Annotated in this window: 113 protein-coding genes (2 of these 113 only partly in view); 61 read left to right on the forward strand and 52 right to left on the reverse strand. The window is 70.1% G+C overall.

Features of this window, described 5'->3' with window-relative positions:
• A protein-coding gene (locus tag CCK91_RS17845; protein WP_086475181.1) for a glutamyl-tRNA reductase crosses the window boundary here: on the reverse strand, positions 1-1,084 show its 5' portion. The gene continues 377 nt to the left of window position 1, outside the view; only the first 1,084 of its 1,461 coding nucleotides appear in the window; its start codon is at positions 1,082-1,084; its stop codon lies beyond the left edge, outside the window.
• A gap of 154 nt (positions 1,085-1,238) precedes the next feature.
• Here CCK91_RS17845 and CCK91_RS17850 point away from each other — a divergent pair, with 154 nt between their 5' ends.
• The 6 genes from CCK91_RS17850 to CCK91_RS17875 all read left to right on the forward strand — a co-directional run bounded on the left by CCK91_RS17850 (position 1,239) and on the right by CCK91_RS17875 (position 5,693).
• The gene (locus tag CCK91_RS17850; protein ID WP_086475182.1) at positions 1,239-1,712 is read left to right on the forward strand and encodes a hypothetical protein; all 474 of its coding nucleotides are present in this window, start codon (positions 1,239-1,241) and stop codon (positions 1,710-1,712) included.
• Between the two features lie 112 nt (positions 1,713-1,824).
• Complete coding sequence (gene hemE, locus CCK91_RS17855; protein ID WP_086475183.1) at positions 1,825-2,916, forward strand: uroporphyrinogen decarboxylase; 1,092 nt, start codon at positions 1,825-1,827, stop codon at positions 2,914-2,916.
• Positions 2,913-4,457 carry a protoporphyrinogen/coproporphyrinogen oxidase gene (locus tag CCK91_RS17860; RefSeq protein WP_086475184.1) on the forward strand — a complete coding sequence of 515 codons (1,545 nt, stop codon included), beginning with the start codon at positions 2,913-2,915 and terminating at the stop codon, positions 4,455-4,457. Before hemE ends, CCK91_RS17860 begins: the two co-directional genes overlap by 4 nt.
• 93 nt (positions 4,458-4,550) lie before the next feature.
• Entirely contained in the window at positions 4,551-5,012 is a 462-nt protein-coding gene (locus CCK91_RS17865; protein ID WP_242664608.1) for a hypothetical protein, read from the forward strand.
• A 17-nt stretch (positions 5,013-5,029) separates the two neighbouring features.
• Positions 5,030-5,452, forward strand: a complete 423-nt coding sequence (locus CCK91_RS17870; protein ID WP_064294953.1) for a phage holin family protein — start codon at positions 5,030-5,032, stop codon at positions 5,450-5,452.
• Entirely contained in the window at positions 5,442-5,693 is a 252-nt protein-coding gene (locus CCK91_RS17875) for a DUF3618 domain-containing protein (RefSeq protein ID WP_079003603.1), read from the forward strand. Before CCK91_RS17870 ends, CCK91_RS17875 begins: the two co-directional genes overlap by 11 nt.
• Positions 5,694-5,820: 127 nt before the next feature.
• On the opposite strand, the gene CCK91_RS17880 is transcribed toward CCK91_RS17875, so the two are convergent.
• Positions 5,821-6,285 (reverse strand): GNAT family N-acetyltransferase, encoded by a 465-nt coding sequence (locus CCK91_RS17880; RefSeq protein ID WP_086475186.1) that lies wholly within the window; start codon positions 6,283-6,285, stop codon positions 5,821-5,823.
• Between the two features lie 91 nt (positions 6,286-6,376).
• Between CCK91_RS17880 and hemQ the strand changes: the two genes are divergently transcribed.
• The 9 genes from hemQ (at position 6,377) to CCK91_RS17925 (ending at position 14,055) form a co-directional block, all read left to right on the forward strand.
• Positions 6,377-7,099 (forward strand): hydrogen peroxide-dependent heme synthase, encoded by a 723-nt coding sequence (gene hemQ, locus CCK91_RS17885; RefSeq protein WP_086475187.1) that lies wholly within the window; start codon positions 6,377-6,379, stop codon positions 7,097-7,099.
• Entirely contained in the window at positions 7,099-8,349 is a 1,251-nt protein-coding gene (locus tag CCK91_RS17890) for a ferrochelatase (RefSeq protein WP_086475188.1), read from the forward strand. Before hemQ ends, CCK91_RS17890 begins: the two co-directional genes overlap by 1 nt.
• The gene (gene hemC, locus CCK91_RS17895) at positions 8,346-9,293 is read left to right on the forward strand and encodes a hydroxymethylbilane synthase (protein WP_064294911.1); all 948 of its coding nucleotides are present in this window, start codon (positions 8,346-8,348) and stop codon (positions 9,291-9,293) included. The genes CCK91_RS17890 and hemC overlap by 4 nt, the downstream gene beginning before the upstream one ends.
• Positions 9,290-10,114 carry a uroporphyrinogen-III synthase gene (locus tag CCK91_RS17900; RefSeq protein WP_086475189.1) on the forward strand — a complete coding sequence of 275 codons (825 nt, stop codon included), beginning with the start codon at positions 9,290-9,292 and terminating at the stop codon, positions 10,112-10,114. Before hemC ends, CCK91_RS17900 begins: the two co-directional genes overlap by 4 nt.
• Positions 10,115-10,175: 61 nt before the next feature.
• On the forward strand, positions 10,176-11,183 hold the full coding sequence (gene hemB, locus CCK91_RS17905; protein ID WP_086475190.1) for a porphobilinogen synthase: 1,008 nt from the start codon (positions 10,176-10,178) through the stop codon (positions 11,181-11,183).
• Positions 11,180-12,595, forward strand: coding sequence for a glutamate-1-semialdehyde 2,1-aminomutase (gene hemL, locus CCK91_RS17910; protein WP_086475191.1), 1,416 nt, complete (start codon positions 11,180-11,182; stop codon positions 12,593-12,595). Before hemB ends, hemL begins: the two co-directional genes overlap by 4 nt.
• 108 nt (positions 12,596-12,703) lie before the next feature.
• Positions 12,704-13,051: a hypothetical protein gene (locus CCK91_RS17915; RefSeq protein WP_064294907.1), complete on the forward strand. Its 348-nt coding sequence runs from the start codon at positions 12,704-12,706 to the stop codon at positions 13,049-13,051.
• A gap of 191 nt (positions 13,052-13,242) precedes the next feature.
• Positions 13,243-13,653, forward strand: coding sequence for a DUF4190 domain-containing protein (locus tag CCK91_RS17920; RefSeq protein WP_086475192.1), 411 nt, complete (start codon positions 13,243-13,245; stop codon positions 13,651-13,653).
• 111 nt (positions 13,654-13,764) lie between these two features.
• The gene (locus CCK91_RS17925; protein WP_086475193.1) at positions 13,765-14,055 is read left to right on the forward strand and encodes a hypothetical protein; all 291 of its coding nucleotides are present in this window, start codon (positions 13,765-13,767) and stop codon (positions 14,053-14,055) included.
• A 269-nt stretch (positions 14,056-14,324) separates the two neighbouring features.
• On the opposite strand, the gene CCK91_RS17930 is transcribed toward CCK91_RS17925, so the two are convergent.
• The 6 genes from CCK91_RS17930 to trhO all read right to left on the reverse strand — a co-directional run bounded on the left by CCK91_RS17930 (position 14,325) and on the right by trhO (position 20,016).
• On the reverse strand, positions 14,325-15,341 hold the full coding sequence (locus CCK91_RS17930) for an MDR family oxidoreductase (RefSeq protein ID WP_086475194.1): 1,017 nt from the start codon (positions 15,339-15,341) through the stop codon (positions 14,325-14,327).
• 102 nt (positions 15,342-15,443) lie between these two features.
• Positions 15,444-16,268, reverse strand: a complete 825-nt coding sequence (locus CCK91_RS17935) for an ABC transporter permease subunit (protein WP_086475195.1) — start codon at positions 16,266-16,268, stop codon at positions 15,444-15,446.
• Positions 16,265-17,170 carry an ATP-binding cassette domain-containing protein gene (locus CCK91_RS17940; protein WP_086475196.1) on the reverse strand — a complete coding sequence of 302 codons (906 nt, stop codon included), beginning with the start codon at positions 17,168-17,170 and terminating at the stop codon, positions 16,265-16,267. Before CCK91_RS17940 ends, CCK91_RS17935 begins: the two co-directional genes overlap by 4 nt.
• 241 nt (positions 17,171-17,411) lie before the next feature.
• The gene (locus CCK91_RS17945) at positions 17,412-18,365 is read right to left on the reverse strand and encodes an L-lactate dehydrogenase (protein WP_085514293.1); all 954 of its coding nucleotides are present in this window, start codon (positions 18,363-18,365) and stop codon (positions 17,412-17,414) included.
• 181 nt (positions 18,366-18,546) lie between these two features.
• On the reverse strand, positions 18,547-19,020 hold the full coding sequence (locus tag CCK91_RS17950; protein ID WP_086475197.1) for an SRPBCC family protein: 474 nt from the start codon (positions 19,018-19,020) through the stop codon (positions 18,547-18,549).
• Positions 19,021-19,032: 12 nt separating this feature from the next.
• Entirely contained in the window at positions 19,033-20,016 is a 984-nt protein-coding gene (gene trhO, locus CCK91_RS17955) for an oxygen-dependent tRNA uridine(34) hydroxylase TrhO (RefSeq protein ID WP_086475198.1), read from the reverse strand.
• Between the two features lie 151 nt (positions 20,017-20,167).
• On the opposite strand from trhO, the gene CCK91_RS17960 reads away from it, so the two are divergent.
• From CCK91_RS17960 to CCK91_RS17980, 5 genes are all read left to right on the forward strand, one after another.
• Positions 20,168-21,349: a thiolase family protein gene (locus tag CCK91_RS17960; protein ID WP_086475199.1), complete on the forward strand. Its 1,182-nt coding sequence runs from the start codon at positions 20,168-20,170 to the stop codon at positions 21,347-21,349.
• 31 nt (positions 21,350-21,380) lie between these two features.
• Positions 21,381-22,160 (forward strand): 3-hydroxyacyl-CoA dehydrogenase, encoded by a 780-nt coding sequence (locus CCK91_RS17965; protein WP_086475200.1) that lies wholly within the window; start codon positions 21,381-21,383, stop codon positions 22,158-22,160.
• 103 nt (positions 22,161-22,263) lie between these two features.
• Entirely contained in the window at positions 22,264-23,094 is an 831-nt protein-coding gene (locus CCK91_RS17970) for an enoyl-CoA hydratase/isomerase family protein (RefSeq protein ID WP_086475201.1), read from the forward strand.
• The gene (locus CCK91_RS17975; RefSeq protein WP_086475202.1) at positions 23,091-23,915 is read left to right on the forward strand and encodes an SDR family oxidoreductase; all 825 of its coding nucleotides are present in this window, start codon (positions 23,091-23,093) and stop codon (positions 23,913-23,915) included. Before CCK91_RS17970 ends, CCK91_RS17975 begins: the two co-directional genes overlap by 4 nt.
• A gap of 118 nt (positions 23,916-24,033) precedes the next feature.
• Positions 24,034-24,366, forward strand: coding sequence for a helix-turn-helix domain-containing protein (locus CCK91_RS17980; RefSeq protein ID WP_086475203.1), 333 nt, complete (start codon positions 24,034-24,036; stop codon positions 24,364-24,366).
• An 88-nt stretch (positions 24,367-24,454) separates the two neighbouring features.
• Here CCK91_RS17980 and CCK91_RS17985 read toward each other — a convergent pair whose 3' ends face one another.
• On the reverse strand, positions 24,455-24,916 hold the full coding sequence (locus CCK91_RS17985; RefSeq protein ID WP_086475204.1) for a hypothetical protein: 462 nt from the start codon (positions 24,914-24,916) through the stop codon (positions 24,455-24,457).
• A 212-nt stretch (positions 24,917-25,128) separates the two neighbouring features.
• On the opposite strand from CCK91_RS17985, the gene CCK91_RS17990 reads away from it, so the two are divergent.
• The 9 genes from CCK91_RS17990 (at position 25,129) to CCK91_RS18035 (ending at position 37,032) form a co-directional block, all read left to right on the forward strand.
• Positions 25,129-26,739: an MmgE/PrpD family protein gene (locus CCK91_RS17990; RefSeq protein ID WP_086475205.1), complete on the forward strand. Its 1,611-nt coding sequence runs from the start codon at positions 25,129-25,131 to the stop codon at positions 26,737-26,739.
• 31 nt (positions 26,740-26,770) lie between these two features.
• Positions 26,771-27,670, forward strand: coding sequence for a methylisocitrate lyase (prpB, locus tag CCK91_RS17995; protein WP_086475206.1), 900 nt, complete (start codon positions 26,771-26,773; stop codon positions 27,668-27,670).
• A gap of 123 nt (positions 27,671-27,793) precedes the next feature.
• Positions 27,794-28,918, forward strand: a complete 1,125-nt coding sequence (locus CCK91_RS18000) for a bifunctional 2-methylcitrate synthase/citrate synthase (RefSeq protein ID WP_086475207.1) — start codon at positions 27,794-27,796, stop codon at positions 28,916-28,918.
• A 69-nt stretch (positions 28,919-28,987) separates the two neighbouring features.
• A complete protein-coding gene (locus CCK91_RS18005; RefSeq protein ID WP_086475208.1) occupies positions 28,988-30,814 on the forward strand; it encodes a hypothetical protein in 1,827 nt (608 codons plus the stop codon).
• Between the two features lie 309 nt (positions 30,815-31,123).
• The gene (locus CCK91_RS18015; RefSeq protein WP_133060043.1) at positions 31,124-32,674 is read left to right on the forward strand and encodes a hypothetical protein; all 1,551 of its coding nucleotides are present in this window, start codon (positions 31,124-31,126) and stop codon (positions 32,672-32,674) included.
• Positions 32,675-32,757: 83 nt separating this feature from the next.
• Entirely contained in the window at positions 32,758-33,192 is a 435-nt protein-coding gene (locus CCK91_RS18020) for a hypothetical protein (RefSeq protein WP_086475211.1), read from the forward strand.
• Positions 33,193-33,300: 108 nt separating this feature from the next.
• The gene (locus tag CCK91_RS18025) at positions 33,301-33,852 is read left to right on the forward strand and encodes an acyl-CoA thioesterase (RefSeq protein WP_242664609.1); all 552 of its coding nucleotides are present in this window, start codon (positions 33,301-33,303) and stop codon (positions 33,850-33,852) included.
• A gap of 146 nt (positions 33,853-33,998) precedes the next feature.
• Positions 33,999-35,948: a hypothetical protein gene (locus CCK91_RS18030; RefSeq protein ID WP_086475212.1), complete on the forward strand. Its 1,950-nt coding sequence runs from the start codon at positions 33,999-34,001 to the stop codon at positions 35,946-35,948.
• An 88-nt stretch (positions 35,949-36,036) separates the two neighbouring features.
• Positions 36,037-37,032, forward strand: a complete 996-nt coding sequence (locus tag CCK91_RS18035; protein WP_242664610.1) for a DNA-3-methyladenine glycosylase family protein — start codon at positions 36,037-36,039, stop codon at positions 37,030-37,032.
• A 29-nt stretch (positions 37,033-37,061) separates the two neighbouring features.
• Here the strand turns inward: CCK91_RS18035 and CCK91_RS18040 are convergent, their stop codons facing one another.
• Positions 37,062-38,849, reverse strand: a complete 1,788-nt coding sequence (locus tag CCK91_RS18040) for a phytoene desaturase family protein (RefSeq protein WP_086475348.1) — start codon at positions 38,847-38,849, stop codon at positions 37,062-37,064.
• A 163-nt stretch (positions 38,850-39,012) separates the two neighbouring features.
• On the opposite strand from CCK91_RS18040, the gene CCK91_RS18045 reads away from it, so the two are divergent.
• Entirely contained in the window at positions 39,013-42,774 is a 3,762-nt protein-coding gene (locus CCK91_RS18045; protein ID WP_086475213.1) for a proline dehydrogenase family protein, read from the forward strand.
• 60 nt (positions 42,775-42,834) lie between these two features.
• On the opposite strand, the gene CCK91_RS18050 is transcribed toward CCK91_RS18045, so the two are convergent.
• Together CCK91_RS18050 and CCK91_RS18055 are read right to left on the reverse strand one after the other, a co-directional pair.
• Complete coding sequence (locus tag CCK91_RS18050) at positions 42,835-43,185, reverse strand: GntR family transcriptional regulator (RefSeq protein WP_086475214.1); 351 nt, start codon at positions 43,183-43,185, stop codon at positions 42,835-42,837.
• A gap of 89 nt (positions 43,186-43,274) precedes the next feature.
• Complete coding sequence (locus CCK91_RS18055) at positions 43,275-43,712, reverse strand: Lrp/AsnC family transcriptional regulator (RefSeq protein ID WP_079706386.1); 438 nt, start codon at positions 43,710-43,712, stop codon at positions 43,275-43,277.
• A gap of 162 nt (positions 43,713-43,874) precedes the next feature.
• On the opposite strand from CCK91_RS18055, the gene ddaH reads away from it, so the two are divergent.
• The 3 genes from ddaH to CCK91_RS18070 all read left to right on the forward strand — a co-directional run bounded on the left by ddaH (position 43,875) and on the right by CCK91_RS18070 (position 46,008).
• On the forward strand, positions 43,875-44,756 hold the full coding sequence (ddaH, locus tag CCK91_RS18060) for a dimethylargininase (protein WP_369821916.1): 882 nt from the start codon (positions 43,875-43,877) through the stop codon (positions 44,754-44,756).
• A 145-nt stretch (positions 44,757-44,901) separates the two neighbouring features.
• A complete protein-coding gene (locus tag CCK91_RS18065; RefSeq protein ID WP_086475215.1) occupies positions 44,902-45,135 on the forward strand; it encodes a hypothetical protein in 234 nt (77 codons plus the stop codon).
• 114 nt (positions 45,136-45,249) lie between these two features.
• A complete protein-coding gene (locus tag CCK91_RS18070; RefSeq protein WP_086475216.1) occupies positions 45,250-46,008 on the forward strand; it encodes a polyprenol monophosphomannose synthase in 759 nt (252 codons plus the stop codon).
• Between the two features lie 31 nt (positions 46,009-46,039).
• Here CCK91_RS18070 and CCK91_RS18075 read toward each other — a convergent pair whose 3' ends face one another.
• The 7 genes from CCK91_RS18075 to CCK91_RS18105 all read right to left on the reverse strand — a co-directional run bounded on the left by CCK91_RS18075 (position 46,040) and on the right by CCK91_RS18105 (position 54,556).
• Positions 46,040-46,708, reverse strand: coding sequence for an NAD(P)-dependent oxidoreductase (locus CCK91_RS18075; RefSeq protein WP_159453469.1), 669 nt, complete (start codon positions 46,706-46,708; stop codon positions 46,040-46,042).
• A gap of 141 nt (positions 46,709-46,849) precedes the next feature.
• Complete coding sequence (locus tag CCK91_RS18080) at positions 46,850-48,190, reverse strand: alpha-hydroxy acid oxidase (protein ID WP_086475218.1); 1,341 nt, start codon at positions 48,188-48,190, stop codon at positions 46,850-46,852.
• Positions 48,183-49,010 (reverse strand): FadR/GntR family transcriptional regulator, encoded by an 828-nt coding sequence (locus CCK91_RS18085; RefSeq protein ID WP_086475219.1) that lies wholly within the window; start codon positions 49,008-49,010, stop codon positions 48,183-48,185. Before CCK91_RS18085 ends, CCK91_RS18080 begins: the two co-directional genes overlap by 8 nt.
• A 167-nt stretch (positions 49,011-49,177) precedes the next feature.
• Positions 49,178-50,110 (reverse strand): 2-hydroxyacid dehydrogenase, encoded by a 933-nt coding sequence (locus CCK91_RS18090; RefSeq protein WP_086475220.1) that lies wholly within the window; start codon positions 50,108-50,110, stop codon positions 49,178-49,180.
• Positions 50,111-50,119: 9 nt separating this feature from the next.
• Positions 50,120-51,583, reverse strand: coding sequence for a rhamnulokinase (locus CCK91_RS18095; RefSeq protein ID WP_086475221.1), 1,464 nt, complete (start codon positions 51,581-51,583; stop codon positions 50,120-50,122).
• A complete protein-coding gene (locus CCK91_RS18100; protein WP_086475222.1) occupies positions 51,580-53,619 on the reverse strand; it encodes a bifunctional aldolase/short-chain dehydrogenase in 2,040 nt (679 codons plus the stop codon). The genes CCK91_RS18095 and CCK91_RS18100 overlap by 4 nt, the downstream gene beginning before the upstream one ends.
• A gap of 178 nt (positions 53,620-53,797) precedes the next feature.
• The gene (locus CCK91_RS18105) at positions 53,798-54,556 is read right to left on the reverse strand and encodes a DeoR/GlpR family DNA-binding transcription regulator (RefSeq protein WP_086475223.1); all 759 of its coding nucleotides are present in this window, start codon (positions 54,554-54,556) and stop codon (positions 53,798-53,800) included.
• A gap of 210 nt (positions 54,557-54,766) precedes the next feature.
• Between CCK91_RS18105 and CCK91_RS18110 the strand changes: the two genes are divergently transcribed.
• Positions 54,767-55,558, forward strand: a complete 792-nt coding sequence (locus CCK91_RS18110) for an SDR family NAD(P)-dependent oxidoreductase (RefSeq protein WP_086475224.1) — start codon at positions 54,767-54,769, stop codon at positions 55,556-55,558.
• A gap of 75 nt (positions 55,559-55,633) precedes the next feature.
• Here the strand turns inward: CCK91_RS18110 and CCK91_RS18115 are convergent, their stop codons facing one another.
• Positions 55,634-56,959 carry an MFS transporter gene (locus tag CCK91_RS18115; RefSeq protein WP_086475225.1) on the reverse strand — a complete coding sequence of 442 codons (1,326 nt, stop codon included), beginning with the start codon at positions 56,957-56,959 and terminating at the stop codon, positions 55,634-55,636.
• Between the two features lie 153 nt (positions 56,960-57,112).
• Entirely contained in the window at positions 57,113-57,703 is a 591-nt protein-coding gene (locus CCK91_RS18120; protein ID WP_086475350.1) for a TetR/AcrR family transcriptional regulator, read from the reverse strand.
• Between the two features lie 148 nt (positions 57,704-57,851).
• Between CCK91_RS18120 and CCK91_RS18125 the strand changes: the two genes are divergently transcribed.
• A complete protein-coding gene (locus CCK91_RS18125; RefSeq protein ID WP_086475226.1) occupies positions 57,852-58,685 on the forward strand; it encodes an alpha/beta fold hydrolase in 834 nt (277 codons plus the stop codon).
• Between the two features lie 298 nt (positions 58,686-58,983).
• Here the strand turns inward: CCK91_RS18125 and rhaI are convergent, their stop codons facing one another.
• Both rhaI and CCK91_RS18135 read right to left on the reverse strand, forming a co-directional pair.
• Positions 58,984-60,150, reverse strand: a complete 1,167-nt coding sequence (gene rhaI / locus CCK91_RS18130; protein ID WP_207568258.1) for an L-rhamnose isomerase — start codon at positions 60,148-60,150, stop codon at positions 58,984-58,986.
• Between the two features lie 82 nt (positions 60,151-60,232).
• Positions 60,233-60,592 carry an L-rhamnose mutarotase gene (locus CCK91_RS18135; protein WP_165767090.1) on the reverse strand — a complete coding sequence of 120 codons (360 nt, stop codon included), beginning with the start codon at positions 60,590-60,592 and terminating at the stop codon, positions 60,233-60,235.
• Between the two features lie 217 nt (positions 60,593-60,809).
• Between CCK91_RS18135 and CCK91_RS18140 the strand changes: the two genes are divergently transcribed.
• Positions 60,810-62,102 (forward strand): MFS transporter, encoded by a 1,293-nt coding sequence (locus CCK91_RS18140; RefSeq protein WP_086475228.1) that lies wholly within the window; start codon positions 60,810-60,812, stop codon positions 62,100-62,102.
• 18 nt (positions 62,103-62,120) lie between these two features.
• Here the strand turns inward: CCK91_RS18140 and CCK91_RS18145 are convergent, their stop codons facing one another.
• Positions 62,121-62,990: an NAD-dependent epimerase/dehydratase family protein gene (locus CCK91_RS18145; protein ID WP_086475229.1), complete on the reverse strand. Its 870-nt coding sequence runs from the start codon at positions 62,988-62,990 to the stop codon at positions 62,121-62,123.
• Between the two features lie 107 nt (positions 62,991-63,097).
• Between CCK91_RS18145 and CCK91_RS18150 the strand changes: the two genes are divergently transcribed.
• Positions 63,098-63,706, forward strand: a complete 609-nt coding sequence (locus tag CCK91_RS18150) for a DNA alkylation repair protein (RefSeq protein ID WP_086475230.1) — start codon at positions 63,098-63,100, stop codon at positions 63,704-63,706.
• Positions 63,707-63,904: 198 nt separating this feature from the next.
• Here the strand turns inward: CCK91_RS18150 and CCK91_RS18155 are convergent, their stop codons facing one another.
• From CCK91_RS18155 to CCK91_RS18165, 3 genes are all read right to left on the reverse strand, one after another.
• Positions 63,905-65,350, reverse strand: coding sequence for an L-fucose/L-arabinose isomerase family protein (locus CCK91_RS18155; protein ID WP_086475231.1), 1,446 nt, complete (start codon positions 65,348-65,350; stop codon positions 63,905-63,907).
• Between the two features lie 102 nt (positions 65,351-65,452).
• A complete protein-coding gene (locus CCK91_RS18160; RefSeq protein ID WP_086475232.1) occupies positions 65,453-66,559 on the reverse strand; it encodes a LacI family DNA-binding transcriptional regulator in 1,107 nt (368 codons plus the stop codon).
• Between the two features lie 140 nt (positions 66,560-66,699).
• A complete protein-coding gene (locus CCK91_RS18165) occupies positions 66,700-67,629 on the reverse strand; it encodes an aldo/keto reductase (protein ID WP_086475233.1) in 930 nt (309 codons plus the stop codon).
• A gap of 48 nt (positions 67,630-67,677) precedes the next feature.
• Between CCK91_RS18165 and CCK91_RS18170 the strand changes: the two genes are divergently transcribed.
• A complete protein-coding gene (locus CCK91_RS18170; protein ID WP_086475234.1) occupies positions 67,678-68,106 on the forward strand; it encodes a PLD nuclease N-terminal domain-containing protein in 429 nt (142 codons plus the stop codon).
• A 138-nt stretch (positions 68,107-68,244) separates the two neighbouring features.
• Here the strand turns inward: CCK91_RS18170 and rhaS are convergent, their stop codons facing one another.
• The 4 genes from rhaS to CCK91_RS18190 all read right to left on the reverse strand — a co-directional run bounded on the left by rhaS (position 68,245) and on the right by CCK91_RS18190 (position 73,072).
• Entirely contained in the window at positions 68,245-69,306 is a 1,062-nt protein-coding gene (rhaS, locus tag CCK91_RS18175) for a rhamnose ABC transporter substrate-binding protein (RefSeq protein WP_085514253.1), read from the reverse strand.
• A 70-nt stretch (positions 69,307-69,376) separates the two neighbouring features.
• Positions 69,377-70,477: an ABC transporter permease gene (locus tag CCK91_RS18180; protein ID WP_079706408.1), complete on the reverse strand. Its 1,101-nt coding sequence runs from the start codon at positions 70,475-70,477 to the stop codon at positions 69,377-69,379.
• Complete coding sequence (locus tag CCK91_RS18185) at positions 70,470-71,522, reverse strand: ABC transporter permease (RefSeq protein WP_079706409.1); 1,053 nt, start codon at positions 71,520-71,522, stop codon at positions 70,470-70,472. The genes CCK91_RS18180 and CCK91_RS18185 overlap by 8 nt, the downstream gene beginning before the upstream one ends.
• The gene (locus CCK91_RS18190) at positions 71,519-73,072 is read right to left on the reverse strand and encodes a sugar ABC transporter ATP-binding protein (protein ID WP_086475235.1); all 1,554 of its coding nucleotides are present in this window, start codon (positions 73,070-73,072) and stop codon (positions 71,519-71,521) included. The genes CCK91_RS18185 and CCK91_RS18190 overlap by 4 nt, the downstream gene beginning before the upstream one ends.
• Positions 73,073-73,269: 197 nt before the next feature.
• Between CCK91_RS18190 and CCK91_RS18195 the strand changes: the two genes are divergently transcribed.
• The 3 genes from CCK91_RS18195 (at position 73,270) to CCK91_RS18205 (ending at position 76,724) form a co-directional block, all read left to right on the forward strand.
• Complete coding sequence (locus CCK91_RS18195; RefSeq protein ID WP_086475236.1) at positions 73,270-73,974, forward strand: response regulator transcription factor; 705 nt, start codon at positions 73,270-73,272, stop codon at positions 73,972-73,974.
• 4 nt (positions 73,975-73,978) lie between these two features.
• Complete coding sequence (locus tag CCK91_RS18200; RefSeq protein ID WP_086475237.1) at positions 73,979-75,412, forward strand: sensor histidine kinase; 1,434 nt, start codon at positions 73,979-73,981, stop codon at positions 75,410-75,412.
• 280 nt (positions 75,413-75,692) lie between these two features.
• Entirely contained in the window at positions 75,693-76,724 is a 1,032-nt protein-coding gene (locus CCK91_RS18205) for a LacI family DNA-binding transcriptional regulator (protein WP_207568259.1), read from the forward strand.
• A gap of 18 nt (positions 76,725-76,742) precedes the next feature.
• Here CCK91_RS18205 and CCK91_RS18210 read toward each other — a convergent pair whose 3' ends face one another.
• Together CCK91_RS18210 and CCK91_RS18215 are read right to left on the reverse strand one after the other, a co-directional pair.
• The gene (locus CCK91_RS18210) at positions 76,743-77,174 is read right to left on the reverse strand and encodes a type II toxin-antitoxin system VapC family toxin (RefSeq protein WP_086475238.1); all 432 of its coding nucleotides are present in this window, start codon (positions 77,172-77,174) and stop codon (positions 76,743-76,745) included.
• Positions 77,171-77,497, reverse strand: a complete 327-nt coding sequence (locus CCK91_RS18215; protein ID WP_207568260.1) for a FitA-like ribbon-helix-helix domain-containing protein — start codon at positions 77,495-77,497, stop codon at positions 77,171-77,173. Before CCK91_RS18215 ends, CCK91_RS18210 begins: the two co-directional genes overlap by 4 nt.
• Before the next feature lie 262 nt (positions 77,498-77,759).
• Between CCK91_RS18215 and CCK91_RS18220 the strand changes: the two genes are divergently transcribed.
• Together CCK91_RS18220 and CCK91_RS18225 are read left to right on the forward strand one after the other, a co-directional pair.
• Positions 77,760-78,689, forward strand: a complete 930-nt coding sequence (locus CCK91_RS18220; RefSeq protein WP_086475239.1) for a C40 family peptidase — start codon at positions 77,760-77,762, stop codon at positions 78,687-78,689.
• A 93-nt stretch (positions 78,690-78,782) separates the two neighbouring features.
• Complete coding sequence (locus CCK91_RS18225; protein WP_086475240.1) at positions 78,783-80,129, forward strand: carboxylesterase family protein; 1,347 nt, start codon at positions 78,783-78,785, stop codon at positions 80,127-80,129.
• On the opposite strand, the gene CCK91_RS18230 is transcribed toward CCK91_RS18225, so the two are convergent.
• On the reverse strand, positions 80,113-80,709 hold the full coding sequence (locus CCK91_RS18230; protein WP_086475241.1) for a TetR/AcrR family transcriptional regulator: 597 nt from the start codon (positions 80,707-80,709) through the stop codon (positions 80,113-80,115). The two genes, CCK91_RS18225 and CCK91_RS18230, sit on opposite strands and share 17 nt — an antisense overlap.
• Positions 80,710-80,753: 44 nt before the next feature.
• Here CCK91_RS18230 and CCK91_RS18235 point away from each other — a divergent pair, with 44 nt between their 5' ends.
• Positions 80,754-81,107 (forward strand): DUF952 domain-containing protein, encoded by a 354-nt coding sequence (locus CCK91_RS18235; RefSeq protein ID WP_086475242.1) that lies wholly within the window; start codon positions 80,754-80,756, stop codon positions 81,105-81,107.
• Positions 81,108-81,127: 20 nt separating this feature from the next.
• On the opposite strand, the gene CCK91_RS18240 is transcribed toward CCK91_RS18235, so the two are convergent.
• Positions 81,128-81,688 carry a TetR family transcriptional regulator gene (locus CCK91_RS18240; protein WP_086475243.1) on the reverse strand — a complete coding sequence of 187 codons (561 nt, stop codon included), beginning with the start codon at positions 81,686-81,688 and terminating at the stop codon, positions 81,128-81,130.
• 77 nt (positions 81,689-81,765) lie between these two features.
• On the opposite strand from CCK91_RS18240, the gene CCK91_RS18245 reads away from it, so the two are divergent.
• Together CCK91_RS18245 and CCK91_RS18250 are read left to right on the forward strand one after the other, a co-directional pair.
• Positions 81,766-82,659, forward strand: coding sequence for an SDR family oxidoreductase (locus CCK91_RS18245; RefSeq protein ID WP_086475244.1), 894 nt, complete (start codon positions 81,766-81,768; stop codon positions 82,657-82,659).
• Positions 82,656-82,892 carry a hypothetical protein gene (locus CCK91_RS18250; RefSeq protein ID WP_133060044.1) on the forward strand — a complete coding sequence of 79 codons (237 nt, stop codon included), beginning with the start codon at positions 82,656-82,658 and terminating at the stop codon, positions 82,890-82,892. Before CCK91_RS18245 ends, CCK91_RS18250 begins: the two co-directional genes overlap by 4 nt.
• On the opposite strand, the gene CCK91_RS18255 is transcribed toward CCK91_RS18250, so the two are convergent.
• The 4 genes from CCK91_RS18255 to CCK91_RS18270 all read right to left on the reverse strand — a co-directional run bounded on the left by CCK91_RS18255 (position 82,886) and on the right by CCK91_RS18270 (position 85,222).
• Positions 82,886-83,146, reverse strand: coding sequence for a Txe/YoeB family addiction module toxin (locus CCK91_RS18255; RefSeq protein WP_086475246.1), 261 nt, complete (start codon positions 83,144-83,146; stop codon positions 82,886-82,888). The genes CCK91_RS18250 and CCK91_RS18255 overlap by 7 nt on opposite strands.
• The gene (locus CCK91_RS18260; protein WP_086475247.1) at positions 83,143-83,394 is read right to left on the reverse strand and encodes a type II toxin-antitoxin system Phd/YefM family antitoxin; all 252 of its coding nucleotides are present in this window, start codon (positions 83,392-83,394) and stop codon (positions 83,143-83,145) included. Before CCK91_RS18260 ends, CCK91_RS18255 begins: the two co-directional genes overlap by 4 nt.
• A 63-nt stretch (positions 83,395-83,457) precedes the next feature.
• A complete protein-coding gene (locus tag CCK91_RS18265) occupies positions 83,458-84,471 on the reverse strand; it encodes an LLM class flavin-dependent oxidoreductase (RefSeq protein ID WP_086475248.1) in 1,014 nt (337 codons plus the stop codon).
• A gap of 52 nt (positions 84,472-84,523) precedes the next feature.
• Entirely contained in the window at positions 84,524-85,222 is a 699-nt protein-coding gene (locus tag CCK91_RS18270) for a helix-turn-helix transcriptional regulator (protein WP_086475249.1), read from the reverse strand.
• A gap of 73 nt (positions 85,223-85,295) precedes the next feature.
• Here CCK91_RS18270 and CCK91_RS18275 point away from each other — a divergent pair, with 73 nt between their 5' ends.
• On the forward strand, positions 85,296-86,081 hold the full coding sequence (locus CCK91_RS18275) for an alpha/beta fold hydrolase (protein ID WP_086475250.1): 786 nt from the start codon (positions 85,296-85,298) through the stop codon (positions 86,079-86,081).
• Here CCK91_RS18275 and CCK91_RS18280 read toward each other — a convergent pair.
• A complete protein-coding gene (locus tag CCK91_RS18280; protein WP_086475251.1) occupies positions 86,078-86,785 on the reverse strand; it encodes an NADPH-dependent F420 reductase in 708 nt (235 codons plus the stop codon). The two genes, CCK91_RS18275 and CCK91_RS18280, sit on opposite strands and share 4 nt — an antisense overlap.
• A 136-nt stretch (positions 86,786-86,921) precedes the next feature.
• Here CCK91_RS18280 and CCK91_RS18285 point away from each other — a divergent pair, with 136 nt between their 5' ends.
• Entirely contained in the window at positions 86,922-87,227 is a 306-nt protein-coding gene (locus tag CCK91_RS18285) for a DUF3072 domain-containing protein (RefSeq protein WP_086475252.1), read from the forward strand.
• A gap of 14 nt (positions 87,228-87,241) precedes the next feature.
• Entirely contained in the window at positions 87,242-88,498 is a 1,257-nt protein-coding gene (locus tag CCK91_RS18290; protein WP_086475253.1) for an NAD(P)/FAD-dependent oxidoreductase, read from the forward strand.
• A 44-nt stretch (positions 88,499-88,542) separates the two neighbouring features.
• On the opposite strand, the gene CCK91_RS18295 is transcribed toward CCK91_RS18290, so the two are convergent.
• The 3 genes from CCK91_RS18295 to CCK91_RS18305 form a co-directional block, all read right to left on the reverse strand.
• Positions 88,543-89,466: an SMP-30/gluconolactonase/LRE family protein gene (locus tag CCK91_RS18295; protein WP_242664612.1), complete on the reverse strand. Its 924-nt coding sequence runs from the start codon at positions 89,464-89,466 to the stop codon at positions 88,543-88,545.
• A 29-nt stretch (positions 89,467-89,495) separates the two neighbouring features.
• On the reverse strand, positions 89,496-89,927 hold the full coding sequence (locus tag CCK91_RS18300; RefSeq protein ID WP_086475254.1) for a hypothetical protein: 432 nt from the start codon (positions 89,925-89,927) through the stop codon (positions 89,496-89,498).
• 91 nt (positions 89,928-90,018) lie between these two features.
• Positions 90,019-90,459, reverse strand: coding sequence for a GNAT family N-acetyltransferase (locus CCK91_RS18305; protein WP_086475255.1), 441 nt, complete (start codon positions 90,457-90,459; stop codon positions 90,019-90,021).
• Positions 90,460-90,616: 157 nt separating this feature from the next.
• On the opposite strand from CCK91_RS18305, the gene CCK91_RS18310 reads away from it, so the two are divergent.
• From CCK91_RS18310 to CCK91_RS18330, 5 genes are all read left to right on the forward strand, one after another.
• Positions 90,617-91,558 (forward strand): aldo/keto reductase, encoded by a 942-nt coding sequence (locus CCK91_RS18310; RefSeq protein WP_086475354.1) that lies wholly within the window; start codon positions 90,617-90,619, stop codon positions 91,556-91,558.
• Between the two features lie 209 nt (positions 91,559-91,767).
• Positions 91,768-93,516 carry a circularly permuted type 2 ATP-grasp protein gene (locus CCK91_RS18315; protein ID WP_086475256.1) on the forward strand — a complete coding sequence of 583 codons (1,749 nt, stop codon included), beginning with the start codon at positions 91,768-91,770 and terminating at the stop codon, positions 93,514-93,516.
• On the forward strand, positions 93,510-94,439 hold the full coding sequence (locus tag CCK91_RS18320) for an alpha-E domain-containing protein (RefSeq protein WP_064295753.1): 930 nt from the start codon (positions 93,510-93,512) through the stop codon (positions 94,437-94,439). The genes CCK91_RS18315 and CCK91_RS18320 overlap by 7 nt, the downstream gene beginning before the upstream one ends.
• On the forward strand, positions 94,436-95,281 hold the full coding sequence (locus CCK91_RS18325; protein WP_079706431.1) for a transglutaminase family protein: 846 nt from the start codon (positions 94,436-94,438) through the stop codon (positions 95,279-95,281). The genes CCK91_RS18320 and CCK91_RS18325 overlap by 4 nt, the downstream gene beginning before the upstream one ends.
• Positions 95,282-95,460: 179 nt before the next feature.
• On the forward strand, positions 95,461-96,273 hold the full coding sequence (locus tag CCK91_RS18330) for a CPBP family intramembrane glutamic endopeptidase (RefSeq protein WP_165767091.1): 813 nt from the start codon (positions 95,461-95,463) through the stop codon (positions 96,271-96,273).
• A 199-nt stretch (positions 96,274-96,472) separates the two neighbouring features.
• On the opposite strand, the gene CCK91_RS18335 is transcribed toward CCK91_RS18330, so the two are convergent.
• Positions 96,473-96,766, reverse strand: coding sequence for a DUF4287 domain-containing protein (locus CCK91_RS18335; RefSeq protein WP_086475257.1), 294 nt, complete (start codon positions 96,764-96,766; stop codon positions 96,473-96,475).
• Between the two features lie 127 nt (positions 96,767-96,893).
• Here CCK91_RS18335 and CCK91_RS18340 point away from each other — a divergent pair, with 127 nt between their 5' ends.
• Together CCK91_RS18340 and CCK91_RS18345 are read left to right on the forward strand one after the other, a co-directional pair.
• Complete coding sequence (locus CCK91_RS18340) at positions 96,894-97,274, forward strand: DUF3054 domain-containing protein (protein WP_086475258.1); 381 nt, start codon at positions 96,894-96,896, stop codon at positions 97,272-97,274.
• 22 nt (positions 97,275-97,296) lie between these two features.
• A complete protein-coding gene (locus CCK91_RS18345; RefSeq protein WP_086475259.1) occupies positions 97,297-98,226 on the forward strand; it encodes a methyltransferase family protein in 930 nt (309 codons plus the stop codon).
• A 115-nt stretch (positions 98,227-98,341) separates the two neighbouring features.
• Here the strand turns inward: CCK91_RS18345 and CCK91_RS18350 are convergent, their stop codons facing one another.
• From CCK91_RS18350 to CCK91_RS18360, 3 genes are all read right to left on the reverse strand, one after another.
• Positions 98,342-99,757 (reverse strand): MFS transporter, encoded by a 1,416-nt coding sequence (locus CCK91_RS18350; RefSeq protein ID WP_086475260.1) that lies wholly within the window; start codon positions 99,755-99,757, stop codon positions 98,342-98,344.
• A 5-nt stretch (positions 99,758-99,762) separates the two neighbouring features.
• The gene (locus CCK91_RS18355; RefSeq protein WP_369821917.1) at positions 99,763-100,215 is read right to left on the reverse strand and encodes a MarR family winged helix-turn-helix transcriptional regulator; all 453 of its coding nucleotides are present in this window, start codon (positions 100,213-100,215) and stop codon (positions 99,763-99,765) included.
• A 113-nt stretch (positions 100,216-100,328) separates the two neighbouring features.
• Positions 100,329-101,387, reverse strand: a complete 1,059-nt coding sequence (locus CCK91_RS18360) for a magnesium and cobalt transport protein CorA (RefSeq protein WP_064295772.1) — start codon at positions 101,385-101,387, stop codon at positions 100,329-100,331.
• 309 nt (positions 101,388-101,696) lie between these two features.
• Between CCK91_RS18360 and CCK91_RS18365 the strand changes: the two genes are divergently transcribed.
• The 4 genes from CCK91_RS18365 (at position 101,697) to CCK91_RS18380 (ending at position 105,854) form a co-directional block, all read left to right on the forward strand.
• A complete protein-coding gene (locus CCK91_RS18365) occupies positions 101,697-102,581 on the forward strand; it encodes an alpha/beta hydrolase (protein ID WP_165767092.1) in 885 nt (294 codons plus the stop codon).
• Positions 102,582-102,691: 110 nt separating this feature from the next.
• Positions 102,692-104,110, forward strand: a complete 1,419-nt coding sequence (locus CCK91_RS18370) for an NAD(P)/FAD-dependent oxidoreductase (protein WP_242664613.1) — start codon at positions 102,692-102,694, stop codon at positions 104,108-104,110.
• Between the two features lie 57 nt (positions 104,111-104,167).
• Positions 104,168-105,217, forward strand: coding sequence for a lipoate--protein ligase family protein (locus CCK91_RS18375; RefSeq protein WP_079706437.1), 1,050 nt, complete (start codon positions 104,168-104,170; stop codon positions 105,215-105,217).
• Between the two features lie 91 nt (positions 105,218-105,308).
• Positions 105,309-105,854: a HEAT repeat domain-containing protein gene (locus tag CCK91_RS18380; protein ID WP_086475262.1), complete on the forward strand. Its 546-nt coding sequence runs from the start codon at positions 105,309-105,311 to the stop codon at positions 105,852-105,854.
• Between the two features lie 72 nt (positions 105,855-105,926).
• On the opposite strand, the gene CCK91_RS18385 is transcribed toward CCK91_RS18380, so the two are convergent.
• From CCK91_RS18385 to CCK91_RS18395, 3 genes are read right to left on the reverse strand one after another with little or no spacing between them, the layout of a single operon-like run.
• A complete protein-coding gene (locus CCK91_RS18385) occupies positions 105,927-106,427 on the reverse strand; it encodes a hypothetical protein (protein ID WP_079706439.1) in 501 nt (166 codons plus the stop codon).
• A gap of 39 nt (positions 106,428-106,466) precedes the next feature.
• On the reverse strand, positions 106,467-107,387 hold the full coding sequence (ppk2, locus tag CCK91_RS18390) for a polyphosphate kinase 2 (RefSeq protein ID WP_086475263.1): 921 nt from the start codon (positions 107,385-107,387) through the stop codon (positions 106,467-106,469).
• Between the two features lie 60 nt (positions 107,388-107,447).
• Positions 107,448-107,741 carry a GNAT family N-acetyltransferase gene (locus CCK91_RS18395; RefSeq protein ID WP_086475264.1) on the reverse strand — a complete coding sequence of 98 codons (294 nt, stop codon included), beginning with the start codon at positions 107,739-107,741 and terminating at the stop codon, positions 107,448-107,450.
• Between the two features lie 125 nt (positions 107,742-107,866).
• Here CCK91_RS18395 and CCK91_RS18400 point away from each other — a divergent pair, with 125 nt between their 5' ends.
• Positions 107,867-108,736, forward strand: coding sequence for a DNA-methyltransferase (locus tag CCK91_RS18400; RefSeq protein ID WP_086475265.1), 870 nt, complete (start codon positions 107,867-107,869; stop codon positions 108,734-108,736).
• Between the two features lie 81 nt (positions 108,737-108,817).
• On the opposite strand, the gene CCK91_RS18405 is transcribed toward CCK91_RS18400, so the two are convergent.
• Together CCK91_RS18405 and CCK91_RS18410 are read right to left on the reverse strand one after the other, a co-directional pair.
• Entirely contained in the window at positions 108,818-109,831 is a 1,014-nt protein-coding gene (locus tag CCK91_RS18405) for a LacI family DNA-binding transcriptional regulator (protein ID WP_086475266.1), read from the reverse strand.
• Between the two features lie 134 nt (positions 109,832-109,965).
• On the reverse strand, positions 109,966-111,103 hold the 3' portion of the coding sequence (locus tag CCK91_RS18410; RefSeq protein ID WP_086475267.1) for a GH1 family beta-glucosidase. Its footprint extends 311 nt past the window's final position; 1,138 of the gene's 1,449 nt are visible here — the last part of the coding sequence; the start codon falls outside the window, past its right edge; its stop codon occupies positions 109,966-109,968.

The raw sequence follows: 111,103 nt of genomic DNA on the forward strand, positions 1-111,103 counted from the left end.
GCGGCGCGTGGATGCGGATGGTCTCGAGGTCGAGCAGCACCACACCGGCGACGGTGGAGACGTCGGGGTCGACGTTGCGCGGCAGGCCGAGGTCGATGACGAGCTGGGCCGAGGCGTGCGGCACCGGGCACTCGGCGGCGGCTTCGGTGATGACGTCGTGGGCGAGTGCGGAGACCCCGGTGGGTTCGGGTGCGGCCGGTGCGTCGGCCGCGGTGACCAACGAGAGCGTCGGTGCGTCCGTGGCAGCCGCGGCTCGCGCACGGTGGTCGGCGGCGACGGCCGTGCGACCCGCGCGGAGCAGTTCGGCGTCGACCACGTGGCCCTCGGCGGTGGTGCAGGTCACGATGATGTCGACCTCGCCGGTGGTGCGGGCGAGGTCGTCGTGTCCGATCCAGCCGATCTCGTGCGAGCGCGCGAACTTCTCGGCGCGGCCGGAGGGCGAGTACACGAGGACGTCGGTGACGCCGCGGTCGCGGAGGGCGGCGAGGCTCGCGCCGGCGTACGCGCCGGTGCCGACGAGCAACACGCGTTGCGTGGCCCAGTCGTCGATACGGCTCTCCGCGAGGTCGAGAGCGAGGCGCACGATGGAGCGACCGGCGCGCCCGAGCGGCGTGCGGTTCTTGATGCCACGGGAGGTCTGGGACGCGCGCTGGAACAGGCGCTCCAGTTCGGAACTGGTGGTGCCACCGGCGCGAGCGGCCTCGAGGGAGCGCCGCACCTGGCCGGCGATCTCGCCCTCACCGACGACGACGGATTCGAGTCCGGCCGACACGGCGAAGAGGTGCTCGGCTGCTGCGGTGCCGACGCTGAGGTCGAACACCTCCCGCAGCTGCTCGGCGGGGATGCCGGTGGTCTCGCTGACGGCCTCCGCGGCGGCCTCGAAGGCGACGGACGCGGCGGCGGTGACGGGCTCGTCGAGGTCGATGTACGCCTCGAACCGGTTGCAGGTGGCCACGACGACGGCACCCGAGACGCACTCGTGGTGCTCGACCAGGCGCGCGGCAACGCCCTCGGCACCGACTGAGAGTCGTTCGAGGAGGTCGAAGGTGGCGTTCTTATGGCTCGCCGTCACACACATGAGCACCCGATGAGTCTACCCGAGCGGGGCTGTCGGGCTCCCGGGATGTCGCCCAGGGCACCCTCACCACCAGTCGGGTACTGACATATGAAATGTCAGATGCAATACTACGAATCAAGCCGTTCGACCGAACGGAACACAACGATCGAAGGAGAACGTTATGCAGCACGTCAGGAGAGTCGTCACGCTCGCCGCCGCGGCAGCGATGGTCACCCCCGGGCTCATGGGTGCGGCCCCGGCCCCGGCCTCGTACCCACGGGGAGGAGATGTCGTGGTCACCTGCACATACACGGGTGGTCTGTTCCATGCGACCGGCGAGGTCCACCTGGTCTGGAACGGGAGCGACGCCTCGGGCAGGACGACCGTCTCGCTGGAGGAGTACCGGATCACCGCCGGCGGTGCGCCCTACGGCGACAAGGCGAACATCGACCTCGGCCTGTCGCAGAACGGCGGGGCGACGCGGTGGATCCACTCGCCCGACTCGATGAAGCAGGACGGCCAGTGGCACTCGCTCGGGATCTGGCAGGACCTCTCCGCGTCGCCGTCCATCGACGATCTGATGGCGACGGTGGAGTTCACCTTCGACGAGTCGGTCGGCTACGACCACTCGTGCAGCGTGTCGCACCGGCTCTGAACCACGGTCGGACCCCGGTGCGGGCCGTCGCCGGACGGTCCGCACCGGCCTGGCCGCGCATCGCAGGGCTTCGCCCACGCCGCGCTCAGCGCGGGAATGGGAGGATGGAGGGGTGAGTCTCCCACCCGAACACCCCCTCGTCACCGGCGTGACCCAGTCGTCGCCGCTCATCACCGCGTACCGCGGCACCCGTCCCGAGCGGACGCCCGTCTGGTTCATGCGTCAGGCCGGCCGGTCGCTGCCCGAGTACCGCGAGTTGCGGATCGGGACGGCCATGCTCGACGCCTGCCTCGACCCGGCGATGGCGAGCGAGATCACCCTCCAGCCCATCCGACGACACCGGACGGACGCGGCCATCTTCTTCAGCGACATCGTGGTGCCGCTGAAGCAGGCCGGGGTCGTCGTCGAGATCGTGCCGGGCCGTGGTCCCGTCATGGGTTCCGCGGTTCGGACGGCCGCCGAGGTCGACGCGCTCGTCGCGCTCGACCCGGCCGTCCTCGACGACACGCTGGCGCCCATCCGCGAGGGCGTCGCGCTCACCGTCGCCGGGCTCGCGGGAATCGGCGACGGCAGCACGCCGCTCATCGGCTTCGCGGGCGCGCCGTTCACGCTCGCCGCCTATCTCGTCGAGGGCGGACCATCGAAGGACCACCTCGCCGCCCGCACCCTCATGCACGCCGACCCGGAGTCGTGGGCGAAGCTCATGGCCTGGTGCGCGGACGTCACCGGTCGCTTCCTCCGCGCCCAGGTGCTGGCCGGTGCGTCGGCCGCGCAGCTCTTCGACTCGTGGGCGGGGGCGCTCTCCCTCGAGGACTACGAGCGTCACGTCGCCCCGGCCTCCCGGGCCGCGCTCGCGCACGTCGCCGACCTCCCGGTCCCGAAGGTGCACTTCGGCGTCGGGACGGGCGAGCTGCTCGGTGCGATGCACAGGGTCGGCGCCGACGTGGTCGGGATCGACTACCGGCTGGCGCTCGACGAGGGCATCCGACGACTCGGTGGCGGCGTCCCCGTGCAGGGCAACATCGACCCGGCACTGCTCGCCGCCCCATGGTCGGTCCTCGAGGCGCACGTCCTCGACATCCTCCAGCGGGGGACGGCGGCGCCGGCGCACGTCCTCAACCTCGGCCACGGGGTCCCGCCCGAGACCGACCCGGACGTCCTGACCCGCATCGTCGCCCTCGCCCACGATTGGCAGCCCGCATGAGTCTCGAGCCGAAGCGTCTCGTCGTCATCGGCGGTGGTGTGGCCGGACTCGTCGGCGCGGTCGACTGCGCCAAGGTCGGCATCTCGGTGACGGTCGTCGACGCGCAGGAGTCGTTCGGTGGCGCGCTCGCGGCCGCGGAGGTCGCGGGTCTCCGCGTCGACGTCGGCGCCGAGAGCTTCGCGACGCGCGGTGGCTCGGTCGCCGAGCTCATCGAGCAGCTGGGCCTGACCGACCGCGTCGTGCGTCCCAACCGGGCCGGGGCCTGGTTGCACATCGCCAAGCCCGGACAGCCGCAGCGGAGTGTCCCGCTCCCCAAGGCAGGACTGCTGGGCATCCCGACGAACCCCCTCGCCGACGACGTCCGTCGGGTCATCGGCTGGAAGGGTGCCCTGCGCGCCTACCTCGACCGCATCCGTCCGCCGCTCACGATCGGCACCGAGCACAACCTCGGTGCGCTCGTCCGGAAGCGCATGGGCGCGGCCGTCCACGACCTCCTCGTCGCTCCGGTCACCTCGGGCGTCTACTCGGCCGCTCCGGACGACCTCGACGTCGATCGCGCTGCTCCCGGGCTGAACGCCGCGCTGACGCGCACCGGGGCGCTGTCCCTCGCCGTCGCGGCCCTCCGGGAGAACGCGCCGGCGGGAGCCGCGGTCGGTGGCCTCGACGGCGGCATGACCGTCCTCGTCGAAGGCTTGACCGCGGAGCTCGAGCGGTGGGGGTCGACGCTCATCACCGGCGTCGCCGTCACGGCGATCTCCCGGAACCCCTTCGACATCGACGTGGACGGACCGGGTGTCGGCCTCGGCGACGCCGGCCTCCCGCGGATGAGCGAGCGGCCCGCGGCTGCAGGCGCGTCGAAGGCCCCCTGGTACGTCGCCCTGACCGACGGCCGGGTGCTCGAGGCCGATCTCGTCCTCATCGCGACGCCCGAGCAGCCGGCCCGCAATCTGCTGGCCGACGTCGGGCCGGCGCTCCGCGACCTCCCCGCCGCCGGCGACGACGCGGGCGACCCGGTCCTGCCCGCGCCGATCGAGCTCGTGACGATCGTGCTCGACGAACCGGCACTCGACGCCGCACCGCGTGGCTCCGGGCTGCTCGTCGCACCCGGCTCGACGCTCCACGCCAAGGCCCTCACCCACGCGACGGCGAAGTGGGCCTGGCTCGCCGACCGCGCGAAGGAGCAGGGCGAGCACCGACACGTCGTCCGCCTGTCGTTCGGTCGTCAGGGCGAAGTCGACGCGACGAGCGCGTTGACCGACGATGAGCTGCTCTCGACGGCGTTGCACGACGCGTCCGCGATGCTCGGCGTCCAGCTCGACCCGGGCAGCGTCCGCGGCTTCCACCGCATCTCCTGGACGGGCACGCAGCCGACCGCCGCCCGCGGCCAGCGTGAACGCTCGACGGCCATCCGGGAAGCGGTGGCCGAGGTGCCCGACCTCGCGGTCACGGGTGCCTGGTTGTCGGGCACGGGGCTCGCCTCGGTGGTCCCCGACGCCCACGAGGCGGCGGCACGACTCCGCCATCAGGCGCTACAGCGGTAGACGCGCCCATATGCCCGACCCGGCATCTTTTCCTGTCAACCCCCGACCTGATGGTGGCGTCGGAGTGACACCCGACTACGCTGGTCCCGTTGGATGCAGCATCACAGCACCACTCGAACAGACGGAGGCGCCATGAAGGGCAAGGTCATGTTCGTCGTCGGTGGGCTCACGGGCTATGTGCTCGGTACCCGCGCCGGACGCGAACGCTACGAGCAGATCAAGACGCAGTGGGTCAAGCTGTGGAACGCGAAGCCGGTGCGCGCGCAGCGCGGCAAGGTCGAGGACTTCGCCAAGGCACGCATCAGCGAGGTCCCCGCGGCTCTGTGGAGCGGCGTCAGCGCCGTCGCGAAGGTCGTCAGCCAGCAGGGCTCGACGCCCGGCCAGAAGCTCGATAAGGCCATCTCGAAGACCGAAGACACCGTCCAGGACGTGTCCGAGACGGTCAAGGACGCACGCACGGCCTCCGGCACTTCGACGTCGTCGACCTCGAAGCCCGCAGTGCGCAAGCCTGCCGCGCCCAAGACGACGGCTCCGAAGCCCAAGAGCGGCGAGTAGCACCGACGATGCCGTTCATGAGTGACCGCAACCGGTCGGAGCCGCGCTACGACAAGCGCGACGAATCCCTCCTGACCCTCGTCGGCCAGCTGCCGGGGGTCGTCTCGAACCTGGTCAAGGCCGAGATCGCCAACCTCAAGACGCAGCTCGCCCACAAGGGCAAGTACGCGGGCATCGGAGCGGCGTTCGTCGCCGGTGCCGCGGTGTTCCTCTTCTTCGCGGTCGGCGTACTCGTCGCCGTGCTGATCCTCGCGCTCGCGCTCGTCATGCCCTCGTGGCTGGCGGCGCTCTGCGTCTTCGTGCTCTTCGTCCTCGTCGCGGCGGTCCTCGTGCTCATCGCGCTGCGGTACTTCAAGAAGATCAACGAGGACCCGAGCCCGATGGACAACGTGAAGGAAGACATCAAGGCAGTGAAGGGACTCGGCGAGTATGACCGTTGACCAGTTCCCGGGGGCGACGCCCTCGCCCGAGCAGGCTCGCGCCGAGCTCGTCGCCACGCTGAACGCGATCGAGGACAAGCTCAACGTCCCCAAGCAGGTGCACCGCGCCAAGCGTCGTGCCATCGTGCAGATCGCGACCGTCAAGGTCGAACGCCCGGCGGTCTTCTACGCCGGTGTCGCGGGCCTCGCCGGTGCGGCCGGGCTGGCCGTGTGGGGCATCGTCCGCGCCATCGCTCGCTGACGCGTCCCGCCGCCGGTCACGGAGACCGCTCCCGCTCGCTGAGACCATTCCCGCTCGCTGAGACCACTCCCGGTCACTGAGCTTGTCGAAGTGCGCCCTTCGACAGGCTCAGGGACCGGTGCACGGCTCAGGAACCACTCGCGGTGGCGACGCGCGTCATCGGGACGTGCACGATGTCGTCCTCCACGTAGTCGGGGCCGCTGATCTCGAATCCGAACCGGCCGTACCAGTCGGCGAGGCGTTTCTGGGCGCCCATGCGGAGTTCTCGATGCCCGTGGTCGGCGACGGCGCGGCGGATCAGTTCCGCGGCGAGACCTCGCCCGCGGGCGGTGAACGCGGTGGCCACGCGTCCGATCTCCGAGTGCTCGGCCTCGGTCAGGATCCGGATCGTCGCGAGCACCTCGTCGCCCTCCTGCGCCCAGGCGATGAGGGTCCCGTCCTCGATGTCGCGTCCGTCGAGATCGGCGAAGAGCGCCGTCTGCTCGACGACGAAGACGTCGACACGGATCTTCAGCACGCGGTAGAGCGTCACCGGATCCATCTCGGCCGCTCTGGCGACGTGGTACTCGACGGGAGGTTGCTCGCTGGTCATCACCCGACTGTATCGGCGGTGAGGCTGGGCTCGGTGTCAATCGTGACCTGCCCCTTTTGCCCAATCGACCGAACTGGGTGAGGATAGGACTATGACTCACCCGGCCTCTGCCGAGGCATCGCACCACCCGACCGACTCAGCCACCCCGACTGGCCCCTCAGGATTCACCCTCTGGGCTGTCCTGCGCCGCGAGCCGGCAAGTGCGCTGCCGCTCGGCGAAGAGCATGTCTCCGAACTCGAAGCATCCATCGCGCTCGTCGAAGCCCAGGGCGTGACCCTGCGCGGCATCTACGACGTGTCCGGCCTCCGCGCCGACGCCGACCTCATGCTGTGGCTCCACGGCGACACCGCCGAGGGCCTGCAGGCCGGTCTCCGCGAGCTGCGCCGCACCGCCATCCTCGGTTCCCTGTCGCCCACCTGGAACGCCATGGGCGTCCACCGCGACGCCGAGTTCAACCGGCAGCACGTCCCCGGGTTCCTCCGCGGCATCGAGCCGAAGGGGTGGCTCTGCCTGTACCCCTTCGTGCGCAGCTACGAGTGGTACCTCCTGCCGGAGGAGGAGCGTCGCAAGATGCTCGCCGAGCACGGCCGTCAGGGCGCGGCGTTCACGGGTGTGCTCGCCAACACGGTCGCCTCCTTCGCCCTCGGCGACTACGAGTGGCTCCTGCCGCTCGAGGCCGATGACGTCGTCGAACTCGTCGACCTCATGCGCGACCTGCGCAACACCGAAGCTCGCCGCCACGTGCGCGAAGAGGTGCCGTTCTTCACGGGCCGCCGTATCACGCCCGCCGAGGCATTGGAGGTGGTGCGCTGATGGCAGCCATGAACCTGGGGAGCACCGGAGCCGAGGCCCCCGAGCGCATCGTCCGCGGCGCGACCGACGCAGCAGCGGCCGGCCCTGAGCACGTCTCCGAGCCGACGGACTACGACGCCATCCTCCTCGCCGGCTTCGGCGGGCCAGAGGGCCAGGACGACGTCATCCCGTTCCTCCGCAACGTCACGCGCGGGCGAGGGATCCCGGAGGAGCGTCTCGAAGAGGTGGCGCACCACTACCGCCACTTCGGCGGCGTCAGCCCCATCAACGACCAGAACCGTGCGCTCAAGGCGGCCCTGGAGCTCGAGCTCGCCTCCCGTGGCATCGACCTCCCGGTCCTCTGGGGCAACCGCAACTGGGACCCCTACCTGCGCGACGCGCTGACCGAGGCGCACGAGCGCGGCTTCACGAAGCTCATCGCGATCGCCACGAGCGCCTACTCCTCGTACTCGAGCTGCCGGCAGTACCGCGAGGACTTCGCGATCGCCGTCGACGAGACGAACCTCCAGGGCGAGATCCAGATCGACAAGGTGCGTCAGTTCTTCGACCACCCCGGCTTCGTGACCCCGTTCATCGACGGCGTCCGTGAGGCGATCGCCGAGTACCTGCGCGAGCAGCCCGAGCTCTCCGCCGAGACGGAGATCGAGGTGCTCTTCGCGACGCACTCGATCCCCACCGGCGACGCCGCGCGCTCCGGCCCCGACTTCCGCGGCTTCGGCGACCACGGCGCGTACGAGGCCCAGCACCTCGCGGTGGCCGAGGTCGTCATGGCGAACGCCATCGACCAGCTCCGTGAGGCCGGTGTCCTCGGTGGCGCGGTCGGTAGCGGTGTCTCGGTGCCGTGGCAGCTCGTCTACCAGTCCCGTTCGGGCCCGCCCAGCATGCCGTGGCTCGAGCCCGACATCAACGACGCGATCGCCGAGCTGCCCGCCGCCGGCCGCAAAGCGATCGTCATCGTGCCGCTCGGCTTCGTGAGCGACCACATGGAGGTCATGTGGGACCTCGACAACGAGGCCATCGAGACGGCCGGTGAGCACGGCCTGGCCGCTGTCCGCGTCCCGACGCCGGGCACTGCCGCCGCCTACGTCAAGGGACTCGTCGACCTCGTCCTCGAGCGCCGCGACGGCACGCCCGTCGAGGACCGACCGCACATGACCGACCTCGGGCCCTGGTACGACGTCTGCCGCCCCGGGTGCTGCGAGAACGCCCGGCTGGGCTTCAAACCGGCGTTCTCGGGGATCGCCCCATGACCCTTCGCATCGGAACCCGCGGCAGCGCCCTGGCGCTGGCGCAGACCGGTCATGTGGCCGACGCCCTCACGGCGGCCACCGGTGAGGACGTCGAGATCGTCACCGTCACGACGCAGGGCGACACGAGTCGCGAGTCGCTCTCGACCATCGGCGGGACGGGTGTGTTCGTCAACGCGCTCCGCGACGCCCTGCTCGACGGCGCGTGCGATCTCGTCGTGCACTCCTTGAAGGACCTGCCGACGGCTCCGGCCGAGGGCTTCACGATCGCCGCCATGCCGATGCGCGAGGATCCGCGCGACGCCCTGTGCGCCTCGGACGACCGCTCGCTCGACGACCTGCCGCAGGGTGCCCGGATCGGCACCGGCTCACCGCGACGGATCGCGCAGCTGAAGCGCATCCGGCCCGACCTCGAGGTCGTCGACATCCGCGGCAACATCGACACCCGCCTGCGCCGCATCGACGACGACCTCGACGCCGTCGTCCTCGCGGCCGCCGGTCTCACGCGCCTCGGACGGCTCGACGCCGTGACCGGGCTCTTCGACCTCGACACCTGGCCGACCGCGCCTGGGCAGGGGGCGCTCGCGATCGAGTGCCTCGACGACGACGAGTCGTCCATTGCCGGTTCCATCGCTCTGCTCGACCACGCGCCGAGCCGCTGGCAGGCCACGGCGGAACGGGCGGTGCTCCGTCGACTCGAGGCCGGTTGCTCGGCCCCCGTCGGCGCCGCAGCCTGGCTCGACGACGAGGACCTCGTGCTGCAGGCCGCCGTCTACTCGCTCGACGGCACCGAGATGATCCACCGGGAGAGCCGCGCGGAGGGCTTCTCCGGCGACGGACACGGACGCGAGCTGCTCCAGGCGGCCGACGCGCTCGGTGTCTCGCTCGCAGACGAGCTCATCGAGGCCGGCGCAGCCGACCTCGCCCCGCTGGGAGGCGCTGCGTGAAGGACTGGACGAAGTCGAACACCGTTCCCACCGCCACCAAGCCGCTCGGCGGGTGGCGCGTCCTCGTGCCGCGCGGCGGTCCGTGGGGCGACTCGGTCGCCGGGACGGTCCGTGGCAAGGGCGGGTCACCCGTCGTCGCCCCGATGATCAACTTCGCCAGCACCGACGACCCGGAGACCCTCGGGGCCGCGCTCGCGGCGCTCGAGGCGGGGGAGTTCGACTGGCTGACCGTGACGAGCGCGACCACGGTCGACGTGCTGTCCTCGCAGCGGATCCGGATCCCCGAGACGACGAGGGTCGCCGCCGTCGGCGAGACGACCGCTGCCGCGCTCACCGCCGTCGGCTACAGCGTCGACCTCGTGCCGGCGAAGGACAACTCCGCGAAGGGCATGGTGCAGGAGCTCACTGCCCTCGAACCGCACCCGAAGCGCATCCTCACGCTCCGCTCGGCCATCGCCAAGCCGCTCCTCACGGAGGGCCTGATCGCCGCCGGACACGACGTCCAGTCCGTCGTGGCCTACCGCACGGTCGGTGTGCCGGTGGCTGAGAAGATCGTCGCCGACGTCGCCAGCGGCCGGGTGCGTGCCATCCTCGTCACCTCGGGCAGCGTGGCGGAGCAGGTCCGTTCGCAGTTCCCCGAGATCCCCGAGAGCACCGTCATCGCCGCGATCGGACCCCGCACGGCTCGTGACGCCCGAGGCTACGGGCTCCGGGTCGACGTCGTGGCGGAGCAGCAGACGGTCGACTCGCTGATCGAGGCGATCGTGTCCGTGGCGCTCAGCCGGAACCACGACGAGGACGCTGGCGACGGGATCCGCTGACCGGCTTCACGCCCTGCGCGAACCGGGAGGGTGCGTCGGCAGCGGCGCGTAGGCTGGACGGGTGAGCATTCCCGAGACCCGTCCCCGTCGTCTCCGGCAGCAGCCGGCCATCCGTCGCCTCGTCAGCGAGACGCGACTCGACCCGGCGGAGCTGGTGCTTCCCATGTTCGTGCGGGAGGGCGTCTCCGAGCCGGTCGAGATCTCCTCGATGCCGGGTGTCCGGCAGCACACCGTCGACAGCGCCAAGCGCGCTGCGGCTGAGGCCGCAGCGGCCGGCATCGGTGGGGTCATGCTCTTCGGTGTCCCGGCCGAGCGCGACGCCGTGGGTTCCGGCGCGACCGACCCCGACGGCATCCTCAACGTCGCGACCCGCGCGCTCGTCGCCGAGGTGGGCGACGCCCTGGTCGTGCAGACCGATCTCTGCCTCGACGAGTTCACCGATCACGGACACTGCGGTGTCCTCGACGACCGCGGGCGCGTCGACAACGACCGCACACTCGACCGCTACCGCGACATGGCGCTGGCCCAGGCGGAGTCGGGCTCGGCCCTCCTCGGTCTCTCGGGCATGATGGACGGCCAGGTCGCCGCCGTGCGCGAGACGCTCGACGCCGCCGGGTTCGACGACACGATCATCCTCGCCTACTCGGCGAAGTTCGCGTCCGCGCTCTACGGCCCCTTCCGCGAGGCCGTCGACTCGCAGCTGCAGGGAGACCGCCGCACCTACCAGCTCGACCCCGCCAACCGTCGTGAGGGTCTGCGCGAGGCGCTCATCGACGAGGCCGAGGGCGCCGACATCGTCATGGTGAAGCCCGCAGGGAGCTTCCTCGACGTCCTGGCCGACGTGGCCGACACGGTGTCGATCCCGGTCTGGGCGTACCAGGTGTCCGGCGAGTACGCGATGATCGAGGCCGCCGCCCGGCAGGGCTGGATCGACCGCCGACGCGCGATCGAGGAGTCGGTGCTGTCCATCAAGCGCGCCGGAGCCGAGGTCGTCCTGAGCTACTGGGCCGTCGAACTCGCCGGTTGGTTGGATGAGGCGCGCGGTCTGCGTGCAGGAGGAACCCGATGAACGACGCAGCATTCGCCAGAGCCCAGCGGTCGATCCCCGGCGGGGTGAACTCGCCCGTCCGCGCCTTCCGCTCCGTCGGTGGCACGCCGCGGTTCATGGTGTCGGCGACCGGCCCCTACATCACCGACTCCGAGGGCGTGCAGTACGTCGACCTCGTGAGCGCGTGGGGCCCCGCGCTCCTCGGACACGCGCACCCGCAGGTCGTCGAGGCCGTGCAGGCCGCTGCGGCCCGCGGCCTCTCCTTCGGCGCGTCCACCCCGGCCGAGACCGAGCTCGCGGAGCTCGTCAAGGAGCGTGTCCAGGCATCCGGTGTCGCGCCGATCGAGAAGCTGCGCATGGTCTCCACCGGCACCGAGGCGACCATGACGGCCATCCGCCTCGCGCGCGGTGCCACCGGTCGCAGCCTCGTCGTGAAGTTCGCCGGGCACTACCACGGCCACTCCGACGGTCTGCTCGCCGAAGCGGGGTCGGGCGTCGCGACCCTCGCCCTGCCGGGGTCCGCCGGGGTCACCGCAGAGACGGCCGCCCAGACGATCGTCGTCCCGTACAACGACCGGTCGGCGCTCCGCGAAGTCTTCGCCGAGCGTGGCCAGGACATCGCCGCGATCATCATGGAGGCGGCCTCCGCCAACATGGGCGTCGTGCCGCCCGCTCCCGGGTTCAACGCGAGCGTCGTCAAGCTCGCGCACGAGTACGGCGCGCTGGTCATCCTCGACGAGGTGCTCACCGGGTTCCGCGTCTCCTCCGCCGGTTGGTGGGGGCTCGACAACCGCGGACTCGCCGCCGTCGCACCCGGCACGGAGCCCGTCCCGGGTGCCGAGGCCTGGGAGGCCGGCAACCACGCCGTCGCGAACTCGACCGGCGCCATCAGCATCCCCGTCGGCGTGTACCAGCCCGACCTCTTCACCTTCGGCAAGGTCATCGGCGGTGGCATGCCCCTCGCCGCGCTGGGTGGGCGCGCCGAGCTCATGGACCTGCTCGCACCGACCGGCCCGGTCTACCAGGCCGGGACGCTCTCGGGGAACCCGGTGGCCCTCGCCGCCGGCATCGAGACGCTGCGCCTCGCCGACCAGGACGTCTACCGTCGGGTCGACGCGGCGGCCGCGATCGTGTCCGAGGCGACCTCGAACGCGCTCACGGAGGCCGGGGTCGCGCACACCGTGCAACGCGCAGGGAACCTGTTCTCCTTCGCCTTCAGCGAGACGGCACCGACCGATTACGCCGCGGTCCTGCGCCAGGACGCCTTCCGTTACCCCGCCTTCTTCCACCGCATGCTCGACGCCGGGGTGTCGCTCCCGCCGAGCGTGTACGAGGCATGGTTCGTCTCCGCGGCGCACGACGACGAGGCGATCGGGCGTATCGTCGACGCCCTGCCCGCGGCGGCCCGTGCGGCTGCGGCGGCCATCCGCTGAGTCGGACGGTCGCCCCGCCGCCGACGTCGGACGCTGCACAGACCATGCGTTACCGCTTTGTGAACTTCCGGCAACGCGAACGTCGGTGGGGGTTGGCAGACTAGAGGCATGGCCTCCTTGCGTCTGCACCCCGACCGACTGGAGATCGAGCTGTCCGCGTACGACAAAGCGCTCTCGCTGCGTCGGAGCAACGTCGTCGTGCCACGGTCGAGCATCCGTTCCGCCACTATCACCGACGACCCGTGGATCTGGGTCCGGGGCATCCGTGCGCCGGGCACCGCGATCCCGTTGACGCTCGCCATCGGCCAGTGGAAGTTCCACGGTGGCATGGATTTCCTGGTCATCAAGGGCACCAAACCGTCGGTCGTCATCGATCTCGAAGACGCGGAGTACTCGCGGCTCATCATCACGACCCGTCGCAGCGCCGAGCTCATCGCGGCCCTCGACCTGCACTAGGACGAGCTGCCGGACGCACGGCGGTTTCGACCGGATCCGGACCGTGGCGGGGACGCGGTGCTTGCGCATCATGGCGCTGATCGGGGCCGTTCGCAATCATTTGCCTCGAACAGGGCACAAAACGACGTCTGACCGGTATTCTGGGCCCGCTCGAACCTCCGTAGATCCGCCTGTTCGAAAGGACCACAGCCATGTCGACTCCTCCTCCCGGTGAATACCCCGGCCAGCCGCCGCAGGCTCCTCAGACGCCGCAGCCCCCGAAGGACCAGTACGGCGCGGCTCCCGCGTACTCCGGCGGCGCAGCTCCCACCGGCGACGCGACCGCCGGCAAGACGCTCGGCATCGTCGGCCTGATCCTCGCCTTCCTCGCCCCGCCGATCGGTCTCATCCTGAGCATCGTCGCCCTGGTGCAGTCGAAGAACGCGGGTGTCAAGAACACGCTGGCGAAGGTCGGTCTCATCCTGTCGATCGTCTTCATCGTGCTGGCGATCATCGCGACCATCGCGGGTATCGCGATCGGTGCCTCGGCCATCTCCGAGGTGTGCGGCGAGCTCGGCTCAGGGACACACACGAGCGGCGGCACCACCATCACCTGCCCGTAAGACCGTGACATCCGGGCGATTGGGGAGTTGTCCCCATCGCCTGTCGGGTACCTAACCCACTACTGTTGGCTCGCGCCCGTGGCGCATCTACCATCCTCGAGAGGAACCATCATGACCAACGCACCCCAGTACAACGCCCCGAAGCAGCCCGGCGCGGCCCTGCCCGCCGACTACCCGGGCAAGACGCTCGGCCTCGTCGGCCTCATCCTCGCGATCGTCGTGCCGCTCGTCGGCCTGATCATCAGCCTCGTCGCGCAGAAGCAGTCGAAGGACGCCGGCTACCCGAACCAGCTCGCGAAGATCGGTGTCATCATCGGCATCATCCTCGTCGTGCTCGGCATCATCGGCGGCATCTTCTACGCCGTCGCGCTCGGCTCGGTCATGTCGACCGCCGGCTACTGAGTCCCAGCAGTCCCGTCGGCAGCGGCCGGTCGCCTTCGGGCACCGGCCGCTGTCGCGTTCCTGGGGCGCTGGGCGGTGTCCCTGTCTCAGGAGTCGGCCGGTGTGTCGCCCGGGTGGGCGCGCGCCGCGCCGCAGTTCTCCTGAGTTGGGTAGTGCCGGTTCGGTAATGTCCCTGTCTCAGGAGTCGGCCGGTGTGTCGCCCGGGTGGGTGCCCGCCGCGCCGCAACTCTCCTGAGTTGGGGACGGCCGGGACTGCTCCTTGGGTCCGATCAGGCGCGGACGTCGACGACGATCCGGCCGTGGACCGAGCCCGCGAGGACCCGCTCCGCCGCACCCGTCGCCTCGGCGAGGTGGACCGTCTCGGTCAGGGTGTCGAGCACGTCGAGGTCGAGCGCAGTGGTCACGCGCTCCCAGGCGGCCTGCCGCAGGGGGAGCGGTGCCTCGACGGAGTTCACGCCTGCGAGCGTGACCCCGCGGAGGATGAACGGCATGACCGACGTCGGGAGATCGGACCCGCCGGCGAGCCCACAGGCGGCGACCGTCCCGCCGTACTCGACCTGAGACAGGACCGTCGCGAGCGTCTGACCGCCGACGGAGTCGACGACTCCCGCCCAGCGCTGGCTGCCGAGTGGGCGGCCGGCCTCGGCGAACTCGGCACGGTCGACGATCGACATCGCGCCGAGCCGCCGCAGGGCGTCACCCAGTTCGTCGACCCGACCGGTCGAGGCGGCGACCTCGAATCCGGCGGCGGACAGCAGTGCGATCGCGATGCTTCCGACCCCACCACCCGCTCCCGTGACGAGCACGGAGAGGCCACCGACGCGGACGGCCCCGGAGGTCGCGCTGCCGTGCTCGAGCGCGAGCACGGCGAGGGCCGCGGTGTACCCGGCCGTGCCGATCGCGGCGGCCTGTGCGCCCGAGACATGGTCGGGGATGCGGACGAGTGCGTCAGGCCGCACCTTCGCGCGCTCGGAGAGCCCGCCGTACCGGGTCTCGCTCAGGCCGTCGCCGAACAGGGCCACACGGTCGCCGGCCGTCCAGGCAGGATCGCTCGACTCGGCGACAACGCCGACGAGGTCGATGCCCGCGACCATCGGGAACGACCGCACGACGCCCGGCTTCCCGGAGAGGACCAGGGCGTCCTTGTAGTTGATGCTCGAGTACTCGACGTCGACGGTGACGGCGGCGTCGGGGAGCGAGGTGTCGGGGAGGTCGCGGAGGTCGACCGTCCGGGTGGGCTTGCCACCCTCGTGCTCGACCTGCTCGACGAGGTATGCGCGGCCCATGGTGCTCCTGTCTCCGGTGCGTCGACCGGTCGGCGGCTGTCCGTCGAGCCTACGCCTCCCCAGCGAGGGACTGCCTGGCTCGAGCCAGCGCAGGCACCGTGCCTAGGTGACGTCGCGGCGCCAGGTCGTGGCGTAGCCGATGAGCGCGACGACGACCCCGATGCCGAGGAGGACGAGTCCGCCCTGCCACCACGTCAGCGCGTCCTGCTGAGCCGACATCATCGAGTAGAAGCTCGGTCCGACGAGGGCGTCCGTCGCAGCACCCGGCAGGAACCGGCCGATGGACGCGGTGACCTCCGAGAACGAGGAGGCGAGGCGCAGCAGCGGCTCGACGAACTGCGTGAAGGCCAGCACGACGATGATCGCGCCCACCTGGCTCGGCAGCACCGCCCCGAGGCCGACGCCGATCGCGCCCCACAGGGCCATCGCGAGCACCGCCCGGCCGATGAGCGCCCAGGTGTCGGGGTCGGTCAGCATCGGATCGATGCCGCTGATCGCCAGGGCGCCGCCGCCGAGACCGACGGACGCCGCCAGCGCGATCACGCCGTACAGTGCGCCGACCCCGGTCAGTGCCAGGACCTTGCCGACGAGGACGTGCCCGCGGTTCGGGTTGGCGAGGAACGTCGGCGTCAGGCTCTGGTGCCGGAACTCGCCGGTCGTGGCGAGGGCACCGAGCAGGACGGGGAAGACGTACCCGATGCTCGTCGCGAAGCCGTAGATGAGACCGGGTTGGGTGAGCATCTCGCTCGTGGCCTGCGCCCCGGCACCGCTGGACTCGGCGGCGCCCGGGATGTTGGCGAAGAGGAGTGCCGCCCCGGCCGCGGCGAAACCGACGTACACGAACAGGATGAGCGCGAGTCCCCACCACACGCGGGTGGTGAACACCTTGAGGAACTCGGAGCGGATGGCTGCCAGAAGTGAGGTCATGCGTGGTCCTCCCCACCGCTGACGAGCGCGAGGAACGAATCCTCGAGCCCTGATCGATGCCGCGACAACGCACTGAGCGGAATGCCGGCGGCGAGCGCGACCCGGCCGATGTCGATCGCCTCCACATCGTGCACGACGAGCCCTGCACGGGCCTGGTCGAAGGTGTACCCCGCGGCGGTCAGCGCCGTGGCGAGCCGCTCGTGCTCAGGGGAGTTCACGACGACGCGCAGGGTGTCGGCGGCGTCGAGGCTCGCGAGCGTGCCCACGTGCGCGAGCCGCCCCTTCGCGATGATCACGACCTCGTCGACGGACTGCTGCACCTCGCTGAGCAGGTGCGAGCTGATGAGGACGGTCCGGCCCTCGGCCGCGAGCGCGGTGAGGAAGCCGCGGATCCACTTGATCCCCTCGGGGTCGAGCCCGTTGATCGGTTCGTCGAGGACGAGCACGCCGGGGTCGCCGAGGAGGGCGGTCGCGAGGCCGAGCCGTTGTCGCATGCCGAGTGAGTATCCGGCGACGCGTCGGTCCGCGACCTCGAGCAGCCCGACCTGCGCGAGCACGACGTCGACCCGGCTCGCCGGCAGACGCGCTGCGGAGGCGTGCACGCGCAGGTGGTTCCGGGCGGTGCGGCCGGGGACGAAGCTCGCCGCCTCCAGTGCAGCCCCGACGGTCGCGGCAGGAACCGGCAGCTTGGCGTAGGGGACACCGCCGAAGGTCGCCCTCCCCGACGTCGGTTGCACGAGGCCGAGCAGCATGCGCAGGGTCGTCGTCTTCCCGGCGCCGTTCGGGCCGAGGAAACCGGTGACCTTGCCCGGTTCCACGTGGAACGTCAGGTCGTCGACCGCCTGCACCGCCCCGAAGGATTTCGAGAGTCCATCGAACTCGATCGTCACGCCAGCGGTCATCCGGTGCCTCCCCAGGGGCGCGGCCGGATCCGCGCCTCGTCCTGCAACGCTATCGGGGCCGACGCCGGTTGCGCATCGGCCGCTCGGGGGAGATCCCGGCAACTCCGGACATCGCTGCCGAACCGCCCCAACTCAGGAGTGCGCCTGGCGTGTCGCGGTGACACGCCGGGCGATGACCCCGACGCACCGGGGCGATCCTGAGTTGGGGAACGGGGGAGGGGAAGGGTCAGGGAGGCCTGCGCTACAGCCCGAGGGAGTCGAGCGACGCGCGGACCGCAGCGGCCGAGTCGGCGAACTGCTGTTCCTCGCGGGGCGACATCGCGACCTCGACCACCGAGCGGACGCCCGAGCGGTCGACGATGCTCGGCACCGACAGGGCGACCCCGCTGACGCCGTGATATCCGTCGAGCACGGTGCTCACCGGCAGGATCGCGTGCTCGTCGCCGAGGATGGCCTCGACGATCCGTGCACCGGAGAGCCCGATCGCGTAGTTCGTCGCGCCCTTGCCCTCGATGACGCGATAGGCGGCCGTTCGGACGTCGGTCGCGATCTCGTCGAGCTGCTGCTCCGTGAAGCGCGAGCCGTCGGGCAGCTCCCAGTCGAGGATCGGGACGGGGCCGATGGTCGCCTGCGACCACAGCGGCAGTTCGCTGTCGCCGTGCTCGCCGACGATGAGCGCGTGCACCGCCGAGGTCGCGACACCCGCACGCTCGGCCAGCAACCAGCGCAGCCGGGAGGTGTCGAGGACGGTGCCGGAGGAGAAGACGCGTTCGCGCGGCAGCCCCGTGATCTGCTGGGCCGCGACGGTGAGGACGTCGCACGGGTTCGTGACGAGCATGTAGACGGCGTCCGGCGCCTGCTCGACGAGTTTCGGGAGCAGCTGCTCGAGGATGCGGATGTTCGTTCCAGCGAGGTCGAGTCGGGTCTGGCCGGGCTCCTGCTTCGCGCCGGCCGTGATCACGACGACGTCCGCATCGGCCACGACCGAGATGTCGTCACCGCCCGTGATGCTGCTCGAACCGGTGAACTGCGTCCCGTGGGCGAGGTCGAGGACCTCGGCCGAGGCGCGCTTGCCGTCGATGTCGTAGAGCGCCACCCGCCGGGCGCTGCCGCGGATGAGCGAGGCGTAGGCGAGGGATGAACCGACGCTCCCCGCCCCGATGATGGCCAGTTTCGACTTCGTGCGAGCACCCATGGCTCCATCTTGGCAGGGGCGCATGTGCGCGGTCAGGGCGTGGCACGACGAGTGTCGGGTTGTCTCGATGTCGAGGTATCCGCCCTTCGACAGGCTCAGGGACCGAATCGTCCGTTCGGCACTGGGCCGCACCCTCCGGTCACTGGGCCGCACCCTCCGGTCACTGAGCCCCACCCTCCGGTCACTGAGCTTGTCGAAGTGCAGCAGCCAGCCACCGGTTCCGCGACTCGATGAGCCGTCGCAGGTGCCGGGTGAGCGCGACGTGTTCGGCCACGACGCCGAGCGGACCGAACGGCGCTGCGAACGTGACGTCGTCGAGCATGATGGTCCGCGCCGTCCCCATCGGGCGCTCGAGTGGTTCGAAGAGGTGGACGTGGCGGAATGTCCGGAACGGACCGGACACCTGCTCGTCGGTGAACCGGTGGGGTTCCTCGAACGCGGTGATCCGACTCGTCATCGTCCACGGCACACCGAAGTGCTTCGCCCGCCAGGTGACGGTCTCACCGAGACCGATGAGGCCGGAGGTCACGCCGCCGACTGCCTGTTCACCGGTGTCGGCCATCGATCCGAGGTGGGCGTCGATCGACCGCGAGAGGTCGAAGGCCTGCTGCATCGTCCCGGAGAGCTCGGTGCGGAGGCGGAAGTGGGCGGTCATGACGGTGGCGGCTCAGGCGGGCTGGCCGGCGCGAGCATCGGTGGAGACGTCGGCCCCGGTGTGCACGGCGCATCGCGGGCCGCCGTCGGGCCCGTCCGCGTGCGCCTCGCACACGACCAACTGCGTCTTGCAGGAGGGGTCGGCGCAGTTCTGCAGGTGCTTCGTCGACGCGTCGCAGACGACACAGTGCCCGATGACGGCCGCGTGATCACTGAACTCGAGCGAGCCCCGCTTGTCGAACACGTACAGGGATCCCTCCCACAGGCCGTCGTCGCCGAATTGCTCGCCGTACCGGACGATGCCGCCGTCGAGCTGGTACACCTCGCCGAAGCCGCGAGAACGCATGAGTCCTGAGAGCACCTCGCAGCGGATGCCGCCCGTGCAGTAGGTGACGACCGGCTTGTCCTTGAGGTGGTCGTACTTGCCGCTGTCGAGCTCGGCGACGAAGTCACGGGTGGTCGCGACATCGGGGACGACCGCGCCGGCGAACCGCCCGATCTCGGCCTCGAACGCGTTCCGACCGTCGAAGAACACGACGTCGTCGCCACGCTCCGCGACGAGCTCGTGCAGTTCCGTCGGCTGCAGGTGCACCCCGCCGCCGGTGACACCGTGCTCGTCCACCACGAGCTCACCGGGGGCGCCGAAGGAGACGATCTCCTCGCGCACCTTCACGCTGAGCTTCGGGAAGTCACTGCTCCGACGCCAGGGCGCGGGTCGGTGCCTGGCCGTGCGCACGGGGTCGTCGTCGTCGAAGCCCGAGCCGTCGCTCCACTTCACGTCGAGGTCGCGGAACGCGGGGTGCTCCTTCGTCTTCCGGACGTAGAGCTTGCAGGCGTCGAGCTCGCCGCCGACGGTGCCGTTGATGCCGTCCTTCGAGATCAGGATGCGGCCACGGAGACCGAGTGACTCGCAGAGGTCGCGCTGCCACAGCCGGATCGCCTCCGGGTCCGCGAGGGGAGCGAACGCGTAGTACAGGAGGATCTTCGGGTCGGCCACCGCTCAATCGTACGTGGCGCCGACCGCGGATCGTCGGGCCGGTCCAGCGGACACGGACGTTCCCGTCCCTGCACTTGTCGAAGGGCCACAACCGCCGCCGTCCGCGAGCACGCCAGGCCTAGGGTGGACGCAGACCTCGAAGGAGATGGCTATGCGCACTGCGGTGATCGTCGACGCTATCCGGACTCCGTCCGGCCGGGGTAAACCGGGCGGTGCGCTGAACGCCGTGCACCCGACGGACCTCCTCGCCGGCACGATCCGTGCGCTCGTGGAGCGGACCGGCATCGATCCCGCTGTCGTCGAGGACGTGTACGCCGGCTGCGTCACCCAGTCCGGCGAGCAGGGGCAGAACATCGCGCGGAACGCGGCGCTCGCCGCAGGCCTCCCGCAGGAGACGCCCGGTACCACCATCGACCGGCAGTGCGGCTCCAGCCAGCAGGCCACCACCTTCGCCGCGCAGAGCGTCATGTCGGCCGGCAACGACGTCGTCATCGCCTGCGGTGTCGAGTCGATGAGTCGAGCGCCGATGGGGTCCAACGTGCAGGGGGCAGACCCCTTCGGCTCCGCCCTCCGAGCCCGCTTCCCCGAGGGCCTCGTCGGCCAGGGTGTCTCCGCCGAACTCATCGCCGCCCGTTGGAACCTCAGCCGCGACGAGCTCGACGCCTTCGCCGCCCGCTCCCACGAGCGCGCCGCCGCGACCTGGGCGTCCGGCGGGTTCGACGGCGAGGTCGTCGCCGTCACCCTCCCCGACGGCTCCGTCGTCACGACCGACGAGACGGTCCGCGCCGGGACGACCCCCGAGGCGCTCGCCGGACTCCCCGCCGTCTTCCGCGACGAGCGGCTCGCGGCGCGCTTCCCCGAGATCGCCTGGCGGATCACCCCGGGGAACGCCTCACCGCTCACCGACGGCGCTTCGGCCGCGCTCATCATGAGCGAGGTCCGGGCGCTCGAGCTGGGGCTCACGCCGCGCGCGCGCTTCGTCTCCTTCGCCGCGGTCGGGAGCGACCCGATCGAGATGCTCACCGGCATCCTCCCCGCCACCCGCCGCATCCTGGAGCGCAGCGGGCTCGACGTCGACGACATCGACGCGTTCGAGGTCAACGAGGCGTTCGCGTCCGTCCCGCTCGCGTGGCAACGCGAGTTCGGGGTGGACGACGACCGGCTCAACCCGCGTGGCGGGGCGATCGCCCTCGGGCACCCGCTCGGCGCCTCCGGGACGAAGCTCCTCGCCACCCTCCTCGGCCAGCTCGAGGCGACCGGCGGCCGCTACGGTCTGCAGACGATGTGCGAGGGCGGCGGCATGGCCAACGCGACGATCATCGAGCGCCTCTGATGGGCGCCCACCACGTGAAGGGAACCACGACATGGATGTGACCGGCAGCTCGGCGATCGTCACCGGCGGCGCCTCGGGGCTCGGATTCGCGACCGCGACGCGGCTGGCCGGCGCCGGCGCGCGCGTCGTGCTCGTCGACCTCCCCGGTTCACCAGGGGCGGAGCGGGCCGAGGAGCTCGGCGGGTTCGCGACCTTCGTGCCAGCCGACGTCACCGACGGCGAGCAGGTGCAGGCGGCGGTCGAAGCGGCGGTGTCGCGTGGACCGCTGCGGGTCGTCGTGAACTGCGCCGGCATCGCACCACCGGCGAAGGTGCTCGGCCGCGACGGCCCGGCGGACCTCGACGCCTTCGAACGCGTCCTGCGCGTCAACGTCCTCGGCACCTTCAACGTCATCCGGCTGACTGCCGACGCGATGCAGCACAACGATCCGGACGGCGACCCCGCCGACGGCGCCGGGGACCGCGGCGTCATCATCAACACCGCGTCCGTCGCCGCCTTCGACGGACAGATCGGCCAGCCCGCCTACGCCGCGTCCAAGGGCGCGGTGCACTCGATGACGCTGCCGATCGCCCGCGAGCTGGCGCGTTTCGGGATCCGGGTCGTGACGATCGCGCCCGGCATCATGGAGACGCCCATGCTCGCCGGGCTGCCCGAAGCCGCCCAGGAGTCGCTCGGCCACCAGGTGCCGTACCCGGCCCGCCTGGGCCGGCCCGACGAGTACGCTGCGCTCGCGCTGCACATCGTCGAGAACGGTTACCTCAACGGTGAGACGATCCGCCTCGACGGCGCGATCCGGATGGCGCCGAAGTGAGCGGGATCGCTCTGCCGCGGCACGTGCCGGCGCACCGGGCACGCAGTGCCACGAGTGCGGGCACGTGCCCGCACGGAACCACCACCGACCATGGGAGCACCACGTGACCAGCCACGACACCATCCTCTTCGAGGTGAGCGACGGCCTCGCGCACCTCACGCTCAACCGGCCCGCGAGCCTCAACGCGATCGACGACCGAGCGGCCAGACGGTGGCGCGACCTCGCCCTCGAGATCGCGGAGCGCGACGACGTCCGGGCGGTCCTGTTCGACGCCAACGGACCGGCGTTCTGCGCAGGCGGCGACGTCCTCGCGATGTCGCGGATGGGTGACGGCAGCGCAGGATCGACGGGCGCCTTCGTCACCGAGCTCGCCGACATCATCCACGAGGGCCACCGGACGCTGCAGTCGGTCGCGAAGCCGATCGTCGCCGCCGTCCAAGGGGCTGTCGCGGGCGGCGGCCTGGGCTTCATGCTCGTCGCCGACGTGATCATCGCGTCCGATCGGGCGAAGTTCGTGAGCAAGTACGCCGACATCGGTCTCACGCCCGACTGCGGCGTGAGCACCCTGCTGCCCGAGGCGGTCGGCATGCGTCGGGCGCTCGAGCTCACCCTCGGGCCGCGGATGCTGAGCGCCGAGGAGGCACTCGACTGGGGGCTCGTGACCGAGGTGGTCCCCGCCGAGCAGCTCGACGCCCGCGCCCGCGAGGTGGCCACGTTCTGGTTGGCCGGAGCCACGGCCGCGTTCGGTCAGGCGAGGCGGCTCCTGCGCGAGAGCGTCGGTCGCGGCTACCAGGACGCCCTCGACGACGAAGCCCGCACGATCGGCGCGGCGATCGAGACGCCCGAGTCGGTCACACGCGTCGCGGCGTTCGCCTCCGCGTCGGCGAAGCGCGCCGCCGCGTCGACCACCACTCCGAAGGAGCCCACCGCATGACCACCCTCGCCGGTAAGATCATCCTCATGTCGGGCGGCAGCCGCGGCATCGGCCTCGCGATAGCCCTGCGTGCGGCCCGCGACGGCGCGAACGTCGCGATCCTCGCCAAGACCGACACCCCCGATCCCCGCCTCGAGGGGACGATCCACACCGCAGCGGACGCGATCCGCGAGGCCGGTGGGCAGGCGCTCCCGATCCTCGGCGACGTCCGGAACGACGACGACATCACCCGGGCTGTGTTCGAGACGGCCGGTGAGTTCGGCGGCATCGACATCGTCGTCAACAACGCGAGCGTCATCAGCCTCGCGCGCACCCTCGACCTCGATGCGAAGCGGTACGACCTCATGCAGGACGTGAACGTGCGGGGCACGTTCATGCTGTCGCGGGCGGCCATCCCCATGCTGAAGGACGCGGAGAACCCGCACATCCTGTCGCTGTCACCGCCGCTCAACCTCGACCCGAAGTGGCTCGGCGCGCACACCGGCTACACGCTCGCGAAGTACGGCATGTCGATGGTGACGCTCGGTCTCGCGGCCGAGTTCGGACGCGACGGCATCGCCGCGAACACGCTCTGGCCGAAGACGACGATCAAGACGGCGGCGGTCGGCAACATCCTCGGCGGCGAGGCCCTCCTGGCGAAGAGTCGCACCCCGGAGATCTACGCCGACGCGGCCTACGAGGTCCTGACGGCGTCGGCGCGTGAGCTCACGGGCCGGTCGCTCATCGTGGAGGACGTCCTCGCCGAGGCCGGGGTCACCGACCTCGCGAAGTACTCACCGGGCGTCGACGAGTCGGAGCTCTACCCCGACATCTTCCTGTAGCGGACGGCCCGCCCTGTCCGCTGACGGCAGAACGTGGGCTCCCCGAGCCTGGCCGACCCGCGCCTACAGTGAGAGCACGCGGTCACGGAGCCCGCGCCCGCAGCCGGAAGGAGTCGCCATGTTGTACCGCGAAGCCCTCGGCGCGGCCCTGCGCACGCGTCGACTCGAACAGGGGCGCACCCTGCAGGACGTCGCGACCGCCGCAGCCGTCTCGACGCCCTACCTGTCGGAGATCGAACGCGGCCGGAAGGACGCCTCCTCCGAGGTGGTGGTGACCATCGCCGACGCGCTCCGCACCCGCCTCGACGCGCTCATGTTCGACATCGCCGACCGCTTCGAGACCGCGGCGGCTCCGATCGTCGTCGAGCTGCCCGTCGCCGAAGACGCGCTCGCCGACGCGACGATCACCCCGCTGCGCCCCGCGGCCGACCCGCAGCTGCTCGCCGCCTGACCCGACCGTCGGCGACCGTCCGCACACGGTGCTTCGTCCCGTCCGGTGACGGCCAACCGCTCGCTCGTTCGGCCATCCGTTCGCTCCGTCAGCCGCGGGCGAGTGCCTCGAAGGTCTCGTGGAGGAGCGGCTCGGCCGTCTCCCACGTCGTGTCCGTGTCCCAGTCACCGAGGTCGGTGACCTCGGTGTGGCGGCCGGCCTGGTGCTTCGGCTCGGGATCGCCCGGGAGTCGCAGCCGCTGGGTGAACCCTCCGGTCGTCCGGTCGAAGTCGAGCACGTGGAAGGCGACGTTCCGGTTCCAGTCCTCGGACGGCCACGAGATGAAGTTCACGCGCACCCGCTCCGCGGACAGTGGCCCCTCGGCGACGTAACTGCCGGGGTGGTCCTCGCCCGGCGACAGGATGCGGTACGCACCGTTCGAGCAATAGAGCAGCAGGGCCGGCACGAACGGCTTCTCCGCGAACAGCTCGGTGTAGTGGAGCGCCTCGGCTCGGACGACGTCGCCGAACAGGAGCGGGGTCCGTGGTGCCCCAGGGGTGTGGTTCGGCATGGTCGTCTCCTTCGGATCATCGGTACGGGTGTCACTCTGGCCGTGGCCGCCGTATGCGCGGTGTACGCGGGCTGGGTGGATGCGGAGAACGAGACTGGTATTCCACGGCGCCGGGAGAACGGCGCGACAGCAGGACCGTTCAGCGCGAAATGTCCTGTTCCCGGGCGGTTCTCGTGCTGCGGCGCGACGGACCCGCGGGCGTAGGCTGGAGGATGCGACGCCCCGCAGCACACTCGGACGGGCCGCACCCGAAAGGAACACCCGTGATCCAGCACCACCTGCGCGTCCACCGCAGTGACGAGAACCTCGCCCGCGAAGGACAGCTCGCCTGGCAGCTCGCCCGCGTCGCGACCGATCCGGTGGAGGTGACGCCCGAGGTCGTCGACATGATCATCAACCGGGTGATCGACAACGCCGCCGTCGCAGCCGCCTCGCTCACGCGCCGACCCGTCTCCTCGGCTCGCGCCCAGGCGCTCAGCCACCCCGTCAGCACCGGCGGCGACGGTGCCACGGTGTTCGGGCCCGACCTCGCCCGCCGCGTCTCCCCGGAATGGGCCGCCTGGGCCAACGGCGTCGCCGTGCGTGAGCTCGACTTCCACGACACCTTCCTCGCCGCCGAGTACTCGCACCCGGGCGACAACATCCCGCCCATCGTCGCGGTGGCCCAGCACGTCGGCTGCACGGGCGCCGACCTCGTCCGCGGGATCGCGACCGGCTACGAGATCCAGATCGACCTCGCGAAGGCGATCAGCCTGCACCGACACAAGATCGACCATGTCGCACACCTCGGCCCGAGCGCCGCGGCCGGGATCGGCACGATGCTCGGACTCGATCAGGCCACCATCCACCAGGCGATCGGCCAGGCACTCCACACCACGACGGCCACCCGCCAGTCGCGCAAGGGCGAGATCTCCACCTGGAAGGCGCACGCTCCCGCGTTCGCCGGCAAGATGGCGGTCGAGGCCGTCGACCGGGCGATGCGCGGCGAGACCAGCCCGTCACCCATCTACGAGGGCGAGGACGGCGTGGTCGCCTGGCTGCTCGACGGCCCCGACGCCTCCTACGACGTCCCGTTGCCCGGCGCCGGTGAGCCGAAGCTCGCGATCCTCGACTCCTTCACGAAGGAGCACTCGGCCGAGTACCAGGCGCAGGCGTGGATCGACCTCGCCCGCAAGCTGCACCACGAGCACCCGGACCTCTTCGCCCCTCGACACGCGGATCCTGAGCTTGTCGAAGGGCAGGGACCGCAGGTGGACCGGATCGTCCTCCACACCTCGCACCACACGCACTACGTCATCGGCTCCGGCGCGAACGACCCGCAGAAGTACGATCCGACGGCGTCGCGCGAGACGCTCGACCACTCCATCCCCTACATCGTCGCGGTGGCGTTGCAGGACGGCGCGTGGCACCACGTCGACTCCTACCGTCCCGAACGCGCCACCCGCGCCGACACCGTCGAGCTGTGGCACCGGATCTCGACGGCGGAGGACGCTGAGTGGACGCGCCGCTACCACTCGCTCGACCCGGCCGAACAGGCGTTCGGTGGCCGCATCGAGATCACGCTCACGGACGGGTCGACCATCGTCGACGAGATCGCCGTCGCCGACGCCCACCCGCTCGGCGCCCGTCCGTTCGCGCGCGCCGACTACGTCCACAAGTTCCGCACGCTCGCCGCCGACGTCCTCGACCCGGAGGAGATCGAGCGTTTCCTCGCGCTCGCCGAACGCCTCCCGGAGCTCGACGCCGACGAGGTCAGGCAGCTGAGCATCCAGGCCGCCTCCGGGGTCCTCGCCTCGGCACCCCACCCGACCGGCCTGTTCTGATGCCGGCCGACCTCCAGAAGGGACTGTGCTGATGCTGTACAGCGAGACCACGCCGGCCGAGAAGCGCCGGCTGTTCCGCGAGCGACTCGCCACCGGTGAGCTGCTGCGCTTCCCGGGCGCGTTCAACCCGCTCTCGGCGAGGCTCATCGAGCAGAAGGGCTTCGACGGCGTCTACATCTCCGGCGCGGTGCTCTCCGCCGACCTCGGGCTGCCCGACATCGGACTGACGACCCTCACCGAGGTCGCCGGTCGCGCCAAACAGATCGCCCGGATGACCGAGCTGCCCGCGATCGTCGACGCCGACACCGGCTTCGGGGAGCCGATGAACGTCGCGCGCACCGTCCAGGAGATCGAGGACGCCGGGCTCGCCGGGCTCCACATCGAGGACCAGGTCAACCCGAAGCGCTGCGGCCACCTCGACGGCAAGCAGGTCGTCGACACCTCCACCGCGCTCGGCCGGATCCGTGCCGCCGTGGACGCCCGGCGAGACCCGAACCTGCTCATCATGGCGCGCACCGACATCGCCGCCGTCGACGGGCTCGACGCCGCGATCGACCGGGCCAAGCAACTCGTCGACGCCGGAGCCGACGCGATCTTCCCCGAGGCGATGCGGTCGCTCGAGGAGTTCGCCGCCGTCCGCGACGCGGTGGACGTGCCGATCCTCGCCAACATGACGGAGTTCGGCAAGAGCGAGCTGTTCACGAGTCAGCAACTCGCCGATGTGGGCGTGAACATCGTCATCTGGCCGGTGTCGCTCCTCCGCATCGCGATGGGCGCCGCAGGTCGCGCGCTCGACACGCTGAACGACGAGGGCTCGCTCACGAGCAAGCTCGGTGAGATGCAGCACCGTGCCGACCTCTACGAACTGATCGACTACGAGGGCTACAACCGCTTCGACATCTCGGTCTTCAACTTCACCATCGACCGGTAGGCGTCCCTCACCGGTGAACACCACCTGGGTCTCCGCTCCCCGAGCTTGTCGAGGGGCCAGCCGGGTGCCAAGCTCGACCGACGCGCGCAGGACGCGCGCAGGCAGTACGCAAAGGAGCAACGCATGACCGAAGCGACCAGCGACATCAAGAAGGGTCTCGCCGGCGTCGTCGTCGACGTGACGAGCGTCTCGAAGGTGAACCCGGAGACGAACTCCCTGCTCTACCGCGGGTATCCGGTCCAGGAGCTCGCCGAGCACTGCAGCTTCGAGCAGGTCGCGTACCTGCTCTGGAACGGCGAACTGCCCACGGACGCCGAACTCGCTGCGTTCACGGCGTCGGAGCGAGGCCAGCGCGCGCTCGACGACAACGTCAAGGCGGCCATCGACCTCCTCCCGACCGAGAGTCACCCGATGGACGCCCTCCGCACGGCCGTCAGCGTGATCGGCGCGAACGACCCGACCGCCGAGACCAACACCCCCGAGGCCAACGCGGTCAAGGCCGCGAGCCTGTACGCGAAGCTGCCGGCGATCGTCGCCTACGACCAGCGCCGCCGCCACGGCCTCGAGCTCGTCCCGCCGCGCGACGACCTCGGCTACAGCGCCAACTTCCTCTTCATGACCTTCGGTGAAGAAGCCGATCCGGTCGTCGTCGACGCGTTCGACGTCTCGATGATCCTTTACGCGGAGCACTCCTTCAATGCGTCGACCTTCACCGCCCGGGTCATCACCTCGACCCTCAGCGACCTGTACTCGGCGGTCACCGGCGCGATCGGCGCGCTCAAGGGCGCCCTGCACGGTGGGGCGAACGAAGCCGTCATGCACGTCTTCGACGAGATCGGGACGGCTGACCAGGCCAGCGCGTGGCTCGACGCGGCGCTCGCCGAGAAGCGCAAGATCATGGGCTTCGGACACCGGGTCTACAAGAACGGCGACTCGCGCGTGCCGACGATGCTGAAGGCGTTGGAGCGGCTCGCCGAGCACTACGGCAAGCCCGAGATCCTCGAGCTGTACACGACGCTCGAAGCGGACATGGTCGCACGGAAGAACATCAAGCCGAACCTCGACTACCCCTCGGGCCCGGCGTACAACCTGATCGGGTTCGACACGGTCACGTTCACGCCGCTGTTCGTCGCCGCTCGGATCGTCGGATGGACGGCGCACATCGCCGAGCAGCTCGCGTCGAACGCGCTCATCCGTCCGCTGTCCGAGTACGTCGGGCCGGACGAGCGGCACGTGCCGACCGACTGAGGGGCGAGTTCTCCACAGATTCGGCGGCAGTCCCCACGGCGATATTCCAGATGAGTAGCCTCGGTCCTCGTGACTGCTCTGATCCGTGCTCCGCGCTCCCTGCTCCTACGATCCACGCTCTCGGCCCTGGCCGCTGCGACCATCCTGCTCACCGCGGTGGGACTCCCGGTTCCGGCGTCCGCCGCTCCGCCTGTCGGGTCCATCGCGGATCCGCAGGAGCACGACGACGGACCCGGTGACGCGTTCGGCACCGGGGACGTCCCCGTCGCGCCGGACGCCGTGGCCCCTTCGGCAGGCACGTCGAGGGTGATCGGCAAGCTCGTCCTGCAGAACCGTTCCAGCGGATCGTCGGCGTACGTCGGGCTCTCCGCGCCGGAGTCGGGTCGCAACGTCCAGCGGCTGTACTCGTCCTCGGTGGGCGGAGCAGCGTCGCTCGCGGGAACGTATTCCCTCCCTGCCGTCGGTGCGGCCGGGCCGATCACCGGCACGGGAACCTCCTCGACGCTCTGCCTGACGCCCGCGGGCGACGGCTCCCGCGCGCTCGTCGCAGCCCGGACGTGCACGGGGTCCCCATCGCAGGACTTCGAGTGGCGGTACGTCTCGAACAAGTGGGTGGCGGGCTACGCCCTGTACCCGGTGTCGAATCCGTACTCCTTGGGCGGGACCGACACCGATGCCTTCGTCGAGCTCACGATGGACGCGCTCACCGATGTCGTCGTTGAGTCGCAGCTGGCCCCGATCGAGCCGTTCGAACTGCGGACCCCGGCGATCGGCGCCACGGTGGACACACCGACCCCCACGTTCAGCGGTATCGGGCAGCCCGGATCGTCCGTCTCGATCCGCACCGACGCGCAGGCCCTGCTCGCGAGCACCAGCATCCCCCTGGACTCGACGTCCTGGTCGGTTCCGTCGATCCAGCTCGAGCCCGGCCGCTACACGGGAACCGCGACCCAGAGCGGAACCGGGTCGGATGTCCAGGTGCGTTTCGACTTCACGGTCCCGGCGCCGCTCGCGCCCGGCGCCTCGATCCCCACGCCGACGCTCGCCCCTGGTCAGTCCGTGGAGGTGGAGGCGACGTTCAACGCCGATGCCGGTGGTCAGCGGATCGACGTCTACCACCCGGCGAACACGCGGATCACCGCGGTCGACCACCCGGCCTTCACGCTCGACTCGCTGGGCATCGGAGGAACCCTGCCGGTCGGCACGACCACCGTGAGGTTCACGCTGCGGGCCAACGACGACGCTCCCATCGGCGCGGCCATCGGCGGCAAGGTCACCTACGGTCCCTCCCGTATCACGATCGCCGACTTCACGGCGAACATCGTCCGGGCACCGGATGAGCCGATCGCCCCCCTGGTGGTCGAGTCGCCGAGGCGTGGCGAGACGATCACTGAGACGACCCCCGTGTTCCGAGGGACCGGCGAGCCGGGTTCGCGCATCGAGATCCGTGGTGCGTGGGGCGATGTCCTCGGGGCCGTCGACCGGGTCGACGCGAGCGGTGCGTGGTCGATCACCTGGAACAAGACGCTGCTCCCCAGCCAGTATGACGGCGGTACGGTCCGGCAGTCCGTGAACGGCGCCGTGACACACACCTTCGTCTACGACTTCACGATCGTGCAGCCGCGCCTCGTCGTCAGCTCCCCGAGGATCGGTGACACACTCGTTGGCACCCGTCCGGTGTTCTCGGGAACGGCGAACCCCGGCGCGACGGTGCGGATCACCGGCGCGTGGGGGACCGACCTCGGCTCGGCGGTCGCTCACCCGCGTACCGGCGAATGGACGATCACCTGGCCTCGGGACTACCAGCCGGCGCGGTACGCCGGCGGGGTGGTCACCGAGACCGTCGGCGGAACGCTCATCAGCTCGACCGGATACGACTTCACCCTCGCTCGCTGAGCTGCCCCAGGAGACTCGCGCGGATGTGGACGCCCAGTTCCTCCTGTTCAATTCTTATGCCCATCTCAAATGTGGTCGACTGGAATATCTGTTAGCTTGGTCGAGCTCGGGCTCCGGTCGCGCGGCCCATCGGCCTCGTCGCCACGCCAGGCGATCGTTCGCAACACGAAAGGCTGCTTCCTCCCTATGAAGCTCACGAAACCCCTCACCACCCTCGGCTTACTGGCGATCGCGGCAGCGAGTATCATCTCTGGCCCCGCTGCCGCCAACGCTGCCGCCCCTCCGGAGCCCTCGCTCACCAGTGACCGTATGAGCGGACCAATGGTCCTGTCCTCGCACGGGAATCCGTCCTCTCTCCAGGTGCCCGATGCCACGCCGACCGCGTCGATCGAGACACCCTCGCTGTCTCCGGGCCAGTTCGTCCAGGTCGAGGTGACCTTCAGTGCCGATGCGGCGGGACAGCGGGTCGACATCGAACACCCGCCGTTCACGACGGTGGCCGGGGTCGGGCACCTGGCGTTCGAGGTGACTCCCGCGGGTGCGACGGGCATCCTCCCCGCGGGGATCCGGTCGCTGCAGCTCATCTTGGCCGCGGCCGACGATGCCCCGATCGGGACGACGACGGGTGGCGGGGTGTACTGGTCCGCGAGTCGGATCAAGCTCACCGACTTCTCGGCGAACATCGTCGCTCCGCCGGTCGCGCCGTCGGTGACGGTGCCGTCGCTCACGGTGAAGCAGGGTGCATCGGTAGCGGTTCCGGTGTCGTTCAACGAGACCGCCACCGGCGCGACGGAGATCGTGGTGCCCGCGGGCTTCGCATCGGGGACGGCGACCGGTGGGTTCACCTGGGACGCCGCTCTGCCGGGATTCCGTGGCACGGTGACGAGTTCGAACCGAGACGTCACCCTGACGCTGGTCGCGAAGGCCGATGCGCCGGTCGGTCCGGCCGAGGGTCTGGTGACCCAGGCTGGTTCGGGCTTGAGTCAGCCGTGGACGGTGACGATCGAGTCCGGCGCGCCGGCACCGATCGCATCGCTGGTGGTGGAGTCGCCGAAGGTGGGCGACACGATCCGTGAGACGACCCCGGTGTTCCGAGGCACGGCGCAGCCGGGTTCGAGGATCGTGATCCGCGGGCTCTGGGGTGGCGTCCTCGGATCGGTCGACGAGGTCGACACGACCGGCGCCTGGTCGATCACCTGGAACAAGAGCCTGCTGCCCGGGCGATATGTCGGCGGCACCGTCGAGCAGTTCGTGGCCGGAGCTCCGACGCAGTCGTTCGTCTACGACTTCACCATCGGGACGCCGAACACCGCTCCGTTGGTCGTCACGTCTCCGACGATCGGTGGGACTGTCGCCGAGGCGTCCCCGGTGTTCACCGGGACGGCTCAGCCTGGATCGCGAATCGTGATCCGTGGCGCATCCGGTGCCGTGCTCGGCGAGATCGACGAGGTCGACGCGAGCGGCGCCTGGTCGATCACCTGGAACAAGAGCCTGCTGCCGAACCGGTACGTGGGTGGGACCGTCAAGCAGTTCGTGGACGGTGTGGCGACGCACACCTACGTCTACGACTTCACGATCATCCGGCCCCGTCTCGTCGTCACCTCGCCGAAGGTCGGAGACACCATCTCGGGCACGCGCCCGGTGTTCACCGGCACGGCGAATCCCGGTGCACGAGTGCAGATCACCGGGGCGTGGGGCACCGACCTCGGCTCCGTGTACGCGGACGAGCGCACCGGAGCTTGGACGATCACCTGGCCGCGGGACTACCTGCCGGCGCGGTACTCCGGCGGCACGGTGACCGAGGCGATCGACGGCAAGATCATCAGCTCGTCCGGGTACGACTTCACCCTCGTCCCCTGAGCTGACCAACAGGTCGCCGGTCCGGCATCACCGTGCGGGCCGGCGACCCTCTCGTCCCCTCTCGAATCGCTCAAGGAGTGTCCATGTCCAAGCAACTCACCCTCGTCGCCCTCGCAGGTCTGGCCGTCGTCGCCCTCGCCGGGTGCACCGCCGCCGACCAGTCGCCGACCATGAGCGCCTCGTCGACGGGCGCAGCTGAAGCCACCGCCGGATCCGACTACACGATCCCCGACGTCTCGGGTGAGTGCGTCGACGGCACGGCGACCATCGTCGACCACAGCTCGAGCGTGACCATCGAAGGTGATTGCGAGAACGTCGTGGTGGAAGCCTCGAACAGCATCGTGACGGTGACGGGCGCGGTCGTGAACCTCTCGCTCAACAGCTCCATCACGCGCGTGAACGTCCCGAGCGTCGACAACGTCACCTTCGTGGAAGGGGCCAATGGCAACAAGGTCGCCACGCCGTCGGCCCCAGCGGTCACCGACGGCGGCGTCGACAACATCGTCGCCGCCGACTAGCGGCAGTTGTGCCCGGCGCGAGGCGCCGGGCACGACTGCCGCTCCGGGTTTGTCGGGGACCGACAACGGATCCGACTTCGACCGTGTGCTCAGGATACGGTCGCATCCGTGCACCTCATCTTCCGCACCATCGCGATGTTCCTGCAGTCCCGCCGTCGAGCCCGTCGCGGCGAGCGCCTCGACACCTGGGACGTCGGTCGGATCCGGCTGCGCGTGCTGCCCACCGATCTCGACGTCCTCGGCCACATGAACAACGGTGTGTACCTGTCGATCTTCGACCTCGGCCGGTTCGACCTCCTCATCCGGAACGGACTGTGGGATCGCTTCAAGCACCTGGGCTGGTACCCCGTGGTGTCGAGCGAGAGCATCACGTTCCGGAAGTCGCTGCAGCCCTGGCAGCGCTTCACTGTCGAGACCCGGGTCACGGGCTACGACGACAAGGGTGTGTTCATCGAACACCGGGTGGTCGTGGGTGGTGAGGTCTACACGCAGGCCCTCGTCCGGGGTCGGTTCCTCAAACGCTCGGGCGGCGTGGTCGCACTGTCGGAGCTCGTCGAGCTCACCGGCCCGGCTCCGGCGGATCTCCCGGCGTGGCAGGCGCAGTGGGCGCGAGACGTCGCCCTACCGTCGACGAAGGCTCCGGCCCCCAGCGATTGGTGACAGGGGAGTCGGGCGACATACTGGATTAAGCGACTGGAATACTTGTAGGCTGACCGCGTTCGTTCGCGAACGCTCCGCCGGTGCGTCCGGGCGGCTCTCCCCCGGGCCGTCTCGGGCGCACCCCTGCGAAAGGTCACCCATCGCCCATGAAGCTCTCCCTCCCCATCGTCGTCGTGAGCCTGCTCGGCATGACGGTGAGCCTGCTCACTGGTCCGCCCGCCCTCGCGGCCGGACCCGCTCCTGACGCGCTCCCAGCGCCGTCCTCGCTCGACGGGCGGTTCGTCGGCCAAGGGTTCCCCTCCGGTCCGGACGCCTTCTTCGCGGTGGGTGGCTCGACCGACGTGCTGAACCCGGCCAGGGTGACGCTGCACGCCACGCTCGATGAAGCGCTCGCCGCATCCGGCCGCTGGACGTTCCCGTCGGTGGACGCGTCCGGCCCGGTCACCACCACGGTCGGAGGCGTCACGAGGTGCCTCCAGCCCGACCCGTCGCAGGCGTACAAGTACGTGTACCCGGCGGTCTGCACCGGCTCGACCGCGCAGCAATGGGGCTGGGAAGCCTTCGCGAACGGCCGGGTCGGCGGATACGGTCTCGTCTCGAACGGCGGAGCAGGAGGCTTCCTCCGTCAGTTCGACGGCAGGTTGGCCGTGGGTGGCTTCGGGGCCGTCGCGGACGCCGATCGGATCACACCGGAGGGGCTCGACCCCGTCCCGGTCGCGATCCCGGTCACCCTCGACGCTCCGACCCCCGGTTCCGTCGTCCGGCACCCGCGTCCGGCGTTCAGCGGACACGGGACGCCTGACGCGGTCGTCGAGGTCCTCGACGCGACGGGCGAACCGCTCGCCACGGCCACGGTCACCGCCGGTAGCACCTGGTCCGCGGTTCCGACCCGCGATCTCGCGCCCGGCGCGCAGTCCGGTAGGGTTCGTCAACGCTCCGACGACTCGACCGCGAACTGGTCGCTGACCTACCGCGTCGTCACTGCGGTGACGGTCCGAACGCCCGCACTCGACGCCACAGTGGACGATCCGCGTCCGGTGTTCTCAGGTCTCGGAGAACCTGGCGCGCGGGTGACCGTCCTCGACGACGCGACGGGTGTGGCGCTGGTCGATGTCGACGTGGACGGAAGCGGTGCCTGGAGCCAGCAATCGCTCCGGACCCTCGAACCGCGTGCGTACGCCGCGACCGCGACCCAGGTCTTCGAGGAACAGCGCACCACTGCACCGCTCCGATTCACGTATCGGGAAGCTACGCCCGAGCCGGGCCCGGTCGAGGACGTCACCCTGCTCTCGCCCGCCATCGGAGAGACCGTCGAGACCGCCGTCCCGGTGTTCAGTGGTCGTGGTGAGCCTGGCGCGACCATCCGGGTGATCGGCGCCTGGGGGACGGAGATCGCCTCGGCCGAGGTCGGAGACGACCATCGTTGGGCGGCACCGATCAACAAGAGCCTGACCCCGGGCCGGTACAGCGGTGGCTCCGTGCGCCAGGAGATCGACGGTGTCGAGCAGTCCCGTGCGCCGTACGACTTCACCGTGGCAGCCCGCGCCGTCGTCGCCCCGCTCGTCGTGGAATCGCCCGCGACCGGTGGTGTCATCGGTTCGTCCGTGCCCGAGTTCAGTGGCACGGCACAGCCTGGCGCGAGGCTCGAGATCTGGAGCGCCTGGGGCGATCTCGTCGGCACCACCGAGGCGGTCGCCGCGAGCGGACGCTGGACGATCACCTGGAACAAGTCGCTGCTCCCCGCCCGGTACGCGGGTGGCACCGTCCGACAGATCGTCGGTGGCGTCGAGACGCATCGCTCGGTCTACGACTTCACCGTCGCGTCCGCCCTCAGGGTGACGTCGCCGAAGATCGGAGACACCCTCACCGGTACGCGGCCCGTGTTCACCGGCACGGCGACGCCACTGGCCGACATCGAGATCATCGGAGCCTGGGGCACCCGACTCGGGACGACGAAGGCCGACTCCTCGGGCTCGTGGACCATCGAATGGAGTCGGGACTACCTCCCGGCCCGCTACCAGGGCGGACGCGTCGAACAACGCGTGAACGGAACGTTCATCGATCAGGCCGGGTATGACTTCCGCCTGGTGCGATAGCGGAGCGGCGGCGGTCGGGGTGTCTTCGCGATCCTCGGCCGCCGTCGGCGACGCCGGATGTCGGTGGTCACCACGTAGGGTGACCACCATGTCCGCCTCTGCATCGCTCGCCGCTCCCTCGCTGTCGTCCATCGAGGCCGCGCTGCAGCCGACCGGACCGGCGTCGCGCGTGGCGGAGCCGGTTCGGACGGTGTACCGCCCGGGCGGTCCACTCGACGTCCACAGCACCCTGCGCCTCATCGCCCGGGGAGGCGACGGCCCGTGCTATCGCCGAACGCCTGGCGGGGTCTGGCTGACGGCGCGCACCCCACAGGGCGGCGCGACCCTGTACGTCTCGACCGTCCGCGACGGCGAGGTCGAGGCGGCCGCCTGGGGTCCGGGCGCCGAGTGGATGATCGCCGGTGTGCCGGAACTGCTCGGCCGCGACGACGACTGGTCGGAACTCGACGTGAGCCGGAGTCCGCTGCTCACCGAGGTGTCCCGACGGAACCCGGGTCTGCGGTTGAGTCGCAACCGACTCGTGTTTGAAATGCTCGTGCCGTCGATCCTCGAGCAGAAGGTCACCGCACTCGAAGCGTGGCGTGCGTGGCGACTGCTCGTGCGCCGACACGGCGATGCCGCCCCCGGTCCAGCCCCTGAGGGTATGGTCGTCGCGCCCTCCGCCGAGACCTGGCGGATGATCCCGAGCTGGGAGTGGCATACGGCGGGTGTCGGGCCGCAGCGGTCGGAGACGGTCGTGCGGTCGTCGCGACTCGCCTCCGCGATCGAGCGGACGCTCGATGAGCACCCCGACGACGCGTCGCGGCGCCTCAAGAGCCTGCCGGGCATCGGCGTGTGGACGGCCGCCGAAGTGACGCTCCGAGCCCACGGCGACCCCGACGCGGTGAGCGTCGGCGACTACCACCTCGCGGCCTCGGTGGGGCAAGCGCTCACCGGCTCACCGGTGGACGACGACGGCATGCTCGAGCTGCTCGCGCCTTGGGCTGGTCATCGGCAGCGGGTGCTCCGGCTCATCGGCCGGAGCGGCATCCACAAGCCTCGTCGTGGCCCGAAGATCACCATCCAGGACCACCGTCACCACTGAGCGCGGCAGCGCGTTCTGCGGCGTGCGGCTCAGGCGTCCAAGACGGCCATCGCGGCGTTGTGCCCACCCAGTCCGCTGACCGCGCCACCGCGTCGGGCCCCGGCGCCGCAGAGCAGGACCCGCGGGTGAGCCGTGGCGACACCCCACCGCTCGGCCGCTGTCGTCCGCGGGGCGTCGTCTTCGAGGAACGGCCACGACAGCGGGCCGTGGAAGATGTTCCCGCCCGGCATCGCCAGGGAGCGCTCGAGGTCGAGCGTCGTCCGCGTCTCGATGCAGGGCCGCCCCTCGGCGTCGAGCAGCAGCAAGTCCTCGATGGGTTCCGCGATCACCGAGTCCAACGATCGCAGTACCGCGGTCTGCAGCGCGTCACGGAAGGCGTCGTGGCCGCCGGGAACCGCGTCCGCAGCGACCGCGAGCCGATGCGGCACATGGAGGCCGAACACGGTGAGCGTCTGCGCCCCCGAGGCCTGCAGCTCAGGCGAGAGGATGCTCGGGTCGCTCAGGGTGTGGCAGTAGACCTCGCAGGGTAGCGGGTCGGGGATCCGGCCGGCCTCGGCCTCGCGGTAGGCGTGCTCCAGCTGCGCCCAGCCCTCGTTGATGTGGAAGGTGCCGCCGAACGCCGCCGCCGGATCGACGGCCGGGTCGAGGAGCTTGGGGAGTCTCCGCAGCAACAGGTTCACCTTCACCTGGGCGCCCTCGGGATGCGGGACACCGTCCTCCGGCGCTGGCGCCGTGCCGAGGATCGCGTCGGCATCACTCCACTGCACAGGCGTCCCCCGCGCTGCCGACCACGCGGCGAATGCGGCTGCGGCCGCCCGTTGCTCCGCCGTCGGGTCGAGGAGGTGCTCCAGCACCACTGGGGCCGCACCCGACAGGATCCACTCGCCGCGGACGACGACTCCGGGGCGGGGCCGGAACCGATCCAGCGTCGACATCGGTTCGGTCGCCTCGAGCTCCGCCTCCGCGGCGAGGTCCACGTAGGCGACGAGCCCGTGCTCCGGTTGGATGGAGGTCACCTCGGCGAGTGTCCGGATCTCAGCACCGGCCTCCTCGGCCGCTCGGCGCAGCGCATCCGTCACGGCGCCCATGCCGCCGACGGGGACGTCCCAGTCGCCTGTCCCGCCGCCAATCAGGTGGTACAGGAAGCAGATGTTCTGCTGCAAGGTCTGGTCGTCGGCGCGGGCGAAGGTGCCGATGAGCGCATCCGTGAAGACGACACCGCGGACGAGGTCGGACAGCGCGGCGCCCTCGATGGCACGGCCGATCGGCTCGTCGAACACCGCCGACCAGATCGACACGACCTCCGCGGCCGGCACCCCGAGGTCCGCGGCGGCGGCGATCGCCGCGTCACGCGCATCGGAACGGCTGCGGAGCGGCTCGAGCACCGTCGGCCAGAGCACCGAGGCCAGGTGCCCGATCCGACGGTGCAGTTCGGCGACACCCGCGGCGTCCTCCTGATGCCCGATCGACGCGAACGACGCGACCGTGGCGTCGTCGTCACGGTTGTCGATCAGGAGACCCGTGCCCGGGTTCGCGGGGTCGGGCGTGTACGAGGAGAAGCGGCGCCGGACGAGCCGGACGTCGAGCCCGAGGTCGTCGATGATCCGCTGGGGCAGCAGGCTGACGAGGTACGAGTACCGGGACAGGCGCGCGTCCACGCCGGGGAACGGACGTTCTGAGACGGCTGCTCCACCCGTGTGGTCGAGGCGCTCGAGGAGGAGGACGCGCTTGCCCGCGCGTGCGAGGTAGGCGGCGGCGGTGAGGCCGTTGTGCCCGCCGCCGACGATGACGGCGTCGTACTGCTCGACGAAATGCATGACCACACCCTATTCGCAGGCGCACTTCGACAGGCTCAGTGACCGGGGAGTGGGGTGCTCAGGGACCGCGGAGTGGGGCGCTCGGCGATGGGGTGCTCAGCCGCCGGGCGTGTACTCGCGAGCCTCAGCTGGGATCGCCGGATCGGAGCATAGGCTGAGCAGCATGGCGAACGTTGCGAACGAGGGTCCCACCGAACCGGTCGGACTCGCGGATCGTGCGATCGCCCTCGCGTCGAAATGGGTCGACGAAGGGGCGGAAGCTCCGACCGATCCCGCCGCCGAGCGGCTCGCCGGGGTGTTGCGCGACCCCAACGGCCTCGAGTTCACCGTCGGCTTCGTCGACGGCGTCATGCGCCCGGAGGACCCCCTCGTCGCCGGGAACGCCCTCGCCGCCCTCGCCGGTCGGACGCCGCGATTCCTGCCCTGGTACGAGCAGGCCGCCGTCCGCACGGGCGGTCTGGTCGGTCCGGTCCTGCCCTGGGTCGTCGTCCCCGCCGCGCGCCGCGTCCTCCGGGGCATGGTCGGCCACCTCATCGTCGACAGCCGTCCTCGTGAGCTCGGCAACGCGATCGCGAAACTGCGCGCCGACGGTTCCCGACTCAACCTGAACCTCCTCGGGGAGGCCGTCCTCGGCGAGGGCGAGGCGGCGAAGCGGCTCGCCGGCACCCGCGAGCTCCTGCAGCGCCCCGACGTCGACTACGTGTCCATCAAGGTCTCGTCGATCGCCAGCCAGCTCTCCATGTGGTCGTTCGAGCAGGTCGTCGACCGCATCGTCCGACGCCTCGTGCCGCTCTACGAGGAGGGGCTCACGACCGGCACCTTCATCAACCTCGACATGGAGGAGTACCGCGACCTCGACCTCACGATCGCGGTCTTCACCCGACTCCTCGACCAGCCGCAGCTGCTGCAGTACCAGGCCGGCATCGTCATCCAGGCCTACCTGCCAGACGCCCTCGAGGCGATGATGCAGCTCACCGCCTGGTCGAAGCAGCGCGTGGCCGCCGGCGGTGCGCCCATCAAGGTGCGGCTCGTGAAGGGCGCGAACCTCGCGATGGAGCGGGTCGACGCGGCGATCCACGGCTGGCCGCTCGCGACGACCGGATCGAAGCGCGAGACCGACACCAACTACAAGCGCGTGCTCGACTGGGCGCTCACGCCCGCGCACACGGATGTCGTGCGGGTCGGGGTCGCCGGGCACAACCTCTTCGACATCGCCTACGCGTGGCTCCTCGCGGGCGACCGCGGTGTGCGTGAGCGGGTGGACTTCGAGATGCTGCTGGGGATGGCGACCGGTCAGGTCGAGGCCATCAAGCGGGACGTCGGGACGGTGCTGCTGTACACGCCCGTCGTGAACCCGAAGGAGTTCGACGTCGCGATCTCCTACCTCGTCCGCCGTCTGGAGGAGAACGCCAGCGAGGAGAACTTCATGTCGGCGGTGTTCGAGCTCGCCGAGAAGCCGACCCTGTTCGCGCGCGAGCGACGTCGGTTCCTCGCGTCGGTCGACGCCCTCGACGAGACCGCCGGGCAGGTGCCGACCCCCAACCGGACGCAGGACCGCGCCGCGGAGGCCCCGGAGGCACCGCTGCCCGACAACGATGGGGACGACCGCTTCCGCGATCCCGCGCAGGCGCCCGACGCGGGACTCACGCAGCAGGTCCTCGGGCTGGAACGCGGATCGAGCGGCGGCGAGGACCGCTTCCACGCCGACCCGTCCTCCGCGTACGTCGAGACGGCGGTCTTCTCCCGCTCGGAGCGTGGTGGTGTCGTCGACGGCGCCCCGGGCTTCGAGAACACCGCCGACACCGACCCCTCGCTCGCGGCGAACCGGGCGTGGGGAGCGTCGATCCTGGCACGCGTCCCGCAGTCGACCCTCGGTGGCGCCGCGGTCGCTGCCGCCGCCATCGACGACCCACGCGTCCTCGACCGCACGATCACGATGGTCCGCGCCGCCGGTGAGCGATGGGGTGCGCGCCCCGCCGCCGAACGGGCCGCCGTCCTGCATGCTGCAGCTCGGGTCCTCTCCTCCCGTCGGGCAGACCTCATCGAGGTCATGGCGAGCGAGACCGGCAAGACGATCGCCGAGGCCGATCCCGAGGTGAGCGAGGCCGTCGACTTCGCGCACTACTACGCGGCCAACGCGCCCCTGCTCGAGAGCGTGCACGGCGCGAGCTTCGTCCCCTCCGCGCTCACGGTCGTGACGCCACCCTGGAACTTCCCCGTCGCCATCCCGGCCGGAGGCGTCCTCGCGGCGCTCGCCGCCGGCAGCGGAGTGATCATCAAGCCCGCTCCACAGGCGAAGCGGTGCGCAGCCGTGGTCGTCGAGGCGCTCTGGGACGCCGGGGTGCCGCGCGATCTCCTCGTCCTCGCCGACGTGGAGGAGGGCGACCTCGGTCGTCGGCTCGTCTCCCACCCGTCCGTCGACCGGGTGATCCTGACCGGCTCCTTCGAGACGGCGCAGCTGTTCCGTGGGTGGCGTGCCGACCTGCCGCTGCTGGCGGAGACGAGCGGGAAGAACGCGATCATCGTCACGCCGAGCGCCGACCTCGATCTCGCCGTCGCCGACATCGTGAAGAGCGCCTTCGGGCACGCCGGGCAGAAGTGCTCGGCCGCGTCGCTCGTGATCCTCGTCGGCTCGGTGGCACGATCCGACCGCTTCCTGCGGCAGCTCGAGGACGCCGTCCGCTCGCTCCGGGTCGGCTGGCCGTCCGATGCGCGCACGCAGATGGGGCCGATCGTCGAGCCGGCGGGGGAGAAGCTCCTCGCCGGGCTGACGGAGCTGCGCCTCGGCGAGAAGTGGCTCGTCGAGCCGAAGCTGCTCGACGACTCGTCGGTCAACTTCGGCCGGCCGAGCGAGCGCCTCTGGTCGCCGGGGGTCCGCACCGGTGTCCAGCCCGGCTCGCCCTTCCACCTGACCGAGTACTTCGGACCGGTCCTCGGTGTCATGCAGGCCGCGAACCTCACCGAGGCGATCGCCCTGCAGAACGTGACCCCCTACGGACTGACCGCGGGCCTGCACACCCTCGACCCGGTCGATCTCGGGGAATGGCTCGACACCGTCGAGGCGGGCAACCTGTACGTCAACCGGGGCATCACCGGTGCGATCGTGCAGCGCCAGCCCTTCGGCGGGTGGAAGCGCTCGTCGGTCGGGACCGGCACGAAGGCCGGGGGCCCCAACTACCTGTTCGGGCTCGGCGAGTGGCGGCCGGATCCGGGATCGGCGAGCCGCAGCCTGCACCTCCGCGGGCTCGACACCCGCATCGTGAAGCTCATCGAGGCGGCCCAGCCGTCGCTCACCTACGAAGCCTTCGACGTACTGCGGCGGTCGGCGCTCAGCGACGCGATCGCGTGGGGGAACGAGTTCGGCGAGGTGAAGGACGTCTCGCAGCTCGGCGTGGAACGGAACCTCCTGCGCTACCGGCCCGTTCCGGTCGCGGTGCGCGTCGCGTCGGGGGCCGACCTGGGCGATGCACTGCGGGTCCTCATCGCCGCGGTGCGGTCGCGGTCGCGGTTCACCGTCAGTCTCGGCGGGCGGCTGCCGCGCGAGGTCCGTGACTGGTTGTCCGAGCTGAGCATCCCCGTCTCGCTCGAGACCGACGAGCAGTGGCTGACCCGGACGGCGGCCCGCGGGTCGATCGACACGGGCGAGCTCGGCCAGGAGCCACCGGTCGCGACCCGGGTGCGGATCGTCGGTCCGCGTCCCGAGACGGTCGCGGAGGCGGAACCCGGAACGGAGGCCTCCGAGCGTGAGCCGCTCGCGAAGCGCCTCGCAGAGGCGCTCGGCGGCGATCCCGAGATCGCGATCTGGGCGGGACCGGTCACGCAGGCCGGACGGGTGGAGCTGCTGCCGTTCCTGCGCGAGCAGGCGATCTCGATCACGGCGCACCGGTTCGGCAATCCCGATCCGTGGTCCCAGAGCGTCATCTGAGTCGGGCCGGTCTCGAAGTCCCTTCCCCGGTCCCTGAGCTTGTCGAAGGGCGAAACGACGTCAGGCGCGGAGCGCGGCCTCAACGAGCGCCACGGCGTCCTCCGGCGAGACGCCGAGGTCCCGGATGCGGTCCGCGTACGCCGCCGCTGCCAGCTGCGCCTGCCGGTCGATCGCGTCGCCGTGCGCTGACACGAACGTCCCAGCGCGCCCCCGGGTCTCGATGACCCCGTCGGTCTCGAGTAGCCGGTACGCCTTCGCGACGGTGTTCGGTGCGATCCCCAGCTCGTCGGCCAGCCCGCGCACCGTCGGAAGCTTCGCGCCGGTCGCCAGCCGTCCGTCGCGGACGGCCTCGACCACCTGCGTCCGCAGCTGCTCGAACACACTGGTCCCCGCCTGAATCGTCCACTCCATCCGCCCATCCTGCCCGCGAACGGTCACGAATGGCGACTTCGGACGAGCCGCACTGTGCGTTGGTGACAGTTCGCGGGCCGGGGGAGGGGTCAGTCGATGTGGCGGTGGATGAGGCGGGTGAGGACGATCGCGCTGCGGGTGTGGTCGACGTTGGGGGCGATCCGCACCTTCTCCAGGGCGTCCTCGAGGGCTGGGATGTTGCGGGCCCGCATGTGCACGATGGCGTCGGCGCTGCCGGTGACGGTGCCCGCGTCGACGACCTCCGGGACGCCTGACAGGATCCGCAGCAGCTCGTTGGGGGACACGGTGCCGCGGCAGAAGAGTTCGACGTAGGCTTCTGTCTGCATGCCGTCGACCGTGGGGTCGACCTGGATCGTGAACGACTGGATGACCCCGTCGGCGACGAGGCGGTCGACGCGTCGCTTCACCGCTGAGGCCGACAAGCCCACGACCGTGCCGATGTCGCCGTAGCCGGCGCGTGAGTTCTGTCGGAGCAGGTCGATGATGCCGCGGTCGAGGTTGTCCATGAGACTCAGTGTAAGCGCAATCATTGCGCGAAAAGCTGCCACTTCGCAGCATTCCTGCGCCATACTCCGTGAAAACGCTGCGAATCGCATGCAATGATGAACGTGGCGTGCCCCCGGGCCCCTGGACCTCGTCCGCCGACCCTCGCTCGTTTGGAGGCCGACGTGTCGTCGACGCTCAACCACCCCACCCCCACCACGCAGGACGCCACGACCGGCACCCGCGTCGCGAACCGTCGCCGGTACCTCATGTGCCGGCCGGACCGCTTCACCGTCAGCTACCGGATCAACCCCTGGATGAACCCGGACGACCCGACCGACACCTCGCTCGCGGTGTCGCAGTGGGAACAGCTGCACCAGGCCTACCTCGATCTCGGCCACCGGATCGACCTCATCGACCCGCTCGACGGCCTGCCGGACATGGTGTTCGCGGCGAACGGGGGCTTCACGCTCGACGGCATCGCCTACGGGGCGAAGTTCACCTACGAGGAGCGCATCCCCGAGGGGCCGGCCTACATGGAGTGGTTCGAGGCGAACGGCTTCCGCGTCGAGCGCCCCGAGTTCGTGAACGAGGGCGAGGGCGACATCATGCTCGTCGGCGACGCCATCCTCGCCGGGACCGGCTTCCGCACCGATCCCCGCAGCCACGACGAGGTGCGGCGCATCTTCGACCGCGAGGTCGTGACCCTCAACCTCGTGAACCCGAGCTTCTACCACCTCGACACCGCGATCGCCGTACTCGACCCGGTGGCTCCCGCAGACGGCTCGCCCGCGAACATCGCCTACCTGCCGACCGCGTTCGACGAGGCGAGCAACCGCATCCTCGAGCAGCGCTACCCCGACGCGATCCACGTGAGCACCGAGGACGCAGCCGTCCTCGGCCTCAACTCGATCTCGAACGGTCGCGAGGTCGTCATCGCCGCGCGGGCCGTCGGGTTCGAGCGTCAACTGCGCGAGCGCGGCTACACGCCGATCGGCGTCGACCTGTCCGAGCTGCTCCTCGGCGGTGGCGGCGTGAAGTGCTGCACGCTGGAGCTGCGCGGGTAACCCTTCGACGAGCTCAGGGACCGGCGTTGTGCGCTCTGAGAGGCCTGGTGCGGTCTCAGGCACCGGGGTCGGTGTCGAGGGGTTGCGGGTGCCAGTGGGGCGGCGTATACCTGCACTGACCGCTTGAACCTGAGGAAGGGCACCCATGGACGCCGGAGAACGACGTGACCACGAACGCGCCAACGCAGGGCGCTCCGGCACCCTGAGCGATGCGACGGGGTTCTGGGTCGTGATCGCCTTCGCCCTGTTCGCCGGCGGCATGTGGGCGTTCGGCGAGGCGTTCCGCACGGACGTCCTGCAGGCCGCCTGGTTCATGGGTGGCATCCTCATGATCGCGCTCGCCATCTTCATCCCAGCGCATTTCGCCAGCAACAACTGACCCCCAGCCGGACGTTCGCCGACCGTTTCCTGAGCGTCCGGCCGTCCAGTCGGAGGCCGCCGATACGGTCCTGTTCAGCGCGCTACGCTGGCTGAGCAGACACGAGGACGGCACATGGATTCCACGGTGGTCATCATTCCCACCTACAACGAACGCGAGAACCTGGAGAGGATCGTCGCGCGCGTCCGTGTCGCCGCTCCCTCCGTCCAGGTGCTCGTGGTCGACGACAACTCGCCCGACGGTACCGGAGCGATCGCCGACCGGCTCGCCGCCGAGGACGACGCGGTGCACGTGCTGCACCGCACCGGCAAGGAAGGGCTCGGCGCCGCGTACAAGGCCGGCTTCTCCTGGGCACTCGGGCGCGGATTCGGCAATGTGGTCGAGATGGACGCCGACGGATCCCATGCCCCCGAGCAGTTGCCGGCCCTCCTCGCGGCCACCGCGGACGCGGACGTCGTCCTCGGGTCGCGCTGGGTCCCGGGCGGCACCGTCGTCAACTGGCCCAAGCATCGCGAGGCCATCTCGCGGGTCGGCAGTGCCTACGCCCGGTTCGCGCTCCGGCTCCCCGCGCGGGACGTGACCGGCGGCTACCGCGTGTTCAGCGCTGACGCACTGCGTCGGCTGCAGCTCGACGAGGTCCACAGCCACGGCTACGGCTTCCAGGTCGACATGCTCTGGCACGCGAACCGCGCCGGCCTACGGATCGTCGAAGTGCCGATCACCTTCACCGAGCGGACGCTCGGGGCCTCCAAGATGACGAGCGGCATCGTCGTCGAGGCGATGCTCCGCGTCACCTGGTGGGGCGTCTGCGAACTGACGGACCGCATCATCGGGCGTCGTCCTGCAGCGTCACGGGCGGCCGCCGGCTCCTGAGTCGCGGGGGCGCCCGTCGGCGGGCGCGCCGTCAGCTGCGGCGCGGACCCGAGGAGATGACCGGGGCCGAGCCGATGAGGTCCTCGTCGTCGACCGCGTCGACGAGGAACGCGGCGACGTCGCAGCGAGGGATCCGGAGCGAGCTCGGCCAGCTTCCCGGCGGTGACGACACGACCGGGCGTCGGGCGTCGCTGGCCGAGAGCACGGTCGGGTGCACGATAGTCCAGTCGAGCTCCGAGCGGCGGAGGAACGCGTCCGCCTGCTCGTGATCGGCGTAGACGGTGCCGAGTCGGAGGAAGTGCGTCGCCCACCGCAGGCCGGCGGGGACGCTCCGGACCGACTCGCCGGCACCGAGTGCGGAGAGGAGGACGATTCTGCGGAGGCCACGCGACCGCATCGCGTCCGTCACGACCCGCACGGCGTTCGAGATGAGATCGGGAGGACTCACCTGGCGCGCCCACGGCCAGTCCGACGAGCCGATGTTGCTGAGGGCGATGATGACGGCCTGCGCGCCACGCATGGCCTCCTCGACGTCCTCGCTCCGCAGGGGAGACCCCTGGACCACCGTCAGCCGGTCGCCGGGGACGACGGCTGCGGGGTCGCGCACGAGGGCGGTGACCGAGTGGCCGCGGCGAAGAGCCTCGCCGATGATGAGTCGCCCGGTGCGGCCGCTCCCACCGATCACGAGGAGCTGTGCCACCGTCGCCTCCAGATCGTCGAACACCGGCCCGACGGCGCACGTGCTGCGACCGTCGGGACGGTTCCATCGTTCCCGACGGAGCGACGGAGGACATCGGGGACAACCCGTGGAGTGCGGCGGTGACCGCGTTCGGTCGGGCGGTCAGGCCTTCGCGGCCGCCGGCTTCCGGGCCGGAGCCTTCCGAGCCGCCGATGTCGCGGGCTTCGCGCCTGCCGGCCGACCGGCGCTGAGCGACGACTGCTCCGGCATCGGCTGCAGCGTCGTGAACCGCGACAGCTGGGTCACGTGGTGCGGCTGCAGCTCCTCGAGCGATGCGACACCCAGGAGCTTCATCGTGCGCACGATCTCGCCCGAGAGGATCTGGATCGCGCGGTCGACGCCCTCGCGCCCACCGGCCATGAGTCCGTACAGGTACGCGCGGCCGATGAAGGTGAAGCGCGCACCGAGCGCGACGGACGCCACGATGTCGGCGCCGTTCATGATGCCGGTGTCGAGGTGCACCTCGGCGTCCTTGCCCACCTCGCGCACGACGCTCGGCAGGAGGTGGAACGGGATCGGCGCGCGGTCGAGCTGGCGGCCGCCGTGGTTGGAGAGCTGGACGGCGTCCGCACCGAGGTCGACGGCGAGCTTCGCATCGGCGACCGACTGGACGCCCTTGACGATGAGCTTGCCCTTCCACTGCTCGCGGATGTACTTGACCTCGTCAGGACCGACGGTCGGGTCGAACATCGTGTCGATGAGCGCCGCGACGGTTCCCGACCAGCGGTCGAGGCTCGCGAAGGCCAACGGCTCCGTGGTGAGGAAGTTGATCCACCACGCCGGGCGGGGGAGCGCGTCGACGATGGTCTTCGGGGTGAGCGACGGCGGGATCGTCATGCCGTTGCGGACGTCGCGCAGGCGGGCGCCGCCGACGGGGGTGTCGACCGTCACGACGAGGGTGTCGTAGCCGGCCGCTGCCGCGCGGTCGACGAGCGCCATCGACCGTTCGCGCTCACTCCACATGTAGAGCTGGAACCAGTTGCGGCCACCGGGTGCCGCCGCCTTGACGTCCTCGATCGAGGTCGTGCCCATGGTCGACAGGGTGAAGGGGATGCCCGCGGCCGCTGCGGCGGAGGCTCCCGCGCGCTCGCCCTCGGTCTGCATCATGCGGGTGAAGCCGGTGGGAGCGATGCCGAAGGGGAACGCGACGCGCTCGCCGAGGACGTCCCAGCCGGTGTCGACGTTCGCGACGTTCTTCAGGACGGCCGGGTGGAACTCGATGTCCTGGAACGCCTGCCGTGCCCGGGCCAGCGAGATCTCGCCCTCGGCGGCGCCGTCGGTGTAGTCGAAGGGTGCCGTCGGCGTGACCTTCTTCGCGATCGTGCGCAGGTCGGCGATGGTGGTGGCGGCCGCGAGGCGTCGCCGGCGGGCGTTGAACTCCGGCTTCTTGAACTGCATGAGCGGCAGGAGGTCGTGGGGCTTGGGGATGCGGCGTTCAACCATGGTCTGTCTCTTCTTTCCGCGAACTGTCGCTTGAGGTGGGTGTCGAGGGGTGCGGACTGTCGTCTTCTGACAGTTCGCGAGCCTGGTAGTAGTTGGTGATGTGGGAGCGGACGGACTGGCGGGCCAGCTCGGCGTCGGCATTGCGGATCGCTTCCACGATGCCCCGGTGCTCGGCGCGCAGGCGGTCGGCGGTGGCTGACCACGACGCCAGTTGGGGGACACCGGCCAGGACGTAGCGCTCGATGGAGTCGCGGAGGCCCGACATCGTGGCGACGAGGACCTGGTTGCCCTCCGCCTCGGCGAGCGACAGGTGGAACTGCGCGTCGAGGGCGAGGAACTCGGCCTCCGTGAGGGTGGGCTGGTCCATCGCGTCGAGCAGGGACTCGGGGTGGGCGAGATCGGGGACGGCCGCTTCGGCACGTGATGCGAGGCTGTGGACGACCGCGGTCTCGATCACGAGCCTGGTGTCGACGACGTCCTGGACGGCGAAGCCCTGCGCGGCGACCTGGAGCCGCATGAGGGTGGCCATGCCGCCGGACGGCGTCGCGACGATGATCGCGCCGGCGGTGGGGCCGGATCCCGTGTGGGTGCGGATGAGGCCCAGGACCTCCAAGACGCGGATCGCCTCGCGGACACTGGACCGACCGACGCCGAGATCGATCGCGAGCTGTCGTTCGCCGGGCAGGCGGTCGCCGGGGGTGAGGACACCGCTGAGGAGGTCCGACTCGATGCGGGCGAGCACGACCTCCCAGGCCCGGGGCTCCGCTGCTGCGGTGGCGGGCGGCGTCGCCGGGGCCGCGGCCGTCGCTGGTGCGTTCATCGATCCTCCTTCGACACTGCGGTGTGGTCAGACCACAAACCCTACCTCTTGAACCGATTCAATGCGAGCCCCTTGTGAACTTTTCTCCGTCGCGGCACGTGCCCGCGCCCGTGGCCCGTGTCGCAGGGCGTGCCGCGAGCGCGGGCACGTGCCCGGGCGTCAGGAACTCAGGTGCGGAGGACGATGTTCTCCGGCTCCTCGTCGGCCAACAGATGTTCGATCTGTCGACGCAGGAGACGCGCCATCCGCGGCAGCATGGCGCTCGTCGCGCCTCCGATGTGCGGGGAGACGAGCACGTTCGGCAGGGACCAGAGCGGGTGGTCGGCGGGCAGCGGTTCGGGGTCCGTCACGTCGAGCGCCAGTCGGATGCGACCGCTCGTCGCGTGCTCCACGAGTGCGTCGGTGTCGGCGACGGGGCCGCGGGCGACGTTCACGACGAGGGCGTCGTCGGGCAGTGCCGCCAGGAAGTCGTCTCCGATCAAGCCGCGGGTGCCGTCGGTGAGTGGCACGACGACGATGACGATCTCGGCGTGTGGCAGGAGTCCGGGCAGTTCGTCGATGCCGTGGATCGGCCCTCGCTCGTCCTCCCGTGCGCTCGACGCCACCCGGGTGACCTCCACCTCGAACGGGAGCAGCCGCTCCTCGATGGCCGCGCCGACCCCGCCGTACCCGATGAGGAGCACGCGGCGGTCGGCGAGGCTCGGGCGCTGGCTCTGCAGCCACTCGCCCGTCCGCTCGGCGCGCACGAAGTCCGGGATGCCGCGCTGCGAGGCGAGGATGAGGCCGACCGTGAGCTCCGCCGTCGAGGCCTCGTGCACGGTCGCCGCGTTGGCGAGGGTGATGCCTGCGGGGAGGAGGTCCGCGAGGCCGTCATAACCGATCGACTGCACTTGGACGAGCTTCGGCGTCACCGCGGCGACGTTCGCGAGCGGCCTGTTCGAGCCGAGGTACACGGGCACGACGAGGTCGATGTGCTCGACCGGAGGTTCCGTGCGCAGATCCCATTCGACGAACTCGACGCCCTCGGGGAGGGGGCCCTGCGACAGCACCTCCTCGCGCAGGTCGGCGGGCAGGCTGACGATGAGTGGAGAAGCGGTCATGCTGCGACGCTACCGGCTGACGGACGTGGAGCCGGCAGGCTTGCGCGGCTCGTAGCGCGTCGGCTCGAAGGAACGGGCGACGAGGGCGCGCAGGGACTCGAGGTCGCCGTCGATGATCCCCACCGCCCTGGCCTGGACGAGGACGTTCCCCAACGCCGTCGCCTCGACCGGGCCGGCGATGACGGGGATCCCCGCTCGGTCGGCCGTCAGCTGGCACAGGAGCGTGTTCTGGGATCCGCCGCCGACGACGTGGATCGCCCGCACCTGGACCCCGGACAGCTCGGAGGCCGTGTGGACCGCATCCGCGAACGCCTGCGCCAGGCTCTCGATGATGCACCGGACGAACTCGGCACGGGACTGCGGGACGGCGCGCCCGTGCTCGATGAGGAACTCGGCGATGCGCGCCGGCAGGTCACCGGGGGCGAGGAACCGGGGGTCGTTCGCATCGAACACCGAGACGGGTGCGTCGACCGCGGCGGCCTGGGCGATGAGCCCGGGCAGGTCGATCGTCTCGCCGCCGCGCTCCCAGGTGCGCACCGACTCGCTCAGGAGCCAGAGTCCCATCACGTTGTGCAGGAAGCGGGTGCGTCCGTCGACGCCGCCCTCGTTCGTGAAGTTCGCCGCGCGGCTCGCCTCGGTGAGGACCGGCCGTTCGAGCTCGACCCCGACGAGTCCCCAGGTGCCGCACGAGATGTAGGCGGCATCCGGGGTCGTCATCGGGACGGCGACGACCGCTGAAGCCGTGTCGTGTGAACCGATGGCGGTGACGGGCGTGGACGCGGACAGGCCGACCTCGGCGGCGACCGCTTCGAGGAGCGTCCCGATCCGATCGCCCGGCTGGACGATCGGCGGGAGAACTGCCGCCGGGATGCCGAGTCGGGTGAGGAGTCCGGCGTCCCACCTGGTCGGTTCGCCGGCGTGGACGAGGCCGGTGGTCGACGCGTTGGTGGCCTCGGCGACACGGGCACCGGTCAGCCAGTGCGCGATGAGGTCGGGCATCAGGAGCGCGGTGTCGGCGACGTCGAGCATGCCGGCGTCGCGCTCGGTCGCGAGCTGGTAGACGGTGTTGAACGGCAGGAACTGCAGGCCGTTCACGCGGTAGAGGTCGGCGAAGGGGATCGTTCCGTGGACCGCCTCGACACCCGCCGCCGTCCGTTCGTCGCGGTAGTGGAACGGTGCGCCGAGGAGGCGCCCCTGCCGGAGCAGGCCGTAGTCGACCGCCCACGAGTCGATGCCGATGCTCGCGAGGTGCGGCTCCTGCTTCGCTGCGCCCGACAGCCCCGCGATGATCGAGCGGTACAGCTCGAGGATGTTCCAGTGCAGGCCGTCCGGCGTGCGGACGGGCGTGTTCGGGAACCGGGCGACCGGCACGAGGCGCAGCTCGCCGGGGCCGACGTGGCCGAGCATGACCCGCCCGCTCGTGGCCCCGAGGTCGACCGCCGCGACGGTGCCGCTCCGGCCTGCCGCGCTCATCGCAGGAAGGCTGCGGCCACACCCGCGTCGACGGGGATGTGCAGTCCGGTCGTGTGGCTGAAGTCGCTCGTGCAGATCGCGAAGACCGCGTTCGCGACGTTCTCGGGGACGACCTCGCGCTTGAGGATGGTGCGCTGCGCGTAGAACTTGCCGAGGTCCTGCTCGTCGATGCCGTACGTCTTCGCGCGGTTCGCACCCCAGCCCGAGGCGAAGATGCCGGAGCCGCGGACGACGCCGTCGGGGTTGATGCCGTTCACCTTCACACCGTACTCGCCGAGCTCCGCGGCGAGGAGGCGGACCTGGTGGGCCTGGTCGGCCTTCGTCGCGGAGTAGGCGATGTTGTTCGGGCCGGCGAACACGGAGTTCTTCGACGAGATGTAGACGATGTCGCCGCCGAGCTTCTGATCGATGAGCACGCGTGCGGCGGCCTTCGAGACGAGGAACGAGCCCTTCGCCATGACGTTGTGCTGGAGGTCCCAGTCGGCCTCGGTGGTCTCGAGGAGCGACTTCGACAGCGAGAGGCCCGCGTTGTTGACGACGAGGTCGAGCCCGCCGAAGGCGAGGACCGTCTCGTCGATCGCGGCCTGGACGGCGGCCTCGTTCGAGACGTCGGCGGCGATGCCGATCGCGACGTCCGTGGTGCCGAGCTCGGCAGCCGCAGCCTGCGCCTTCTCCAGCGAGAGGTCGGCGATCGCGACGACCGCGCCCTCCGCGACGAGACGCGTGGCGATGGCCTTGCCGATGCCGGATGCGGCACCGGTGACGAGCGCGATGCGGGTCGCGAGTGGCTTCGGCGCAGGCATCCGCTGCAGCTTCGCCTCCTCGAGCGCCCAGTACTCGATCGCGAACTTCTCGGCCTCGTCGATCGGCGCGTACGTGGAGAGTCCCTCGGCCCCGCGCATGACGTTGATGGCGTTGACGTAGAACTCCCCGGCGACGCGGGCGGTCTGCTTGTCCTTGCCGAAGCTGAACATGCCGACGCCCGGGACGAGGACGATGAGCGGGTCGGCACCGCGGATCGCCGGGCTGGCGGCCGTGGCGTGGCGGTCGTAGTAGGCCTGGTAGTCCTCGCGGTAGGCCTCGTGCAGGGTGCCGAGGCGCTCGATGACGTCCTCGATACTCGCCGTGGCGGGCAGGTCGACCGTGAGTGGCTTCACCTTGGTGCGGAGGAAGTGGTCGGGGCAGCTCGTGCCGAGCGCGGTGAGGCGCGGGTGCTCAGCCGAGGCCAGGAAGTCGAGGACCTCGGGACTGTCGGTGAAGTGGCCGACGACGGGGCGGTCGGCGGAGGCGAGCCCGCGGATGGTGGGCGCGAGGGCCGCCGCCTTCGCACGACGCTCGGCCTCGGGCAGGGCTGCGTAGCCGTCGAGCGCCGGACCGAAGGGCTCGGGGCGGGAGTTCGCCTCGATGTAGGCGGCCGCGGTGTCGATGATCCACAGCGAGTTCGCCTCGGCCTCTTCGGAGGTGTCTCCCCAGGCGGTGATGCCGTGCCCGCCGAGGATGGTGCCGATCGCCTGCGGGTTGTCGGCCTTGATGGCGGCGATGTCGAGGCCGAGCTGGAAGCCGGGGCGACGCCACGGGACCCACACGACCTTGTCGCCGAAGATCTTCGCGGTGAGTTCGGGGCCGTCGGACGCGGTCGCGATGGCGATGCCGGAGTCGGGGTGCAGGTGGTCGACGTGGGCCGCGTCGACGAGGCCGTGCATGGCGGTGTCGATCGATGGGGCCGCGCCACCCTTGCCGTGCAGGGTGTAGTCGAAGGCGGCGACCATCTCGTCCTCGCGGTCGAGGCCGGGGTAGACGTCCTGCAGGGCGCGCATGCGGTCGAGGCGGAGGACCGCGAGACCCTCGGGCTTCAGCGTGCCGAGGTCGCCGCCGGAGCCCTTGACCCAGAGGAGCTCGACCGGCTCGCCCGTGACGGGGTCGATCTCGGTGCCCTTGGCCGAAGTGTTGCCACCGGCGTAGTTGGTGTTCTTCGGGTCGCTCCCGAGGCGGTTGCTGCGGGCGATGAGCTCTGCAGCGGTTGGGTTCACGGACATTCGCACTCCTTCGTCGGGGCACGTCCATGCCCAGTGTTCGATCGTGTTAAGTATGACAAGAAGTCACAGATGTCGCAATGGCGGATGTCCCGATCTCAGGAGAGCCTCGGCGCGTTGCGGTCGTCGCGGAGCGACGTGCGCGGTGACTCCTGAGAACGGGACGTGTGGGGCCGGGTGCTCAGAGCAGTTCGACGGCGTCGCGGTAGGCGTCGAGCGCGGGGTCGGCGGGGTCGAGTTCCGTGACGAGGAGGTCGACGTCCGCGAGGGCGAAGCCGACCGCCATCGCGCGCTGCCCCAGCTTCGAGGATGCGGCGACGAGGATCGTCTCGTCCGAGGCTCGGGCGAACGCCTGCTTGACCTGCGCTTCTTCGAGGGTGACCTCCGAGCTGCCGACGGTCGGGTCGATGGCGGCTGCCGACAGGAAGAAGCGCCGGTAGAGCACCGATGACGCCGCCTGGCAGGCGATGGGACCGATGAAGCTGTCGGTGCGCGACTCGGCCTGGCCGCCGACGAGGATCGCGGTGACCTCGCGGTTCGCGCCGGCGAGGAGGAAGTTCGGGTAGGAGTTGGTCGCCACCGTGAGGGTCGACTCGCCGAGCAGTCGACTGATGCCGCCGGCCGTGCTGGAGGCGTCGATCGCGATCGCGCCGTCCGTCGGGATGAGTGACCGGAGCTTCTCGACGATCGCGCCCTTCTCGCGGACGCCCGTCGCGGACCGCTCGGTGAAGGTCCTCGGTCGCAGGGTCGGGATGGCGCCGCCCCGGACGCGCCGCACCAGGCCGAGCTGCTCCAGGTCGGCGAGGTCGCGTCGCACGGTCATCGAGGACACGTCGAGCTCTGTAGCCGCGTCGTCGAGGCGGATGGTGCCGTCGCGTTCGAGGATCGCCGTCAGTCGGGTCCGTCGTTCTTCGGCGCCGAGCGTGCCCGTCGTGGCCATGCCGCCCCCTGCTCATCAGTGTCGGACGTGTCCGTTCGTGTCCGTCTCAACAGGATGTCACAGCGGGGAGGGTGCCGAACGGTTCCCAACTCAGGAGCATCCCGGCGCGTCGCCGACATGACGCGGCGTGGCGTGCGCGGCGCGCCGCGAGCGTCCTGAGTTACGGACGAGCGGAGATATATGAGCATCTGGAGTTTCTAGAATGACGCCATGGAAACCACACACGAACCAGTCCTCGCCGGTCGCACGGCGATCATCACCGGAGGGGCCCGCGGGCTCGGGCTCGCGATGGCCACGGCGCTCGCCGAAGCCGGCGCTCAGATCGCCCTCCTGGACCGCTTGGAGACGGTGGCCGACGCCGCGTCGGTCCTCGATGCGCAGGTCTCGTCAGCGGTGATCGGGCTCCCGGTCGACGTCACCGACGAGGGGTCGGTGAACGCCGCGCTCGACCACGTCGCGGATACCCTCGGGACGCCCGACATCCTCGTCAACAGCGCCGGGATGACGCACGGTGCCCGCGCGATCGACACCGAGGTGGCCGATTGGGACCGGCTCTTCCGGGTGAACGTCACCGGGACCTTCCTCGTCTCCCGGCAGTTCGCGCGACGTTTCGTCGCCGACCGTCGCGACGCCGGCCACCTCGCGAGCATCGTGAACGTGTCCTCGATGTCAGCCTTCGCCGTGAACGTGCCGCAGACGCAGGCCGCGTACAACGCCTCGAAGGCCGCCGTCTCCATGCTCACGAGCAGTCTCGCGATCGAGTGGCTGCCGCTGGGGATCCGAGTCAACGCCATCGCGCCGGGCTACTTCGCGAGCGACATGACGCGCGACTTCGTCGCCGCCAATCCGGACATGGCCGAGGACTGGGTGTCGCGGATCCCGGCCGGCCGGATGGGTGAGCCGGACGAGCTCGGCGACCTCGTCGTCTACCTCGCCGGAGAGCGCTCCTCCTACGTCGTCGGGCAGAGCTTCCGGATCGACGGCGGGTACACGCTCATCTGACGGGCGATGACGACGACGGCCCGGAGCGCATCGGTGGATGCGCGCCGGGCCGCTGTCATGCTGGGCCGTCCTGGCTCAGTGCTGGGGCACCGTCGGGATACTCCGAGTCGTCTCCGCCTTCGCCAGGGCGTCCTGGTCGACCCGCATCAGGAACGTCACCGCGAACCCGACGAGGTAGGTGCAGGCGAGCGCGATGACGGTCGCCGTGGTGCCGAAGGACGTCCAGAGCAGGGTGACGAGCAGCGACCCGACGAACTGCGAGAGTCCGGCGGAGAGGTTGAGGAGTGCGACCGCGCCGCCACGGTGGTTCGGCTCGAGCGCCGGCATGAGCGCCGACAGTGGGACATAGGCCGCGACCGCGAACCCGAACATGACGACGGCGATCCCCGTGAGCCAGGGGTTCGGCCCGACGACGAGCGGGATGAAGTAGAGCAGGAGCGTGGACGCGAACATGCCGAGGCTCCCGAACCAGCGGACGGTGCGGATCCAGCCGATGCGGTCGCCGAGGATGCCCCAGAGGAGGTTCGTGAACACCGTCACGATGTACACGAGGCCCCACAGCTGCAGCCAGGTGCCCTGCTCGAAGCCGATGTCGCGGACGAAGACGATCGGCAGCATGACGATGAACCCGTAGAGCGAGATCTGGTTGATGACGCGCTGGAGCATGCCGTAGGCGAGCTGGACGTTCCGGAACGGCAGGGCGATCGTGGTCGCGAGGGTCTCGCCGAGGCCCCGGAGGGTGCGGGGCTCGGAGGTCTCCGGTCCCTTGCCGCGCACGAGGACGCCCGCGAGCACGCCGCCCACCGCGATGAAGGCGATCGCGCCCCACATCGTCTCGACGGCTCCGAACGCCGGGATGGTGAAGCTCGGCAGATATGACCCGAACACGCCGACGCCGACCGAGTACGAGCACCAGAACCAGCCCATCGCGGACGAGAGCTTGTCCTGCGGGGCGGCGTAGGAGATCCACACGACGAACCCGAAGACGAATAGCGGGTAGGCGACGGCACGGATGGCGTACATCACCATCATCATCGCGAAGTCGTGCTGCATGATGCCGAAGTACACGAAGCCGGCATGGAAGACGACCCACCCCGCGGCGGCGGCGATCATGATGCGCCGCGGTCCGAAGTACTCGGCCAGCACACCGGAGGCGAACGCGCCGATCGCGACGATCAGGCCGTACACGGTGAAGAGCGAGCCCACCTGGTCGGTGCTGAAGCCCTCGCTCGTCACGAGGAAGTCCGAGAGGAACGCCTGCTCGAGCCCGTCGCCGGTCATGAAGAAGGCGATCGCGACGTATCCCCAGAGCAGTGGACCGGAGAGGCCGAGGAAGGCCTTCGGTGGTCGGGAGCCGGGGGATCCGATGCTGGGTGCAGGTGTTCCGATTGGTGAGGACATGCTCTCTCTCCATTGAGGTGGGACGCGTCGACGGCGCGTGGAACCCGGGGGAGTTCTGAGCGGAAAATATATCAGAGCGTGGCCTGACCACATCCGCTCGCCCATTTCCGGGCGAGAGAGGTCCCGCTCGCCCATTTGTGGGCGAACGAATCCCTAGGAGGCGGCGTCGATGAGCGTCTCGGCGGCGCGACGAGCGTGCAGCGCCGCTTCGGGAGAGCCCGTGATGGCAGCGGTGGTCTGGGCGCCCTCGGCGAGGATCGCGAGCTGTGGGGCGAGTGATGCCGGCGCGCCGGCGTCGGCGACGAGGTCGGCGACGTAGTCCTGGAAGGACGCCTTGTGTTCGCGGGTGATGGTTGCGACCGCAGGCGAGACGCCCCCGAGCTCCCCGAAGGCGTTGATGAAGCCGCAGCCGCGGAACGAGTCGTCACTGAACCAGCCCGCCAGGTAGTCGTAGATCGCGAGGAGTCGGTCGCGGGGCGTCTCGGCGTCGTCCACGAGCGCGCTGACGCCGGTGGTCCAGAGCTCGTGTCGACGTTCCATGACCGCGAGGACAATGTCCTCCTTGCTCGGGAACTCCGAGTACAGGCGCTTCAACGACACGCCGGCCGCCGAGCGCAGTTCGTCCATGCCGACGGACTGGATGCCCTTCGCGTAGTACAGGCGGTCGGCGGCGTCGACGATGATGTCGCGCACGGAGGCCGGCGTCGCGGGTGTGCTTGCCGGGCTCGGCGACGCGATCGTCATCGTCTGTTCGCTGGTCATTCCACCAGTGTACTTGCGTTGAGAACGATCGTTCCCTATGCTGATGGACACCGAAGAGAACGATCGTTCTCAACTCGGGGCGTGGAATCGGGCGACGAGCCCGGACGCAGAAGACGAAAGGAATCGAACCATGTCGTTCATCACCGTCGGAACCGAGAACAGCACCTCCGTGGAGCTCTACGTCGAGGATCACGGCAGCGGCCAGCCCGTCGTCCTCATCCACGGCTACCCCCTCGACGGCTCGTCGTGGGAGAAGCAGACCGCGGCGCTCCTCGACGCCGGCTATCGCGTCATCACCTACGACCGCCGCGGCTTCGGCAAGTCCTCCAAGCCCACCGAAGGCTACGACTACGACACCTTCGCCGCGGACCTCAAGGCCGTCGTCGACGGGCTCGACCTCAACGACGCGGTCCTCGTCGGCTTCTCGATGGGCACCGGCGAGGTCGGCCGCTACCTCGGCACCTACGGCTCGGAGCGCATCGCGAAGGCCGTCTTCCTCGGATCGCTCGAGCCCTACCTGCTGCAGACCGATGACAACCCCACGGGCGTCCCGCAGGACGTGTTCGACGGGCTTCTCGCCGCCGTCACCGACGACCGCTACGCGTTCTTCACGAGCTTCTTCGAGAACTTCTTCAACACGGACGAGAACCTCGGTTCGCGCCTGAGCGAGGAGGCGCTGCGGGCCAACACGCAGCTCGCCTACAACGCGTCGCCGTACGCCTCGGTCGCGGCTCAGCCGACCTGGCTGACCGACTTCCGGGCCGACGTCGCGAAGATCGACGTCCCGTCGCTCATCGTGCACGGCACCGGCGACCGCGTCCTGCCGATCGACTCGACCGGTCGCGTGTTCGCCAAGGCGCTGCCCTCCGCCGAGTACGTCGAGATCGAGGGCGCGCCGCACGGCATGCTCTGGACCCACTACCGCGAGGTCAACGAGCAGCTGCTCGCCTTCCTCGCGAAGTAATCGGCACTTCGACGGGCTCAGTGACTGATATCCAGCCCCTGAGCCTGTCGAAGGGCGGGTGTGCTCGTGTGCACTTCGACAAGCTCAGTGACCGGGGCTGGCTCAGTGGCTGCTACCCCGGTCCCTGAGCCTGTCGAAGGGCGGGTGTGCTCGTGTGCACTTCGACAAGCTCAGTGACCGGAGCTGGCTCAGTGGCCGGGGCTGGCTCAGTGACCGGAGCTGGCTCAGTGACCGGGGCTGGCTCAGTGACCGGGTCGCCGGCGCTTTCTGAGCCTGTCGAGGGGCTCGGCCTTGCCGCTTACGCGCCCCAGCTCGCCTGGGTCCCGCCGACGCGCTCCTCGGCGATCTGCTGCTGGTAGCCCGAGGCCAGGTAGGCGCCGAACGGGTCGGCCGGCAGGCCGCGGCTCTCGCGCCAGGCGGCGAGCGGCCCTCGGACGTCGGTGTAGAACGCGTCCATGAGGATGCCGTTCGCGCCGAGGACGTCGCCGGCCTCCTGTGCCGTGGTCAGTGCATCGCGGTCGACGAGCAGTGCGCGCGCGGTCATCTCCTGCACGTTCAGCACCGAGCGGATCTGCCCGGGGATCTTGTCCTCCACGTTGTGGCACTGGTCGAGCATGAACGCGACCGGCGAGTCGTCGTCGAGGCCGCCGCCGCGGACGACCTCGTAGAGGATCCGGAACAGCTGGAACGGGTCGGCTGCACCCACGATGAGGTCGTCGTCGGCGTAGAAGCGCGAGTTGAAGTCGAACGAGCCGAGCTTGCCGAGGCGCAGGAGCTGGGCGACGATGAACTCGATGTTGGTGCCCGGCGCGTGGTGGCCGGTGTCGAGGCAGACGAGGGCCTGGTCGCCGAGCTGGGCCACCTGGGCGTAGGACGTTCCCCAGTCGGGGACGTCGGTGTGATAGAACGCCGGCTCGAAGAACTTGTACTCGAGCACGAGTCGCTGCTCCTCGCCGAGGCGGGCGTAGATCTGCTGGAGCGAGTCGGCCAGGCGGTCCTGCCGGCCGCGGATGTCCTGCTGGCCCGGGTAGTTGCTGCCGTCGGCGAGCCAGATCTTGAGGTCCTGCGAGCCGGTCGCGTGCATGACGTCGATACAGGCGAAGTGGTGGTCGATCGCCTTCTGACGGATCACCGGGTTGCTGTGCGTCAGGCTGCCGAACTTGTAGTCCTCGTCCTGGAAGGTGTTCGAGTTGATGGTGCCGAGCGCGACGCCGTGGTCCTCGGCGTAGGTGCGGAGGGCGCTGAAGTCGTCCACGAGGTCCCACGGGATGTGGAGTGCGACCTTCGGCGCGAGGGCGGTGAACTCGTGCACCTTGGCGGCGTCGGCGATCTTCTCTTCCGGCGTCCGGGGGGTGCCGGGCGTCGTGAACACCTTGAATCGGGTGCCGGAGTTGCCGAACGCCCAGGAGGGGAGTTCGATGGCCTGCTTCTCGAGCAGGGGGGTGATGGTGTCGAAACTGGTCATGGTCACTTCTCTGTGCGTGTTCCGGTGGTCTGGTGCGCGTTCACGGCGCTGGATGCAGCATACGTGAATCGTTTCAACGATGCTACTCGTGCAGGACGGCGAGCTGGTCCTCGAGGTGGAACACCTCGGTGAGCCGGAGGAAGCCCTGGTCGGGTGGGAGGTCGAGGTCGATGAAGAACTCGCCCATCTCGGCCTGCCAGCGCGCGTTGACCTCGGTCTCGGCCATGCCGGCCTGGGCTGCCTCGAGCGATGCCGTCTCGAAGTACCCGATGAGGAGGCCGTCGTCGCGGACGAAGAGCGAGTAGTTGTGCCAACCGGTGTCGGCGAGGGCCTGCAGCATGTCCGGCCAGACGGCGGCATGGCGTTCGCGGTACTCCGCGAGGCGCTCGGGTTTGACCTGGAGCTGGAAGCACACGCGGTGCAGGGGTCGGGCACTCGTCATCGAGGCGCACCTTTCGGTTCGGGTCACGGACGCTCTGAATCGATTCAGAGGATCGCAAGCAGCGTATCCGGGCGATCGGCCGCGGGTCAACGGACCGGCTGCCCGGACGTCTGAAGATCTGGACAGGGTGCATCGGCCGTTCGACGGTCAGGGCGTGCCCGTCGTCCGCACCGATCACCCCTGGACACCCCGGAGTGAAGTCCCTAGCGTGGATCGCATGGCTGCCGATGACGCGCCACCCGATGCACCCACGATCGACGGTTCCGACGACTCGGAGGAGACGACCGTCGCCTCGGAGAGCCCGCGCTGGCGTCGCGACGTCGCGGTGTTCCTGTCCGGCCAGACGGTCTCGCTGTTCGGCTCGATGCTCGTGCAGTACGCGATCATGTGGCACCTCACGCTCGAAACGAAGTCCGGTGTCGTGCTCGCGTTCGCCGCCGTCGCGGGGTTCCTGCCGCAGGCGATCGTGTCGATCTTCGGCGGGGTGTGGGCCGACCGCATGAACCGCAAACTGCTCATCATCGCGGCCGACGGCTCGATCGCCATCACGACCCTCGCGCTCGCGATCTTCCTCATCAACGGCGCCGCCGACCTCTGGCTCATCTTCCTCACGCTCGCGATCCGCTCGGTCGGCGCGGGCATCCAGATGCCGGCGGTCTCCGCGCTCATCCCGCAGATCACGCCGACCGACAAGCTCATGCGGGTCAACGGCATCAACGGATCCATCCAGTCGGCCATGATGCTCGTCGCCCCGGCTGCGGCCGGCGCGCTGTACGCGAGTGCGTCGCTCGTCGCGATCTTCTTCGTCGACGTCGTCACGGCCGCGATCGGGATCGGGCTGCTGCTGCTCGTACCGGTGCGGACGCTCGTGCGGTCGGGCGAGCGCCCCGGCTACTTCGCCGACCTCACCGAGGGCGTGCGATACGTCTGGCACCACGGCTTCGTGCGCTGGTTGCTCATCCTCTTCGCGATCGTGTTCCTGCTGATCGTCGCGCCGTCCTACCTCACACCGCTCATGATCGCCCGCTCCTTCGGCGACGAGGTCTGGATGCTCACCGTGAACGAACTCGCCTTCAGCGTGGGGATGGTCGGCGGCGGAGCGATCATCGCGATCTGGGGCGGTACCAAGAACCGCGTGCTCCTCATCGTGGGATCCTCGGTGGTGTTCGGGGCGCTGTCCATCGGGCTCGGGCTCTCGACCAACCTCTGGGTCTTCTTCGGCTTCATGTTCCTGCTCGGGATCGCGGTGCCGTTCTTCTCGACGACGTCGATGACCCTGCTGCAGGAGCGCGTCCAACCGGAGCGGCAGGGTCGCGTGTTCGGGTTCGTCGGCATCGTCATGGCGGTGTCGATGCCGCTCGGGATGATCGTGTTCGGACCGCTCGCCGACGTCGTCTCCGTCGAACTGCTCCTCGTCGTCGCCGGCGTGCTCACGTTCGTGGTGCTCGCCGTCGCCGTGCTCGTGCCGTCCGGTCGACGGGCGATGGCCGAGGTGACGAAGCAGCCGTGACCCGCTGCGATCGTCCGATCAGGGGAGCTGCGCCGAGTAGCCCTCGCGGTAGGTGGGGTAGCGGTAGGTGAATCCGGTGTCGCGGAGCGCGGCCGCCGTGATGCGCTTGCCGCGATGATGTTCGTCCGGTGTGCGACCGGCGTCGTCGAGCGTCGGGGGAGCGACGCCGAGTCGATCGGCGAGGAAGTCGGCGACCGTCGACAGCAGGACCGGCTCCTGGTCGATGCCCGCCACGACCGGCGGGAGCGATGCCGCCGGCAGGCCGAGGAGGTGCACGATCACGGCCGCAGCGTCGTCACGGTGGATGCGATTGGTCCAGCCGGAGGGCCGGGTGACGCGGCCGTCGCGGACCTGGTCGACGAACATCGTGGACGTCGGACCGTAGAGGCCGCCGAAGCGGATGGCGCTCGCCTCGGGCACCGCGGTGAGGACGGCCTCCTCCGCGGCGAGCAGGGCGCGTGCGGTGCCGGTGGTCGGGACGGCCGGCGTGGTGTCGTCGATCGTCTCCCCGCCGTCCTCGCCCCACACCGCGGTCGAGGAGACGAACAGGATGCGGGGCGGGGTGCCGGGGAGCGCGGCGACCGCGCTCAGAAGACGCCCGACACCGTCGCGGTAGAGGGCGTCATAGGCCTCGACCGAGCGTGCCCCCGGTGCAAGGGTCACCACGATCGCGGTCGTGTCCGCAGGAAGGTCGGGGGCGGAGGTGGTGAGGTCGCAGAGCTGGAGGGTGAAGCGCCCCTCGACAAGCTCGGGGACCGGGTTCGGCTCAGGGATCGGGTTCGACTCGGGTGCCGTGCGCTTCACGCCGACGACGTCGTCGCCGCGAGTGAGCAGCCTCCCGGCGACATCCGAGCCGAGCTGTCCGAGTCCCACGATCACGACGGTCATCCACCCACCGTACCTATTCATGGGGCACGTGCCCGCTCTCACGGCACGCCTTGCATCACGTGCCGCGAGAGTGGGCACGTGCCGCCAGCGAAGAGGAGAATGGTGGGATGAGTGCTGCGGGGGAGTTCATCGACGCGGCGCTCCAATACGAGGGCGACGGCTACCGAGCAGCGGACGTCGCCGAGCGGCTCGGCGACGGGCTCCGGTCCTACGGGTCCTCGGTCGGTGCGGTCCGCGGCACCGTGCGGGACGCCCTCCGGAAGTTCCGCGGGCTGGAGCACGACGAGCTGACGGCCCTCGCCTCGGAGCTGTGGGCCGTGCCGGTCTTCGAGCGTCGACTCGCCGCGATCGTCCTCCTGCAGTCGAGCGTCCCGGTGCTCAGGCACACCGATCTGACACGGATCGAGGGCTTCGTCCGCGCCGGTCGGGTGCCCGAGCTCGCCGACCCGCTGGCCACCGACGTCATCGGACCGCTCCTGGAACGCCTCGACGGGACGGCCCGAGCAAAGGCCGAGACCGTCCTCGACCGCTGGATGCAGGACGAGCCCTGGTTGCGACGGGCGGCATTGTTCGCCCCGATCCGCGAGCTCGGTGCGGGTGGTGGCGATGTCGATCGCGCCACCCGTCGGCTGGCGGTCGCCCTGGACGGGTTACAGCGCCCGGCGCCGATCGCCGTGGTGGAGCCCGCGGTGGAGCGTCTTCGCGCCGTGCTGTGATCCGTCTATCGGCAAGCGCCCTTCGACAGGCTCAGGGACCGGGTTCGGCTCAGGGACCGGGTGTTCCGGGCGCCACGTCCTCCGGTCACTGAGCTTGTCGAAGTGCCACCGACGGGCTTCCTGTTCTGAGGGCCCCTCGGCGGGGCTGCCCTTCGACAGGCTCTGGGACCGGGGTTGGCTGAGGGGCCGATGCGTGCCTCACACCTGGCGGAAGTCGATCCCCAGGAGGCTCGCCGCAGCCCGGTAGTCGGCCGCCCGGTGTCCGAGTGACAGCGACCAGTGGTGCCCGATACCGGTCGCGCTCCACTCGTCCACCCAGACACCCGGGTCGCGCCCGAAGTCGACGCGGCTCGTCGTGTTGCCGATCGCGAGCAGCGGGCCGGGGACGACCTCGCCCTCCGACGCGACGAAGGCGAGCGAGCCGTCGCGGTCCTGCCCCAACCCCAGCAGCGTGACGGGGCCGTGCCGCACGTCGAACTCGACGCTCACACCCCAGCCGCGCTTGCCGTGATAGACCCCGAGGCCGCGCAGCAGTGGGTCGCGGGAGCTGACGGCGAGGTGCGCCGGTCCGTCGTGCCCCATCTCGACGACCTCGTCCACGAAGTCCAAGGCCTGGATCTCACAGAACGATCCACCGGCGCCGACGACCTGGGTCGCGAGCTGCGCGACGGTCGTCCGCAGCTCGTACTCGCCGGTCGTGGGGATGCCGCGAGCGGTGAGGAGGGACGCACCGAGGATCATGCCGGCGCCGAGTCGCTCGTGCTGCTCGCCGTCGCGACCCCGGTGGTAGTAGGCCAGGCTGTCGAGCGCGAACTCGTCGACGAGCCGATCGAGCCCGACCGACACCTTCGCTCCCCACGCGAAGTCGTCCTCGATCACCGTGTCGTCGAGGGTGAAGATCTCGCGGGCGAGGGCCATGCGGTCGGCGACCTCGGCGTCGGTCACCTGGTCGACGAGGACGCGGAGGTCGTCGAACTCCACGACTTCGACGTGCGAACCGAAGGTGGTCGGCAGCAGGGTGAGGTCGGTGGAGACGTCGAGCATGCCGGGGTAGACGTGCCCCATGAGGCCGTGGCGTGCGTGGCGGAGGGCTGCGCGGACGTGCGCCGCCCGGATCCACTGCGAGATGCGGTCCCACGCCGACTCCTGACGCAGCCACCCCGACACCGAGCGGAACGGGATGCCCGCGCGACGGAAGACGTTGCCGACCTCGGGCACCGGGCATTGCCCGCAGTAGGCGAGCCAGGCACCGGTGTCGAAATTCGCGTGGTCCATCCGCTCGGTCGGCTGCAGGTCGATGACGAGGACCGGGGTGTTCGCGCGCTGGGCGATCGGCAGGACCATCGAGGAGGTGAGGTAGGTGGTGAGGAACAGGACGATGAGGTCGCAGTCGCCCTGTCGGAGCTGTTCGGCCGCGGCGTCGCCCTCCTGCGCGTCCGAGATGAAGCCGACGTCGACGACCTCGGCGTCCATCTGCTGGAAGCGTTCCGAGACGTACCGGGCCGACGCCTGGAGCTGGGGGAGCAGCTCCGGGAACTGCGGCCAGTAGGTGCCGAGGCCGCCGGCGACGAGGCCGATGCGGGGCTTCCGCCGTGCCTTCGGGGTGAGGAGCGGGTGGACGGCTGCTGCTGGGGAGTGGGTCATCGTCGATCCTTGGATGGGTGCGGGGTGCCGGAGTATTTAATCGATTAAATACTGGTGACGACTGTACCCGGGCGTCACCGCCGCGTCCAGCCTCGCCGCTGCTCAGGCAGGCAGGGGAGCGGACTCGCGGACGACGAGATGCGGCTCGAGCGTGCGGGTGACATGCTCGTGCGCCGCGCGGTCGGCGCCCAGCTCGGCCAGGAGGATCTCGACGGCCACGCGCCCGAGTTCGTCCTTCGGCTGCTCGACCGTGGTGAGCGGCACCCGCCCGTCGGCCGCGAGCGCGAGATCGCCGTAGCCGACCACCGACACCTCGTCGGGCACCGCGAGGCCGCCGTCGTTCAGTCCCCTGATGACGCCGAGTGCGAGCTGGTCGTTCGTGCAGAACACGCCGGTCGGACGCGGTGTCCGCGCCGCGATCCGACGACCTGCGATGCGGCCCGCGTCGACGGTCATCTCGTCCACGGTGACCTCGCGGAGGTCGTCGGGGTCGAGACCGGCCGCGATGAACGCGTTCCGGGCACCCTCGCGTCGATCGGCGCACTGCGGGATCGCCACGTCGCCGTTCACGAGCACGATCCCTGGACCGGGTGTCGCGGCACGCTTCGCCGTTCGGGGCACGTCATGCACGACGTGCCCCGAGGGCTGAGGAGTGCCGTCACCGCCGTGCCGCCGTGTCGCGAGCAGGTGGGCGACCGCCAGCTCCCCGCCGTGCACGTCGTCGATCGCGACGGAACAGCCGGTGCCCTCGGGGGCGGTGCGGTCCATGAGCACGAGGCGGCTACCGACCCGTCGCAGCTGGGCCAGTCGGGAGGCGTCGGCCGTCAGCGGAGCGACGAGTGCGCCGGCCGCCCGGTGCTCGGCGAGCATCTCGAAGTGCCGGAGTTCGAGGTCCGGATCGTCGTGGCTCACGCAGAGTGCGACCGTGTAGCCGTGTTCGGCTGCGGCCTCGGTGACCCCGCGGGCGATCGCCGAGTAGAACGGGTTCGCGATGTCGGGGATGACGAGACCGATGAGCCGGTTCGTGCCCTGCCGCAGGGTGGCGGCGGCGCGGTTGGGGACGAAGTCGAGCTCCTCGATCGCCGCGAGGACACGCTCACGCGTGGCGGGGGCGACGATCTCGGGGCGGTTGAGCGTGTTGGAGACGGTCGCGTTCGAGACGCCGGCGAGTCTGGCGACGGCGGCGAACCCGATGTCGTGCTTCGCCATGCTGCCCTCCGGTTCCTCTCCGAGCGTACCCGTCCCCAACTCAGGACGGCCGCGGCGTGTCGGCCGCGTCAGCCGGTCAGCAGGCGCGACACGCGGCTCGTGTCCTGAGTTGGGGAAGGTGGGTATGGCGGAGGCGACCGCTACGGGAGGGTGTGTCCCGCGGCGGTGAAGAGGCGGTACCACTCCTCGCGCGACAGCGTCACATCGGAACCCGAGGCCGCCTCCTGGACGCGCGACGGCTTGGTGGTGCCGAGCACGACCTGGATGTTCGCGGGGTGCCGGGTGATCCACGCGGTCGCGATGCCGGACGGCGTCACGCCGTGTGCGGCTGCGAGCTCGTCGAGCACGTCGTTCAGCTCCGCGTAGTGCTCGCGGTCGCCGATGAAGACGCCCGTGAAGAAGCCGGCCTGGAACGGCGACCACGCCTGCAGGGTCATGCCGGTCAGGCGGCTGTAGTCGAGCATGCCGTTGTCGCGGTCGATCGACTGGTCGAGGCCGGCCATGTTCGCGGCGACGCCCGACGCGATGATCGGGGCGTGGGTGATGCTCAGCTGCACCTGGTTCACGATGAGCGGCTGCTCGACGGAGCCTTTCAGCAGCTCGACCTGCGCCGGCGTGTGGTTCGAGACGCCGAAGTTCCGGACCTTGCCCGCGGCCTGCAGGGTGTCGAACGCCGACGCGACCTCTTCCGGCTCGACGAGGCTGTCGGGGCGGTGCAGGAGCAGGAGGTCGAGGTAGTCCGTCTTGAGGGCCGCGAGCGACTCGTCGACGGTGCGGAGGATGTGCTCCTCCGAGAAGTCGAAGAAGCCCGTGCGGATGCCGACCTTCGACTGGATGAGCACCTGCTCGCGTTCGGCGGCGGTGAGGGTGACGGCGTCGCCGAAGCGACGCTCGCACCCGTGACGCTCCGAGCCGTAGATGTCGGCGTGGTCGAACACGGTGACGCCTGCGTCGCGTGCGGTGTGGAACAGAGTGCGGATGGCCTCGTCGTCGAGGGCCTCGATCCGCATGAGGCCGAGGACGATGCTGGACGCGGTCAGGTCGGTCTGGGGCAGGGGGATGGTCTTCATCCGACCATCCTGGCCGAACCCACCGGTGGTCTGCCTAGGATTGACGACATGTTCGTGTTGTCGTTGCTGCTCATCGTCCTCACGATCATCGCGCTCATCGACGTGGTGGGTCAGCCCGAGCCCGTCGTGCGCAACCTGCCCAAGATCGTGTGGGTGCTGCTCATCGTCTTCATCCCGCTCATCGGCGTCGCCCTGTGGTTCCTGCTCGGCAAGGACTGGTCGACGAGCCGGATCAAGCTCCCCGAGCGCCGTGGCCGGAAGCAGTCGCGGACGTCAGGCTCGTGGGGCCCGGGTCGCGGCTCCTCGTCGCCCGCGACGCCCTCGCAGTCGCAGCCCGACCGCGCCGTCAGCAGCACAGAGGAGCAGCTCGCGGCCCTCGAGCGCGAGATCCAGGCCGCCGAGGACGCCGAGCGTATCCGCAAGCTCGAGCTGGAGATGAAGCGCGCCGATCCCGACGCCGACGACGAACGCTCCTGACGATGAACTCCCGTCACGACCCACTGCCCTAACTCAGGACGCCGTCGGCGTGTCGGCGGTGGCGCGGGCCCTGGCGGGGCGACGCGCCGAGCCGCTCCTGAGTTAGGGCAGTGGTGGTTCGGTTGGTGCGGGTGACTCCTAGAAGTCGTACTTGTCGATGTTCGACGCGTCGAAGGTGGTCGGCGGGCCGACGATGACGGTGCCGTCGGCGCCGACCTCGCGCTCACCGAGGTCGCCGGCCTCGAAGGTGTCGCCCTCCTTGCCGGTGATCGTGCCCTCCGCCAACGCCTTGCCGGCGAACGCGGCGACGTAGCCGAGCTGAGCCGGGTCCCACAGCGCGAACGCGGTGACGGTGCCGTCCTTCACGAACGGACGCATCTCGTTCGGGAGGCCGAGGCCGGTCAGCGCGACCTTGCCCTTGTACTCCGAGGTGGAGAGGTAGCGGGCGGTCGCGGCGATGCCGACCGTCGTGGGCGAGATGATGCCCTTGAGGTTCGGGTGCGCCTGGAGCAGACCCTGGGCCTCCTGGAACGACTTCGTGTCGTCGTCGTCGCCGTAGACCTTCGCGACGAGCTTGATGTCCTTGTAGTCCGGGTTGGAGGCGAGCTCCTCCTCCATGTACTTGATCCACTCGTTCTGGTTCGTCGCGTTGGCCGTGGCCGAGAGGATCGCGATCTCGCCCGAGCCACCGATCTGCTCCGAGATGAGCTTCGTCTGGATCAGGGCGACGTCTTTGGCGACGACCTGGGAGATGAAGACGTCGCGGCAGTCCTTGCTGGTGTCGGAGTCGAACGCGACGATCTTCGCGCCGCCGTCACGGGCCTCCTTGAGGGCGGGGCAGACGGCGTCGGGGTCGTTCGCCGCGATGACGATGACGTTCGTGCCGGCCTGGGTCTCGGCGTTGATGAACGACACCTGGCTGGACGCGCTCGCCTCGAGCGGGCCGACGACCTCGGTGGCGCTGAAGCCGGCCGCCTTCGCGCCGTCCTTGCCGCCGCCGAGCACGACGTCGGTGTACGGGTTGTTGAGCTGCTTGGGGATGAAGGTGATGCTCTCCGCGGCACCGCCGCCGCCACCTGATCCCGCGGAGTCGCCGGTGGCGCACCCCGTCGCGATGAGTGCGAGGGAGGCTGCTGCGGCGATGAGGGCCGCTGCGCGACGGGCCGAACGGCCTGCTGCGCGGTTTCGAATCGACTGCATTGTCTGTTCCTTTCTGGATACGCCTGGTGCTGTGGCGTGGGGTGCCCCGAGGGCTGCGCCGATCGGGAGATCAGTGCTGGGGCAGGCTGCGTCGGATCCGTCGGTGGTGGTTCCACTGCTTGACGGATTCGAAGATACTGGGGCCGACCACCGAGGCGATCAGCAGGGTCCCGGTCACGATGATGAGAACGACGTCGGAGACGCGGCCGAGCCGGAGCGCGTAGTTGATGGTGCCGATGAGCAGCACGCCCGCGACGACACCCGGGATGGAGCCCTTGCCACCGAAGATCGAGACGCCGCCGAGGAGTACGGCCGCGATGACGGCGAGTTCGAGCCCGGAGGCGTTGTCGCTGCGGGCGCTCGAGTAGCGGAGCGTCCAGAACACCCCCGCGAGGGCGGAGACGCCGCCGGTCGCGACGTAGAGCCAGAACTTCGAGCGGGCTACCTTGATGCCGACGAAACTCGCGGCCTCCGTGCTGTATCCGAGCGCGTACAGCCCGCGGCCGAACGGGGTCAGGTGCAGGACGACCCCGAAGGCGAGCACGACGACGAGGACCCCGACCATGACCACGGGGATGCCGGTCGAGCCGATCTTCGACGTGAAGAACGCGGTGAGCTCGGGCGGGAAGTTCGCGACCGCGTTGTCGCCGATGACGACGAGTGCGAGGCCGCGGAACAGCGCGAGCGTGCCGATCGTCACCGCGAGCGACGGGAGTCCGACCACCGCGATGAGGAAGCCGTTGAACGCGCCGGCGACGACCCCGACGAGCAGCCCGATGAGGAGGACGACCCCGATGTCCATCCCGCCGCCGGCCCACAGCACACCGATGACGGCGCTCGTGAGGCCCGCGGTGCTCGCGACGGACAGGTCGATCTCGCCGGTGATGATGACGAGCGTCATCGGCATCGCGATGAGGAGGATCGGGATGACGTCGAGGAGGAGGAAGCCCACCGTGACGGGGGAGGCGAACCGTGGGATGAGCAGGCAGGCGCCGATGACGACGACGAGCAGCGCGTAGATCATGATCGCGTCGCGGCCGAGGAGGATGCGCGAGGCGCCGGTGCGGCCCTTCGGTTCGGCCACGAGCACGCCGGTGGTATCGGTGCCGAGCGGGCCGGAGCCCTTGGTGAACGGCGCCTTCGGGGCTGCCGGGGTCTTCAGATCAGACATCGCGTGCCTCGCTCATTCGCAGTTTCTTGGCCGTTCGGAGGCTGGCGACGCGGTCGATGATGATCGCGGCCAGGATGAGGATGCCCACGATCGCCTGCTGCCAGAACTTGTCGACGCGCAGGGCGGTGAGGGCGCTCGTGATGGTGGTGAGGAGGATCGCGCCGATCGCGGCCCCGGCGACGGAGCCGCTGCCGCCGAAGATCGCGACACCACCGACCACGGCCGCCGCGACGACGTCGAGCTCCATGCCCGACCCGGTGGTCGCGCCGACCGAGTTGAAGCGGGAGGCGTAGAGCACGCCGGCGAGTCCCGCGAGCAGGCCGTTCGCCAGGAAGGCGAGGAAGACGCGGCGGCCGACCGGGATGCCGAACAGCTTCGCGGCGTCGGGGTCCGACCCGATCGCGTAGAGGTCGCGGCCGGAGCGGGCGCCGGCCATGTAGACGGCGACGACGACCACGACGAGGATCGCGATGAGGGTGATGACCGGGAAGCCGAGGACGGTGTCGACGGACAGGTTCCCGAACGCGTCGGGTCGGTCGTCCGCGAAGTACTGCGTGCCACCCGCCCATGCGTTGTTCAGGCCTCGGTAGATGTAGAGCGTGCCCAGGGTGATCACGAGGGCGGGGACCTTCGCGATCGTGACGAGCGCACCGTTGATCGCACCGAGCACCGCGCCGAGCAGCATCGCGATGGCGAACACCGCGATGATCGGCAGCTGCGGCATCGTCGCGAACATCGTGCCGGTCGCGAAGGCGACGAGCCCCAGGATCGAGCCGACGGACAGATCGACGTTGCGGGTGATGATGACGAGCGCCTGACCGACGGCGAGGATGATCATGATCGTCGCGTTGAGGAGGAGGTCCTTCACCCCCTGCGCCGACAGGAACAGCGGGTTCGCGAGGTAGGTCACGAGCACGAGGACGACGAGGGCGACGGTGACCGGGAGCTCCCGGAGTCGCACGATCGATGCGATCGGGTTCGTCGTGCGCTCGGTCGCTACGGTGACGGGGCCGCCGCCTCCCGGCTTCGTGGTGGTGTCGGTCATCGTGCGCCTTCCAGGGAACCGGTGGCCGCGTGCATCACGGTCTCCGGGGTCGCTTCTTCGCGGGTGAGCTCGGCGGTGATCCGGCCCTCGTGCATGACGAGGACGCGGTCGGCCATGCCGAGGACCTCGGGCAGTTCGGAGGAGATCATGAGGATCGCGATGCCGCGGCCGGCGAGTTCGGAGATGAGGCGGTGGACCTCGCTCTTCGTGCCGACGTCGATGCCGCGGGTGGGCTCGTCAACGATCAGGAAGGTCGGCTCGGTGGCGAGCCACTTCGCGAGGACGACCTTCTGCTGGTTACCGCCGGAGAGGGTGGAGACCGCGTACTCCTGGGAGCCGGTCTTCACCTGGAGGCGGGCCGACCATTCCTCGGCCGCCTCGCGCTCGCGGCGGCCGGAGATGATCCCGAACCGCGCGAGCCGGTGGCGGAGGGTGAGAGTCGCGTTGCGGGCGACCGAGAGGTCCATCACGAGACCCTGCTTGCGGCGGTCCTCGGGGACGAAGCCCATGCCGGCGTCGATCGCGGCCTGCGGGTCGCCGGCCTTCACCGGCTTGCCGCCGAGCGTGACGCGTCCGGTGTCGTAGGGGTCGATGCCGAAGACGGCGCGGGCGACCTCGGTGCGCCCCGCGCCGACGAGTCCCGCGAGGGCGACGATCTCACCCGAGCGCACCGTGAACGAGATGTCGGAGAAGACGCCGGCGCGCGACAGCCCGTCGACGGTGAGGACCGCGTCGCCGATCTCCGCGTCCTGCTTGGGGAAGAGGGCGGCGATGTCGCGACCGACCATCTGCCGGACGATCGCGTCGACCGTCGTCTCGCTCGTGACGTGCGTGGCGATGTAGCGGCCGTCGCGCATGACCGTGATGCGGTCGCACAGTGCGAAGACCTCTTCGAAGCGGTGGGAGATGAACATGATGCCGGCGCCCGCGTCTCGCAGGGAGCGGGCGACCTGGAAGAGGCGGTCGACCTCGACGCCGGAGAGTGCGGCGGTCGGTTCGTCCATGATGAGGACCTTGGCGTCGAGCGAGATGGCCTTCGCGATCTCGATGATCTGCTGGTCGGCGATCGAGAGGCCCTCGGCGACGCGGTCGGGGTCGATCTGGACGCCGAGGCGGTCGAACAGGGCGCGGGCGGCCTTCCGCATGGCGCCCGTGCTGATGAGTCCCAGGCCGTTCTTCGGCTGGCGGCCGATGAAGATGTTCTCGGCGACGGTGAGGTCGGGGAACAGCGTCGGCTCCTGGTAGATCACGGAGATGCCCGCGGCCTTGCTGTCGGCGACCCCGCGGAAGGCGACGGGCTTCCCCGCGAGGGTGAAGTCGCCGGCATCGGGGGTGTAGAGCCCGGCGAGGATCTTCACGAGCGTGGACTTCCCGGCGCCGTTCTCGCCGACGAGCGCGTGGATCTCGCCGGCCTCGATTTGGACGGTGCCGTCGGCCAGGGCGACGACGGGGCCGAAGGTCTTGGCGGCTCCGATGAGCGAGAGCGCCGGCTGGGTGCTGCGCCCGGTGGGCTCGGTTCGCGCCGGCTGCGCTGGATGGTCGATCGTCATTGAGGGTCCGTTCCTCCACGGTGAGGGGCTCGCTCCAGGCGGGATGTGAATCGATTCAGGGTCGGGAGCACCTGCACTGTATGGCCGTCCGATCACGGGCGGCAAGGTGAAGCGGTCGTTCCTGACAGGACCTTCAGAAACGGCGCCCCGGTCGGCTCGCCTAGGCTGTGGATGCTCGATGGCGAAGGAGGACGACCGTGCGGATCCTCGTCGTCGATGACGAACGCGAGATGGCTGGCCTCCTCTCCCGCGGTCTCGGGTCGGACGGCCACGACGTGACGACCGCGTTCGACGGCCCGACCGCGCTGGACCTCGCGCGGCAGGCGATCGCGTCGGCGTCCGGTGGCGACGCGGGCTTCCAGGTCGCGGTCGTCGACGTCATGCTCCCCGGGCTCTCCGGATTCGCCGTCTGCCGTGAGCTCAAAGGCCTCGACCCGACGCTCGCGGTGATCCTGCTCACGGCGCGCGATGCCGTGGACGACCGGGTCCGCGGGCTCGACGCCGGAGCCGACGACTACATGATCAAGCCGTTCGCCTTCGCCGAGCTCGCCGCGCGCATCCGCGCGGTCCGGCGTCGGGACGCGCTCACCGTGCAGCCCCGCTTGGACGTCGGTGGGCTGACGCTCGACCTGCACCGGCATCGGGCTCGTGTCGGCGACCACGACGTGCCGCTGAGCGGGACCGAGTTCGACGTCCTCCGGGTGCTCGCGACCGAGCCGGGCGTCGTCGTCTCCCGGGCGGCCATGCTGCGCGAGGTCTGGGAGACCTTCGACAACATCGACCCGAACGTCGTCGACCAGTACATCAGCCGGCTCCGTCGCAAACTCGATCTGGCGGAGGCCGGCGTCCGCATCGTGACGAGCCGCGGCGTGGGGTTCTCGCTCGTCGCCGCAGGGGGCTGAGGGAATGTCGTCGGAGCGTCGCCGATCGACGCGGCACCACGGCATCCGCACGCGGATCGCCGGGGGCAGTCTGCTCATCGCCGTCGTCGTGTCGCTCTTCGCCGGACTCGCGATCAACGCCCAGCTGGAGCGCATCGTCCGCGACGGCACCGTCCAGGCGCTCCGCAGCGACGGCGCGCAATACGTGTTCGCGCTGCAGGCGAGACCCGACGACCCGCTCCAGGGACCCGGCCTCGGCACCCGTATCGCGGTCATCGCCCCCGACGGCTCCATCCCGGTGTTCAGCCTGCCGACGACGCTCGCCGCGCAGCTCCCGGCGCTCGCCGCGACGCGGGAGGTCACCACCGTCGACGCCGGTTCCGCCACCTACATCCTGTTGTCACAGCCCGTGACCGTCGGTGGCGACACCTGGTACGTCATCGCCGGACGCGATGAGGCCGAGGAGACGACCGTCCTCGTCCAGATGCGGCTCCTCCTCATCGGGTCCTTCGCGCTCCTCGTCCTCGGCGTCGCGGCCGGCGGATGGATCCTGACGACGGTGTCGCTCCGGCCCGTCACCCGGCTCCGGGTGAGTGCGCAGAGCCTCAGCGAACGGTCGACGGACGAGGTGCTGCCGGTCGGCCGTGCGGACGACGAGATCGCGCCGCTCGCGATCACCCTCAACGACCTGATCGAGCGGCTGCGGGCCTCGGCGGACCGCGAACGGCAGCTCGTGTCCGACGCGAGTCACGAGCTCCGGACGCCGCTCGCGATCCTCCGCACCCAGCTCGAACTCGCGCGCCTCGAGGACTCGTCGCGCGAGCAGCTGCTCGCGGACATCGAGGGGGCGGAGCGCAGTGCCACGCGACTGTCGGCGCTCGTCACCTCATTGCTCGAGCTGTCCCGCATCGAGGCGGCGACGCCGGAGGAGCGGACGAGCGCGGCCAGGTTGGAGGCCGACGTGCTCGAGGCGGTCGAGCGCGCGCGGTTCCGGGTCGCCTCGGACGACGCGCTGGCCGGGATCGAGGTGGAGTACGTGAGCGCGGTCGCCGAGAGCGGGCCGGGGGACGGTGCAGCGGTGTACGCCGTGCGCGCTGACGACGTCGGTCGGGTCGTCGACAACCTCGCGGGGAACGCGCTGCAGGCCTTCACCGAGCGCGGGGGTGCTCCGCGCCGGGTGTCGGTCATGCTCGACGACGACGGCGGTCAGCTCACGCTGCGGGTGTCGGACAACGCCGGAGGGCTCGACCCGGCCTTCGAACCGCGGGCCCTCGAGCGGTTCAGCCGGTCGGACGCGACACGGTCCTCCGGGCACGGCTCCGGTCTCGGGCTCGCCATCGTCGCCGCCATCGCGCGCAACGCGGGCGGCGCGATCGTGCTGCACAACCGTCCCGGCCACGGTCTCGAGGTCGTCGTCACCCTGCCCGCCGCGTCCGCCCGGCCGGTCGATCCCGCCTGATCGTCCCCCCGTTCTCAGGAGTCGCCCGGTGTGTCGGGGTAGGGCGAGGGCGCCGCGCCCGGGAACTCCTGAGTTGGGGACGGCGGCGGGCGGGTGGCCCGTTCTCAGGAGTCGCCCGGTGTGTCGGGGTCGGCCGGGTGCGGCGCGCCGGGGAACTCCTGAGTTGGGGACGGAGGCGGGCGGGTGGTAGCCGACTGCGCGGGCGCGATGAGTCACTGCATGCAACAATGAGCCAGCCCGTCCGGCGTCGCCTGGCGGGTCCGACAGGCGAAGGGGAGCCGTGAGCGCGAGCGTGAAGGACGTCGCGGCGAGAGCCGGCGTCTCGGTCGGGAACGTGTCCAACGTGCTGAACCGCCCCGAGAAGGTCTCGCCCGTCACGGTCGACCGCGTCCACGCCGCGATCGACGAGCTCGGCTTCGTGCGGAACGACGCAGCCCGCCAGCTTCGCGCCGGTCGCAGCCGCAGTGTCGGCCTCGTCGTGCTCGACGTCGGCAACCCGTTCTTCACCGACGTCGCCCGCGGTGCCGAGGACCGGGCCGATGCGGAGGGGTGGTCGGTCCTGCTCGGAAACAGCGACGAGAGCATCGACCGCGAGCGCGCCTACCTCGACCTCTTCGAGGAGCAGCGGGTCGCCGGCGTCCTGATCACCCCGCTCGGCGACGACCTCACCCGGCTCAGCCGACTACGCGACCGCGGGACGCCGACGGTCCTCGTCGACCGGCAGACCGAGGACACGAGCTTCTCGTCGGTCGCCGTCGACGACGTCGCGGGCGGGCGGCTCGCGGTCGAGCACCTCATCGGACTCGGTCGGCGCCGCATCGCGGTCGTGGGCGGTCCGTCCTCGCTCCGGCAGGTCGTCGACCGGCTCGCCGGTGCGCGTCAGGCGGTCGATGCAGCCGCGGCCGGTGGTGCCGAGGTCACCCTCGAGGTCGTGGAGACCACCGCGTTGACGGTGCTGCAGGGCCGTTCCGCGGGCGAGGCCATCCGGAACCGTCCTCGCGACGAGTGGCCCGACGCGGTGTTCGCGGCCAACGACCTCCTCGCGATGGGGGTCCTGCAGGCGTTCAGCATGCTCGGTTCGGTTCGCGTGCCGGACGACATCGCCCTGATCGGGTACGACGACATCGACTTCGCGTCGGCGGCGGTCGTCCCGCTGTCGTCGATCCGTCAGCCGAGCGCGCTCATCGGCCACACCGCCGTCGAGCTCCTGCTCCGTGAGGCGGACGCGGGCGCTCGACGCGTGCCCGAGCAGATCGTCTTCCAGCCGGAACTCGTCGTCCGGCAGTCGACGGTCGGCTTCGACCCGTCCTGAGGCGGGTGCCGCCCTGGGTCACGCCGGGTGGTCGGGGACCCACGGGTCGATGAGGTGGAGGCCGACACCGGCGAAGTCGCGCGTGTTCCGCGTCGCGAGAGCGGCGCCGGAGGATCTCGCGATGGCCGCGATGATCGCATCCTGAGGTCCGATGGGGTTGCCGGAACGGCGTCGCGTCGTCATGAGCTCCGCGTAATCGAGCGCGGCTTCCGCGGAGAAGGGGAGGACGCGTCCTGCGAAGTCGGCGTCGAGCACGGTCGCCACGGCCCCGACGAGCGCCGATCGGCGAGCGCCTGCAGGGAGGCGCAGGGCTCCTTCGAGGAGTTCGGCAGCGGTCATCGCTGTGAGATGGAGGTCGGCTTCGTCCTGCCGGTCGAGCCACCGGGCCACCCTCGGCTCGGGCCGTGGCCTGAACAGTTCGGAGACGACATTCGTGTCGAGGATGATCACCTCAGGGCCGGGTCGTCCGCGTCGGCGCTCGCGGCATCGTCGAACGGATTCGGTCGGACGGTCGCGGTGCGGTCGGGTAGTTCGATGACGAGTTCACCGTCGAGGTGGAGGTCGACGAAGCGCTGCTGGATACGCTCCGCCAGCCCCGGTCGGTCGCTGTCGGTGGCCGAGGCGGCGCGGAGATCCTCAGTCGTCGTCGTCCTGACGGCCGCAGCCAGGATCGCCCGGATCTCCGCCTCCATGGATCGTCCGTGCAAGGCGCCGAGCTGTTGCAGACCGCGTTTCGTGTCCTCGTCGAGATTCCGGACGGTCACCGTGGGCATGTCGTCACCTCTCGTGGGAATGGAGTGCTAGCACGATGCTAGCACTTCGGTGATTCGGGCTTCATCGGTCCTCCACAGGCCACGCCAAGCGGAGGATGCTCTCAGGGTCGTCCACGTAGGGTGGCCGTTTCGCCTCCCTCGGATCGGGCAACCGGTCGACCGCGGTCATCGAGGGACGGCTCTGCCGAGGCGATGCTGCACCCACCGAGCATGAACCGAGCGCGCCCCCGACGCGACCGAGACCCAGGACGGTACCCCGCACATGACCAGCACCACCCCTGCGCGCGCCCTCGAGCGCCGCGACCCGAACACTCCGGCCGTGACCCCCACGACACCCGCCCGGACCGGCGGCCGCCACGTGGCCCTCAGCCCCCGAGCCGCCCGTCGCGCGGCTCGACTCGAGGACGCCAGCTGGACCGCCTCCGCCGAGGAGGAGCGACGCCACGTCGACCTCGTGCCCACCAAGCGGCCCTCGGCCCCACGCGCCAAGAGTTCCTTCGCGAAGCGCGCCAAGCCGTTCGCCACGTTCGGCGTCATGACGCTCGCCACCGGGCTCTTCGTGTCGGTGTCGCTGCCCGCGGCCGCTGCCGGCGTCGACGTCGATGCGGCGACCGGTGGCGCGATCCCGTCTGCGGCGACGATGCAATCGGTGTCGTACTCCGTGCCGTCGACGGCGGCCGATGTGCCCTTCGTGCGCGACGGCTACGGCGCGACCAGCCAGGAGGAGGTCGACGCCGCCTCCGCCGCCGCTGCAGCTGCCGCAGCCGAGGCGGCCGCGAGTGCATCCGCCGCCTCCTCGTCGTCCGCGTCGGCTTCGTCGGGACGCACCTACGCGGCTCCAGCCGTCGCCCGATCCGGCGAGGCGATCCTCGCCTACGCGGCGCAGTTCGTCGGCGTCGTCCCCTACGGCAACGGCAACGACCCGTCCGACAGCTTCGCCTGCGACGGCTACGTGCAGTACGTGTTCGCAGCGTTCGGCGTGTCCCTGCCTCGCGGGGCCGGGGCGCAGGCCGCGTCCGGCGTGCAGATCTCGGCGTCGGAAGCCGTCGCCGGTGACCTGCTCTACTGGCCGGAAGGTCACATCGCGATCTACGACGGCGCGGGCGGCATGTACGACTCTCCCGACTGGGGTCGCTACGTCCAGCACCGTCTGTCGATCTGGGGCGACCCGGTCTACATCCGCATCCCGTAGGCGACGGCGCTGAATCGCCCGGAAGTGTTCGATTTTGCCGTGAAGACGCGCAGTTCCGGGCAACTCGGCGACGGTGACGGATAGCGTGGACTGATGAGTGACGCACGTGCCTTCGAGACCTCCCTCGGCACGATCCTCGGTCGGGTCGACGGCGCGGTGGTTCGGGCCCGCGGCATCCCGTACGCCCGCGCGGGGCGCTTCGAGGTGCCGGAGCCGGCCGGTCTTCCCGTCGGTCCTGACGGCGATCCACTGCCGTTCCGGGCCTTCGAGCGGGCGCCTGCTTCACCGCAGCGCTCCTCGCGGGTGCTCGAGGCCGTCCTCGAGGGCGCTGGCGAGGGGATGGTCGACTCCGAGGACTGCCAGGCGCTCTCGATCACGCTTCCTGCGGACGTGCGCCCGGACGAGTCGCTGCCGGTGATGGTCTGGATCCATGGCGGCGCCTACGTCACGGGTGCCGGTGACCTCGACGTCTACGATCCGATCAGCCTGGTCGTCGAGCAGCGGGTCGTCGTGGTGTCGGTCACGTACCGGCTCGGGATCCTCGGCTTCCTCGGTGACGGTGAGACGCTGCCGGCGAACCTCGGCCTGCTGGATCTCGTCCTCGCGCTCCGGTGGATCCACGAGCACATCGCAGCGTTCGGCGGCGACCCGGGGTCGGTCACGCTCTTCGGACAGTCGGCGGGCGGCGATGCGATCGCGCACCTCATGATCAGCGACGGCACCGCGGGGCTCTTCCAGCGCGCCATCGTCCAGAGCGCGCCGCTCGGGATCAGCAGTGGGCGGGCCAAGATGGCGAGCGCGATGATGCGGGCGGCCGGCAGCCCGAAGCGGGACGCCCCGGTGGTCGAGTTGCTCGCGCTCGAAGAGCAGGTGGAGCGGGCGGCGCGACGGTTCGGACTGCGTGGTGGCATGGCGTTCGGCACCCAGTACGGTCACGCGCCGCTCCCGGCGGAGGCCGACCGCGACGCCGCCTGGCGGGAAGCCGCTTCGCGCATCGACGTCCTGATCGGCTCGACCACGGAGGAGACGCGGCTGTATGTGCCGCTCATCCCGGCCTTCGCCCGCATGACCTCGGTGCCGCTCGTCGGTGATCCGATCCGGCGGGCGCTCGTCGGCGCGACGACGCACCTGACCTATACGCGCGACGCCCGGAAGTTCGTCGAGCGGCATCGCGCGTCCGGTGGTCGGGCCACGCGCTACGAGCTCAGTTGGGCGCCGCCCGGCAGTCCCTACGGGGCCTCCCATGTCACCGATCTGCCGCTCCTCCTCGGGACCGAACGGTCGTGGAGCCGGACGGCGCTCATCGGCTCGGCGACGTGGGCCGAGGTCGACCGTCGTGGCCGCTTCCTGCGTCAGATGTGGGCCGACTTCGCGCGTGACGGGGTTCTGGCCGCAGACGCGACCGCGGGCCTGAGCGACGTGGTCACGCTCGACCGCTGAGCGTGGCCGGGTGCGTGGACTCTTCGTCGACGACCAATGTCAGGCACTCGCGGGCGTGCGTTCTTGCTTCGGCCGGCGCCGGCGCAGCGGACAAGCCGAGCAGCCTGCGTCGATGCGGTTCGCCGAGGAGCAGGGTGTAGAGCTGCTCCGCCCGCTCGCCGACGTGGCCGGCGAGGAATGCAATCGAGCGGGCCGGGCCGGCGGCGTAGAAGCCGGCGGCGACCTCAGGAAAGCGTGGAGATTCCGCGATCACGAGTCGGTGCAGCGCGACCGAGACGTCGGCGTGCAGTGCGAGCACGAGTCGTGTCGCCGCATCCTCGAGCGGCTCCGCCTCAGAGCCTGGCTCGTCGGCCGCGAGGAGATAGCCGTGCTGCCGTTCGACCGCCGCCGTCAGCACGCCGGCGAGATCGCCGAACCAGGTGTAGATCGTCCGCTTCGTCACGCCTGCGTCGGCGGCGATCGCCTCGATCGTCGTCCCGCCGAACCCGTGCTCGGTGAACCGGCGGATGGCGGCGTCGAGGATCGCGTCGCGCCGGCGGTCGCGTTCGGCTGCCGTCGGGCGACCACGTCTCGATTCCATGCTCTAATGATACGGTAACGTCTCATTAAATGGAGAGGGTGGAGATGACGAAGATCCTGCATGTCGCGATCGTCGACGATTGGGAGGCTAGCCGACCGTTCGGCGAGTACGAGGTGTCGACGCGAGCCGTGCCGTTCGTCGACGCCGGCTTCGTCCACGCGACCAGCGCCGACCGACTGCCCGAGGTGCTCGAGCGGGTGTACGGGTCGCTCCAGCTGCCGCTCGTGCTCATCGTGCTCGACGTGGAGGAGCTGCAGGCGGCGGGCATCGAGGTGGTTCTGAAACCGGAACCGCGCGTGCTCGCACCCCTCCCGACCGCCGGGTCGGCCGTCGTTGCCGAGCTGCCGCTGGAGCGGGACGGCTCGGGTGCCTGGCAGTCGCCGCAGACGCTGCCCTAACCTTCGGGCGCCGCGCGTGGTCAGCCGAGGAGGGCGCGGAGGTCGGCGAGGACGTCGTCGAGCAGTTCGGTGAACGATCTCGTCTCGTCGTCGGCGATCCAGGCGGCGAAGGCCAGGTGGAAGGCTGCCGAACCGCTTTGCGCTGCGAGTGCTGCGGGTACGGGAGCGACGCCCTTCGTGATGAGTGCGGTCGTGAGGGTGTCGGTGAGCGAGCTGCGCTTGAGTGACTCGCGTTCCATCAGTGCCGCGCTGGAGTCGACGATCCGCTGGCGTGCGCGGGACCACGGGCGCCGTTCGTCCGCGAAGAACGCCGCGCCCCCGTGGAGTGCAGCCTCGACGAGTGTCATTGGTGCCGTGGCCTCGGATGCGAGGAGGGCGTCCAGGAACCGCGCCTGATAGTCGTCCTGGTTCGTGAACAGCACCTCGCGCTTGTCGGTGAAGTAGCGGAAGAAGGTGCGCTCGGTGACGCCCACGGCTGCGGCGATGTCGCTCACCGTGACGGCCTCGAACCCATGCGTCCCGAAGAGTTCGATGGCGGCCAGCTTGAGCCGCCCCTCGGTATCCGCTTGCCAACGAGCCATGGATCCATCTTAGCGATGACAGTGGCTGACATCAGGTGCTAGAGTGATGTCATTCACTGACATGAAAGGAGCACGCCATGCGTGTTTTCGTTACCGGAGCAAGCGGCTGGATCGGGAGCGCCGCCGTCGATGAGTTGCTCGAGGCGGGTCACGAGGTGCTCGGCCTCGCTCGCAGCAACGCCTCCGCGGCTTCCCTCGAGGCAAAGGGGGCGGTCGTCCTCCGCGGTGATCTCGACGACCTCGCGTCGCTCCGTCGCGGAGCCGTGGAGTCCGAGGCGACGCTCCATCTCGCGAACAAGCACGACTGGTCGAACCCTGCGGAGTCGAACCGCGCTGAGCGTACGGCGGTCGAGACGCTTGCCGAAGCGCTGGTCGGGTCCGGGAAGACACTCGGCCTCGCTTCAGGACTGTTCAGACCCGACGCGGACCGGCCAGTGCTCGAGACCGATCCGCACCCGGCCGTCGGGCCGGAGTCGATGCGCGGTGGAAGCGAGAACCTCGCGTTCGACTACCAGGATCGCGGGGTCCGGAGCATCGCTCTCCGCTTCGCACCGACGGTGCACGGTCACCACGACCACGGCTTCATCGCACAGATCGTCGCGGCCGCGCGGCGCACGGGTGTCTCCGGATACATCGGCGACGGCTCGAACTCCTGGTCCGCCGTGCACCTCAGCGATGCGGCCCGACTCGTGCGACTCGCGCTCGAGCAGGCTCCTGCGGGAGCCCGAGTGCACGCCGTCGGTGAGGAAGGCGTGCAGGCGCGCCGGATCGCCGAGGCGATCGGTGAGGTGCTCGGCCTCCCGACGACGTCGATCGACCCGGATGACGCGGCGGGTCACTTCGGCTTCATCGGGCGCTTCTTCGGAGCCGAGATGACGGCGTCCAGCGCGGCGACCCGCGCCGCGTACGGATGGGGTCCCACCGGCCCGACGCTGGTCGAGGACATCGCCGCCGGGGCGTACACAGCATGACGCCGCCGCCCCGTTGGAAGATGGCGGTCGTCACCTGGCTCGGGGTGTACCCGCTCATCACGCTGCTGCTGTTGGCGCTCGGGCCACTCATCCTCGGCCTGCCGATCCCGGTGGTGACGCTCATCCTGTCGGTGACGCTCGTCTCGCTGCTCACCTTCGTCGTGATGCCGCTCCTTATGCGCGCCTTCGGGCCGTGGCTGCGCGCGGGCGGGACCGGCGTCGATCGTCAGTAGTGGTCGCGCGCCTGCAGGATGACGATGTGGGTGTCGGTCACCAGGTACACGAGTCGGTTCGCGTCGTCGATCCGTCGGGACCAGGCTCCTGAGAGGATGTGCTTCAACGGCTCGGGCTTCCCGATGCCGATGAACGGATCCCGGAGGACGTCCTGGATGAGTAGATTGATCCGCTTGAGCGTCTTGCGGTCTTGGCTCTGCCAGGAGAGGTAGTCCTCCCAGCCGCTGCGGTCGAAGGCCAGCTGCCGGGTCACGCGTCGAGCAGCTTGTGGGTCTCGAACTCGCCGTTCCGAGCGCGTTCGATCGAGGCGAGGAGTCGCTCGGCGCCCTTGGCGTTGCGGAGCAGGTAGGCCGTCTCGACCATGGCGTCGTAGTCGTCCTTCGAGACGAGGACCGCGTTTCCGCGCTTCGAGACGACCTCGACCGGGACGTGGTCGTCGTTCACCTGCTGGATGAGACCGAACAGATTCTTGCGTGCGTCGGTCGCGGTGATCGCTGACATGAAGAGCCTCCTGGAGTGGTACAGAAAAGCGTACCACTCCAGTTCGCCGTTAGCCTCCTTGGGCTACCCCAGCGCCGGCTTGATGTCCTTGACGATCGACTCCAGGATGCGCGCGTTGAAAGCGACGCCGAGCTGGTTCGGGACGGTGACGAGGACGGTGTCGGCCGCCTGCACGGCTGCGTCCTTCGCGAGCTCGGCGGCGATGACGTCGGGCTCGCCGATGAAGCTGCGGCCGAAGCGCGCGAGTCCGCCGTCGAGGTGTCCGACCTGGTCCTTCGAGTCGGCCTGGGCGCGCAGTCCGAAGTAGCGGCGCGTCTCGTCGTCGATGAGCGGCAGGATGCTGCGGCTCACGGAGACCCGCGGCTGCCATTCGTGACCGGCTTCGGTCCAGGCGTCGCGGAACATCTGGATCTGCTCGGCCTGCAGTTCGTCGAACGGCACCCCGGTGTCCTCGGTGAGGAGCGTCGACGACATGAGGTTCATGCCCTGCTCCGCCGTCCACACCGCCGTGGACCGCGAGCCGGCGCCCCACCAGATGCGCTCGCCGAGCTCCGGCGACTGCGGCTGGATCGCGAGCAGGCCGTTGGTCCCCGTCATCTGCGGGTTCGCGCGGGCCACACCGGCTCCGGCGATGGCCGCGCGGAACACCTCGGTGTGCGAGCGGGCGATGTCCGCGTCGGTCTCCTCGTCGCCCGGCACGTAGCCGAACGACTCCGACCCGCGGAGGGCCGTCTCGGGTGATCCCCGGCTCACGCCGAGCTGCAGTCGGCCGTCGCTGATGAGGTCGGTGGCCGCCGCCTCCTCGGCCATGTAGAGGGGGTTCTCATAGCGCATGTCGATGACACCGGTGCCGAGTTCGATCGTCGAGGTCTTCGCCGCCATCGCCGCCAGGAGCGGGAACGGTGACGCGAGCTGCCGGGCGAAGTGGTGCACGCGCACGTAGGCACCATCGACCCCGACCTCCTCTGCCGCGACCGCGAGGTCGATGCTCTGCAGCAGTGCGTCACGCCCGGTGCGCACGCTGGAGCCCGGAACGTCTTGCCAGTGTCCGAAGGACAGGAATCCGATCTTCTTCACCCTGGCTACAGCGTCGCGCGGAGCGGTTCTATTCCTCTGAATGGATCGCAGGTCACGGTCTCCGACCGTGGACCGGGGCCGCGTTCGCGGGAGGGTCGCCGACCTCCTCCACCGTGTGGCCGCTGCAACCCGCCGACGTCACGCTGGCTCGCTCGATGCGCGCCACGGTGAACCACCGCATCGCGTCGCGCATCCGACACCATCCGACGAGATACCACTGACCGTTCGTCGAGGCGAACAGGACGGGCTCGACGTCGCGCGTGGTCGTGCTCCCGGCCCGCGAGGTGTACCGGATGCGCACGACCCGCTGGTCCGCCATCGCCTCCTCGAGCGCCGATCGGACGACGCGCGAAGCGGTCGGGGGCGCATCGACCCAGATCCGACCGGCCAGTGCGTCGGCTCGTGCGCGGGTCCTGGGGTCGAGGACGTCCAGGATCTTCTGCACTCCGGCGGCCGCCAGGTCCGCGTACGGGGCGTCGGGTGCCGCGGACACCGCCGCCATGAGCGCCACCGCCTGCACCGGGGACAGGCTGACCGGTGGCAGCGTGGCCCCGACGGCCAACCCGTATCCGCCACCTGGTCCGGGGCGTGACCAGACGGGCGCGCCGCTGCGCTCGAGCGCCTGCAGGTCCCGCTTCACGGTGCGCACCGAGACGCCGAAGTCCCTCGCCAGCCGTTCCGCCGAGGTCCCTCGCGATCCACCACGACGCAGCGTCTCGGACAGGGCGTGGAGGCGCTCCGCCCGCCTCATCGGCCCGTCAATTCGAGATTCATGACAGAAATAGTGACACACACCTGCCCGGGGCGGGCTTCACGCTGGAGTCATGAACACACAGAACGACACCCCGACCATCATCCTCATCGCCGGCCACTGGCTGGGCGCCTGGGCCTGGGACGACGTCCTCGGGCATCTGGACGCCGACCGCTCGCGCGCCGTCGCGATCACCCTGCCCGGCCTCGACGAAGCCGATCCCGAACGGTCCAGCAGGACCCTCGACGACCAAGTGGCCGCGATCACGGAGGTCCTCGCCCGGCGGGACGTCTCCGCGGACGACCCAGCGGTCGTCGTCGCGCACAGTGGCGCCAACGCTCCCGTCAGCCTGCTCCTCGACCGGCATCCGGAGCTCGTCCGCCGGGTGGTCTGGGTCGACTCCGGGCCCCTGGCGTCCGGAACGGTCTTCGCTCCGGACCTCCCGGAAGACGTGGCCGAGCTTCCGCTCCCGGCGTTCGACGTCCTCTCGCAGCAGGCGAGCCTCGACGGCTTGAGCGCCGAGGTCCTCGACCGGTTCCGTGCCCGGGCGGTCCCCGAGCCGGGGCCCGTCCTCCGACAGGCTGTCGAGCTGACCAACGACGCCCGCGCCGCCGTCCCCACCACCCTGGTGTGCTGTTCGATCCCGAGCGCGCAAGTACTGGACCTGGCCAGAGGCGGACACCCCATGTTCGCCGAGGTAGCGGGGCTCGAGACCGTCGAGGTCGTCGACCTCCCGACAGGTCACTGGCCGATGTGGAGCCGTGCCGGCGAGCTTGCGGAGGTGATCCACTCAGCGGCCCTCGCCCCGCGACCGAACGGTCGAGACCGGTCGGACGCAGGAACCCGCCAGGTCGGCTAGCGGACGTCCGCCGCGAACGCCCGCACCTCAGCGACCTCGCGGATCTCGTCGGCGCCGATGTTCGCCCCGAAGAGCTCGTGTCCGGGTTCGAGGACGACGCCCGCGCGCAGCGGCCCGATCTCGACGGGGTCGAACCCGAGGGCGTCCACCACGGCCGAGACGGCTGCCCGGTCCGCGGGGTCGTCGCCGGCGATCGCGATTCCCTTGCGGCCCGGTGCTCCGGCGGGACGCGGCTCCCCGTCGAGGTCGTGGTACCCCATGTGATTGAACGCCTTGACGACGCGCGACTCCGGCAGGAAGGCGGCGACCAGCTCGCTCGTCGAGGTCTCCGGTGCGCTGAGGTCGTCGCGATGTCCGTCGACCTCCCACCAGTAGTTCATGGCGTCGATGACGAGCTTGCCGCGCAGCTCGTCGACGGGCACCGACCGGTGCTTGCCGAGGGGCAGCGCGAGGATGACGAGGTCGGCCTGGGCCGCTGCGTCGGCCGACGTCGTGGCGACGGCACCCGGCGCGAGGACGTCGATCGTCAGGGCGATCCGGGCGGCGTCGCGCGAACCGCTGATGAGCACCCGGTATCCGGCGGCGACCGCGAGTCGTGCCAGGACCGTGCCGACCTTGCCGGCGCCGAGGATGCCGATGGTGATGCCCTGCGACGGAGTCGGCTCGTCGGCGGATCGGTCGGTTCCGGAAGCGGTGTCGGACATGGGTCTCCTTCGTGGACGGTGCGGCCGCACGCGGTCGCCTGGGTCAACCGGGGGTCGTCCGTTGCTATTCCGACACCGATCGCGCGGGCCGCGCAACCCCTCCTGCCCGATCGTCTGCTCGACGTACCGTTGCCGCATGACTGACGCAGAACAGACCGACCAGGCGACCCCCGACGCAACGACCTCCGGCGCACCCGAGACGATCGGTGCCACCGAGGAGACCCTCGGAGCCCGGGGCGACGACAGCTCGACGAGCGCGAGCAAGGACCCCGAGGACTGGGTCACCGGCGACGAGCCGATGACCGGCCCGCAGCGCAGCTACCTCGACACCCTGGCCCGTGAGGCCGGCGAGGAGCTCCCCGCCGACCTGACGAAGGCGCAGGCCTCCGAGCACATCGACCGGCTGCAGAACGCCACCGGTCGCGGTCAGTCCGGATCCTGAGCGCCGCCGCCACCGTGACCGATCCCAGGACGGCACAGCTCCATCACGAGGTGGTCGTCATCGGTGGCGGCAACGCCGGCCTCTCCGTCGCGGGGAGGCTCCGGCGATACGGGGTCGATGACGTCGCGGTCATCGAACCGCGGGAGCACCACCGGTACCAGCCGATGTTCTCGCACGTCGCAGGCGGGACCGCGTCCGCGTCGGTCGCCACGCGGCCACAGCGAGCAGTGACACCGAAGGGCGTGACCTGGATCCAGGACCGGGTCCGGTCCATCGACCCGGTCGCGAAGACGGTGACGCTGGAATCCGGAACCGCCGTCGAGTACGACCAGCTCGTCGTCGCTCCGGGCATCCAGCAGGACTGGGACGCCGTGCCCGGTCTGACGGAGGCGATGGCGTCGCCGGTGGGGATCTCCAACTACACGTTCGAATACGCGCAGAAGGCCTCGCGGGTGCTCCGGTCGGTCCGTTCCGGCACCGTCGTGTTCACGCAGCCCGCCGGCCCCGCGAGCTGCTCGGGTGCCGCGCAGAAGCCGATGTACCTCGCGTGCGACTACTGGCGGCAGACGGGCGTCCTCGACGACATCCGTGTGGTGCTGGTCGTCCCCACACCCACGATGTTCGGCATGCCGATGATCGACGCCGAGCTCGACCGGAAGGTCGCCGAGTACGGCATCGAGGTGCGCTTCTTGCGCGAGCTCGTCGCGGTGGATCCGGAGCAGCGCGTGGTGACGATCGCGCAGACCGACCCGCAGGACGGCCCGGACCGTGGCCAGGACGGCGTGACGGGTGGGTTCCCGGAGGAGATCACCTACGACGTCCTCCATGCCGTGCCGCCGCAGTCCGCACCCGACTGGCTCGCGGCCACGGCGCTCGCCGACCCCGGCAACCCTGGTGGGTTCGTCGAGGTCGACTCGCTGACCCTGCGGCATCCCCGCTTCCCCGACGTCTGGGCGCTCGGCGACGCCGCCGCGGTGATGAGCTCGAAGTCCGGCGGTGCCCTCCGGCAACAGACGAAGACCCTCGCGAAGAACCTCGTCGCCGTGTGGTCCGGTCGGGAGCCGAGCACGGTCTACAGCGGCTACTCGGTGTGCCCGTTCACGGTCTCCCGCGGGACGGTGGTGTTCGCCGAGTTCGACGACCGCTACCGCCCGAAGCCCTCGATCCCGTTCTGGAACGGACTCGCGAAGGAGCGTCGGTTCACGTTCTTCGCCGACCGCTACGTCCTGCCCTGGGTGTACTGGAACCTCATCCTGCAGGGTCGGGCGTGAGTCCCAGCTCGCGAACTGTCACCAACGGCTAGTCCGACGCTCCGTCACTGTGCTGGAGTGACAGTTCGCGGGCTCTGGCGGGTGGCGGTTCGGATCCGGTAGAGGGACGTGCTTGCGGTGATGTAGAGCGTCATGCCGTCGGGGTCGCCGAAGCAGACGTTCGCGGTGCGCTCCGGGACCGGGATGCGCAGGATGGTCGCGCCGGACGGGTCGAACACCTCGACGCCGTCGCCCGCCGAGGACCAGACGTTGCCGTCGACATCGATCCGGAAGCCGTCTGATGCGGGTACCGCGGTGCTCGCGAAGGTGCGTCCCGGGGTGTCGCCGAAGACGACCGCGACGCCGTCCTCCGCGACGTCGTACGCCGCGATGCGGAGTGCTCCGTCACCGGTGTCCGACACGTACAGGATCGACTCGTCGGGGGAGAACGCGAGCCCGTTCGGGTGCGCGAGCGCGGTGATGACGGGTTCGACCACGCCGGTCGCCGGCTCGAAGCGGAAGACGTAGCAGCCGTCGTACTCCTGCTCACCCGGGTGCCCCTCACGTCCGCTGGCGTCGATGCCGTAGGGCGGGTCGGTGAACCAGATCGAGCCGTCGGAGTGCACGACGACGTCGTTCGGGAAGTTGAAGCGGCCGCCGGCCCAGTGGTCGACGAGCGTGATCGGGCCGTCGGGCCCCTCGATCTCGACCGCGCGGCGCCCGTGACTGCACTGGACGACCCGGCCCTCGCGGTCGATCGTGCGGCCGTTCGTGTACTCGGCGCCGTCGCGGAACACGGCCGTCTCACCGGTCGCGGTGTCGAACTCGAGGATGCGGTCGTTCGGGATGTCGCTCCAGCGCACGCGGCCGGTCTCGGCGATCCACGCTGGCCCCTCGCTCCAGATCGCGCCCGTGTACAGGTGCTCGAGTTCGGCTCCTTCGGCGAGCAGCGGTGAAGGATCGGTCATGGTGACGTCGTCGTCGGTCATGACGCCCAGCCTATTCGGCAGGTGCCGGTCTACGCCGGATCGATGGGGGAGGAGCCGAGGTTGCGGGCGCTCGGTCGGGTGACGGGCGGCTCGACGATCGACTCCAGGAAGGCCCACGCGTCCATGCGCCAGCGGTCACCGGCGACGTCGATCGCCTCGATCCGGAACGGTGGGGTGAGGATCGCGTCCCAGTCGATCGAGTCGAGGACGCGTCGCGGGATCATCTCGTCGACGTACGGTGCCTCACGCTCCGGATCCGGTGCGACCTCGGGGGCGTCGTCGTCGACGAGGACCTCGAGTCGGTCGATCATCGCGTCGTCGAACTCCTGCATGCGGGTCACGAGCGTGTGGAGTTCGTCAGGTTCGAGACCGGCGACCAGTTCGAGGAGATACGCGCGCCCCGGATACGCCTCCGCGGGCACGTCGACGATGTTGTATCGGCCGTCGTCGGAGATCCACATACGTCAACGCTAGCCCGTCGCGGCTGGAGGCCTGCGGTGAGGTGCGTCGATTCGTCGCTCGAGTCGCCGTCGCGCGACGAGTCGCCGCACCTCAGGCGGTCGGCACCTGACTCGGGTGGACGGGCAGCTGCGCGGCCGGCCGGACGAGCGCTGTCGGGCCGGGATCGGTGAAGCCGAACTGCTCGTAGAGGCCGTGCGCGTCGCTCGTGAAGAGCGTCCACCGGAAGTGCGCGCCGGGACCCTCGTCGATCATCGCCTGCACGATGCGCTTGCCGAGCCCGTGGCCCCGGTGCGCTTCGTGGACGATGACGTCGGCGAGGTAGCCGAAGCCGAGTCCGTCGGACACCGCTCGTGCGAAGCCGACCTGCGCGCCGGTCTCCTCCTCGTACACGCCGATCACGCGCCAGGCGTCGTCGATCTGCGCCTCGACGTCGGCTCGGCTGCGCCACTTGGCCCAGTAGACCTCGCGGAGCAGGGCCCACACGGCGTCCCGGTCGATGCGGTCCTTCGAGTCGTCGATGCGGTAGCCCATCGGCCCACTGTAGGACGGTCGGCGCAGGGCCGTGGAGAGCCAGTCCGGCCTCGGTGGCACGCTCGTCATCGGGCGACACGACGGAATAGTCGAGCCGCCCGCGGGCTTAGCGTGAGGAGAAGCACCAGCGATGCACCGAACCCTGGAGGACCATCAGATGACTCACGCCCGCACCACCCTCGGAACGTCCGACCTGTCCGTCTTCCCGCTGAACCTCGGCGGCAACGTGTTCGGCTGGACCGCCGACCGGCAGACCTCGTTCGACATCCTCGACGCCTTCGTCGCCGGCGGCGGCAACTTCATCGACACCGCCGACGGCTACTCGGCGTGGGTGCCCGGCAACACCGGTGGTGACTCCGAGCGACTCATCGGCGAGTGGCAGGAACTCCGCGGCAATCGCGACGAGCTCGTCATCGCGACGAAGGTCAGCCAGCACCCCGACTTCCAGGGCCTCGCGGCCGACAACATCCTGAAGGCAGCGGACGCCTCACTCGAGCGCCTCCGCACCGACCACATCGACCTCTACTACGCGCACTTCGACGACGAGTCGGTGCCGCTCGAGGAGACGGTGACGGCACTGTCGTCCCTCGTCGACGCCGGTAAGGTCCGCCACCTCGGCATCTCCAACTACTCCGCAGCGCGCATCGCCGAGTGGTTCGAGATCGTCGAGGCCAAGGGGCTCCACCGCCCGATCGCCCTCCAGCCGCACTACAACCTCGTCGAGCGCGAGTTCGAGGGCGAGCTGCGCACGATCGCCGAGCGCGAGCAGCTCGCGGTGCTGCCGTACTTCTCGCTCGCCAAGGGCTTCCTGACGGGCAAGTACCGCGAGGGGTCGAGCGTCGACAGCGTCCGCGCCGAGGGGGCACAGGCCTACCTCGCCGACCACGCCGCGCTCCTGCCCGTCCTCGACGAGGTCGCCGCGGCTCACGGCGTCTCCGTCGCGACGGTGTCGCTCGCGTGGCTCCGCTCGCAGCCGACGGTCGCCGCGCCCATCGCGAGTGCCCGCACGGTCGAGCAGCTGCCCGACCTCCTCGCCTCCGCGACGCTCGAGCTCTCCGCAGACGAGCTGGCCGCCCTCACCGCCGCCTCGGTCGCGTAGGGCTCGCTTCACCCCGCCGGTCCCTGAGCGACCTCCTTCGGTTCCTGAGCGACCTCCTCCGGTCCCTGAGCTTGTCGAAGGGCGCACCTCGACAAGCTCGGTGACCGGTAGGGCGGCTCGGTGGCCGGTGGGGTGTCTCGGTGGCCGGTGGGGCGTCCTCCCCGCGCTCCGAAACACCCCGGCAACATGTGTCCCGGTAGAGTCGGCCCATGGGTGACCTGTTCAACGGCTATGGCGGCACGCTCGCCCCGCGCAAGACTCCGGGCGGCGTTCCCGCCTTCGACGAGATGTTCGGCGAGGCGGCGGAACACGCGGGTGGTGCGACCGCCAGGCGGGCGTATCAGGAGATCTACAGCTCCCTCGCACGGATGACCCAGGAGGAGCTTCGAGGCCGCACCGACGCCCTCGCCAGCTCCTACCTCGCGCAGGGCGTCACCTTCGACTTCGCCGGCGAGGAGCGTCCGTTCCCGCTCGACGCGGTCCCGCGGGTGATCGAGCAGCAGGAGTGGACGCAGGTCGAGGCCGGCATCAAGCAGCGCGTCAAGGCGCTCGAGGCCTTCCTCGCCGATGTCTACGGCCCGCAGCTCGCCGTGCGCGACGGCGTCATCCCCGCGAAGCTCATCTCCTCGTCATCGCACTTCCACCGGCAGGCCTACGGGATCCAGGCGGCGAACGGCGTCCGCATCCAGGTCTCCGGCATCGACCTCATCCGCGACGAGCACGGTCAGATGCGCGTCCTCGAGGACAACGTCCGGGTCCCGTCCGGCGTCAGCTACGTCATCTCCAACCGTCGCGTGATGGCGCAGACGCTCCCCGAGCTGTTCGTCTCGATGCGCGTCCGGCCCGTCGGCGACTACCCGAACAAGCTCCTGCAGGCGCTGCGTGCGTCGGCCCCGCCCGGCGTCGAGGACCCGAACGTCGTCGTCCTCACCCCCGGCGTGTACAACTCCGCGTACTTCGAGCACACCCTGCTCGCGCGGCTCATGGGCGTGGAGCTCGTCGAGGGCCGCGACCTCTTCTGCTCCGGTGGCAAGGTCTTCATGCGGACGACCGCCGGGCCCACGCGCGTCGACGTCATCTACCGCCGTGTCGACGACGAGTTCCTCGACCCACTGTCGTTCCGTGCCGACTCCATGCTCGGTTCGCCCGGGCTCATGCTCGCCGCGCGCCTCGGCAACGTGACCATCGCGAACGCGGTCGGGAACGGTGTCGCCGACGACAAGCTCGTCTACACGTACCTGCCCGACCTCATCAAGTACTACCTCGCCGAGGACGCGATCCTCCCGAACGTCGACACCTGGCGTCTCGAAGACCCGCTCGCCCTCGAGGAAGTGCTCGACCGCCTGGACGAGCTCGTCATCAAGCCCGTCGACGGCTCCGGCGGCAAGGGCCTCGTCGTGGGTCCGGACGCCTCGAAGGAGGAGCTCGCGACCCTCAAGACGAAGCTGCAGGAGGACCCGCGCGGCTGGATCGCGCAGCCGGTCGTCATGCTCTCCACCATCCCGACGCTCGTCGAGGACGGCATGCGTCCCCGCCACGCCGACCTGCGACCGTTCGCGGTGAACGACGGCAACGACGTCTGGGTGCTGCCCGGTGGCCTCACGCGCGTCGCCCTGCCGGAGGGGCAGCTGGTCGTGAACTCCAGCCAGGGCGGCGGCTCGAAGGACACCTGGGTCGTCGGACGTCCGTTCGATCCCAACGCGGCGCCCGAGGCGTCCTCGCACGACATCCAGGGTCTCGTCGCCGAGCAGGCCACGACCGAGACGACGTCGATCCCGATCATCTACGACCACGGCACGACCCCGGAGCACTCGCCCCAGGACCGTCCGGCCGGCAACCAGGACCAGCAGGAGCAACAGCAGCAGACGCTCTCGCTTCCGGTGCTCGACTCCCCGGTCCCTGCCCTTCGACAAGCTCAGGAACCGCTCCCCGGCGGGCAGGAGGATGCATCATGCTGAGCCGCATCGCCGAGAGCCTCTTCTGGATCGGCCGCTACATCGAACGCAGTGACGGTACCGCGCGCATCCTCGACGTCCACCTGCAGCTGCTGCTCGAGGATCCGTGGATCGACGAGGACACCGCCTGCCGATCGCTGCTCTCCGTCATGGGCAGCGACGCGCCCGCCGACCAGGAGCTCACCCGCCAGGACGTCCTCGCGCAGCTCGCCGTCGACCGCACACACCCGGCGTCGATCGCCTACTCGCTCGGCGCCGCCCGCGAGAACGCCCGACGTGCCCGGGAGATCGTGTCGACCGAGCTCTGGGAGTGCCTCAACACGACCCGTGCCCGGATGCCGCGACGCGTCGCAAGCGACAAGGTGCATGAGTTCTTCGGGTGGGTTCGCGAGCGTTCGGCCCTCGCCGTCGGCATCGTCGACTCCGCCACGAGTCGTGACGACGCCTGGCGCTTCTTCACCCTCGGTCGCAGCCTCGAGCGCGCCGACATGACCGCTCGACTCCTGGCGACGCGGTCGCTCACCGAGGCGAGTGGTCCGTCCTGGACGACGATCCTCCGCTCCTGCGGCGCTTACGAGGCCTACCTCCGCACGTACCGCGGCATGCCGAGCGCGAAGAACGCGGCCGAGTTCCTCCTGCTCGACCAGCTGTTCCCCCGGTCGGTCATGTTCTCGATCAGCCGGGCCGAGGAGTGCATGCGCGACCTCGAACCCCGCCGTGGTCGTGTCGGGACCGTGGATTCCGCCCAGCGCCTGCTCGGTCAGATCCGCAGCGACCTCGAGTACCGGCCCATCCAGGACACGCTCGTCGACCTCCCCGGTCGGATGGACGCCGTGCAGAACGTCACCAGCCAGGTGTCGGAGGCGATCCGCGAACGCTACTTCCCCACTCATGCGGTGCCCGCGTGGATCGGAGAGAACTCATGACCCGGCTCCACATCAAGCACAGCACGGGCTTCTCCTACGGCGGCAAGGTCAACGCCTCGTACAACGAGGCGCGTATGCTGCCGGTGACGACCGAGGACCAGTACGTCCTGTACTCGCACATCGACATTCAGCCGGGGGCGTCGCAGTCGACGTACACCGACTACTGGGGCATGAAGGTCTCGGCGTTCGAGGTGCTGACGCCGCACGAGGAGCTCTCGCTCACGGCGACGAGCCTCGTCGAGGTCCGGCCGCGCAAGCACGAGCCGCACCCGACCGGCTGGGAGCAGCTCGACATCGCGACCCAGGCCGCCGTGACGCGGGTGGAGCACCTCGAACAGACCCGCCGCACGACCCCGCCGGACGATCTCGTCGAGCTCGCCCGGACCATCGCCGACCGCTACGAGAGCCCGTGCGAGGCCGCGATGGCCATCAGCCGGGAGATCGGCGAGCAGATGGACTACGTGCAGGGCGTCACGAGTGTGTACTCGACCGCTGCCGAGGCGTGGGCGAACCGGAAGGGCGTCTGTCAGGACATCACGCACATCGTCCTCGGGGCGCTGCGCTCAGTGGGGATCCCGGCCCGGTACGTGTCGGGGTACCTGCACCCGAAGCCGCATGCGGCGATCGGCGAGACGGTGACGGGGGAGTCTCACGCGTGGGTCGAGTGGTTCTGCGGTGACTGGCGTGGGTTCGACCCGACCAACATGGTCGACGTGGGCGAGCGTCACGTCCTCATCGGGCGGGGTCGTGACTACGGTGACGTCTCCCCGCTCCGTGGTGTCTACGCTGGCCCCTATCGCTCGAAGCTCTTCGTGAAGGTCGAGATCACCCGAGAGGCCTGACCGATAGGCGGTGCTGCCAGCGCGGTGCGCTGACGTGAGCGCGGGTCATGCGCGTGAGCGCGGGTCTCCGGAGGGTCGCGCTCACACGCGCGGCCCGCGGTCGCGCCCGTTCAGGGGTTCTCACGCCAGCGCACCGCGCCGGCATCAGTCGGTTGGGCGACACCCGTAGGATCGACGGCATGCAGACCGAGATGATCGTCCCGGCCCGCCGCCCGATGAAGCTGATCCCCGCGGTGCTGCTCGCCGCGTCCGCGTTCTGCCTCTTCGGCCTCATGCAGCCGCTCGCCGGCTACCCGCTCCTCGTCGCCGCGCTCGCGACCGCGATCCTCATCGACCGTGAGCTCGCGAAGGACCTGTTCCTCATCGCGATCGGCATCGGGATCGTCTCGACCACGTCCGTGGAGGCGGATGTCTCCTGGCCGAGCTTCTTCCGCATCGGCACCGTCCTCCTGCTGGCGGTCGGTGTCCCGTTCCTCATCGACCGATTCGTCTACCGGCGGAAGGCGATCACCTTCCCCTGGCGCAGCCGTGAGAAGAAGACGAAGGGCGAGATCGCCTACCTCTTCGCCGTCCCCCTCCTCGGCTGGGCGATCCTCCCGTTCTACTTCATCCGCTCGGGTGCCTACGAGAACTGGCCGGTGATCAGTGACGCCGGGGAACTCGGCCGGTTCTTCGTCGGTGTCAACGCGGTCGGCACCTGGGACGAGCTGTTCTTCATCTGCACCTGCTTCGCCCTGCTGCGACGGCACTTCCCGGTCTGGCAGGCCAACCTGCTGCAGGCCGTCATCTTCGTCTCCTTCCTCTGGGAACTCGGTTACCGCTCGTGGGGTCCGCTCCTGACGTTCCCGTTCGCACTCCTCCAGGGGTACCTGTTCTCGAAGACGCGGTCGCTCGGCTACATCCTCGCGGTGCACCTGCTCTTCGACGCGATCGTCTTCCTCGCGATCGTGCACGCCCACCATCGCGACTGGATCCCGATCTTCTGGTACTGATCGCTGTGTCCGTCCGCCAGCGCACCGCGCTGACGCGAATGTGGGTGTCCTGGGCCCAGCGCGGTGCGCTGACGTGAACGGCGGTGTTCAGGCTTCAGCGCGGGTCTGGCGGGTGAGCGCGGGGCTCCAGAGGGGCGCGCTCACGCACACGACCCGCGCTCGCGTCAGCGCACCGCGCTGGCATCAACCCGGACGGGAGTCAGCCGGCGGCGGGCTTCGTCGCCGCTCCGTCGAGCCAGAGTTCGGTCGACTCGTCGCGGTGCACCCCGTCGGTGCCGACGTGCTTGTCGCTGATCGTCGGACCGTTCTTGATGACGTGCACGAGCGCCATCCCATGACCCCGGCCGAGCTCGTAGTCGGCCTTCAGCCACTCGAGGATCTCGCCGGCCTTCGTCGACGCGTCGAAGCCGCGGGCGTGCGCCTCGTCGACGAGCTCGCGCGGGGTCTTACCGGTCTTCGCCTCTGCGGCGTCGAGATAGGCCTGGAACGACATGACGGCTCCTTCGTCGATCGGGTGTCAGCGCCATCGTAGCCAGCGACGGCACCGAGCGACAGGCCCCGGAGCGCGCCATGCGGCCTCCCTCCAGGGTGGGCGGCGGCGACGCCAATAGGGTGAGGGGATGGACCGCCCCAGCAGGACCCCCGCCGGATTCGCCGCGACCGTCGGCATCGACCTCCTCGCCGTCATCGTGTTCGTCCTCATCGGCCGCGCCAGCCACGGCGAAGGAATCCTCGGACTCCTCGTGACGCTGTGGCCGTTCGCCGTCGGACTCCTCGTCGGACACGTCCTCGCGCTCGTCCTCGGTCAGCGCGAGACCCGCTCCGTCCGCTGGGCCGGCGTCGTCGTCTGGGTGTCGACCGTCGTCGTCGGGATGGTGCTGCGCGCGGTCTCCGGCCAGGGCGTCCAACTCAGCTTCGTCATCGTGACCGTCCTCGTCCTCGCCGCACTCCTGCTGGGGTGGCGCTTCGTCGCGTGGCTCGTCGCCCGCCGACGCCCATGACGCCGCCGACACCGACGATCACATGAGCGCCGAGCGCTGGGGGCGCTGGTACTTCGCCGTGCAGGCCCTCGCCGGCGCCGCATGGTGGGTGTCCGTGTTCCTCGTCCCGCCCGTCCGTGCGGCGACGCTCGGCAGCCTCGACCCCGTCGTCACGGCAGTACTCGACGTCCCGCTCTTCGTCGTCGCCTCGGCGCTCGCCGCGTGCGCCATCCGATGGGCGGCGATCCTCGCGACCGTATGGACGCTGCTGGTCACCGTGTCACTGGGGATCTTCGCGGCCGTGACCCAGGAGGCGGGGATCGGCGCCCTGCTGATGGTCGGCGCCGCGGTCGGCTCGGTCACGGCCCTCGCGCTCGTCCTCACCGGCGGGATCCCGAGAGCATGGATCGCCATCGGGCCGTTCGCGTTCCGCCCAGCCGATGCGTCGGCGTCGACCGGTGCGCAACTCATCAGGACGGCCGTCGAGATCGTCGCGTTCTGGGGCGTCTTCCTCGCGGTGATCCCCGCCGTCCTGCGGTTCTTCGAGCTGCGGTGGCAGGTCGCGATCGCCCTGCCGCCGGATGCGGAGCACATCGCCGTCGTCGTCGGCATCATCGTCCTGGTGCTCGGGAGCGTCGTCGGTCTCTGGTCGGCAGCCGCGATGGCGACGACCGGGGGTGGGACACCGCTCCCCGCCGCGATGCCGAACCGACTCGTCATCGCCGGGCCGTATCGCTTCGTCCGCAATCCGATGGCCGTCGGCAGCATCGTCCAAGGTGTCGGCGTCGGACTTCTGCTGTCGTCCTGGATCGTGGTCGTCTACGCGGTCTTCGGTGCCGTCGTCTGGAACGTCCTGGTCCGGCCCGTCGAGGAGGCCGACCTCGAGGCGCGCTTCGGTGACCCCTACCGCCGCTACCGTGAGGAACTGCGGTGCTGGGTCCCGAGCTTCCGTCCAGTGGCGGCTCGTTCGTAACTCCTGCTGCCCGTGACGACCGGCCAAGTCACCCGCCGACCCGCGCGCCCGGGAGCCCCGGCGGTCGCAGGATGCAGGAGTTCTGAACGCTGAGCGGCCCAGAGCGGAGGACCGTCTAGCGGCGGGAGCCGGTGAGGGTCGTCGACTCGTCGACCGGCGACGACTCGGGACGCGACTCCGGGCGCGGCTCGGGCGCCTTCGCGCGTGACTTCGGCTTCGGCAGTGGGATCGGCGAGGTGAGCGCGATCTGCTCCGAGAAGTCCTCCGGCGTGACCGGCGAGACGACGCCGTCGTGAGTGAACTGCAAGCGCCAGCGGGAGTCGGGCGCGACGCGCAGGCGGAGGTGATGACGGAACACCCCGTAGGCCAGGCCGGTGGCGCAGGCGGCGAACCCGGCGAGCGCGCCCAGGCCGAGCGCCCAGCGCGGCCCGAAGGTGTTCGCCACCCACCCGACGATGGGCGCGCCGATCGGGGTGCCGCCCATGAGGATCGCCATGTACAGCGCCATCACCCGGCCACGGACGGCGGCCTCGGTGCTCGTCTGCACGAGTCCGTTCGCGGTGGTCAGGAGCGTCACCGTCGAGAAGCCGACGAGGATCAGCACGGCGGCGAACGACCAGTAGCTCGGCATGAACGCGGCCGTGAGCGCAGCGACCCCGAAGAGCCCCGCCGCGCCGACGATCATCCGCATCTGGGCCTGCGCCCGCCGCGCCGCGAGGAGCGCGCCGGTCAGGGAACCGATCGCGAGCACCGAGGAGAGGATGCCGTACTCGCCCGCGCCCTTGCCGAACTCGACGGCCATGGTCGAGGCGAAGATCGGGAAGTTCATGCCGAACGCGCCCATGATGAACACGATCACGAAGACGACCATGAGGTCGGGCCGCCCGCGGACGTAGCGGAAGCCCTCGACGAACTGTCCTCGAGCCCGCGGAGGGCGCGGCGCTCGACGGAGCTTGCCCGTGCGCAGAGCCAACAGGGCGCCGATGACGCCGAGGAAGGTGAAGGCGTTCACCACGAACACCCACCCGGAACCGATCGCGACGATGAGGAGACCGGCGATGGCGGGGCCGACCATGCGTGCCGCGTTGAAGGAGGCCGAGTTGAGCGCGACGGCGTTCGACATGTTGTGCTCGTCGACGAGCTCGGAGACGAAGGTCTGGCGGGCCGGGCCGTCGACGGCGTTGATGATGCCGAGGGCCAGCGCGAAGAGGTACATGTGCCACAGCTCGGCGTGACCGAAGATGAGCAGGGCGCCGAGGGCGAAAGCCAGGAGCATGAGGCTCGACTGGGTGAGGATGAGGATCTTCCGCTTGTCGAAGCGGTCGGCGATGAGACCGGTGATCGGCACGAGGACGAGCTGTGGCCCGAACTGCAGGGCCATGGTGGCGCCGACGGCCACGGCGTCGTTGTCGGTGAGGTCGGTCAGCACGACCCAGTTCTGGGTGGTGGCCTGCATCCAGGCGCCGACGTTCGACACGAGTGCGCCGATGAACCAGATGCGGTAGTTGACGCTGGACAGGGAACGGAACATTGCACTCACTGGGTGGCGAGTCTCCTCATGATCTCGGCTGCGCGGGCGAGGGTGTCGCGTTCGTCCGGGGTGAGCGCGCGCAGCTGCTGGGTGATCCACGCGTCGCGCTTCCGGACGGTCTCGGTGACGGTGGTGTGGCCCGCTTCGGTGAGGGCGATGGTGACCTTCCGGCGGTCGGCCGCGTCGGTTTCTCGGGTGACGTACCCGGCCTCTTCGAGGCAGTTGACGGTGCGATTCATGGATGGCGCGGACACGCGGTCGCGTTCGGCCAGTGCCCGCAGGGTTGCGGATCCCTCTTTGTAGAGCCCTCCGAGGACGGAGAACTGCGGATCGCTGAGGTCGTCGACCGACTTCTCTCCGCGCAGTCGTCTCGCGAGCCGGAAGGTGCCCATCCGGAGTTCGGACGCCTGCTCGGCGATGGTGAGTGCTCTGGTCTTCGTGCCTGCTCCGCTTGCCACGATTCATTAGCTTAGCTCATTAGCCACCCTAAGTAAACCCGCGAACGGTCACCAACCGACAGTGCACGGGGTGCAGGACTGACCGTTGGTGACAGTTCGCGAGCAGGGTGGGGTCAGAGCCAGCGGCGGGCTCGGAAGATGGCGTACAGGGTGCCGGAGAGGACGAGCATCGCTCCGATGGCGACCGGGTAGCCGAACTGCCAGTGGAGCTCCGGCATGTCGTCGAAGTTCATGCCGTAGACGGTGCCGATGAGCGTCGGGGCGAAGAGGATCGCCGCCCAGGAGGAGATCCGCTTGATCTCCTCGTTCTGCGCCAGCGCCGTCTCGCTCATCCGACGCGACTCCTCGTTCTGCGCGAGGCTCGCCTCTGAGAGGCGTCGCATCTCCTCGTTCTGCTGCTGCGTCATGAGCGTCGCGTGCACGGTCAGCGCGTTGCGGAGCAGGTGCCGGAAGGAGTCGACGCGCTCCGCGATCCGCAGCGTGTGGTCGAGGACGTCGCGGAAGCCGTTGCGCAGCTCCTCGTCGAGGCCGTACTTGTCGGCGCCCTGCAGCAGGCCGTGGAGCATCGCCCGCAGGGGCGTGGTCGCGCGCTGGAACGCGATGACCTGGCGCAGCAGTTCGTAGATGCGACGCGAGACGTCCGCGGCGTCGCCGAAGAGCTCGTCCTCGATCTCGTCGATGTCGTTCTCGAGCCCCGCGACGACGGGACCGTAGCCGTCGACGACCTGGTCGAGCACGGCGTGCAGGACGGCGTCGGGGCCGAGCGCGAGGATGTCGGGCCGGGCTTCGAGTCGCCGCCGGACCTGGCCGAGGTCGGGCTTCTCTGCGTGGCGGACCGTGACGACGAACCCGGGTCCGACGAACAGGTGCACCTCGCCGAATTCGACCCGCTCCTCCTCGTCCAGGTAGCGGGCGGGACGCAGGACGACGAACAGCGTGTCGCCGTAGCGCTCGAGCTTCGCCCGCTGATGGCCCTTCAGGGCGTCCTCGACGGCGAGCGGATGCAGGTCGAACTCCTGAGCGACGGAGCGGATCTCCGACGGTTCGGGGCGGTACAGGCCGATCCAGGCCATACCGCGCTGTTCGTTGAGGAGTTCGTACGTCGCGTCGAGCGATCGCGGGCTCGCCGAGCGCCGTCCGGTCACGTAGATGCCGTTGTCGATGAGTGCCATGAGGTCTCCGTCCATCGATCGACGGGAACGTGCGGCGGCCGCGCGGGTGCAGGCGATCGTGATGGATCGCACCCGGGGAGGTGTGAGTGAGGGCGCCTCGGCACCGGCGGTGGCAGCGCCTACCGGGTGAGGGAGGCGAGGCGGTTCGTCGATGCGATGGCGCGGATACTGTCACCAGCCATGGCCGCTCACCTCGCTTCCGTCGAAACCTGCCGGCCCGCCGTTCGGGCCTTGTTCACCGTACGCCTGCCCTCCGGGAACTGCAAACGGACTCGCGACGTCGCCGGGCCGAGGGCCTACGCTGGCGGGATGAGCGAGCAGACCCCGCCACCCGTCGACGACGCGAACCGCCCCGTCGAACCGCGACCGTATGCGACCGAGACGATCGTCGACGACGACGGCGTCACGGTCTACGTCTACCTGTGGGAGGTGCCGAACCCGCGGGCCGTCGTGCACATCGCCCACGGTGCGGGGGAGCACGCCCTCCGGTACGGGCGCCTCGCCGCACGACTCAACGACGCCGGGTACACGGTCGCGGCCGACGACCACCGCGGCCACGGTCGCACGGGGCTCGAGCACCTCGGCCTCGGCAAGCTCGGCCCTCGGACGACCCGGGGTGCGATCGACTCCGTCGCCGCCGTCGGCCGGCACCTGCGGGCCCGCTTCCCCGAGTCGCGGCTCGCCCTGCTCGGTCACAGCTGGGGCTCGCTCATGGCGCAGAAGGTCGTCGCCGAACATGACCTCTACGAGCTCCTCATCCTCTCGGGCACCTCGCTCGCGATGCCCGGCGTCATCAACGCCGGCGACCTCAACAAGCGCTGGCGGAAGACCGGGAAGACCGGCCTCGAGTGGCTCAACCGAGACCCGGCCGCCTGGGCCGCATTCGCCGCCGACGAGCGCAACTTCGACATCGGCGTCACCCCCGTGTGGAACCCGATCCAGGCGTTCGCCTTCCTCGGTCGCCCGCCGAAGCGCCTGCCGCGCGCGGTACCGGTGCTCATCCTCGGTGGATCCGACGACTCCCTCGGTGGCGTCCGTGGCCTGACCCTCCTCCGCGACGCGTACGTGAAGCGGTCGAAGCTGACGGATGTGACGCTCGTCATCTACCCCGAGGCGCGGCACGAGATCTTCAACGAGCTGAACCGCGAGGACGTCGAGCGCGACGTCGTGGAGTGGCTCGACAAGCGCACTTGAGCCGCCACCCTCTCCTGGTCCCTGAGCCTGTCGAAGGGCGCGAGACCGGGACAAGCACGACGCCCGCGGAGTACAGTCGCGGCACCCACACTCGACGCAGAGGAGACCCGGTGACCTCGGACGGACCCACCTACAGCCACCGCAGACGGAACTCGGCGGAGCGCATCGCACGGTCGCTCGCGGGAGCGAGCACGGTCCCGTACTGGCTCGACAGCCCCGACCGCCCGACGCCGGAGCCTCGACTCGTCGGCCACGTCTCGGCGGACCTGCTCGTCGTCGGCGGCGGCTACTCCGGACTCTGGACCGCCCTCATCGCCAAGGAGGCCGACCCCTCGCGTGACGTCGTGCTCATCGAGGGCAACGAGGTCGGTTGGGCGGCGAGTGGCCGGAACGGCGGGTTCTTCGAGGAGAGTCTCACCCACGGTGTCGACAACGGCGAGCGCCACTTCGCCGACGAACTGCCGGAGCTCGAACGCCTGGCGGACGAGAACTTCGACGAGTTCGTCGCCACGCTCGACCGCCTCGGGATCGACGCCGAGTTCGAGCACACCGGTGTGCTCACGGTCGCGACCGAGCCGCACCAGGTGGACGCCCTGCGCGAGGTGTCGGGGGATGGTGTCTTCCTCGATCGCGAGGCCGTCCAGGCGCTCGTGCACTCGCCCGTGTACCTGGCCGGTCAGCGGGAGTGGAAGAGCACCGCGCTCGTCCACCCGGCGAAGCTCGCCTGGGGTCTGAAGCGCGCGTGCATCGAGCTCGGCGTGCGGGTCTTCGAGCACACCCCGGCGACCCGGCTGCGCCGCTCGGGCGACGGCGTCGCGGTGACCACGAAGCAGGGCGGGGTGCAGGCTCGGCAGGTCGCGCTCGCCACCAACGGCTTCCCGTCGCTCCTCAAGCGCACGGAGCTCCTGACGATCCCCGTGTACGACTACGTGCTCATGACCGAGCCGCTCTCCCCGGAGCAGCTCGAGAGCATCGGGTGGACCGACCGCTTCGGCATCGCCGATTCGAGTCGAGAATTCCACTACTCCCGCCGGTCCGCCGACGACCGCATCCTCTACGGCGGCTTCGACGCGGTCTACCACCGGGGTGGCAGGATCCGGCCGGAGCACGACCAGCGCCGCGAGACGTTCGAGACCCTCGCCGACCACTTCTTCACGACCTATCCGCAACTCGACGTCCGGTTCACCCACGCCTGGGGCGGCATGATCGACATGTGTTCGCGGCTGTCGGCGTTCCAGGGCATGGCACTCGGCGGACGCGTCGCCTACAGCGCCGGGTTCACCGGGCTCGGGGTCGGAGCGACGCGCTTCGGGGCGAAGGTCATGCTCGATCTGCTGAGCGGCGAGTCGACCGAGCTGACCCGCCTGAAGATGGTCCGGTCCAAGCCGATCCCCATCCCGCCGGAGCCCATCGCGAACCCCGCGATCCAGACCGTCCGTCGCGCGGTCGCCCGCTCCGACGCGAACGAGGGCCGCGACGGCCTGCTCCTGAAGGTCATGGACCGCTTCGGCATCGGCTTCGACTCCTGACCTGGTTCGACGCCCCTTCCGGGGAATCCGGACGCCGTCCAGGAATAGGCTGGGGGCATGCATGGTGAGTACAAGGTCCCGGGTGGCAAGCTCGTCGTCGTCGATCTCGAGGTGGTCGACGACCGCATCGCGGACTTCCGCCTCGCCGGCGACTTCTTCCTCGAACCCGACGACGCGCTCGCGCTGATCGACCGCGCCGTCACCGGGCTCCCGGCCACCACCGACGCCGCAGGTCTCGCCGCCGCCATCCGCGGTGCGCTGCCGGAGGATGCCGTGCTCCTCGGCTTCACGCCCGAGGCGGTCGCGACGGCCATTCGCCGCTCCCTCGCGAAGGCGACGGGCTGGGGCGACTACGACTGGCAGCTCATCCATGAGGGCTCGGTGTCGCCGCAACTCCACCTCGCGCTCGACGAGGTGCTGACGAACGAGGTCGGCGAGGGCCGCCGCGGTCCGACGCTCCGCATCTGGGAGTGGGACCAGTCGGCGGTCGTCATCGGCAGCTTCCAGTCGCTCAAGAACGAGGTCGACCTCGACAACGCGAAGGCGAACGGCTTCGAGGTCGTCCGCCGCGTCTCCGGCGGTGGCGCGATGATGATGCAGCGCGGTGGCATCATCACCTACTCGCTCTACGTCCCGGCCGAGCTCGTGAACGGCATGACCTTCGCCGACTCCTACGCCTACCTCGACGACTGGGTGCTCGTCGCCCTCCGCTCGCTCGGCATCGAGGCGACGTACCAGCCGCTCAACGACATCACGAGCCCGTCGGGCAAGATCGGCGGTGCCGCGCAGAAGCGACTCGGGAACGGCGCCGTCCTGCACCACGTCACGATGAGCTACGACATGGACGGCGAACTCATGACCCAGGTGCTCCGCATCGGGCGCGAGAAGCTCAGCGACAAGGGCACCACCTCGGCCGCCAAACGCGTCGACCCGCTCCGCAGCCAGACCGGGCTCTCGCGGGCCGAGATCATCGATCGCATGAAGGACACCTTCGTCGAGATCACCGGCGCGACCCCCGGCCACGTCACCGATGCCGAGCGCGCCGCCGCCGAGCAGCTCGTCACCGACAAGTTCGCCACCGACGCCTGGCTCACCCGCGTCCCGTAACCTGCCGCAGCCCGCGAACTGTCACCAGTGGCGGGTGTGCGGCTGCATCACCCACCGTTGGTGACAGCTCGCGGGCTAGGGTGGGGGGACGATGACAGCGCAGAACGAGACACCCGACCCGTCGACCCCCGCCACCCAGGCGTCCCTCGAGCAGCGGCTCGCCGATGCGGTGGCCGCCGAGAGCGAGACCCGGGTCGTCGAACGCTGCGTGTCCCTCCTCGCCGGTCGCTACGAGGGCGAGGACTTCCTCCGTGTCGTCGGCGGACACCACGCCGAGGGCATCCTCGGCGGAGCACCCGCGCTGTACTGGCCCGAGCTCTGGGGCACCCGCGCCCTGCTGCACGTGTGGGACGACTCGGCCACCGCGCCCGTCGTCGGAGCGCTCGGCAACCAGGCCTGGCGCGTCCGCGAGATGGCCGCACGCGTCTGCGCCGAGCGCCGGATCGGCGACGTCGCCGCGCTCGCACCACTGCTGAGCGACGACCACGCCCGCGTGCGCGCAGCCGGAGCCCGGGCGCTCGCCGTCGTCGGTGGTGAGGACGCCAAGCCGCTCCTCGAGGCGCTCCTCCGCGACCCCGACCGCGAGGTCCGTCGCGCCGCGCAGCAGTCCGCGAAAGCGCTCGCCACCCGCCGCTGAGCTCGCGAGGGGGCTCGAACGGTCTGCCCCGGACGCTCGACACCAGCCATTCGGGACCCGTCGCGGGCCGGACTAGTGGGTGCCGGCCTCGAGCAGGATGATCACGATCCCGAACAGGGCCGTCGCGACGCCGCCGAGGAGACACCACCACCAGCGTGACCCGCGCACCACGAACGCCGCGCAGCCGAGCACGAAGAGCATCAGCGTCGACACCTGCAATGCCAGGATCACGGCGTGCTCGTGGCTGAGCACACCGGCGACGCCGAACACGAGCGGGATCGTCGGGAGGACGGCGGACAGGAGCATCCCGGACGACTCCTGGAACCCGTGCCTGATCGACGCGCCGAGCGTCACCAGCGCCTCGTGCCGGTCGTCGCCGTGGTGTGCGAGAGCGGCCGAGTAGACGTGCGCGAGCCAGAACACGATGAGGGTCAGGGCACTCGTGATGAGCACCTGCTCGACGTCGTCCTCCTCGTACACGCTCGACGCGCCGACGAGGCCGGCGTAGACGACGGTGCCGTAGATCGCGCTCGACGAGGTGAGGCGTCGCAACGGTGACGGTTTCGGCTGCATGATCCAGAGGATAGCGGGCGCTGCGGCCCGGCGTCCGGTTCAGTCGCCGAGGTTGCGCTCGCCGCGTTCGTAGACCGAGGCCGCTGGGCCGACGATGTTGGTGTCGGGCGTGCCGACGACCTCGTGGTCCTTGTTGTCGTAGTCGAAGCGGTGCAGCACGTGCCGCATCGCCTCGACCCTGGCGCGCTTCTTGTCGTTGCTCTTGACGATCGTCCACGGGGCGTCGGCGGTGTCCGTCGCCTCGAGCATCGCCTCCTTCGCGCGGGTGTAGTCGCCCCATTTGTCGAGTGAGGCGAGGTCCATGGGGGAGAGCTTCCACTGCCGCACCGGGTCGACTTGGCGGATCGCGAAGCGTGTGCGCTGCTCGTCGGCGGAGACGGAGAACCAGAACTTCACGAGGTCGACGCCGTCGCCGACGAGCATCTGCTCGAACAGCGGGGCCTGGCGCATGAACTCGTCGTACTGCGCCGGGGTGCAGAACCCCATCACGCGTTCGACGCCCGCGCGGTTGTACCAGGACCGGTCGAACAGCACGATCTCGCCGGCGGCCGGCAGGTGCTGGACGTAGCGCTGGAAGTACCACTGCGTGGACTCGCGGGTAGTGGGCTTCTCCAGCGCGACGACGCGGGCGCCGCGCGGGTTGAGGTGCTCCGTGAAGCGCTTGATCGTGCCACCCTTGCCGGCCGCGTCGCGTCCCTCGAACACGACGACCAACCGACGGTCGTTCGCCTTGATCCAGTTCTGCAGCTTCAGCAGCTCGATCTGGAGCAGTCGCTTGTCGCTCTCGTACTGCTCTCGCGACATGCGCTCGGCGTACGGGTAGCCCTCGCGCCAGGTGTCGATGTGGCTGCCGGCGGCGTCGAGCAGGATGGGGTCGTCGTCGTCGACGTCGACCACCTGGTAGCCGTCGACCTGGTCGAGTGCGGGCGGCGGGGCGTAGTGCGAGACGAGCTGCTGCATGGCAGGGACGCTAGTCCCCGTGCGTAACCGTCAGGTGGCCGGTGGGTGACGCGCTGGTGGCTAGTCGGCGGAGCGGGTGAGGAGGTCCTGACGCTCGGGGTGCGCGTCGAACCACTCGCCCACGTACCAGCACATCGGGACGATCCGACGGTCGCTGTGCTGCTCGACGTCGTCGACCGCGTAGGCGACGAGTTCGCCCGCGTACCCCTTGCCGCGGAAGGGCGGCGTGGTGAAGGTACGGGGGAACGAGATCGAGTCGCCCGAGATCCGGTAGTCGACGACGCTCACCAGCTGGCCGTCGACGTGCATGGTGTAGCGCTGGGCATCTGTCTCGTTGGCGAACTCCGTGGTCATACGCGGTACAACGCGCGGGGCCGATCGTTCCTTCCCACAGCGGCACGTGCCCGCGCTCCCGGCACGCGTTGCAGGACGTGCCGCGAGAACCGGCACGTGCCGCGGCGCCCTGCCACAATGAACACATGCCTCCCTCTGCAGCAGCGACCGACGACGCGCTGCCGCTGTGGACGCCCGACGGCCCCGACCTCGTCCTCGAGGGCGACAACCTCGACGTCGTGGCGCAGTTGCCCGACGAGTCGTTCACGCTCATCTACCTCGACCCGCCGTTCAACACGGGACGGGTGCAGCGTCGCCATTCCTCGACCTCGGTGCGCACCGCGGAGACCGGGGTGAACCGTTTCGCCGGCTTCAAGGGGCAGGCGTACGAGCGCATCCGCGGCGACCTCCGACGCTTCGATGACGCCTTCGACGACTACTGGGGCTTCCTCGAGCCGCGCCTCGTCGAGGCCTGGCGCGTCCTGGCCGCCGACGGCACCCTCTACCTCCACCTCGACTACCGCGAGGCGCACTATGCCAAGGTGCTGCTCGACGCCCTCTTCGGCCGGGAGTGCTTCCTCAACGAGATCATCTGGGCGTACGACTACGGCGCGAAGGCGCAAAGTCGCTGGCCGACGAAGCACGACACGATCCTCGTCTACGTGAAAGACCCGAAGGGGTACCACTTCGACAACGCGACCGTCGACCGCGAGCCGTACATGGCGCCCGGGCTCGTCACCGCTGAGAAAGCGGCGCGCGGCAAGCTTCCCACCGACGTCTGGTGGCACACGATCGTCTCCCCGACCGGTCGCGAGAAGACCGGCTACCCGACCCAGAAGCCCGAAGGGATCCTGCGTCGCATCGTGCAGGCGTCCTCCCGCGAGGGCGACTGGGTGCTCGACTTCTTCGCCGGCAGCGGCACGACGGGGGCGGTCGCGAAGGCGCTCGGCCGTCGGTACGTCCTCGTCGACGAGAACCCGCAGGCCATCGAGATCATCCGAGCCCGCCTCTCCTAGCCCGCGAACTGTCAGTTCAGCACAGTCACTGCGCCTGTGACTGTCGTCTGGTGACAGTTCGCGGGCTGGGGGGGGGGAGGGTCAGACGGAGGCGCGCGGGACGAGGCGGGTCGGCATCATCGTGACGCGCTCGACCGGTTCGCCCGCGAGGCGACGGACCAGCACCCTCGCCATCTCGGCACCGAGGTCGACGGGCGACTGCGCGATCGTCGTGAGTGGCGGCGCTGCGGTCTCGCCGTAGCGGTCGTCGTCGTAGCCCACGACGGCGATGTCGCCGGGGATCGTCAGGCCGGCCTCGCGGATGACGGAATAGGCGCCGGCGGCCATCTGGTCGTTCGCGGCGAAGAGCCCGTCGATGGGCACGCCGCGCGCGAGGAGACGCCGCATCGCGGCAGCGCCGTCGGCCGGGGAGAAGTCGCCCACCTCGACGAGGTCGTGTGGAAGATCCGCGAGCTCGAGCTCCGCGCGCCACCCGGCGAGTCGGTCGACCCCACCCGGCATGTCCTGGCGGCCCGCGATCGTCGCGATCCGCGTCCGGCCGGCCTCGATGAGGTGACGGGCCGCGGTCCTCGCTCCCTCGACGTTGTCGACGTCGACGTAGGTGCTGTCGACGACATCGGCACCCATCGGGCGACCGCCGAACACGATCGGGAGCTCTTGGCCGAGCCTCGTGTACGAGTGGTCACCGCTGTGGTGCGACACCACGAGCGCGCCGTCGACGTTGCCACCGAGCAGGTAGCGGCGGGTCTTCTCGGAGTTCGCCTCACTCGCGATGAGGAGGTTGAGCGTGTAGTCGGTCTCCGCCAGCTCGAGGGCGACGCCCTGCACGACCGACGCGAAGAACGGGTCGGAGAACACCCGGGCGGTCGACTCCGGGACGACGAGCGCGATGACCTGGGTCCGGCGGGAGGCCAGTGAGCGGGCCGCACGGTTGGGGACGTAGTCGAGCGCGGCGATCGCCTCGTTCACGACGGCGACGACCTCGGCCGTGACCTTCGGTGAGCCGTTCACGACCCGCGACACGGTCGCGCGGGAGACGCCTGCGCGGGCCGCGACCATCTCGAGCGTGGGGGCCCCTTGACCGGACTGCATCATCGTCCCCTTCCGAGTGGGTGAGCGTGCCGAGTGCAGTGTATCGCCGGGCGTCTGGACGTCCGTGGCCAGTGCCGCTCCTCAGGAGACCGGCGTGTCGCGGCCCCTCGATCGCGACACGCCGGAGTGTTCGTGGGTCAGGGAAGCTCCGCCACGGCGGGCACCACACGCGAGGCGGCGATGCGGCGTGCGTACGCGAGTCCGCTGTCCTTGATCGTGCGCTCCTGCGTGTCGTAATCGACCCGCACGATGCCGAACCGCTTGTCGTAGCCGTACGCCCACTCGAAGTTGTCGAGCAGCGACCAGACGAAGTAGCCGCGCACGTCGGCGCCGTCGGCGATCGCGAGTTCCACCTGGTCGATGTGGTCCTGGATGAAGGCGTCGCGGTCGACGTCGTGGATGCGGCCGTCCTCTGCGACGACGTCGTCGTAGGCGGCACCGTTCTCGGTCACGTACAGCGGCGGCAGCGTCGGGTACTCGCGGCCGAGCCGGACGAGCAGGGTGCGGAGACCGGCGGGGTGCACCTCCCAGTCCATCGCGGTGCGGGGGAGTCCGCGGCTCGGGAAGGAGATGTCGGGCGAGGCGAGCCAGGGCGAACCGGCCTCGCGCTCGGTCGCGCCGGAGTGGCCGCCGTCGGCGCCTGAGTCGTCGGGGTGACCCGACACGAGGTCGTCGTGGTAGTGGTTGACGCCGAGGAAGTCGATCGGGGCGGAGATGGTCTCGAGGTCGCCGTCACGGACGAGCGTGTCGAGGCCGAGGCCCTCGAGGTCGTGGGCGACGTCGGCCGGGTACGCACCGAGGACGATCGGTTCGAGGAAGATGCGGTTCATGATCCCGTCGACGCGGCGGGCGGCGTCGACGTCGGCCGGGTCGGTGGGGTCCGCCGGGATCGCATTGGTGAGGTTGAGGGTGATGCCGATCTGCTCGGCACCGAGCTCCCGGAGGCGCGTGGTCGCCAGGCCATGGGCGAGGTGCTGGTGGTGGATGGCGGCGAGCGCGGCGGCTTCGTCGCGTCGGCCGGGCGCGTGCACGCCGACGGCGTAGCCGAGCAGGGAGGAGCAGAACGGTTCGTTGAAGGTCGTCCAGTGCTGGACGCGGTCGCCGAGCGTCGCGTAGGTGGCCTCGGCGTAGTCGACGAAGCGCAGCGCGGTGTCGCGGTTCGTCCAACCGCCCTGCTCCTCGAGCGCCTGCGGGAGGTCCCAGTGGTACAGGGTGAGCCAGGGGAGGATGCCGGCGTCGAGGAGCTGGTCGACCAGGCGGCTGTAGAAGTCGAGG

It is taken from the genome of Plantibacter elymi (nom. nud.) (assembly GCF_900177795.1).
GTDB lineage: Bacteria > Actinomycetota > Actinomycetes > Actinomycetales > Microbacteriaceae > Plantibacter > Plantibacter elymi.

Bases quoted from the DNA above. Each gene is read 5' to 3' on its own strand.
- CCK91_RS18050 (WP_086475214.1), bottom strand. From the start codon at position 43,185: ATGGAGTGGACGATTCAGGCGGGGACCAGTGTGTTCGAGCAGCTGCGG.
- CCK91_RS18165 (WP_086475233.1), bottom strand. From the start codon at position 67,629: ATGAAGACCATCCCCCTGCCCCAGACCGACCTGACCGCGTCCAGCATC.
- CCK91_RS17960 (WP_086475199.1), top strand. From the start codon at position 20,168: ATGCGCACTGCGGTGATCGTCGACGCTATCCGGACTCCGTCCGGCCGG.
- CCK91_RS18380 (WP_086475262.1), top strand. From the start codon at position 105,309: ATGACAGCGCAGAACGAGACACCCGACCCGTCGACCCCCGCCACCCAG.
- CCK91_RS17985 (WP_086475204.1), bottom strand. From the start codon at position 24,916: ATGCCGAACCACACCCCTGGGGCACCACGGACCCCGCTCCTGTTCGGC.
- CCK91_RS18285 (WP_086475252.1), top strand. From the start codon at position 86,922: ATGACTGACGCAGAACAGACCGACCAGGCGACCCCCGACGCAACGACC.
- CCK91_RS17975 (WP_086475202.1), top strand. From the start codon at position 23,091: ATGACCACCCTCGCCGGTAAGATCATCCTCATGTCGGGCGGCAGCCGC.
- CCK91_RS18345 (WP_086475259.1), top strand. From the start codon at position 97,297: ATGAGCGCCGAGCGCTGGGGGCGCTGGTACTTCGCCGTGCAGGCCCTC.
- CCK91_RS18000 (WP_086475207.1), top strand. From the start codon at position 27,794: ATGACCGAAGCGACCAGCGACATCAAGAAGGGTCTCGCCGGCGTCGTC.
- CCK91_RS18300 (WP_086475254.1), bottom strand. From the start codon at position 89,927: ATGTGGATCTCCGACGACGGCCGATACAACATCGTCGACGTGCCCGCG.
- CCK91_RS18035 (WP_242664610.1), top strand. From the start codon at position 36,037: ATGTCCGCCTCTGCATCGCTCGCCGCTCCCTCGCTGTCGTCCATCGAG.
- prpB (WP_086475206.1), top strand. From the start codon at position 26,771: ATGCTGTACAGCGAGACCACGCCGGCCGAGAAGCGCCGGCTGTTCCGC.
- CCK91_RS17935 (WP_086475195.1), bottom strand. From the start codon at position 16,268: ATGACCTCACTTCTGGCAGCCATCCGCTCCGAGTTCCTCAAGGTGTTC.
- CCK91_RS18350 (WP_086475260.1), bottom strand. From the start codon at position 99,757: ATGTTCCGTTCCCTGTCCAGCGTCAACTACCGCATCTGGTTCATCGGC.
- CCK91_RS18065 (WP_086475215.1), top strand. From the start codon at position 44,902: ATGGACGCCGGAGAACGACGTGACCACGAACGCGCCAACGCAGGGCGC.
- CCK91_RS18235 (WP_086475242.1), top strand. From the start codon at position 80,754: ATGACGAAGATCCTGCATGTCGCGATCGTCGACGATTGGGAGGCTAGC.
- CCK91_RS17965 (WP_086475200.1), top strand. From the start codon at position 21,381: ATGGATGTGACCGGCAGCTCGGCGATCGTCACCGGCGGCGCCTCGGGG.
- CCK91_RS18340 (WP_086475258.1), top strand. From the start codon at position 96,894: ATGGACCGCCCCAGCAGGACCCCCGCCGGATTCGCCGCGACCGTCGGC.
- CCK91_RS18030 (WP_086475212.1), top strand. From the start codon at position 33,999: ATGAAGCTCTCCCTCCCCATCGTCGTCGTGAGCCTGCTCGGCATGACG.
- CCK91_RS18110 (WP_086475224.1), top strand. From the start codon at position 54,767: ATGGAAACCACACACGAACCAGTCCTCGCCGGTCGCACGGCGATCATC.
- hemL (WP_086475191.1), top strand. From the start codon at position 11,180: ATGAACGACGCAGCATTCGCCAGAGCCCAGCGGTCGATCCCCGGCGGG.
- CCK91_RS18325 (WP_079706431.1), top strand. From the start codon at position 94,436: ATGACCCGGCTCCACATCAAGCACAGCACGGGCTTCTCCTACGGCGGC.
- CCK91_RS18335 (WP_086475257.1), bottom strand. From the start codon at position 96,766: ATGTCGTTCCAGGCCTATCTCGACGCCGCAGAGGCGAAGACCGGTAAG.
- CCK91_RS18115 (WP_086475225.1), bottom strand. From the start codon at position 56,959: ATGTCCTCACCAATCGGAACACCTGCACCCAGCATCGGATCCCCCGGC.
- CCK91_RS18015 (WP_133060043.1), top strand. From the start codon at position 31,124: ATGAGCGGACCAATGGTCCTGTCCTCGCACGGGAATCCGTCCTCTCTC.
- CCK91_RS17850 (WP_086475182.1), top strand. From the start codon at position 1,239: ATGCAGCACGTCAGGAGAGTCGTCACGCTCGCCGCCGCGGCAGCGATG.
- CCK91_RS18365 (WP_165767092.1), top strand. From the start codon at position 101,697: ATGAGCGAGCAGACCCCGCCACCCGTCGACGACGCGAACCGCCCCGTC.
- CCK91_RS18385 (WP_079706439.1), bottom strand. From the start codon at position 106,427: ATGCAGCCGAAACCGTCACCGTTGCGACGCCTCACCTCGTCGAGCGCG.
- CCK91_RS17880 (WP_086475186.1), bottom strand. From the start codon at position 6,285: ATGACCAGCGAGCAACCTCCCGTCGAGTACCACGTCGCCAGAGCGGCC.
- hemC (WP_064294911.1), top strand. From the start codon at position 8,346: ATGACCCTTCGCATCGGAACCCGCGGCAGCGCCCTGGCGCTGGCGCAG.
- ppk2 (WP_086475263.1), bottom strand. From the start codon at position 107,387: ATGCAGCAGCTCGTCTCGCACTACGCCCCGCCGCCCGCACTCGACCAG.
- rhaS (WP_085514253.1), bottom strand. From the start codon at position 69,306: ATGCAGTCGATTCGAAACCGCGCAGCAGGCCGTTCGGCCCGTCGCGCA.
- CCK91_RS18245 (WP_086475244.1), top strand. From the start codon at position 81,766: ATGCGTGTTTTCGTTACCGGAGCAAGCGGCTGGATCGGGAGCGCCGCC.
- CCK91_RS18080 (WP_086475218.1), bottom strand. From the start codon at position 48,190: ATGGTTGAACGCCGCATCCCCAAGCCCCACGACCTCCTGCCGCTCATG.
- CCK91_RS18310 (WP_086475354.1), top strand. From the start codon at position 90,617: ATGACTCACGCCCGCACCACCCTCGGAACGTCCGACCTGTCCGTCTTC.
- CCK91_RS18180 (WP_079706408.1), bottom strand. From the start codon at position 70,477: ATGTCTGATCTGAAGACCCCGGCAGCCCCGAAGGCGCCGTTCACCAAG.
- CCK91_RS18230 (WP_086475241.1), bottom strand. From the start codon at position 80,709: ATGGAATCGAGACGTGGTCGCCCGACGGCAGCCGAACGCGACCGCCGG.
- CCK91_RS18220 (WP_086475239.1), top strand. From the start codon at position 77,760: ATGACCAGCACCACCCCTGCGCGCGCCCTCGAGCGCCGCGACCCGAAC.
- CCK91_RS17990 (WP_086475205.1), top strand. From the start codon at position 25,129: ATGCGACGCCCCGCAGCACACTCGGACGGGCCGCACCCGAAAGGAACA.
- CCK91_RS17930 (WP_086475194.1), bottom strand. From the start codon at position 15,341: ATGGGCCGCGCATACCTCGTCGAGCAGGTCGAGCACGAGGGTGGCAAG.
- CCK91_RS18095 (WP_086475221.1), bottom strand. From the start codon at position 51,583: ATGAGCGCGGCAGGCCGGAGCGGCACCGTCGCGGCGGTCGACCTCGGG.
- CCK91_RS18090 (WP_086475220.1), bottom strand. From the start codon at position 50,110: ATGACCGCTTCTCCACTCATCGTCAGCCTGCCCGCCGACCTGCGCGAG.
- CCK91_RS18105 (WP_086475223.1), bottom strand. From the start codon at position 54,556: ATGGCCACGACGGGCACGCTCGGCGCCGAAGAACGACGGACCCGACTG.
- CCK91_RS18200 (WP_086475237.1), top strand. From the start codon at position 73,979: ATGTCGTCGGAGCGTCGCCGATCGACGCGGCACCACGGCATCCGCACG.
- CCK91_RS18185 (WP_079706409.1), bottom strand. From the start codon at position 71,522: ATGACCGACACCACCACGAAGCCGGGAGGCGGCGGCCCCGTCACCGTA.
- CCK91_RS18315 (WP_086475256.1), top strand. From the start codon at position 91,768: ATGGGTGACCTGTTCAACGGCTATGGCGGCACGCTCGCCCCGCGCAAG.
- CCK91_RS18225 (WP_086475240.1), top strand. From the start codon at position 78,783: ATGAGTGACGCACGTGCCTTCGAGACCTCCCTCGGCACGATCCTCGGT.
- CCK91_RS17980 (WP_086475203.1), top strand. From the start codon at position 24,034: ATGTTGTACCGCGAAGCCCTCGGCGCGGCCCTGCGCACGCGTCGACTC.
- hemQ (WP_086475187.1), top strand. From the start codon at position 6,377: ATGACTCACCCGGCCTCTGCCGAGGCATCGCACCACCCGACCGACTCA.
- CCK91_RS17945 (WP_085514293.1), bottom strand. From the start codon at position 18,365: ATGGGTGCTCGCACGAAGTCGAAACTGGCCATCATCGGGGCGGGGAGC.
- CCK91_RS18260 (WP_086475247.1), bottom strand. From the start codon at position 83,394: ATGTCAGCGATCACCGCGACCGACGCACGCAAGAATCTGTTCGGTCTC.
- CCK91_RS18045 (WP_086475213.1), top strand. From the start codon at position 39,013: ATGGCGAACGTTGCGAACGAGGGTCCCACCGAACCGGTCGGACTCGCG.
- CCK91_RS17915 (WP_064294907.1), top strand. From the start codon at position 12,704: ATGGCCTCCTTGCGTCTGCACCCCGACCGACTGGAGATCGAGCTGTCC.
- CCK91_RS18140 (WP_086475228.1), top strand. From the start codon at position 60,810: ATGGCTGCCGATGACGCGCCACCCGATGCACCCACGATCGACGGTTCC.
- CCK91_RS17940 (WP_086475196.1), bottom strand. From the start codon at position 17,170: ATGACCGCTGGCGTGACGATCGAGTTCGATGGACTCTCGAAATCCTTC.
- CCK91_RS18400 (WP_086475265.1), top strand. From the start codon at position 107,867: ATGCCTCCCTCTGCAGCAGCGACCGACGACGCGCTGCCGCTGTGGACG.
- CCK91_RS18360 (WP_064295772.1), bottom strand. From the start codon at position 101,387: ATGGCACTCATCGACAACGGCATCTACGTGACCGGACGGCGCTCGGCG.
- CCK91_RS18295 (WP_242664612.1), bottom strand. From the start codon at position 89,466: ATGACCGACGACGACGTCACCATGACCGATCCTTCACCGCTGCTCGCC.
- CCK91_RS17950 (WP_086475197.1), bottom strand. From the start codon at position 19,020: ATGACCGCCCACTTCCGCCTCCGCACCGAGCTCTCCGGGACGATGCAG.
- CCK91_RS18040 (WP_086475348.1), bottom strand. From the start codon at position 38,849: ATGCATTTCGTCGAGCAGTACGACGCCGTCATCGTCGGCGGCGGGCAC.
- CCK91_RS18395 (WP_086475264.1), bottom strand. From the start codon at position 107,741: ATGACCACGGAGTTCGCCAACGAGACAGATGCCCAGCGCTACACCATG.
- CCK91_RS18150 (WP_086475230.1), top strand. From the start codon at position 63,098: ATGAGTGCTGCGGGGGAGTTCATCGACGCGGCGCTCCAATACGAGGGC.
- CCK91_RS18145 (WP_086475229.1), bottom strand. From the start codon at position 62,990: ATGACCGTCGTGATCGTGGGACTCGGACAGCTCGGCTCGGATGTCGCC.
- CCK91_RS18170 (WP_086475234.1), top strand. From the start codon at position 67,678: ATGTTCGTGTTGTCGTTGCTGCTCATCGTCCTCACGATCATCGCGCTC.
- CCK91_RS18020 (WP_086475211.1), top strand. From the start codon at position 32,758: ATGTCCAAGCAACTCACCCTCGTCGCCCTCGCAGGTCTGGCCGTCGTC.
- CCK91_RS18125 (WP_086475226.1), top strand. From the start codon at position 57,852: ATGTCGTTCATCACCGTCGGAACCGAGAACAGCACCTCCGTGGAGCTC.
- CCK91_RS18215 (WP_207568260.1), bottom strand. From the start codon at position 77,497: ATGCCCACGGTGACCGTCCGGAATCTCGACGAGGACACGAAACGCGGT.
- CCK91_RS17875 (WP_079003603.1), top strand. From the start codon at position 5,442: ATGACCGTTGACCAGTTCCCGGGGGCGACGCCCTCGCCCGAGCAGGCT.
- CCK91_RS18160 (WP_086475232.1), bottom strand. From the start codon at position 66,559: ATGGCGAAGCACGACATCGGGTTCGCCGCCGTCGCCAGACTCGCCGGC.
- CCK91_RS17865 (WP_242664608.1), top strand. From the start codon at position 4,551: ATGCAGCATCACAGCACCACTCGAACAGACGGAGGCGCCATGAAGGGC.
- CCK91_RS18055 (WP_079706386.1), bottom strand. From the start codon at position 43,712: ATGGACAACCTCGACCGCGGCATCATCGACCTGCTCCGACAGAACTCA.
- CCK91_RS17925 (WP_086475193.1), top strand. From the start codon at position 13,765: ATGACCAACGCACCCCAGTACAACGCCCCGAAGCAGCCCGGCGCGGCC.
- CCK91_RS18280 (WP_086475251.1), bottom strand. From the start codon at position 86,785: ATGTCCGACACCGCTTCCGGAACCGACCGATCCGCCGACGAGCCGACT.
- CCK91_RS17920 (WP_086475192.1), top strand. From the start codon at position 13,243: ATGTCGACTCCTCCTCCCGGTGAATACCCCGGCCAGCCGCCGCAGGCT.
- CCK91_RS18240 (WP_086475243.1), bottom strand. From the start codon at position 81,688: ATGGCTCGTTGGCAAGCGGATACCGAGGGGCGGCTCAAGCTGGCCGCC.
- rhaI (WP_207568258.1), bottom strand. From the start codon at position 60,150: ATGACCAGTTTCGACACCATCACCCCCCTGCTCGAGAAGCAGGCCATC.
- CCK91_RS18070 (WP_086475216.1), top strand. From the start codon at position 45,250: ATGGATTCCACGGTGGTCATCATTCCCACCTACAACGAACGCGAGAAC.
- CCK91_RS18375 (WP_079706437.1), top strand. From the start codon at position 104,168: ATGCATGGTGAGTACAAGGTCCCGGGTGGCAAGCTCGTCGTCGTCGAT.
- CCK91_RS18120 (WP_086475350.1), bottom strand. From the start codon at position 57,703: ATGACGATCGCGTCGCCGAGCCCGGCAAGCACACCCGCGACGCCGGCC.
- CCK91_RS18100 (WP_086475222.1), bottom strand. From the start codon at position 53,619: ATGTCCGTGAACCCAACCGCTGCAGAGCTCATCGCCCGCAGCAACCGC.
- CCK91_RS17890 (WP_086475188.1), top strand. From the start codon at position 7,099: ATGGCAGCCATGAACCTGGGGAGCACCGGAGCCGAGGCCCCCGAGCGC.
- CCK91_RS18405 (WP_086475266.1), bottom strand. From the start codon at position 109,831: ATGATGCAGTCCGGTCAAGGGGCCCCCACGCTCGAGATGGTCGCGGCC.
- CCK91_RS18320 (WP_064295753.1), top strand. From the start codon at position 93,510: ATGCTGAGCCGCATCGCCGAGAGCCTCTTCTGGATCGGCCGCTACATC.
- CCK91_RS17860 (WP_086475184.1), top strand. From the start codon at position 2,913: ATGAGTCTCGAGCCGAAGCGTCTCGTCGTCATCGGCGGTGGTGTGGCC.
- CCK91_RS18275 (WP_086475250.1), top strand. From the start codon at position 85,296: ATGAACACACAGAACGACACCCCGACCATCATCCTCATCGCCGGCCAC.
- CCK91_RS18330 (WP_165767091.1), top strand. From the start codon at position 95,461: ATGCAGACCGAGATGATCGTCCCGGCCCGCCGCCCGATGAAGCTGATC.
- CCK91_RS18135 (WP_165767090.1), bottom strand. From the start codon at position 60,592: ATGACGAGTGCCCGACCCCTGCACCGCGTGTGCTTCCAGCTCCAGGTC.
- CCK91_RS18250 (WP_133060044.1), top strand. From the start codon at position 82,656: ATGACGCCGCCGCCCCGTTGGAAGATGGCGGTCGTCACCTGGCTCGGG.
- CCK91_RS18085 (WP_086475219.1), bottom strand. From the start codon at position 49,010: ATGAACGCACCAGCGACGGCCGCGGCCCCGGCGACGCCGCCCGCCACC.
- CCK91_RS18190 (WP_086475235.1), bottom strand. From the start codon at position 73,072: ATGACGATCGACCATCCAGCGCAGCCGGCGCGAACCGAGCCCACCGGG.
- CCK91_RS18305 (WP_086475255.1), bottom strand. From the start codon at position 90,459: ATGGGCTACCGCATCGACGACTCGAAGGACCGCATCGACCGGGACGCC.
- CCK91_RS17870 (WP_064294953.1), top strand. From the start codon at position 5,030: ATGAGTGACCGCAACCGGTCGGAGCCGCGCTACGACAAGCGCGACGAA.
- CCK91_RS18270 (WP_086475249.1), bottom strand. From the start codon at position 85,222: ATGAGGCGGGCGGAGCGCCTCCACGCCCTGTCCGAGACGCTGCGTCGT.
- CCK91_RS18155 (WP_086475231.1), bottom strand. From the start codon at position 65,350: ATGACCCACTCCCCAGCAGCAGCCGTCCACCCGCTCCTCACCCCGAAG.